This is a genomic window from Micromonospora lutea (assembly GCF_016863535.1).
GTDB lineage: Bacteria > Actinomycetota > Actinomycetes > Mycobacteriales > Micromonosporaceae > Micromonospora > Micromonospora lutea.
Map to the genome: position 1 here is coordinate 57672 of NZ_BOPB01000016.1, position 101730 is coordinate 159401.

Annotated in this window: 103 protein-coding genes, 1 pseudogene and 1 riboswitch (1 of these 105 cut by a window edge); of the genes and pseudogenes, 73 read left to right on the forward strand and 31 right to left on the reverse strand. The window is 71.2% G+C overall.

Going from position 1 to position 101730, the window contains the following annotated elements; genetic code table 11:
* From Vlu01_RS16670 to nusB, 14 genes are all read left to right on the forward strand, one after another.
* Positions 1-603, forward strand: partial view of a lipopolysaccharide biosynthesis protein gene (locus tag Vlu01_RS16670; protein ID WP_204000226.1) — the end only. Its footprint begins 996 nt before the window's first position; the window shows 603 of its 1599 coding nt (coding positions 997-1599); the start codon falls outside the window, past its left edge; the stop codon is at positions 601-603.
* A gap of 114 nt (positions 604-717) precedes the next feature.
* Entirely contained in the window at positions 718-1953 is a 1236-nt protein-coding gene (locus tag Vlu01_RS16675; RefSeq protein WP_239095951.1) for an O-antigen ligase family protein, read from the forward strand.
* Entirely contained in the window at positions 1950-3548 is a 1599-nt protein-coding gene (locus Vlu01_RS16680; protein WP_204000228.1) for a lipopolysaccharide biosynthesis protein, read from the forward strand. Before Vlu01_RS16675 ends, Vlu01_RS16680 begins: the two co-directional genes overlap by 4 nt.
* A gap of 7 nt (positions 3549-3555) precedes the next feature.
* The gene (locus Vlu01_RS16685) at positions 3556-4458 is read left to right on the forward strand and encodes a sulfotransferase domain-containing protein (RefSeq protein ID WP_204000230.1); all 903 of its coding nucleotides are present in this window, start codon (positions 3556-3558) and stop codon (positions 4456-4458) included.
* Entirely contained in the window at positions 4455-5705 is a 1251-nt protein-coding gene (locus tag Vlu01_RS16690; RefSeq protein WP_204000232.1) for an amino acid adenylation domain-containing protein, read from the forward strand. Before Vlu01_RS16685 ends, Vlu01_RS16690 begins: the two co-directional genes overlap by 4 nt.
* Before the next feature lie 47 nt (positions 5706-5752).
* Positions 5753-6220: a glycosyltransferase family protein gene (locus tag Vlu01_RS16695; RefSeq protein ID WP_166457947.1), complete on the forward strand. Its 468-nt coding sequence runs from the start codon at positions 5753-5755 to the stop codon at positions 6218-6220.
* 38 nt (positions 6221-6258) lie between these two features.
* Positions 6259-6912 carry a glycosyltransferase gene (locus Vlu01_RS16700; protein WP_204000438.1) on the forward strand — a complete coding sequence of 218 codons (654 nt, stop codon included), beginning with the start codon at positions 6259-6261 and terminating at the stop codon, positions 6910-6912.
* Complete coding sequence (locus tag Vlu01_RS16705) at positions 6909-7829, forward strand: glycosyltransferase family 2 protein (RefSeq protein WP_204000234.1); 921 nt, start codon at positions 6909-6911, stop codon at positions 7827-7829. The genes Vlu01_RS16700 and Vlu01_RS16705 overlap by 4 nt, the downstream gene beginning before the upstream one ends.
* A 93-nt stretch (positions 7830-7922) precedes the next feature.
* Positions 7923-9101 (forward strand): chorismate synthase, encoded by a 1179-nt coding sequence (aroC, locus tag Vlu01_RS16710; RefSeq protein ID WP_204000236.1) that lies wholly within the window; start codon positions 7923-7925, stop codon positions 9099-9101.
* 8 nt (positions 9102-9109) lie between these two features.
* The gene (locus Vlu01_RS16715) at positions 9110-9613 is read left to right on the forward strand and encodes a shikimate kinase (RefSeq protein ID WP_204000441.1); all 504 of its coding nucleotides are present in this window, start codon (positions 9110-9112) and stop codon (positions 9611-9613) included.
* A gap of 159 nt (positions 9614-9772) precedes the next feature.
* Positions 9773-10849 (forward strand): 3-dehydroquinate synthase, encoded by a 1077-nt coding sequence (gene aroB / locus Vlu01_RS16720; RefSeq protein ID WP_204000239.1) that lies wholly within the window; start codon positions 9773-9775, stop codon positions 10847-10849.
* A 2-nt stretch (positions 10850-10851) separates the two neighbouring features.
* Complete coding sequence (gene aroQ / locus Vlu01_RS16725; protein WP_204000444.1) at positions 10852-11319, forward strand: type II 3-dehydroquinate dehydratase; 468 nt, start codon at positions 10852-10854, stop codon at positions 11317-11319.
* Positions 11320-11726: 407 nt separating this feature from the next.
* A complete protein-coding gene (gene efp / locus Vlu01_RS16730; protein ID WP_204000242.1) occupies positions 11727-12284 on the forward strand; it encodes an elongation factor P in 558 nt (185 codons plus the stop codon).
* Positions 12285-12307: 23 nt separating this feature from the next.
* Positions 12308-12718: a transcription antitermination factor NusB gene (nusB, locus tag Vlu01_RS16735; protein ID WP_196222524.1), complete on the forward strand. Its 411-nt coding sequence runs from the start codon at positions 12308-12310 to the stop codon at positions 12716-12718.
* 75 nt (positions 12719-12793) lie between these two features.
* Here the strand turns inward: nusB and bldD are convergent, their stop codons facing one another.
* Positions 12794-13282: a transcriptional regulator BldD gene (gene bldD / locus Vlu01_RS16740; RefSeq protein WP_007458348.1), complete on the reverse strand. Its 489-nt coding sequence runs from the start codon at positions 13280-13282 to the stop codon at positions 12794-12796.
* 311 nt (positions 13283-13593) lie between these two features.
* On the opposite strand from bldD, the gene pyrR reads away from it, so the two are divergent.
* From pyrR to Vlu01_RS16835, 19 genes are all read left to right on the forward strand, one after another.
* Positions 13594-14181, forward strand: coding sequence for a bifunctional pyr operon transcriptional regulator/uracil phosphoribosyltransferase PyrR (gene pyrR, locus Vlu01_RS16745; protein WP_204000244.1), 588 nt, complete (start codon positions 13594-13596; stop codon positions 14179-14181).
* Between the two features lie 55 nt (positions 14182-14236).
* A complete protein-coding gene (locus tag Vlu01_RS16750; RefSeq protein ID WP_204000246.1) occupies positions 14237-15163 on the forward strand; it encodes an aspartate carbamoyltransferase catalytic subunit in 927 nt (308 codons plus the stop codon).
* Entirely contained in the window at positions 15160-16437 is a 1278-nt protein-coding gene (locus Vlu01_RS16755) for a dihydroorotase (protein ID WP_204000248.1), read from the forward strand. The genes Vlu01_RS16750 and Vlu01_RS16755 overlap by 4 nt, the downstream gene beginning before the upstream one ends.
* Entirely contained in the window at positions 16434-17594 is a 1161-nt protein-coding gene (carA, locus tag Vlu01_RS16760) for a glutamine-hydrolyzing carbamoyl-phosphate synthase small subunit (protein WP_204000250.1), read from the forward strand. Before Vlu01_RS16755 ends, carA begins: the two co-directional genes overlap by 4 nt.
* Entirely contained in the window at positions 17587-20931 is a 3345-nt protein-coding gene (gene carB / locus Vlu01_RS16765) for a carbamoyl-phosphate synthase large subunit (RefSeq protein WP_204000252.1), read from the forward strand. Before carA ends, carB begins: the two co-directional genes overlap by 8 nt.
* 136 nt (positions 20932-21067) lie before the next feature.
* Positions 21068-22108 carry a quinone-dependent dihydroorotate dehydrogenase gene (locus tag Vlu01_RS16770; protein ID WP_204000254.1) on the forward strand — a complete coding sequence of 347 codons (1041 nt, stop codon included), beginning with the start codon at positions 21068-21070 and terminating at the stop codon, positions 22106-22108.
* 111 nt (positions 22109-22219) lie between these two features.
* On the forward strand, positions 22220-23494 hold the full coding sequence (locus Vlu01_RS16775) for an adenosylmethionine--8-amino-7-oxononanoate transaminase (RefSeq protein ID WP_204000256.1): 1275 nt from the start codon (positions 22220-22222) through the stop codon (positions 23492-23494).
* 157 nt (positions 23495-23651) lie between these two features.
* Positions 23652-24488: an orotidine-5'-phosphate decarboxylase gene (gene pyrF, locus Vlu01_RS16780; RefSeq protein ID WP_204000260.1), complete on the forward strand. Its 837-nt coding sequence runs from the start codon at positions 23652-23654 to the stop codon at positions 24486-24488.
* A 171-nt stretch (positions 24489-24659) separates the two neighbouring features.
* Positions 24660-24977, forward strand: coding sequence for an integration host factor, actinobacterial type (gene mihF / locus Vlu01_RS16785; RefSeq protein ID WP_007458370.1), 318 nt, complete (start codon positions 24660-24662; stop codon positions 24975-24977).
* A 26-nt stretch (positions 24978-25003) separates the two neighbouring features.
* Positions 25004-25537 (forward strand): nucleoside/nucleotide kinase family protein, encoded by a 534-nt coding sequence (locus Vlu01_RS16790; protein ID WP_204000263.1) that lies wholly within the window; start codon positions 25004-25006, stop codon positions 25535-25537.
* A gap of 53 nt (positions 25538-25590) precedes the next feature.
* On the forward strand, positions 25591-25854 hold the full coding sequence (gene rpoZ / locus Vlu01_RS16795) for a DNA-directed RNA polymerase subunit omega (protein ID WP_007075826.1): 264 nt from the start codon (positions 25591-25593) through the stop codon (positions 25852-25854).
* Positions 25855-25867: 13 nt separating this feature from the next.
* Entirely contained in the window at positions 25868-27079 is a 1212-nt protein-coding gene (gene coaBC / locus Vlu01_RS16800; protein WP_204000266.1) for a bifunctional phosphopantothenoylcysteine decarboxylase/phosphopantothenate--cysteine ligase CoaBC, read from the forward strand.
* Positions 27080-27167: 88 nt separating this feature from the next.
* Positions 27168-28361 carry a methionine adenosyltransferase gene (gene metK / locus Vlu01_RS16805; RefSeq protein WP_204000269.1) on the forward strand — a complete coding sequence of 398 codons (1194 nt, stop codon included), beginning with the start codon at positions 27168-27170 and terminating at the stop codon, positions 28359-28361.
* A gap of 65 nt (positions 28362-28426) precedes the next feature.
* Positions 28427-30409, forward strand: coding sequence for a primosomal protein N' (locus tag Vlu01_RS16810; protein ID WP_239095953.1), 1983 nt, complete (start codon positions 28427-28429; stop codon positions 30407-30409).
* Between the two features lie 266 nt (positions 30410-30675).
* On the forward strand, positions 30676-31650 hold the full coding sequence (locus tag Vlu01_RS16815; RefSeq protein ID WP_204000272.1) for an AAA family ATPase: 975 nt from the start codon (positions 30676-30678) through the stop codon (positions 31648-31650).
* A gap of 120 nt (positions 31651-31770) precedes the next feature.
* Complete coding sequence (locus tag Vlu01_RS16820) at positions 31771-33039, forward strand: cytochrome P450 (protein WP_204000275.1); 1269 nt, start codon at positions 31771-31773, stop codon at positions 33037-33039.
* Between the two features lie 42 nt (positions 33040-33081).
* The gene (gene def / locus Vlu01_RS16825; RefSeq protein ID WP_204000278.1) at positions 33082-33642 is read left to right on the forward strand and encodes a peptide deformylase; all 561 of its coding nucleotides are present in this window, start codon (positions 33082-33084) and stop codon (positions 33640-33642) included.
* A 4-nt stretch (positions 33643-33646) separates the two neighbouring features.
* Positions 33647-34573 carry a methionyl-tRNA formyltransferase gene (fmt, locus tag Vlu01_RS16830; protein ID WP_204000281.1) on the forward strand — a complete coding sequence of 309 codons (927 nt, stop codon included), beginning with the start codon at positions 33647-33649 and terminating at the stop codon, positions 34571-34573.
* On the forward strand, positions 34570-35985 hold the full coding sequence (locus tag Vlu01_RS16835; protein ID WP_373307412.1) for an RsmB/NOP family class I SAM-dependent RNA methyltransferase: 1416 nt from the start codon (positions 34570-34572) through the stop codon (positions 35983-35985). The genes fmt and Vlu01_RS16835 overlap by 4 nt, the downstream gene beginning before the upstream one ends.
* Positions 35986-36014: 29 nt before the next feature.
* Here the strand turns inward: Vlu01_RS16835 and Vlu01_RS16840 are convergent, their stop codons facing one another.
* Positions 36015-36902, reverse strand: coding sequence for a septum formation family protein (locus tag Vlu01_RS16840; protein WP_239095945.1), 888 nt, complete (start codon positions 36900-36902; stop codon positions 36015-36017).
* 84 nt (positions 36903-36986) lie between these two features.
* A complete protein-coding gene (locus Vlu01_RS16845; protein WP_204000284.1) occupies positions 36987-37874 on the reverse strand; it encodes a septum formation family protein in 888 nt (295 codons plus the stop codon).
* A gap of 245 nt (positions 37875-38119) precedes the next feature.
* On the opposite strand from Vlu01_RS16845, the gene rpe reads away from it, so the two are divergent.
* The 6 genes from rpe to ribH all read left to right on the forward strand — a co-directional run bounded on the left by rpe (position 38120) and on the right by ribH (position 43617).
* A complete protein-coding gene (gene rpe / locus Vlu01_RS16850; RefSeq protein ID WP_204000287.1) occupies positions 38120-38800 on the forward strand; it encodes a ribulose-phosphate 3-epimerase in 681 nt (226 codons plus the stop codon).
* Complete coding sequence (locus Vlu01_RS16855; RefSeq protein WP_204000455.1) at positions 38787-39782, forward strand: response regulator; 996 nt, start codon at positions 38787-38789, stop codon at positions 39780-39782. Before rpe ends, Vlu01_RS16855 begins: the two co-directional genes overlap by 14 nt.
* Before the next feature lie 57 nt (positions 39783-39839).
* Positions 39840-40012, forward strand: a riboswitch (FMN riboswitch).
* A gap of 152 nt (positions 40013-40164) precedes the next feature.
* The gene (gene ribD, locus Vlu01_RS16860) at positions 40165-41226 is read left to right on the forward strand and encodes a bifunctional diaminohydroxyphosphoribosylaminopyrimidine deaminase/5-amino-6-(5-phosphoribosylamino)uracil reductase RibD (RefSeq protein ID WP_204000458.1); all 1062 of its coding nucleotides are present in this window, start codon (positions 40165-40167) and stop codon (positions 41224-41226) included.
* Positions 41227-41228: 2 nt separating this feature from the next.
* Complete coding sequence (locus Vlu01_RS16865) at positions 41229-41849, forward strand: riboflavin synthase (RefSeq protein ID WP_204000289.1); 621 nt, start codon at positions 41229-41231, stop codon at positions 41847-41849.
* Positions 41846-43108, forward strand: a complete 1263-nt coding sequence (locus Vlu01_RS16870; protein WP_204000291.1) for a bifunctional 3,4-dihydroxy-2-butanone-4-phosphate synthase/GTP cyclohydrolase II — start codon at positions 41846-41848, stop codon at positions 43106-43108. The genes Vlu01_RS16865 and Vlu01_RS16870 overlap by 4 nt, the downstream gene beginning before the upstream one ends.
* Positions 43109-43113: 5 nt before the next feature.
* On the forward strand, positions 43114-43617 hold the full coding sequence (gene ribH / locus Vlu01_RS16875) for a 6,7-dimethyl-8-ribityllumazine synthase (RefSeq protein ID WP_204000293.1): 504 nt from the start codon (positions 43114-43116) through the stop codon (positions 43615-43617).
* A 62-nt stretch (positions 43618-43679) separates the two neighbouring features.
* On the opposite strand, the gene Vlu01_RS16880 is transcribed toward ribH, so the two are convergent.
* A complete protein-coding gene (locus tag Vlu01_RS16880; protein WP_204000295.1) occupies positions 43680-44537 on the reverse strand; it encodes an ABC transporter substrate-binding protein in 858 nt (285 codons plus the stop codon).
* Positions 44538-44675: 138 nt separating this feature from the next.
* On the opposite strand from Vlu01_RS16880, the gene Vlu01_RS16885 reads away from it, so the two are divergent.
* From Vlu01_RS16885 to argH, 20 genes are all read left to right on the forward strand, one after another.
* On the forward strand, positions 44676-44939 hold the full coding sequence (locus Vlu01_RS16885) for a phosphoribosyl-ATP diphosphatase (protein WP_088947482.1): 264 nt from the start codon (positions 44676-44678) through the stop codon (positions 44937-44939).
* 44 nt (positions 44940-44983) lie between these two features.
* Positions 44984-45829, forward strand: coding sequence for an ATP phosphoribosyltransferase (gene hisG, locus Vlu01_RS16890; protein WP_204000297.1), 846 nt, complete (start codon positions 44984-44986; stop codon positions 45827-45829).
* Positions 45826-46833, forward strand: a complete 1008-nt coding sequence (locus Vlu01_RS16895; RefSeq protein ID WP_204000299.1) for a DMT family transporter — start codon at positions 45826-45828, stop codon at positions 46831-46833. Before hisG ends, Vlu01_RS16895 begins: the two co-directional genes overlap by 4 nt.
* Positions 46834-46901: 68 nt before the next feature.
* Positions 46902-47357 carry a PH domain-containing protein gene (locus Vlu01_RS16900; protein ID WP_239095954.1) on the forward strand — a complete coding sequence of 152 codons (456 nt, stop codon included), beginning with the start codon at positions 46902-46904 and terminating at the stop codon, positions 47355-47357.
* 315 nt (positions 47358-47672) lie between these two features.
* Positions 47673-48323: a translation initiation factor IF-3 gene (gene infC, locus Vlu01_RS16905; RefSeq protein ID WP_204000304.1), complete on the forward strand. Its 651-nt coding sequence runs from the start codon at positions 47673-47675 to the stop codon at positions 48321-48323.
* A 19-nt stretch (positions 48324-48342) separates the two neighbouring features.
* Positions 48343-48537: a 50S ribosomal protein L35 gene (rpmI, locus tag Vlu01_RS16910; RefSeq protein ID WP_013732809.1), complete on the forward strand. Its 195-nt coding sequence runs from the start codon at positions 48343-48345 to the stop codon at positions 48535-48537.
* Positions 48538-48569: 32 nt separating this feature from the next.
* A complete protein-coding gene (gene rplT, locus Vlu01_RS16915) occupies positions 48570-48962 on the forward strand; it encodes a 50S ribosomal protein L20 (protein WP_093404272.1) in 393 nt (130 codons plus the stop codon).
* A 68-nt stretch (positions 48963-49030) separates the two neighbouring features.
* On the forward strand, positions 49031-49828 hold the full coding sequence (locus tag Vlu01_RS16920) for a TrmH family RNA methyltransferase (protein ID WP_204000306.1): 798 nt from the start codon (positions 49031-49033) through the stop codon (positions 49826-49828).
* 214 nt (positions 49829-50042) lie between these two features.
* On the forward strand, positions 50043-51110 hold the full coding sequence (gene pheS / locus Vlu01_RS16925) for a phenylalanine--tRNA ligase subunit alpha (RefSeq protein WP_204000308.1): 1068 nt from the start codon (positions 50043-50045) through the stop codon (positions 51108-51110).
* 36 nt (positions 51111-51146) lie between these two features.
* On the forward strand, positions 51147-53723 hold the full coding sequence (gene pheT, locus Vlu01_RS16930; protein WP_204000310.1) for a phenylalanine--tRNA ligase subunit beta: 2577 nt from the start codon (positions 51147-51149) through the stop codon (positions 53721-53723).
* Between the two features lie 293 nt (positions 53724-54016).
* On the forward strand, positions 54017-55219 hold the full coding sequence (locus Vlu01_RS16935) for a nucleotide sugar dehydrogenase (RefSeq protein ID WP_204000312.1): 1203 nt from the start codon (positions 54017-54019) through the stop codon (positions 55217-55219).
* A complete protein-coding gene (locus tag Vlu01_RS16940; protein ID WP_204000315.1) occupies positions 55216-55995 on the forward strand; it encodes a glycosyltransferase family 2 protein in 780 nt (259 codons plus the stop codon). Before Vlu01_RS16935 ends, Vlu01_RS16940 begins: the two co-directional genes overlap by 4 nt.
* Positions 55996-56003: 8 nt before the next feature.
* Positions 56004-57029 carry an NAD-dependent epimerase/dehydratase family protein gene (locus Vlu01_RS16945; protein WP_204000318.1) on the forward strand — a complete coding sequence of 342 codons (1026 nt, stop codon included), beginning with the start codon at positions 56004-56006 and terminating at the stop codon, positions 57027-57029.
* 102 nt (positions 57030-57131) lie between these two features.
* A complete protein-coding gene (gene argC, locus Vlu01_RS16950) occupies positions 57132-58133 on the forward strand; it encodes an N-acetyl-gamma-glutamyl-phosphate reductase (RefSeq protein ID WP_204000321.1) in 1002 nt (333 codons plus the stop codon).
* Positions 58130-59299, forward strand: a complete 1170-nt coding sequence (gene argJ / locus Vlu01_RS16955) for a bifunctional glutamate N-acetyltransferase/amino-acid acetyltransferase ArgJ (RefSeq protein WP_204000324.1) — start codon at positions 58130-58132, stop codon at positions 59297-59299. Before argC ends, argJ begins: the two co-directional genes overlap by 4 nt.
* The gene (gene argB, locus Vlu01_RS16960) at positions 59296-60177 is read left to right on the forward strand and encodes an acetylglutamate kinase (RefSeq protein WP_204000327.1); all 882 of its coding nucleotides are present in this window, start codon (positions 59296-59298) and stop codon (positions 60175-60177) included. Before argJ ends, argB begins: the two co-directional genes overlap by 4 nt.
* Positions 60174-61424 carry an acetylornithine transaminase gene (locus tag Vlu01_RS16965; protein ID WP_204000329.1) on the forward strand — a complete coding sequence of 417 codons (1251 nt, stop codon included), beginning with the start codon at positions 60174-60176 and terminating at the stop codon, positions 61422-61424. The genes argB and Vlu01_RS16965 overlap by 4 nt, the downstream gene beginning before the upstream one ends.
* Complete coding sequence (gene argF, locus Vlu01_RS16970; RefSeq protein WP_204000331.1) at positions 61421-62353, forward strand: ornithine carbamoyltransferase; 933 nt, start codon at positions 61421-61423, stop codon at positions 62351-62353. The genes Vlu01_RS16965 and argF overlap by 4 nt, the downstream gene beginning before the upstream one ends.
* 55 nt (positions 62354-62408) lie before the next feature.
* Entirely contained in the window at positions 62409-62924 is a 516-nt protein-coding gene (locus Vlu01_RS16975) for an arginine repressor (RefSeq protein ID WP_204000333.1), read from the forward strand.
* A gap of 58 nt (positions 62925-62982) precedes the next feature.
* A complete protein-coding gene (gene argH / locus Vlu01_RS16980; RefSeq protein WP_204000461.1) occupies positions 62983-64446 on the forward strand; it encodes an argininosuccinate lyase in 1464 nt (487 codons plus the stop codon).
* Positions 64447-64609: 163 nt separating this feature from the next.
* Here argH and Vlu01_RS16985 read toward each other — a convergent pair whose 3' ends face one another.
* Entirely contained in the window at positions 64610-65032 is a 423-nt protein-coding gene (locus Vlu01_RS16985) for a DNA-binding protein (RefSeq protein WP_239095947.1), read from the reverse strand.
* A 374-nt stretch (positions 65033-65406) separates the two neighbouring features.
* Between Vlu01_RS16985 and Vlu01_RS16990 the strand changes: the two genes are divergently transcribed.
* Positions 65407-67899: an ATP-binding protein gene (locus Vlu01_RS16990; protein ID WP_204000337.1), complete on the forward strand. Its 2493-nt coding sequence runs from the start codon at positions 65407-65409 to the stop codon at positions 67897-67899.
* Here the strand turns inward: Vlu01_RS16990 and Vlu01_RS16995 are convergent.
* The 3 genes from Vlu01_RS16995 to Vlu01_RS17005 form a co-directional block, all read right to left on the reverse strand.
* The gene (locus Vlu01_RS16995) at positions 67870-68181 is read right to left on the reverse strand and encodes a hypothetical protein (RefSeq protein WP_204000339.1); all 312 of its coding nucleotides are present in this window, start codon (positions 68179-68181) and stop codon (positions 67870-67872) included. The two genes, Vlu01_RS16990 and Vlu01_RS16995, sit on opposite strands and share 30 nt — an antisense overlap.
* A gap of 128 nt (positions 68182-68309) precedes the next feature.
* Positions 68310-70268 carry a peptidoglycan-binding protein gene (locus Vlu01_RS17000; RefSeq protein ID WP_204000342.1) on the reverse strand — a complete coding sequence of 653 codons (1959 nt, stop codon included), beginning with the start codon at positions 70266-70268 and terminating at the stop codon, positions 68310-68312.
* A 2-nt stretch (positions 70269-70270) separates the two neighbouring features.
* A complete protein-coding gene (locus Vlu01_RS17005; protein WP_204000344.1) occupies positions 70271-70738 on the reverse strand; it encodes a hypothetical protein in 468 nt (155 codons plus the stop codon).
* A gap of 334 nt (positions 70739-71072) precedes the next feature.
* On the opposite strand from Vlu01_RS17005, the gene Vlu01_RS17010 reads away from it, so the two are divergent.
* Positions 71073-71426, forward strand: a complete 354-nt coding sequence (locus tag Vlu01_RS17010) for a peptidoglycan-binding domain-containing protein (RefSeq protein WP_204000346.1) — start codon at positions 71073-71075, stop codon at positions 71424-71426.
* Positions 71427-71630: 204 nt separating this feature from the next.
* Here the strand turns inward: Vlu01_RS17010 and Vlu01_RS17015 are convergent.
* The 11 genes and pseudogenes from Vlu01_RS17015 to Vlu01_RS17065 all read right to left on the reverse strand — a co-directional run.
* Positions 71631-71806 (reverse strand): annotated as a pseudogene (locus Vlu01_RS17015) (DUF397 domain-containing protein); the annotation flags it as partial.
* Positions 71807-71833: 27 nt separating this feature from the next.
* Positions 71834-72241: a hypothetical protein gene (locus Vlu01_RS17020; protein ID WP_204000464.1), complete on the reverse strand. Its 408-nt coding sequence runs from the start codon at positions 72239-72241 to the stop codon at positions 71834-71836.
* Between the two features lie 61 nt (positions 72242-72302).
* Entirely contained in the window at positions 72303-72617 is a 315-nt protein-coding gene (locus Vlu01_RS17025; protein ID WP_239095949.1) for a hypothetical protein, read from the reverse strand.
* Positions 72618-72797: 180 nt separating this feature from the next.
* Positions 72798-73430, reverse strand: coding sequence for a hypothetical protein (locus Vlu01_RS17030; RefSeq protein WP_204000348.1), 633 nt, complete (start codon positions 73428-73430; stop codon positions 72798-72800).
* Positions 73430-73948 (reverse strand): hypothetical protein, encoded by a 519-nt coding sequence (locus tag Vlu01_RS17035; RefSeq protein WP_373307417.1) that lies wholly within the window; start codon positions 73946-73948, stop codon positions 73430-73432. The genes Vlu01_RS17030 and Vlu01_RS17035 overlap by 1 nt, the downstream gene beginning before the upstream one ends.
* A gap of 134 nt (positions 73949-74082) precedes the next feature.
* On the reverse strand, positions 74083-74343 hold the full coding sequence (locus Vlu01_RS17040; protein WP_204000352.1) for a hypothetical protein: 261 nt from the start codon (positions 74341-74343) through the stop codon (positions 74083-74085).
* A gap of 199 nt (positions 74344-74542) precedes the next feature.
* A complete protein-coding gene (locus tag Vlu01_RS17045) occupies positions 74543-74743 on the reverse strand; it encodes a DUF397 domain-containing protein (protein WP_204000355.1) in 201 nt (66 codons plus the stop codon).
* 125 nt (positions 74744-74868) lie between these two features.
* Positions 74869-75132 carry a hypothetical protein gene (locus Vlu01_RS17050; protein WP_204000358.1) on the reverse strand — a complete coding sequence of 88 codons (264 nt, stop codon included), beginning with the start codon at positions 75130-75132 and terminating at the stop codon, positions 74869-74871.
* A 164-nt stretch (positions 75133-75296) separates the two neighbouring features.
* Complete coding sequence (locus Vlu01_RS17055; protein ID WP_204000467.1) at positions 75297-75503, reverse strand: DUF397 domain-containing protein; 207 nt, start codon at positions 75501-75503, stop codon at positions 75297-75299.
* A 56-nt stretch (positions 75504-75559) separates the two neighbouring features.
* Positions 75560-75760, reverse strand: coding sequence for a DUF397 domain-containing protein (locus Vlu01_RS17060; RefSeq protein WP_204000361.1), 201 nt, complete (start codon positions 75758-75760; stop codon positions 75560-75562).
* Complete coding sequence (locus Vlu01_RS17065) at positions 75753-76631, reverse strand: helix-turn-helix domain-containing protein (RefSeq protein WP_204000470.1); 879 nt, start codon at positions 76629-76631, stop codon at positions 75753-75755. The genes Vlu01_RS17060 and Vlu01_RS17065 overlap by 8 nt, the downstream gene beginning before the upstream one ends.
* A 358-nt stretch (positions 76632-76989) precedes the next feature.
* On the opposite strand from Vlu01_RS17065, the gene Vlu01_RS17070 reads away from it, so the two are divergent.
* The 3 genes from Vlu01_RS17070 to Vlu01_RS17080 are packed head-to-tail and all read left to right on the forward strand — an operon-like array spanning position 76990 to position 79609.
* Positions 76990-77331, forward strand: a complete 342-nt coding sequence (locus Vlu01_RS17070) for a DivIVA domain-containing protein (RefSeq protein ID WP_204000364.1) — start codon at positions 76990-76992, stop codon at positions 77329-77331.
* Positions 77328-77588 (forward strand): hypothetical protein, encoded by a 261-nt coding sequence (locus tag Vlu01_RS17075; protein ID WP_204000367.1) that lies wholly within the window; start codon positions 77328-77330, stop codon positions 77586-77588. Before Vlu01_RS17070 ends, Vlu01_RS17075 begins: the two co-directional genes overlap by 4 nt.
* Positions 77585-79609 carry a hypothetical protein gene (locus Vlu01_RS17080; RefSeq protein WP_204000369.1) on the forward strand — a complete coding sequence of 675 codons (2025 nt, stop codon included), beginning with the start codon at positions 77585-77587 and terminating at the stop codon, positions 79607-79609. The genes Vlu01_RS17075 and Vlu01_RS17080 overlap by 4 nt, the downstream gene beginning before the upstream one ends.
* Positions 79610-79635: 26 nt before the next feature.
* On the opposite strand, the gene Vlu01_RS17085 is transcribed toward Vlu01_RS17080, so the two are convergent.
* From Vlu01_RS17085 to Vlu01_RS17100, 4 genes are all read right to left on the reverse strand, one after another.
* The gene (locus Vlu01_RS17085; protein WP_204000371.1) at positions 79636-80349 is read right to left on the reverse strand and encodes an alpha/beta fold hydrolase; all 714 of its coding nucleotides are present in this window, start codon (positions 80347-80349) and stop codon (positions 79636-79638) included.
* Positions 80350-80515: 166 nt separating this feature from the next.
* On the reverse strand, positions 80516-81250 hold the full coding sequence (locus Vlu01_RS17090; RefSeq protein WP_204000373.1) for a hypothetical protein: 735 nt from the start codon (positions 81248-81250) through the stop codon (positions 80516-80518).
* A complete protein-coding gene (locus tag Vlu01_RS17095; RefSeq protein WP_204000375.1) occupies positions 81235-82020 on the reverse strand; it encodes a hypothetical protein in 786 nt (261 codons plus the stop codon). The genes Vlu01_RS17090 and Vlu01_RS17095 overlap by 16 nt, the downstream gene beginning before the upstream one ends.
* On the reverse strand, positions 82017-82727 hold the full coding sequence (locus Vlu01_RS17100) for an ABC transporter ATP-binding protein (protein ID WP_204000377.1): 711 nt from the start codon (positions 82725-82727) through the stop codon (positions 82017-82019). Before Vlu01_RS17100 ends, Vlu01_RS17095 begins: the two co-directional genes overlap by 4 nt.
* Before the next feature lie 133 nt (positions 82728-82860).
* Between Vlu01_RS17100 and Vlu01_RS17105 the strand changes: the two genes are divergently transcribed.
* The 5 genes from Vlu01_RS17105 to Vlu01_RS17125 all read left to right on the forward strand — a co-directional run bounded on the left by Vlu01_RS17105 (position 82861) and on the right by Vlu01_RS17125 (position 87209).
* Positions 82861-83721, forward strand: a complete 861-nt coding sequence (locus Vlu01_RS17105; protein WP_204000379.1) for a sensor histidine kinase — start codon at positions 82861-82863, stop codon at positions 83719-83721.
* Positions 83718-84410: a response regulator gene (locus tag Vlu01_RS17110; protein ID WP_204000383.1), complete on the forward strand. Its 693-nt coding sequence runs from the start codon at positions 83718-83720 to the stop codon at positions 84408-84410. Before Vlu01_RS17105 ends, Vlu01_RS17110 begins: the two co-directional genes overlap by 4 nt.
* A 91-nt stretch (positions 84411-84501) precedes the next feature.
* Positions 84502-85107 carry a DNA-3-methyladenine glycosylase gene (locus Vlu01_RS17115; RefSeq protein WP_204000388.1) on the forward strand — a complete coding sequence of 202 codons (606 nt, stop codon included), beginning with the start codon at positions 84502-84504 and terminating at the stop codon, positions 85105-85107.
* Positions 85108-85419: 312 nt separating this feature from the next.
* Complete coding sequence (locus tag Vlu01_RS17120) at positions 85420-86559, forward strand: LLM class flavin-dependent oxidoreductase (RefSeq protein WP_204000390.1); 1140 nt, start codon at positions 85420-85422, stop codon at positions 86557-86559.
* Positions 86556-87209, forward strand: coding sequence for an FMN reductase (locus Vlu01_RS17125; RefSeq protein ID WP_204000392.1), 654 nt, complete (start codon positions 86556-86558; stop codon positions 87207-87209). Before Vlu01_RS17120 ends, Vlu01_RS17125 begins: the two co-directional genes overlap by 4 nt.
* 47 nt (positions 87210-87256) lie before the next feature.
* Here the strand turns inward: Vlu01_RS17125 and Vlu01_RS17130 are convergent, their stop codons facing one another.
* From Vlu01_RS17130 to ppdK, 4 genes are all read right to left on the reverse strand, one after another.
* On the reverse strand, positions 87257-88096 hold the full coding sequence (locus tag Vlu01_RS17130) for a universal stress protein (RefSeq protein ID WP_204000395.1): 840 nt from the start codon (positions 88094-88096) through the stop codon (positions 87257-87259).
* A 23-nt stretch (positions 88097-88119) separates the two neighbouring features.
* On the reverse strand, positions 88120-89016 hold the full coding sequence (locus Vlu01_RS17135; protein WP_204000397.1) for a universal stress protein: 897 nt from the start codon (positions 89014-89016) through the stop codon (positions 88120-88122).
* Positions 89016-91658: a cation-translocating P-type ATPase gene (locus Vlu01_RS17140; protein ID WP_204000399.1), complete on the reverse strand. Its 2643-nt coding sequence runs from the start codon at positions 91656-91658 to the stop codon at positions 89016-89018. The genes Vlu01_RS17135 and Vlu01_RS17140 overlap by 1 nt, the downstream gene beginning before the upstream one ends.
* A 287-nt stretch (positions 91659-91945) precedes the next feature.
* Positions 91946-94606: a pyruvate, phosphate dikinase gene (ppdK, locus tag Vlu01_RS17145; RefSeq protein ID WP_204000401.1), complete on the reverse strand. Its 2661-nt coding sequence runs from the start codon at positions 94604-94606 to the stop codon at positions 91946-91948.
* A 129-nt stretch (positions 94607-94735) separates the two neighbouring features.
* Between ppdK and Vlu01_RS17150 the strand changes: the two genes are divergently transcribed.
* From Vlu01_RS17150 to Vlu01_RS17160, 3 genes are all read left to right on the forward strand, one after another.
* On the forward strand, positions 94736-95215 hold the full coding sequence (locus Vlu01_RS17150) for a GNAT family N-acetyltransferase (RefSeq protein WP_204000403.1): 480 nt from the start codon (positions 94736-94738) through the stop codon (positions 95213-95215).
* Positions 95216-95306: 91 nt separating this feature from the next.
* Complete coding sequence (locus Vlu01_RS17155) at positions 95307-95942, forward strand: hypothetical protein (RefSeq protein WP_204000405.1); 636 nt, start codon at positions 95307-95309, stop codon at positions 95940-95942.
* 129 nt (positions 95943-96071) lie between these two features.
* Positions 96072-97472: a hemolysin family protein gene (locus tag Vlu01_RS17160; protein WP_204000407.1), complete on the forward strand. Its 1401-nt coding sequence runs from the start codon at positions 96072-96074 to the stop codon at positions 97470-97472.
* 1 nt (position 97473) lies between these two features.
* Here Vlu01_RS17160 and Vlu01_RS17165 read toward each other — a convergent pair whose 3' ends face one another.
* The 4 genes from Vlu01_RS17165 to Vlu01_RS17180 form a co-directional block, all read right to left on the reverse strand.
* Positions 97474-97788, reverse strand: a complete 315-nt coding sequence (locus Vlu01_RS17165; RefSeq protein WP_204000409.1) for a PRC-barrel domain-containing protein — start codon at positions 97786-97788, stop codon at positions 97474-97476.
* Entirely contained in the window at positions 97775-98155 is a 381-nt protein-coding gene (locus Vlu01_RS17170; protein WP_204000411.1) for a hypothetical protein, read from the reverse strand. The genes Vlu01_RS17165 and Vlu01_RS17170 overlap by 14 nt, the downstream gene beginning before the upstream one ends.
* Positions 98152-99378: an NRAMP family divalent metal transporter gene (locus tag Vlu01_RS17175; RefSeq protein WP_204000414.1), complete on the reverse strand. Its 1227-nt coding sequence runs from the start codon at positions 99376-99378 to the stop codon at positions 98152-98154. Before Vlu01_RS17175 ends, Vlu01_RS17170 begins: the two co-directional genes overlap by 4 nt.
* Before the next feature lie 93 nt (positions 99379-99471).
* Complete coding sequence (locus Vlu01_RS17180; protein WP_204000472.1) at positions 99472-99855, reverse strand: PaaI family thioesterase; 384 nt, start codon at positions 99853-99855, stop codon at positions 99472-99474.
* A 104-nt stretch (positions 99856-99959) separates the two neighbouring features.
* Here Vlu01_RS17180 and tyrS point away from each other — a divergent pair, with 104 nt between their 5' ends.
* A complete protein-coding gene (gene tyrS / locus Vlu01_RS17185) occupies positions 99960-101252 on the forward strand; it encodes a tyrosine--tRNA ligase (protein ID WP_373307419.1) in 1293 nt (430 codons plus the stop codon).
* Positions 101253-101730: the final 478 nt, after the last annotated feature.

Here is a 101730-nt window from a genome sequence, read left to right on the forward strand (position 1 = left end):
CGGGAGGACGCCACCGTGATCACCGCCGGGCTCGCGGTCGCCCTCGCCGTGGCCGGGCGGGAGGTCTTCGTCGCCGACGACAGCGGCCGGGTCGACCGGCTGCGGGCCGCGGTGCTCACCGACCGGGACCGGTTGCCGGCGGGCCTCGACCCGACCCGACCCGTCGTACCCAAGCCCCGCACCGCACCGACCGACGTCGACGACGGTCCCACCGAGGTCATCACCCGACGCCCCTCACCACATCCGATCGGCGCGCGACCGTCGACCGATCCGGAGGCGACGCTCACCCTGCCCCGTGTCGCCAAGACCGCCGGCCGTACCGAGAACGGACGGGCCGCCGGCGACGAGCAGGTGGTGGTGGGTGCCGGCACGGTGCGGTTCGGCACCTGGCGGCAGGGCGCCGACCACCGCCTCGTGCTGTACAACGCCCCGCCGGCCGAGGCCGACGAGCGGGGCGTGGCGATGGCCCGACAGGGCACCGCCGTGGTCGTGGTCGAACGCGACCGCACCCGTCAGGCCGACCTGCGCCGACTCGCGGAGCGGCTGCGGGCGGCCGGGGTCAACCCGCTGGGGTTCGTCCTGTGCCGCAGCGGGCGGAGTTGAGGCGTGCCGGTCACCCGCGCCCCGGCGACCACCGAGCCGCCCCTCCCGGCCAGTGCCGCCACGCCACCTGCGCCGGCGGTGCCGCCCCGACTGCCGCTGTGGCCGTTGGCGGCGATGTTCGGGCTCGTCCCGCTCTGGTGGGTGGCCGGCAGCTTCTACCTCGGCTGGCCGCTGCTGGGCGCCCTGCTCTTCACGTTGCTGGCCACGCGGGGCCGCGTGCCGCTGCCACCGGCCACCGGGATCTGGCTGCTCTTCCTGGCCATCGTGGTGGCCAGCGCGAGCCGGCTGACGTCGCCCACCTCGCTGCCGACCTTCGTGCTGCGGCTGGCGTTCTACCTCACCGCGCTGGTCGTCGCGGTCTACGTCTACACCGTCGCCCGGGAACGCCCCGACCAGGCCGTCGTGCTGGTGCCGCTGTGCGCGTTCTGGTTCGGACTGGTCGCCCTGGGCTGGCTCGGCGTGCTGACACCGCGTTTCGAGATGAGCACTCCGGTCGAGGCGCTGCTGCCGTCGGGCGTGTCGGGGGTGCCGTTCATCAGCGACATGGTCCACCTGAACACCGCCGAATACAGTGCCCGGTCGCTCAACCCGATCTACCGGCCGGCGGCACCGTACGCGTACACCAACAACTACGGCAGCGCGTACGCGATGACCCTGCCGTGCGTGGTCGCGTACACGATGCTGCGCCGACGGGGCCTGCTGCGGTGGGTGTTGCTGGCGTCGTTGCCGGTGTCGCTGGTTCCGGCGTTCTTCACGCTCAACCGGGCGATGTTCCTCAGCCTCGGCGTCGGCCTGGCCGTGCTCGGGGTGCGGGCGGCGGTACGCGGCAACACCCGGGTGGCCGCCTCCATCGCCGGAATGGTGGTGCTCGGCGGGGTCGCCACCCTGTTCATCCCGGTCGCCGACATGATCGGCAATCGGGTCGAGTCCAGCGACACCAACACCGACCGGCTCTCGCTCTACTCCGAGGTCCTGAGTCGGGTGGGTGACTCGCCCTGGCTGGGCTACGGCGCGCCGATGGAGGTGGACACCGTCTCCGCAGATGCGCCGATCGGCACCCAGGGGCAGCTCTGGATGGTGTTGTTCAGTCACGGCGTACCGGCGTTGCTGTGCTTCCTGGCCTGGTTCGTCGCCGCCGCGTTGATCTGCGCCCGGGCCCGCTCGGCGGCCGGGCAGTGGCTCTCCGTGGTCCCGGTGATCTGCCTGGTGCAGGTGCCTTTCTACGGGATGGCCAATCAGAACCTCGCGGTGGCCTTCTTCGCGGTGGCCTTCTCGATCGCTCTCTCCGAACGGGAACGCCGCATTTCACCGGGCGGGGGGCCACGGCAGGCGGCGGTGGTGCCGGCATGACGGCCACCACCAGCCCCCCGGCGGGGGAGGGGTCCGGCCGTACGTCGAGTGCGCCCGGCGCCGCGACGGCGGTGGACGGCGCGGCCGAGACCCGACGCAGTACCCGCAGCGGAGTGGCCGGTCTGCTCGGCGCGGCGACCAGCGGCCTGTTCGGCTTCGTGCTCGCGGTGGTCATCACCCGCGGCTACGGCACCACCGGAGCGGGCTCGTTCTTCGCCGCGATCGGCGTGGTCACCGTCGCCGCCGCGATCTGCACCCTCGGTGCGGAGACCGGCCTGATCTGGGCGCTGCCCCGGCGACGCACCGGCGTGTCCGGCGACGGTGCTCGGGTGCTGCCGGTCGCCCTGATCCCGCCGTTGCTGGTCGCCGTGCTGGTAGCGGTGGGCGGGGCGTTGGTCGCCGGGCCGCTCGCCGGCCGGCTGCTGGGTCCGGCGGGCGGGCCACTGCTGGTGGTGACCTTCGCGGCGGTACCCGTGGTGGTCGCGATGAACCTGCTGCTGGCCGTCGTGCGCTGCGTACGACCGATGCGGGCCTACGTCTCGGTGCAGTTCCTGCTGCTGCCGGTCGCCCGGCCGCTGCTGGTCGGTGCGGCGGTGCTCACCGGTGGTGGACTGCTGGCGGGAATGGGTGGCTGGCTGGTGCCCGCCGCCCTGGCGCTGCTGGTGTGCCTGATCCTGGTCGCCGGGCCACTCGGCATCGGCGCTGGTGCCCAGCTACGCCCGGAGCCCGGCGACTGGCCCACGTTCTGGCGGTTCGCGTTGCCCCGCGCCGCCTCGGCGGCGATCGACGCGGGCAGCATGTGGATCGGAGTGCTGCTCACCTCGGCCCTGGCGGGCCCGGCCGACGCCGGTGTCTTCGGCGCGGTCGGCCGCTACGTCCTCGCCGGTCAACTCGCCATGCAGGGGCTGCGAGTGGCCGTCTCCCCGCAGCTGTCGCGGCTGCTCGGCCGGGGGGAGCGGGCCGCCGCCGCAGCGGTGCACCGGCAGCTGACCAGTTGGGGTCTGGTGCTCTCCTGGCCGGTGTACCTGCTGCTCGCCGTCTTCGCGCCGGCCTTCCTGGCGCTGTTCGGCCCGGAATTCACCACCGGCGCCGCCGCGATGACGGTGCTCGCCGTGGCGATGCTGGTCAACACCGGGGTCGGCAATGTGCAGAGCCTGCTGCTGATGGGCGGGCGCAGCGGCCTGCACCTGGTCGCGGCGCTGGCCGGGCTGCTGGTCACCGTCGGCGGTGGACTGGCGCTGATCCCCGCCCACGGGGCGACCGGCGCGGCGGTGGCCTGGGCCGCTGGCATCGTGACCGAGAACCTGGGCGCGGCCACCTTCGCCCGGCTGGTGGTGCGCCAACCCCTGGTGGACGCCCGGATGCTGACCGCGGCGGCGGCCACCGTGGCGGGGGTCGGGCTGGCGGCGGTGGCCGGCCTGGCGGTGGCGGGACGCGGCATCGCGGGGCTGATGTTCGCGGTGGTCACCCTCGCCACCGTCTGCGTCGGCTTGTTGACGTTGCCCCGGGTGCGGCGCGGCATCCGGGTGACCATGGTGCAGATCCGTGGCGGGTCGCCGGCCGGCGACCCGCCACGGACGTTGAAGGGCAGGTGAGTTCGTCGTGTCGTCCATTCGGGACCGGGTGAAGCAGTTGGTGCCGACCCAGGTGACGAACCGGGTACGGGAAAGCCTCGTCGACTACGGGGTACGCACCAGCGACCGCCGGCCACTGCCGGACTTTCTCATCATCGGCACGAAACGCGGCGGCACCACCTCGCTGTGGAACTACCTGATCCAGCATCCGCTGGTGCCTCGGCTCTTTCCCGCCTGGAACACGAAGTCCTCGCACTACTTCGAGGAGCACTGGCGTCGCGGCGAGGCGTGGTACCGGTCGCACTTCCCGACCGTGCGGCACCGGGAGGCGCTGGAGAACCGCCACGGTGGTCCGGTTCGGGTCGGCGAGGCCGCCCCGCTGTACATGTTCCACCCGCTGGCCGCCGAGCGGGTGTCCGCGTTGATGCCCTCGGTGCGGCTGATCGTGCTGCTGCGCGACCCGGTGGAGCGGGCCTACTCGCATTGGAAGGAACGGCGGACCAACGGCGTGGAGCCGCTCGACTTCGCGGCCGCGCTGGCCGCCGAGCCGGAGCGCACGGCAGGGGAGCGGGAGCGGCTGATCGCCGAGCCGGAGTACTTCAGCGAGCCCTACGACTGGTACACCTACCGGGCCCGCGGCCGGTACCTGGAGCACCTGCACCCGTGGCTGGAGCGCTTCGACCGGGAGCAGATCCTCTTCCTGCCCAGCGAGGAGCTGTACCGGGACGCGCGGGCTACCTACCGGCGGACCCTGGAGTTCCTCGGCCTGCCCTCGTTCGACCTGCCCGACTTCAAGGTCTACAACGATCGGCGTTCCGCGCCCCTGGAGCCGACGTTGCGCGCCGAGTTGACGGAGTATTACCGCCCGCACAACGAGGCCCTGCGGCAGCGGCTGGGGTTGCGCCTCGACTGGCCGGACCGCGTCGCGTGACCGCCTCGGCCACGACCGCGGGCGACCCCCGTTGCCGCGATGACGGGCTGGGCTGGGTCACCCGGGCGGTCTTCTCCGACTCCCGGGTCGCGGTGACCGTGGACGCCGATCCGCCGGCCGGGCACACCGTCGTGGCCCGGTACGCGGTGGTGCCGTCGGTGGCCCGGGCGCGTTTCCTGCTGCCCTTGGGCTCACCCCGGGTCGCCGCGGCGGCACTGCTGTCGTACAACGCCCTTCGACCGGCGAAGCTGCGGGCGGCGCGGGCGGTGCTCGGCGTGGCGGCCCGGGTCGGTGCGGTGGACCGGGCACCCTTTCCGGCGCTGACCGTGGCGCTGCCCACCGGGCTCGACCCGGCGGAGGTGCTGCTCGCCGAGCGGGTCGGTGCCGAACTCGGCGCGCCCGTCCACGCGGCCTGCGGGGTGCGTCCACCGGACCCGAACCACAAGCCGACGTTGCAACTGTTCGACGGCCGAGGTGAACCACGTGGGTACGCGAAGATCGGCTGGAACGACGCCACGCGGGCGCTGGTCACCGCCGAGGCCGCAGCGCTACGGGACGTGGCCGGGCTGGCCGGGACGGCCGGACACCCCGGCACGCCACGCCTGCTCACCGAGTTCGCGTGGGCCGGGCAGGCGGTGGCGGTGGTCGAGCCGTTGCCGGCGCGGATCCGGGGCGTACCCGTCGACACGGCACCCGATGTCGCGGCGCTGCTCGCGGTGGCCCGGCGGGGTCGTCCACCGGCGCAGGCCCGGCCGCTGGCCGGCTCACCGTTCCTCGCCCGGCTGACCGCCGAGGCACGAGGTGCCGTCGACACCGTCGGTGACCGAGCGTCGGCGGCCGTCGCCGACCTGGCCCGCCGGCACGCGGACGTCGCCGTCGAGTTCGGCCACTGGCACGGCGACTGGGTGCCGTGGAACCTCGGCCGGGACGGCGGGGAACTCATCGCCTGGGACTGGGAGCACAGCGGGCCGGACGTGCCCCTCGGCTTCGACCTGGCCCACGACGCGTTCCAGCGCGCGTTGGTGGTACGCGGTGAACCGGCCGCCGAGGCGGCGCGACAGGTCGACACGTGGCTGCTGCGGCACGGCGAGGCGCTGGGACTCGACCGGGCACGGCAGCGACTGGTGGCCGACGCCTACCTGCTGGAGATGTGGCTGCGGACCTGGCGGCTGGCGAACGCCGGCGCCGGCTGGAACCCGGCGCTGCATCCCGCCCTGCTGGACACCATCCAGACACGACACAACTGACCGATACGTCAAGCGGACTTGTGGGGAGTCACGTGGACAACACCATCATGGGAGCCGATCAACAGCCGGTGCTGTTGCTGGTCGGTTCGAGTGGAGGGCACCTGGCGCAGTTGCTCGCGCTGCGGCCCTGGTACGAGACCTGGCGACGATGCTGGGTCACCTTCGACACACCGGAGGCGCTGTCGCTGCTCGCCGGGGAGGACGTCGTACCGGCGTACCATCCCACCACCCGCCACCTGGGCAACCTGCTGCGCAACGCGTGGTTGGCCGTCCGGGTGCTGCGTCGGCGACGGGTCGCTGCGGTGGTCACCACCGGCGCGGGTGTGGCGGTGCCGTTCGTGGTGCTCGCCCGGCTGCGTCGCATTCCGACCGTCTACATCGAGGTCTACGACCGGATCGACACACCGACGCTCACCGCCCGGCTGTGCCGTCCGTTCCTGTCGGCGATGCTCGTGCAGTGGGAGGAGCAGCGCCGGCAGTACCCGGAGGCCACGGTCGTGGGGACGCTGCTGTGAGCGGCGACGCGGCCGGTGACGGACACCGGAGCACGCCGGTGCGGCCCCGCCCGGCCCAGGACGAGCCGACGGTACGCGTACCGGAGCAACGCGATCCGGCCCGGGACGGCCGACCGCAGGTGCTGGTGGCCGTCGGCACCGACAAACATCCGTTCGACCGGCTGGTCACCTGGTTGGCCCAGTGGCACAGCACGGTCGGCGGTACGGTGGGGCTGACCGTGCAGCACGGACACACCCGGGCCGACGACCTGCCCGACGCGGTGCCGTTCCTCGGCCACGCCGAGTTGCAGGCGGCGATGGCCGGGGCCGACCTGGTGGTCTGTCACGGCGGCCCGGCCACCATCCTGGAGGCCCGCCGGCACGGGCACCTGCCGATCGTGGTGCCCCGCGACCCGAACCGCGGTGAGCACGTCGACGACCACCAGCTGCTGTTCGCCCGCCGGCTCGGCGCCGCCGGCCTGGTCGCGCTCTGTGAGTCCCGGCAGGAGCTGCTGGACACGCTGGCCACCGGCCTGGCGGACCGCTCCCGGTTCACCGTCGCCGTGGACGCCGACGCGGCCGACGGGCGACGTGCCGCGGTGCGGCGGGTGGGATTGATCGTCGAGGACCTGGTGGCCGCCGCGCAGCGGCACCACCGACCCTGGTGGCGGCCGTGGCGCGGACCCGGCCCGAACGGAAGGCGGAAGCTGTGAGCGCGTACCCGAGCGTGAGTGCCATCGTGCCCACCCGCAACCGACCGGAGCTGCTGCGGGCCGCGGTACGGGCGATCGTCGCGCAGGACTACCCGGGTCCGGTCGAGGTGGTCGTGGTGTACGACCAGTCCGAACCGGACCGGTCGTTGACCGAGTTGTCCGCCCCGGACCGACCGGTGCGGGTGGTCACCAACTCCCGCACCCCGGGTCTGGCTGGTGCCCGCAACACCGGCACCCTGGCCGCCACCGGTGAGCTGGTCGCCTTCTGCGACGACGACGACGAGTGGCTGCCCGGCAAGCTGCGCGCCCAGGCCGAGGCGTTGGCCCGGGTGCCCGGTGCCGAGTTCGTCAGCTGCGGCATCCGGGTCAGCTACGACGGACACACCGTCGAGCGGGTGCTGGACCGCGACTCGATCGGCCTGGCCGAGCTGCTGCGCGACCGGATGACCGAGCTGCACCCGTCGACCTTCCTCATCCGGGCGGCGGCGCTGCGTGACGGGTTCGGGCTCGTCGACGAGGAGATCCCGGGCAGTTACGCCGAGGACTACGAGTTCCTGCTCCGGGCCGCCCGCAGCGCCCCGCTGGTCAACCTGCGCACCCCGTACGTGGTGGTGCGGTGGCACAAACGGTCGTATTTCGCCCAGCGGTGGGACACCATCTCCGAGGCGTTGCAGTGGCTGCTGGACCGCTATCCCGAGTTCGCCAGCCAGCCCGCCGGACAGGCCCGGGTGACCGGCCAGATCGCCTTCGCCCGCGCCGCGTCGGGTGACTCCCGGGGCGCGGTGCGCTGGGCTCGGCGGACCATCCGGCGCAACCCGCGCGAGCCCCGGGCCTACCTGGCCCTGGCGGTCGCCGGGCGGGTCGTCCGCGCCGACACGGTGCTGCGCACCCTGCACCGACGCGGTCGGGGCATCTGACCGTCCGCTCCCGCGCCGTGCTGACGCGTCCGTAGGGCGGGACGCGGCGGGCGGCGCGGGGTGGCGGACACCGGGCGTGACAGACTCATGGCTGTGTTGCGCTGGTTGACCGCAGGGGAATCACACGGGCCCGCTCTCGTCGCGTTGCTGGAGGGGGTGCCGGCCGGTGTCGAGGTGACCTCCACCGACATCGCCGGGGAGTTGGCCCGCCGCCGACTCGGCTACGGCCGGGGCGCCCGGATGGCGTTCGAGCAGGACGAGATTGAGATCATCGGTGGCCTGCGGCACGGGGTGACCCTGGGCAGCCCGGTCGCCGTGCGGGTCGGCAACTCCGAGTGGCCCAAGTGGCGCACCGTGATGGCCGCCGACCCGGTCGACCCCGACGAGTTGGCGCAGCAGGCCCGCAACGCTCCATTGACCCGTCCCCGGCCCGGCCACGCCGACCTGGCCGGCATGCAGAAGTACGGTCACACCGACGCCCGGCCGATCCTGGAACGGGCCAGCGCGCGGGAGACCGCCGCCCGGGTCGCCGTCGGCACGGTGGCCAAGGCGCTGGTGAAGCAGGCCCTCGGCATCGAGATCGTCTCGCATGTGGTGGAGCTTGGCCCGGTCGCCGTCAAACCGGGTCTGCGGCCCCAGCCGGAGGACGCCGAGCGCATCGACGCCGACCCGCTGCGGTGCCTCGACCCGGAGGCCAGCGCCCGGATGGTCGCCGAGGTCGACGCCGCGAAGAAGGCCGCCGACACGCTCGGTGGCGTGGTCGAGGTGCTGGCGTACGGCGTACCCCCGGGCCTGGGCAGCCACGTCCAGTGGGATCGCAAGCTCGACGCCCGGCTGGCCACCGCGTTGATGTCGATCCAGGCGATCAAGGGTGTGGAGATCGGCGACGGCTGGCAGCAGGCCCGGTCCCGCGGCTCCGAGGCACACGACGAGATCATGCCCACCGCCACCGGCGTTCGCCGGGTCACCGACCGGGCCGGCGGCCTGGAGGGTGGCATCACCACCGGTGAGCCGCTGCGGGTGAAGGCGGCGATGAAGCCGATCTCCTCGTTGAACCGGGCACTGGCCACGGTGGACATCACCACCGGCGAGCCGGCCACCGCCATCAATCAGCGTTCCGACGTCTGCGCGGTGCCGGCTGCGGCCGTGGTCGCCGAGGCGATGGTGGCGCTGGTGCTGGCCGAGGCGGCGGTGGAGAAGTTCGGCGGCGACTCGGTCGCCGAGATGCGCCGCAACCTGGCCGGTTACCTCGACGCGCTGGTGATCCGGTGACCGGTACGATCCGGCCGGTCTGTGTGCTGGTCGGCGCGCCCGGCTCCGGCAAGACCACCGTCGGGCAGGGTCTCGCGGAAGCGCTCGGCGTCGAGTTTCGGGACACCGACGCCGACATCGAACGGGTGGCGGGCAAGCCGATTCCGGAGATCTTCGTCGACGAGGGCGAGGCGCACTTCCGTACCCTCGAACGGGCGGCGGTGGCTGCGGCGCTGGTCTCCTGCTCCGGGGTGCTCGCCCTCGGGGGCGGCGCGGTGCTGGCCGAGGAGAACCGGGCCGCGTTGGTCGGGCACCGGGTGGTGCACCTCTCCGTCGAGCTGCCGGACGCGGTCAAGCGGGTCGGCCTCGGCGCCGGGCGGCCGCTGCTGGCGATCAACCCCCGGGCCACCCTCAAGCACCTGATGGACCAGCGTCGGCCGCTGTACGCCGAGGTCGCCACCGTCACCGTGGTCACCGACGGGCGCACCCCCGAGGAGATCGTCGCCGAACTCGTCCCCCTGCTGAAGTCGTAAGGAAGGGCACCTTATTAACGCCTGCGGTAGAGGAAGGGGCCCTTCCTAACATCCGGCTGCCGGTGCCGGATGCCCGCGGCGGCAACCTCCGTTCCACCCCTCGGGCACCCGGCGGCGGAGCGGGTCACCGCGACGGCCGGTGGGCTAGGCTCCCGGACGATGAACGAGGTGACCCGGATCCCGGTCGGCGGCGAGCGGCCGTACGACGTGCTGGTCGGGCGCGACCTGCTCGGTGCGCTGCCCGGCCTGCTGCCCGACGCCACTCGGGTGGCGGTGCTGCACTCGCCGCCCCTCAAGGAGCAGGCCGAGGCGGTCGGCGACGGTTTGGCGGCGGCCGGCATGACCCCCCTGCCGATCGAGGTGCCCGACGCCGAGGCAGGCAAGCATGTCGAGGTGGCGGCGCAGTGCTGGGACCGGCTGGGTGAGGCGGGTTTCACCCGTACCGACGCGGTGGTGGGTCTCGGTGGCGGTGCGGTCACCGACCTGGCCGGCTTCGTGGCGGCCTGCTGGCTGCGTGGGGTGCGGTGGGTGCCGGTGGCCACCTCGTTGCTCGGCATGGTCGACGCGGCGGTGGGCGGCAAGACCGGGATCAACACCGCTGCCGGCAAGAACCTCGTCGGTGCCTTCCACCCGCCGGCCGGCGTGCTCGCCGACCTCGCCGCGCTGGACAGTCTCTCCGCCGTGGACCTGACCGCCGGCCTGGCCGAGGTGGTCAAGTGCGGGTTCATCGCCGATCCGATCATCCTCGACCTGATCGAAAAGGACCCGGCCGCCGCGACCGACCCGGCCGCGCCGGTCACCCGGGAACTGATCGAACGCGCCATCCGGGTCAAGGCCGACGTGGTCGGGGGAGATCTGCGTGAGTCAGGCGTACGGGAGGTGCTCAACTACGGACACACCCTGGCCCACGCGATCGAGAAGGTCGAGGGCTACCGGTGGCGGCACGGCCACGCGGTCTCGGTCGGCCTGGTGTACGCCGGTGAGCTGGCCCGCCTCGCGGGCCGGTTGGATGCGGCCACCGCGTCCCGGCATCGTGCGGTGGTGACGGCACTCGATCTCCCGACGGCGTACGACGCCGACGCGTGGCCGCACCTGCTGGCCGCCATGCGGGTCGACAAGAAGACCCGGGGCAGCCGACTGCGCTTCGTGGTGCTCGACGGGCTGGCCCGACCGGCGATCCTCGAGGGCCCGGACGACGACCTGCTCCACGCCGCCTACGCTGCGGTGTCCCGGTGACCATGAAGGTCCATGTCCTCAACGGGCCGAACCTGGGCCGGCTGGGCACCCGCCAGGTCGACGTCTACGGGGTGACCAGCTACGCCGACCTGGTGGAACTCTGCGAGACGACCGGGCGGGAGCTGGGCCTGGACGTCATCGTGCGGCAGACCGACGCCGAGCACGAGTTGCTCGGCTGGCTGCACGCCGCCGCCGACGAGGGCGCCGCCGTGATACTCAACCCGGCGGCCTGGTCGCACTATTCGATCGCGGTGCGGGATGCCTGCGCCATGCTGCGCGGCCCGTTGGTGGAGGTGCACATCTCCAACATCCACGCGCGGGAGGAGTTCCGTCACCACTCGGTGGTCTCGGCAGTGGCGACCGGCGTGATCTGCGGGCTCGGCGTGGACGGTTACCGTCTCGCCCTGCACCACCTGCACCACCTGCACCACCTGCACCACCTGGCCAACCGCCGCGACCACTCCGCCTGACGCCCACCCCACCTCAGGCCCACCCCACCCGGGGTGCCCGCGCGGCCCCGCCGACGCCATTACGTACGGTGATGTTCACTATCTGTGGAGTTGCCCGCTCCTTGCCCTGTACCCCTTTCCATCCTTTGCTCTGCTTCAACTGACGCACTGGTGGCTGACCAGCGTCGTTGCAGCCGGGGGGAGGAACCATTGCGACGAATTAGTGACACATAGTGACTGATGCGTGGGTTGAAGCAGAGCAAAGGGAGTGCGGGTGGGACAGGGGTTGGGATCGTTTGTCACTGACGGTGCGGGTCAGGGCGGGTGATGGGCGTCCGAGCCGGGTGGTGGCTGGCGGCGGTCGGTGGGTCGCACGGCGGCTAGTAGACTTGGCAGGTCTGTCCGCCAATTGATGATCAAGGCAGGAAATGGCCACCACCAACGACCTGAAGAACGGCATGGTACTCAACCTCGACGGGGAGCTCTGGGCCGTCGTTGAGTTCCAGCACGTCAAGCCCGGTAAGGGTGGTGCGTTCGTGCGTACCACGCTGAAGAACGTGCTCTCCGGCAAGGTGGTCGACAAGACCTTCAACGCGGGCACCAAGGTGGAGACGGCGACCGTCGACAAGCGCACGATGCAGTATCTCTACGCCGACGGCGAGGACTTCGTCTTCATGGACATGGAGACGTACGACCAGATCACGGTGCTGGGCGGGACGGTCGGTGAGGCGGCCAACTACCTGCTGCCCGAGGCCGAGGCGATCGTGGCCACCCACGAGGGCGTACCGCTCTACATCGAGTTGCCGACCTCCGTGGTGTTGGAGGTCACCTACACCGAGCCCGGCCTGCAGGGTGACCGCTCGACCGGTGGCAACAAGCCGGCGACGGTGGAGACGGGCGCGACCGTCCAGGTCCCGCTCTTCGTGACCACCGGTGAGAAGATCAAGGTCGACACCCGCGACGGCCGTTACCTCGGCCGCGCCTGATGGCCGAGGGTCCGAAGCAGCAGATGCCGGCGCGCCGCAAGGCGCGCAAACGGGCGTTGGACGTGCTCTTCGAGGCCGACCTGCGTGATCGTCCGCCGGTCGAGGTGCTGGCGGGCTACGTCGAACGGATCGAGAAGCCGCGCCCGGAACACCTGGGGTACGCGGTCGGCCTGGTCGAGGGGGTGGCCGGGCACCTGGACCGGATCGATGAGCTGATCTCCAGCTACGCCGAGGGTTGGACGCTGGACCGGATGCCGGTGGTCGACCGCAACCTGGCCCGGATCGCCGTCTACGAGCTGTTGTACCTCGACGAGATCGACGACGCGGTGGCGATCAGCGAGGCGGTGGAGTTGGCGCGGCAGATGTCGACCGATGACTCCCCCCGCTTCCTCAACGGTCTGCTCGGCCGGATCGCCGAGTACGCCACTCGCTGAGGCGGGCGTAGGCCACCGGGGCGCTGCGACGAAAGGGCCCGTGCCGGACGGCACGGGCCCTTTCGAGAGCTGGACTCAGGAGGCGAAGAACGCCCGCGGGTCGGCGACCAGCACGCCGTGCTCGGTCAGCCGCTCGATCAGGCCGGACGGCGAGGCGTCGTAGACGATGGCGAGGGCGCGCAGGTCGTCGGCGCGGATCGACAGCACCCGGCCGTTGTAGTCGCCGCGCTGCTGCTGGATAGCGCGCGCGTAGCGGGCCACGTAGGCGAGATCCTCGCTGGCCTCGTCGTAGAGGCGCTCCAGATCCAGAACGATCTTGCTGGTGGGCTCGTGCCGTACCCCGCTGCCGTCGGGCAGCAACTCCGAGACCGGCACGCGGTAGAACTCGGCCAGCTCGGCCAGACGGGACACCGTGACGGCCCGGTCGCCACGCTCGTACGAGCCGACCACAACCGCCTTCCAACGCCCGTTCGACTTCTCCTCCACTCCCTGCAGGGACAGACCCTGCTGCTGGCGGATGGAGCGCAGGCGGGCGCCCAGAGACTTGGCGTATTCAGAGGGCATTCGGACACTCCAGTGCTGCTCGGTTCTCCCAGCGGTCGCTACGGAGCGTGACGGTACGGGGATTCGTACACGTGGTCAAGTGGTCGTGACCTTCCCGTTGAACACCCCGGGTGACTTGTCCCGTTTCGCCAGACTGATTCGACAGTCAGCGAATGCCGACCGGTGACGCCGTCGTCCTGGTGCCCGCGCGTCGAGGCGGCGACCACCACTGGTAACGTTGCCGCAGCCCCTCCGCCGGCCCGGTTCGGCCGGCCGGGAGGATCCGACGTCCTTTAACGACCCGTCCCGTGAGGCGGGGAAGGAGGTCCGCCGTGGCCTACCCACCGGCTGCCCAGTCGTCGCCACCGCGACAACCCTCGGTGAAGGTGATTTTGACCAGCGCCGACGTGCAACGCGTCGTCGACCGCATCGCTCACCAGATCCTCGAGAAGACCCAGGGCGCTGCCGACACCGTGCTGCTCGGCATCCCTACCCGGGGTGCCCCCCTCGCCCGTCGCCTCGCAGCCCGGATCAGCGCCTTCGAAGACATTTCCGTGCCGGTCGGCGTGCTCGACATCACCCTCTACCGCGACGACCTGCGCCGACACGCCACCCGGGCGGTCGGTCCCACCCAGCTGCCGGCCGGTGGCATCGACGGCATGCGGGTGGTCCTCGTCGACGATGTCCTCTTCTCCGGCCGTACTGTCCGGGCCGCCCTCGACGCCCTCGGTGACCTGGGCCGTCCCGCCTCGGTGCAGCTCGCCGTGCTGGTCGACCGGGGGCACCGGCAGTTGCCGATCCGAGCCGACTATGTCGGCAAGAACATCCCGACCGCCCTGGCCGAGAGCGTCAAGGTGACGCTGGCCGAGACCGACGGCGTGGACGAGGTCCGGCTCTACGGCGAGGAAGCCGGCCGGTGAGCGCGAGGAGCGAAGCGCAGCGTGACCTCGCAGTCGTGAACGAAAGGCGGGCATCATGATCAGGCACCTGCTCTCCGGCGCCGACCTTGACGCCGACACCGCCACCCAGATCCTGGACACTGCCGAAGAAATGGCGGCGGTGGCCGGGCGCGAGGTCAAGAAGCTGCCGGCGCTGCGGGGCCGGACCGTCGTCAACCTCTTCTACGAGGATTCGACGCGTACCCGGATCTCGTTCGAGGCGGCCGCCAAACGGCTCAGCGCCGACGTGATCAACTTTTCGGCGAAGGGCTCCAGCGTCGCCAAGGGCGAGAGCCTGAAGGACACCGCGTTGACCCTGCAGGCGATGGGCGCCGATGCGGTGGTGGTCCGCCATCCCGCCTCAGGTGCCCCGCACCGCCTCGCCGACTGGGTCGACGGTTCGGTGGTCAACGCGGGCGACGGCACCCATGAGCACCCCACCCAGGCGCTGCTCGACGCGTACACGATGCGGTCCCGGCTGGGTCGGCTGGCCGGACTGTCGGTCGCCGTGGTCGGTGACGTGCTGCACTCCCGGGTGGCCCGCTCCAACGTGCTGCTGCTGTCCACCCTCGGGGCCAAGGTGACCCTGGTCGGGCCGCCGACGCTCATCCCGGTCGACATCGCCGCCGCCCTCGCGCCCGGCACCGGCGTCTGCTACGACCTCGACACGGTGCTGCCCTCGTCGGACGTGGTGATGATGCTGCGGGTGCAGCGGGAGCGGATGAGCGACTCCTACTTCCCGTCCGCCCGCGAGTACGCCCGCCGCTACGGCCTGGACGGTCCGCGCATGGCTCGGCTGCCGGAGCACGCCATCGTCATGCACCCGGGTCCGATGAACCGGGGCATGGAGATCACACCGGAGGTCGCGGACTCGTCCCGCTCCACCATCGTCGAACAGGTCGCCAACGGTGTCTCCGTCCGGATGGCCGTCCTCTACCTGCTGCTCGGGGGGAACAACCGGTGAACTCGTACCTGCTCAGGAACGTGAGCGTCCTCGGCGCCGCGCCGACCGACCTGCTGATCCGCGACGGCGTCGTCGCCGAGACCGGTGCGGGGCTGTCCGCGTCGGACGCCACGGTGATCGACGCCGCCGGGTTGGTCGCTCTGCCCGGCCTGGTCGACCTGCACACCCACCTGCGGGAGCCCGGCCGGGAGGACGCCGAGACCGTCGAGACCGGGTCCCGGGCGGCGGCGCTCGGCGGCTACACCGCGGTATGCGCGATGGCGAACACCTCCCCGGTGGCCGACACCGCCGGCGTGGTGGAGCAGGTGTGGCGGCTCGGCCGCGAGGCCGGGCTGGTCGACGTGCAGCCGATCGGCGCGGTCACCGTCGGCCTGGCCGGCGAGCGTTTGGCCGAACTCGGCGCGATGGCCGAGTCGGCGGCCCGGGTGCGGATCTTCTCCGACGACGGGCACTGTGTCGCCGACCCCCGGCTGATGCGCCGTGCCCTGGAGTACGTGAAGGCCTTCGACGGCATCATCGCCCAGCACGCGGAGGAGCCCCGGCTCACCGAGGGCGCGCAGATGCATGAGGGCGAGGTCTCCACCCGGCTGGGCCTGACCGGTTGGCCGGCGGTGGCCGAGGAGGCGATCATCGCGCGGGACGTGCTGCTGGCCGAGCACGTCGGCAGCCGACTGCACGTCTGCCACGTCTCCACCGCCGGTAGCGTCGAGGTGCTGCGCCAGGCCAAGGCCCGGGGGGTACGCGTCACCGCCGAGGTGACCCCGCACCACCTGCTGCTCACCGACACCAGCGCGGAAACCTACGACCCGGTCTTCAAGGTCAACCCGCCGCTGCGTACCGCCAGCGACATCGCCGCGCTGCGGGCCGCGCTGGTCGACGGGGTGATCGACATCATCGCCACCGACCACGCCCCGCACGCGGTGGAGGACAAGGAGTGCGAGTGGGCGTACGCCCGGCCGGGCATGCTCGGGCTGGAGACGGCGCTGTCCATCGCGCTCGACGTGCTGGGGCCGGAGTGGGACCTGATCGCCGAGCGGATGTCGCGCGCACCGGCCCGGATCGCCGGCCTGACCGAACACGGTCATGACCCGGCCCCCGGCGTGCCGGCAAACCTCACCCTGGTCGACCCGGCGGCCCGCCGGGTCATCGAGCCTGCGGAGCTGGCCAGCCGCAGCCGCAACACCCCGTACGCCCGGATGACGCTGCCGGGTCGCATCGTGGCGACCTTCCTGCGTGGCGAGGCGACGGTCCTGGACGGAAAGGCTGTGAAGTGAAGCGCAGGTCGGCGATTCTCGTCCTTGAGGACGGGCGCACGTTCCACGGCGAGGCGTACGGAAGTGTCGGCGAGACCTTCGGCGAGGCGGTCTTCAACACCGGGATGACCGGTTACCAGGAGACCCTCACCGACCCGTCGTACCACCGTCAGGTGGTGGTGCAGACCGCTCCGCACATCGGCAACACCGGCGTCAACGCCGACGACGACGAGTCACGCCGGATCTGGGTGGCCGGTTACGTGGTCCGTGACCCGGCCCGGGTCAGCTCCAACTGGCGGGCCACCGGCGGCCTGGAGGACCGGCTGGCCACCGAGGGAGTGGTCGGCATCAGCGGAGTGGACACCCGGGCGCTCACCCGTCATCTGCGCGAACGTGGCGCGATGCGGGTGGGTGTCAGCAGTGTCGAGGGTGACCCTCAGGCGCTGCTGGAACGGGTCCGCCAGTCGCCGCAGATGGTCGGCGCGAACCTCTCCGCCGAGGTGACCACCCCGACGCCGTACGTGGTCGACGCCGAGGGTGAGCACCGGTTCACGGTGGCCGCGCTGGACCTGGGCATCAAGCGCAACGTGCCGCGCCGGCTCGCCGCGCGTGGCGTGACCACCCACGTGCTGCCGGCCGGCTCGACCATCGAGGAGCTGCTGGCCATCGATGCCGACGCGGTCTTCTTCTCGCCGGGTCCCGGTGACCCGGCGACCGCCGACGCCGCGGTGGGGCTGGCCCGGGAGGTGCTGCGTCGCAAGGTGCCGCTGTTCGGTATCTGCTTCGGCAGCCAGATCCTCGGCCGGGCGCTCGGCTTCGGCACCTACAAGCTCGACTACGGCCATCGGGGCATCAACCAGCCGGTGCTGGACCGGATCACCGGCAAGGTCGAGGTGACCAGCCACAACCACGGCTTCGCGGTGGGGGTGCCCGGGGTACGGCCGGGCGCGGTGGTGCCGGACCAGGTGATCGAGACCGAGTTCGGTGGCGTCGAAGTGTCGCACGTCTGCCTCAATGACAACGTGGTCGAGGGGCTGCGGGCACGCGACGTGCCCGCTTTCACCGTCCAGTACCACCCGGAGGCGGCGGCCGGCCCGCACGACGCGGACTATCTCTTCGACCGCTTCGCCGAGCTGATCGACGGCCGGGCTCTCAGTGGGGGGCGTACCAATGCCTAAGCGGACCGATCTCAAGCACATCCTGGTGATCGGGTCGGGACCGATCGTCATCGGACAGGCCTGCGAGTTCGACTACTCCGGCACTCAGGCGTGCCGGGTGCTGCGCGCCGAGGGGATCCGGGTCAGCCTGGTCAACTCCAACCCGGCGACGATCATGACCGACCCGGAGTTCGCCGACGCCACCTACGTCGAGCCGATCACCCCGGAGTTCGTCGAGCTGGTGATCGCGAAGGAACGTCCCGACGCGGTGCTGCCCACGCTGGGCGGGCAGACCGCCCTGAACACCGCCGTGGCGTTGCACGAGGCCGGCGTGCTGGAGAAGTACGGCGTCGAGCTGATCGGTGCGAACATCGACGCGATCCGGCGCGGCGAGGACCGGCAGTTGTTCAAGGAGATCGTGGCGAAGGCCGGCGTACGCCTCGGGGTGGCTGACCCGTCGGCGCTGGTGCCGCGTTCGCGGGTCTGCCACTCGATGGATGAGGTCCGCGAGACCGTGGCCGAGCTGGGCCTGCCGGTGGTGATCCGGCCGTCGTTCACCATGGGTGGCCTCGGCTCGGGCATGGCGCACACCGACGCCGACCTGGAGCGCATCGCGGGTGCGGGGCTGGCCGCCAGCCCGGTGCACGAGGTGCTCATCGAGGAGAGCGTGCTCGGCTGGAAGGAGTACGAGCTCGAACTCATGCGGGACCGGCACGACAACGTGGTGGTGGTCTGCTCGATCGAGAACCTCGACCCGATGGGTGTGCACACCGGGGACAGCGTGACCGTGGCACCGGCCATGACCCTGACCGACCGGGAGTACCAGCACCTGCGCGACCTCGGTATCGCGGTGCTGCGTGAGGTCGGCGTCGACACCGGTGGCTGCAACATCCAGTTCGCGGTGAACCCGGCCGACGGCCGTATCGTCGTCATCGAGATGAACCCGCGGGTCTCCCGCTCCTCGGCGCTGGCGTCGAAGGCGACCGGCTTCCCGATCGCGAAGATCGCCGCGAAGCTGGCCATCGGCTACACCCTCGACGAGATCCCCAACGACATCACCCGCAAGACGCCGGCCGCGTTTGAGCCGACGCTCGACTACGTGGTGGTGAAGATTCCCCGCTTCGCGTTCGAGAAGTTCCCCGGTGCGGACCCGGAGCTGACCACCACGATGAAATCGGTCGGCGAGGCGATGAGTCTCGGGCGGAACTTCAGCGAGGCGCTGAACAAGGCGATGCGCTCGATGGAAACCAGATCAGCGGGTTTCTGGACCCAGCCTGATCCGGCGGGCGCGACCAAGGAGAACACCCTCGCCGCCCTGGCCACCCCGCACGACGGGCGGCTCTACACCGTCGAGCGGGCGCTGCGGCTCGGTGCCTCGATCGCCGAGGTCAGCGCCGCTTCCGGCGGCATCGACCCGTGGTTCCTGGACCAGATCGCGGCTCTGGTCGAGTTGCGTGCCGAGATCGTGGCGGCCCCGGTGCTGGACGCGGAGCTGCTGCATCGGGCGAAGCGGGCCGGCCTGTCCGACGGGCAGCTGGCCGCGCTCCGCCCCGAACTGGCTGCCGAGGACGGGGTGCGTACGCTGCGGCACCGCCTCGACATCCGGCCGGTCTACAAGACGGTGGACACCTGCGCCGCCGAGTTCGAGGCCACCACCCCGTACCACTACTCCTCCTACGACGCGGAGACCGAGGTGGTCGGCTCGGCGCGGCCGAAGGTGATGATCCTGGGCTCGGGACCGAACCGGATCGGGCAGGGCATCGAGTTCGACTACTCCTGTGTGCACGCGGTACAGGCGCTGCGGGGCACCTACGAGACCGTCATGGTCAACTGCAACCCGGAGACGGTCTCCACCGACTACGACACCGCCGACCGGCTCTACTTCGAGCCGCTGACCTTCGAGGACGTGCTGGAGGTCTGGCACGCGGAGGACTCCTCCGGCCGGGCGGCCGGCGGCCCGGGCGTGGTCGGTGTGATCGTGCAGTTGGGCGGGCAGACTCCGCTCGGGCTGGCCCAGCGGCTCAAGGACGCCGGGGTGCCGGTGGTGGGTACCTCTCCGGAGTCGATTCACCTGGCCGAGGAGCGGGGTGCCTTCGGGTCGCTGCTGGCCCGGGCCGGTCTGCGCGCGCCGGCGCACGGCACTGCCACCTCGTACGAGGAGGCGAAGGAGATCGCCGACGAGATCGGCTACCCGGTGCTGGTCCGACCGTCGTACGTGCTCGGTGGACGTGGCATGGAGATCGTCTATGACGACGCCACGCTGCGCGACTACATCGGTCGGGCCACCGACATCTCGCCGAACCATCCGGTGCTGGTGGACCGGTTCCTCGACGACGCCATCGAAATCGACGTGGACGCGCTCTGCGACGGCGACGGCGAGGTCTACCTCGGCGGCATCATGGAGCACATCGAGGAGGCGGGCATCCACTCCGGTGACTCCTCCTGCGCCCTGCCCCCGATCACCCTGGCAAGTTCGCACGTGGCCCAGGTGCGTCGGTACACCGAGGCGATCGCGCGGGGCATCGGCGTACGCGGACTGCTCAACGTTCAGTACGCGCTGAAGGACGATGTGCTGTACGTGCTGGAGGCCAACCCGCGCGCCTCGCGTACCGTGCCGTTCGTCTCCAAGGCCACGGCAGTGCCGCTGGCGAAGGCGGCGGCGCGGATCGCCCTGGGCGCGACCCTGGCCGAGCTGCGTGCCGAGGGCATGTTGCCGGCGACCGGGGACGGCGGTTCCCTGCCGCCGGACGCCCCGATCGCGGTGAAGGAGGCGGTGCTGCCGTTCAAGCGGTTCCGTACGCCGGCTGGCAAGGGCGTGGATTCGCTGCTCGGTCCGGAGATGAAGTCGACCGGCGAGGTGATGGGGATCGACATCGCCTTCGGGCATGCCTTCGCCAAGTCACAGTCGGCGGCGTACGGGTCGCTGCCGACCGAGGGCAAGATCTTCGTCTCGGTGGCCAACCGCGACAAGCGCGGCATGGTCTTCCCGATCAAGCGCCTGGCCGACCTCGGCTTCGAGATCGTCGCGACCAGCGGTACGGCGGAGGTGCTGCGTCGGCACGGCATCGCCTGCGAGCAGGTCCCGAAGCACTACGAGGCCGATTCGGAGGTCAATGCCGTGTCGCTGATCCTCGATGGTCATGTCGCCCTGGTCGTCAACACGCCGCAGGGCTCCGGGGCCAGCGCCCGCTCGGACGGGTACGAGATCCGCAGCGCGGCTGTCACGGCCGACATCCCCTGCGTCACCACCGTTCCCGGTGCCGCCGCCGCGGTCATGGGCATCGAGGCCCGCATCCGCGGCGACATGCAGGTACGCCCGCTGCAGGCCCTCCACGCCACCCTCCGGCCCGCCCAGTGACCCCCCGCCTCCCGTCGAGCATGCCCAGCCTGCCGGCGACCGCAACATGCGCGTCGATCATGAGGTTGTTGCCCGCCGGCGCGCCGTGTCGGGACAACAACCTCATGATCGACATAAGGCTCGGGGAGGGCAGGGCGTGATATTTGAGGGGACGGTGCGGCGGGGGCTGTTTCGGGTCGGGGGTGGGGACGCGGAGGCGGCGCACGAGTTCACCCTGCGGCGGTTGGCCGCGCTGTCCCGGATGCCGGTGGCGTTGGCGGCGGTGCGGGCCCGGTACGCGGTGGCGGCGCCGCGCACGGTGTTCGGGGTGCGGTTTCCGAACCCGGTCGGGCTGGCCGCCGGCATGGACAAGGACGGGGTGGCGTTGCCGGCGTGGCCGGCGCTGGGCTTCGGTTTCGTCGAGGTCGGCACGGTGACGGCGCGCCCGCAGCCGGGCAACCCGCGGCCCCGGCTGTTCCGGCTGGCCGACAGCGAGGCCGTGATCAACAGAATGGGCTTCAACAACGCCGGGGCACAGGCGTTGGCGGACCGGCTGGCGGCGTTGCCACGACCACTCGGCGTACCGCTGGGAATCTCGCTGGGCAAGTCGAAGGTGACCGCCCTGGAGGACGCGGTGGAGGACTACCGCGAGTCGTACCGCGCGCTACGCGACCACGGGGACTACTTCGCGGTCAACGTCTCCTCGCCGAACACTCCCGGGCTGCGCGCGTTGCAGGACCGGGGGCACCTGGACGCGCTGTTGGCGGCGTTGGTGGGGGAGAAGCCGGTCCTGGTGAAGATCGCCCCTGATCTCACCGAGCCGGCCATCGCCGAGTTGCTGGAGGTGTGCCTGGCCCGGGGCGCCGCCGGGGTGATCGCCACGAACACGACGCTCGGCCGGGACGGGTTGGCCCCAGCCGATCGGGGCCGCTCCGGCGAGGCGGGTGGGTTGTCCGGTCGTCCCCTGGCCGATCGGGCACGGCAGGTGGTCGCCTTCGTGCACGCCGAGACGGCCGGGCGGCTGCCGGTCATCGGCGTGGGCGGGATCGTCGATCCCGACGACGCGACCCGGATGTTCGACGCCGGTGCCAGCCTGGTGCAGCTCTACACCGGGTTCATCTACCGTGGCCCGGCGCTGCCTCGCGCCGTCGCCCGCGCGGCGGCGGGTGCCGAGAGTCCGGCCAGGACCGGAGCCTGACGAACACCACCTACTCACCACCGGCTTTGCTCTGCTTCACCGGACGCACGGGATCTGTGCCGACACCGCCGCGCGGGTTGAAGCAGAGCAAAGGAGGCGCAAGGAGGACCGATGACCCCGGAGGAGGTTCTCGCCGCCGACGCGGCGCACGTCTGGCATCCGTACGCCGCGTTGCCGCCCGCGGTGGCGCCGTACCTGGTGGAGAGCGCCGCGGGGGTGCGGCTACGGCTGGCCGACGGTCGTGAGCTGGTCGACGGGATGTCCTCCTGGTGGGCAGCGATTCACGGTTACCGGCATCCGGTGCTGGATGCGGCGGTGACCGACCAACTGGGGCGGATGAGCCATGTCATGTTCGGCGGCCTCACCCACGCCCCGGCCGTGGAACTGGCCCGCACCCTGGTCGAGCTGACGCCCGACGGGTTGGAGCACGTGTTCCTGGCCGACTCCGGTTCGGTCAGCGTCGAGGTCGCGGTGAAGATGTGCCTGCAGTACCAGCGGGCCACCGGTCGGCCGCAGCGGCACCGGTTGGGCACCTGGCGGGGCGGATACCACGGCGACACCTTCCACCCGATGAGCGTCTGTGACCCCGACGGCGGCATGCACCACCTCTGGGGGGACGTGCTGCCACGCCAGGTCTTCGCCCCGATACCGCCCGGCGGCTTCGACAGCCCGCCGGATCCGGCGTACGAGGCGGCGCTGATCGACGCGGTCGAGCGGCACGCCCACGAACTGGCCGCGGTCATCGTGGAGCCGGTGGTGCAGGGTGCGGGCGGGATGCGTTTCCACCACCCGCACTATCTGCGGGTGTTGCGCGAGGTGACCCGGGCGCACGGGGTGCTGTTGATTTTCGACGAGATCGCAACCGGGTTCGGTCGTACCGGGACGATGTTCGCCGCCGAGCACGCCGGGGTGACCCCGGACGTGCTGTGTGTCGGCAAGGCGCTCACCGGCGGCTACCTCACCCTGGCCGCGGCCCTCTGCACGGCGGAGGTCGCGAGGGGCATCCGGGCCGGCGGTGTCCTCGCGCACGGTCCCACGTTCATGGGCAACCCGCTGGCCTGCGCGGTCGCGAACGCGTCGCTGGGCCTGCTGCGGGCCGGTGACTGGGCCGGGGAGGTGGCGAGGATCGAACGTGGCCTGCGATCCGGACTGGAGCCGTTACGCGGTGCGCCGGGTGTGGCGGACGTACGGGTGCTCGGCGGGATCGGTGTGGTCCAGCTGGACCACGAGGTGGATCTCGGCGCGGCCACGGCCGCCGCGGTGGCGCGGGGGGTGTGGCTGCGTCCGTTCCGGGATCTGGTCTACACGATGCCGCCGTACGTCACCACGGACGCCGACCTGGCGCTCGTGGTCTCGGGCATCGCGGCAGCGGTCGCGGCGGGCTGAGTAGGCGAGTTTCGACAGTCGGCTTGATTTGAGTAGGTGTGCTCGGCAGCCGACGCGAAATGGAGTAACCCGGTATCGCGCCCACCCGCGCCCGCTGAGTAGGCGGCGAAGGGGGAATGCGGACCGGCGAAGGACAAGAGAGGAAGGCATTGGCCTAATGGAGAGCTTCGGCGCCCGGCTGCACCGGGCCATGGCGGAGCGCGGTCCGCTCTGCGTGGGAATCGACCCGCACCCGGAGTTGCTGGCCCGGTGGGGCCTCCGGGACGACGTGGGCGGCCTGGACCGCTTCGCCGGCATGTTCGTGGACGCCCTCGGTGACCGGGTTGCGGTGGTCAAGCCCCAGTCAGCATTTTTCGAACGATTCGGATCTCAAGGAATGGCCGTCCTTGAGTCAACTATCCGACAGTTACGAAATCTCGGCTCGATCGTTCTGCTCGACGTCAAGCGCGGTGACATCGGTTCGACGGTTCGCGCGTACGCGTCCGCCTACCTTGATCCATCCAGCCCCGTGTATGTCGACGCGGTGACCGCGAGCCCTTTCCTGGGGGTCGGCTCACTGGCTCCGATGTTCGAGCTGGCCGCCGAGCACGGCGGTGGAGTGTTCGTCCTGGCGCTCACCTCCAACCCCGAGGGCGCCTCGGTGCAGCGGGCGCGCGGTGCCGACGGGCGCACCGTCGCACAGACTGTTATCGACGAGATTTCCCAGCTCAACGCGGGTGCGGAGCCGCTCGGGAGCATCGGCGCCGTGATCGGTGCGACGGTCGGCGAGACGGGCTGCGACCTGTCGAGGGTGCACGGCCCGCTGCTCGCCCCGGGGCTCGGGGCGCAGGGCGCCACGGCGGCGGATCTGCGGACCGTCTTCGGTTCCGCGTTGCCTGCCGTGCTGCCCGCGTACTCCCGTGAGGTGCTGGGCGCCGGACCGGATCCGGAGGCGTTGCGGGCCGCCGCGGACCGGATCGTGGCTGAGTGCCGGGCGGTTCTGGAGATGTCCTGACTGACTGATGACTCGGTCACTCTGCGGTGATCACCGCGTGCCCACGTTGCCGAAAGCTCCGTTGACCGCTAGTTTTCCCCGCGCTGGGAACCCCTTGGTTCACAGCGACACCACGTTTCACAGATGCGGCGGTGCGTCCCGCCCGTCGCGATAGGGACCTGAGGAGAACTGGTGCCGCTCCCGTCACTGACCCCTGAGCAGCGCGCAGCAGCGCTGGAGAAGGCTGCGGAGATCCGCAAAGCCCGTGCCGAGCTGAAGGAGCAGCTCAAGCAGGGCAAGACCACCCTCGGAGCCGTCCTTGAGCGGGCCGAGTCCGACGATGTCGTCGGCAAGCTCAAGGTGTCGGCCGTGCTGCAGGCCATGCCGGGCATCGGCAAGATCCGGGCTACTCAGATCATGGAGAAGCTCAAGATCGCCGACAGCCGTCGTCTGCGTGGCCTCGGCGAGCAGCAGCGCAAGGCTCTGCTTGGGGAGTTCGCCGCCAACTGAGCGAAAACTGCGTGTAGAAACAAGCAGTGAGCTTGGATGACGAGGCGCGCCCGGCGGCTCGGCTCACTGTCCTGGCTGGCCCATCCGGCGCCGGCAGGGAGAGTGTCGTCGAGCTGATCCGGGCGCGTTCCCCGTCAGTGTGGACGCCGATCGCGGTCACCACCCGGCCCCGCCGGGGCAGCGAATCCGACGGCGTCCACCGACACTTCGTCACGCCATCGGAGTTCGACCGCCGGCTCGCCGCCGGCGAACTGCTGGAGTGGAGCCGGTTCGGCGGGTACCGGCGGGGCACGGAGATCAACCCATTGCGCCGCCGGCTTGCGGCCGGGCAGCCGGTCCTGCTCCCGCTGGATCTCGACGGGGCGCTACTGGTCCGGGCCGGGTGGCCGCGAGCGCGACTCGTCCTGCTCCACCCGCCCGGTTGGCTGCCAGGTCCGTCCGTCGCGGCGGCCTTCGACCTCAGGGTGTCGTACGACCGCATCGAGCGGGTCGTGGACGAACTGGTAGGATTCATCGGTTCTTCCTTCCTGGCTCCGGCCCGGCCGCGTCCGCGCGGTTGAGCGCCGGCGCCGCGCTCACGCGCGGTCCGTGCGAAAGACGCAGAGGTTTATCCGTGGGATCCATCGCCAACCCCGAAGGCATCACCAACCCGCCGATCGACGAGCTCCTGGAGAAGACGACGTCGAAGTACGCGCTGGTCATCTTCGCGGCCAAGCGCGCCCGCCAGGTCAACGCCTACTACAGCCAGCTCGGTGAGGGTCTGCTGGAGTACGTTGGCCCGCTGGTCGAGACCACCCCCCAGGAGAAGCCGCTCTCCATCGCGATGCGCGAGATCAACGCGGGCCTGCTCACCGCTGAGCCGACCGACCAGCCGTAACCCCCGCGCGTCGATGAGCGCTCGGATCATCCTCGGCGTCGGTGGCGGGATCGCCGCGTACAAGGCGTGCGAGCTGCTGCGCCTGTTCACCGAGTCGGGCCACCAGGTCCGGGTGGTGCCGACCGCGGCCGCGTTGCGCTTCGTCGGCGCACCGACCTGGGCGGCGCTGTCCGGGCAACCTGTCGCCGAGGACGTCTGGTCCGACGTGCACGAGGTGCCGCACGTGCGACTCGGCCAGCAGGCCGACCTGGTGGTGGTCGCGCCCACCACCGCCGATCTGCTGGCCCGAACCGCTCACGGCCTCGCCGATGACCTACTCAGCAACACCCTGCTCACCGCTCGCTGTCCGGTGCTGCTGGCACCGGCCATGCACACCGAGATGTGGGAGCATCCCGCCACCGTCGCCAACGTCGCGACGCTGCGGGCCCGAGGGGTCCGGGTCATCGAGCCGGCGGTGGGGCGACTCACCGGCGTCGACACCGGCAAGGGCCGCTTGCCGGAGCCGGCCGCGATCTTCGCGGTCGCCCGCCGGATCCTGGCTCGCGGCGTCGACGCGCCAGCCGACCTGACCGGTCGCCGGGTGGTGGTCACCGCCGGTGGCACCCGGGAGCCCCTGGACCCGGTGCGTTTCCTGGGTAACCGGTCCTCCGGCAAGCAGGGCTACGCGTTCGCCCGTGCCGCGCTCGCCCGTGGTGCCCGGGTCACGCTGATCTCGGCCAACGTCACGCTGCCCGACCCGGCTGGCGCGGACGTGGTCCGGGTGGGCACCACCGGGGACCTGCGGGAGGCCACGCTGAAGGCGGCGGTGGACGCCGACGTGGTGGTGATGGCGGCGGCTCCGGCCGATTTCCGACCGGCGACGTACGCGCCTGGCAAAATCAAGAAGTCGGACGACGGCACGGCGCCCACCATCGAACTCGTGACCAACCCGGACATCGCCGCCGAGCTGGGTCAGCGTCGTCGACCGGAGCAGGTGCTGGTGGTGTTCGCCGCCGAGACCGGCGACGCCGAGGCCAACGGACGGGCCAAGCTGGCCCGTAAACGGGCCGACCTCATCGTCATCAACGAGGTCGGGACGGACAAGGTCTTCGGCGCCGACACCAACGCGGCCACGGTCATCAGCGTGGACGGGTCGGTCACCCGGATGCCCGAGCGGTCCAAGGAGGATCTGGCCGACGGAGTGTGGGACCTGGTGGTCGCCAGACTGGCCGGTGACTCCTCCTGACGGCTGGACGCAAGACGACCGTCGACGGCGCTGTGGACGGTCGGTGACTACACTGCCGCGGAACGACGTCCAAGAACTTAGGAGTACCGTGACACGCCGCCTCTTCACGTCCGAATCGGTCACGGAAGGCCACCCGGACAAGATCGCTGACCAGATCAGTGACGGCATCCTCGATGCCCTCTTGACGCAGGATCCGCACAGCCGGGTCGCTGTGGAGACCCTGATCACCACCGGTCAGGTCCACGTCGCCGGTGAGGTGACCACCAAGGCGTACGCCGACATCCCGACGATCGTGCGGGAGACGATCCTGGATATCGGGTACGACTCGTCGAAGAAGGGGTTCGACGGGGCGTCGTGCGGGGTCAGCGTCTCGATCGGTGCGCAGTCGCCGGACATCGCGCAGGGCGTGGACAACGCGTTCGAGTTGCGGACCGGGGCATCGGAGAGCGCGCTCGACGCGCAGGGCGCCGGTGACCAGGGCATGATGTTCGGGTTCGCCTGCTCCGAGACGCCCGAGTTGATGCCGCTGCCGATCGCGCTCGCGCACCGGCTCGCCCGCCGGCTCGCCGCGGTACGCAAGGACGGCACGGTGCCCTACCTGCGTCCGGACGGCAAGACGCAGGTCACCATCGAGTACGACGGGCTGCGGCCGGTACGCCTGAACACGGTGGTGGTGTCCAGCCAGCACGCCGCGGACATCTCGCTGGAGTCGCTGCTCACCCCGGACGTGCGGGACCACGTCATCGCTCCCGAACTGGAGAGCCTGGGCCTGGACACCGAGGGCTACCGGCTGCTGGTCAATCCGACCGGCCGGTTCGAGATCGGTGGTCCGATGGGTGACGCGGGCCTGACCGGGCGAAAGATCATCGTCGACACCTACGGCGGCTACGCCCGCCACGGTGGTGGGGCGTTCTCCGGCAAGGACCCGTCGAAGGTCGACCGGTCGGCCGCGTACGCGATGCGGTGGGTGGCCAAGAACGTGGTGGCCGCCGGTCTCGCGGAGCGGTGCGAGGTGCAGGTGGCGTACGCGATCGGCAAGGCGCATCCGGTGAGCCTGTTCGTCGAGACGTTCGGCACCGAGACGGTGCCGGTGGCCTCGATCGAGAAGGCGGTCGGCGAGATCTTCGACCTGCGCCCGGCCGCCATCATCCGGGATCTGCACCTGCTGCGGCCGATCTACGCCCAGACCGCCGCCTACGGCCACTTCGGCCGTGAACTGCCCGAACTGACCTGGGAGTCGACCGACCGCGCCGCGGACCTCAAGTCGGCTGCCGGAGCCTGACAACCAACCGGCGTGACGACCGGCGACCCGCTGACGGGTCGCCGGTCGCCCGCGTCTGCGTCGACATTCCGCTGGCCCATCTGGACCGCCCCTTCGACTACCTGGTTCCGCAGGCGCTCGCCACCGACGCGGTGCCCGGCGTACGGGTGAAGGTGCGCTTCGCCGGCCAACTCGTCGACGGATGGCTGCTGGAACGGGCCGAGCGATCCGACCATCCCCGGCTCGCGTACCTGGAGAAGGTCGTCTCCCCGGTGCCGGTCCTCGCTCCGGAGGTCGCCCGGCTGGCCCGGGTCGTCGCCGACCGGTACGCCGGCAGCCTGGCCGACGTGCTGCGGCTGGCGGTTCCACCCCGGCACGCGCGGGTGGAGAAGGAGATCATCAGCCAGGCTCCGGCGGCCGACGCGACACGGGCCGACGCGACACCGGCCGCCGCGACACCGGTCGACCCCCCGCCGGGACCGGCCGCGCCGACGCCCCCGGCTGATCAGCCGGTGCCGGAGCCCGAAGGCTGGCGCGACTACCCGGCCGGGCCGGCGCTGCTGCGGGCACTGGCCGCCGGGCGTTCCCCCCGGGCGGTCTGGTCGGCGCTGCCGGGCGAGGACTGGGCGGCCCGCTACGCGAGCGCCGTCGCCGCCACCGTGGCCGCCGGCCGAGGTGCACTGGTGGTGGTCGCCGACGGGCGGGACCTGGACCGACTCGACGCCGCGCTGACCGCGCGACTCGGCGCGGGCCGGCACGTGTGCCTCTCGGCCGCGCTCGGTCCGGCGCGGCGGTACCGGGCCTTCCTGACCGCCCGGCGCGGCGACGCCCCGGTGGTGATCGGCACCCGGGCGGCCATGTTCGCTCCGGTCGACCGGTTGGGACTGGTGGCCATTTGGGACGACGGTGACGACCTGCACGCCGAACCGCGAGCCCCCTACCCGCATGCCCGTGAGGTGCTGCTCACCCGCGCCCAGTTGGCGGACGCGGGCGCACTGGTCGGTGGCTACGCCCGGACCGCCGAGGCACAGCTGCTGGTGGAGACCGGCTGGGCCCGCGAGGTGATCCCCGACCGGGCGGTGCTGCGGGCGCGTACCCCCACGGTCGTGCCGACCGGTGACGACCCGCAACTGGCCCGCGATCCCGGCGCGGCGACCGCCCGGCTGCCGAGCCTGGCCTGGACCGCCGCCCGGGACGCGCTGCGCGCCGAGCTGCCGGTCCTGGTCCAGGTGCCCCGGCGCGGCTATCTGCCCTCGGTGGCCTGCGCCGAATGCCGGACCCCGGCCCGCTGTCCGCACTGCGCCGGCCCGCTCGCGTTGCCGTCGGCAGGTGGGTCGCCGGCGTGCCGCTGGTGTGCCCGGATCGCCGCCGCGTACGCCTGCCCGCAGTGTGGTGGGCGGCGGCTGCGGGCCTCCGTCACCGGTGCCCGGCGCACCGCCGAGGAGCTGGGTCGGGCCTTCCCGGGAGTGCCGGTGCGCACCTCCGGGCGGGAGGAGGTGCTGACCGAGGTTCCCGGCGGCGCGGGCCTGGTGATCGCGACCCCGGGTGCCGAGCCGGCGGCGGCCGGCGGCTACGGCGCGGTGCTGCTGCTGGACACCTGGGCGTTGCTCACCCGGGCCGACCTGCGAGCGGGGGAGGAGGCGCTGCGCCGGTGGACGGCCGCCGCGGCGCTGGCCCGGCCGGCGGCCGACGGGGGGCGGGTGGTGGTGGTCGCCGACGGCGCGCTGGCACCGGTGCAGGCGCTGCTGCGGTGGGACACCGGCTGGTTCGCGGCGCGGGAACTGGCCGAGCGGCGGGAACTGGGCTTCCCGCCGGCGATGCGGATGGCCAGCGTGACCGGCCCGCCGGCCGCGGTGGCTGACCTGTTGGGGCAGGCGCGCCTGCCCGACGGGGCCGAGCTGCTCGGTCCGGTGCCGGCTGACGGCGAGCGGGAGCGGATGCTGGTGCGGGTGCCGAGGGCGCGGGCCGCCGCCATGGCCGATGCGCTGCACGCGGCAGCCGGGATCCGTAGCGCCCGCAAGGCGACCGATCCGGTACGCCTCCAGGTCGACCCGCTCGCGTTGTTCTGACCGGTTTGGTCACGGTGGGTGCTGGTCGATGCCGCAATCGATACGATTTGTCACCTGATCTTGACGCTGAGTGTCGGCGCGCCCGCTCGGGGTTGCGTCCTCGGGAGGGGCCCGCGAGAGGTGGTAGCATCGCCCGTCATGCCGGTGCGTACGGCGACTCCAGGTCGAGCTGGAGGTGTCCGAGGGCGGCGCGACGACGGCGGAACCGCGTCGGCCCGGCGCGGAATTCGATGATCAATCAGCCGGTGATCAGGGGTGGACCAGTCGTGACCGTTCGTCAGTCGATCGTCTTCAACGGTGACCTCGGCAGCGGCAAGAGCACTGTCTCGGTCGAGATCGCCAAGCGGCTCGACCTGCGTCGGGTCAGCGTCGGGGACCTCTATCGCAAGATGGCCCAGGACCGGCAGATGACCGCGCTCCAGCTGAACCTGCACGCGGAGCTCGACCAGGCCGTCGACGGCTACGTCGACCAGCTCCAGCGGGACATCGCCGCCTCCGGTGAGAGCCTGGTCATGGACTCCCGGCTGGCCTGGCACTTCTTCACCGACGCGCTCAAGGTGCACATGATCACCGAGCCGGGCGAGGCCGCCCGGCGCGTCCTGCTGCGTCCCTCCGGACCGGCCGAGAGCTACACCTCACTGGATGAGGCGAAGGCCAAACTCAGGGAACGCAGCGAGAGCGAGCGCAGCCGGTTCCTGGTCCGGTACGGGGTGGACAAGGCCAGGCTGCGCAACTACGACCTGATCTGCGACACCACCCGGGCACCCGCCGACGAGGTGATCGAGCGCATCATCGACGCGTACGAGGGGCGGCTCGCGCCCGAGGTGCTGCGCGGCGCCCCGCCGCTGCTGCTGCTCGACCCGGGGCGCGTCTACCCGACCGAGGACATCGCCGGCTTGCGCGGCCTGTGGGACTCGACCTTCGCCAGCGAGGTCGTCGCCGCCGGTGAGACCGGCCTGGAGCCACTGGACATCGGATACACCGGCGAGTACTTCTTCGTGATCAACGGGCACCGCCGGCTCAGCGCCGCGCTGCGCAACGGCTTCCGGCTGGTGCCGGGCCGGCTGGTCGCCGAGGTCGAGGAGCCGGTGGTCGGTGGGGTGAGCGCGATCGACTACTTCGCCGCCCAGACCCGCCCCAGTCTGATCCACGACTGGGCGGCGGCCCACGACATCCACCTGCCGCTGCCGGAGCACGCCCTGCTCGGCGGCGACGCGGTGCTCGCCGGAGAGAGCGGCTAGGCCGCGGGTCTGCGGCTGGGCCGGGGTGCGCGGCTCGCCGGGGCTCGCGGGGCCCGCCGGACGCCGCCGCGATGGCGTCGTCCGGGCATGATGGAGCCTCCGGAGGACCGAGGAGGCCGGATGGATGTCGCTGAGGCGTTTGCGTCGCTGATGTCACCCGACGGGCGCGTGGACCCCTATCCGGCGTACGAGCGGCTGCGTGCCCACGGGCCGATCGTGCAGACCGGTCCGGGGGTGTACGCGGTGACCGGCCACGCCGAGGCCGACGAACTGCTCCGGGACGCCCGGGTCCGGGTGCTCGACGAGCATCTGCGCGACGGCGTCCTGCCCAACTGGCGGGAGAGTCCGGCGGTGTCGTCGATCGCCCGGTCCATGTTGCGGACCAATCCGCCCGACCACAGCCGGTTGCGGCGGCTCGCCGCCGGCGCCTTCACCCCACGCCGGATCAACGCCATGCGCGAGGTGATCGAGGCGCAGACGGACGAGCTGATCGACGCGATGACCACGGCCGGCCGGGGCGGGGCTCCGGTGGACTTCATGGCCGAGTTCGCCTACCCGCTACCGGTCGGGGTGATCTGCGAACTGCTCGGCGTGCCGGCCGACGACCGTACGCTGTTCCGGCGGTGGACCGCTGACCTGACCGGGATCCTGGAACCCGAGATCACCGCGGCGGAGCTGGCCGTGGCCGACGCCGGCGCCGCCGAGCTGCGTGCCTACTTCACCGAACTGGTGGCCACCCGTCGCCGTCGGCCGACCGACGACCTGACCACCGCCCTGGTGCAGGCACACGAGGCCGGTGACCGGCTCTCCGGCGACGAGCTGCTGGCGAACCTGGTGATCCTGCTCGTCGCGGGCTTCGAGACCACCACCAACCTGCTCGGCAACGGGCTGGCGGTGCTGCTGGCCCATCCCCGGGCCGCCGACGTGCTGCGTCAACACCCGCAGCACGCCCCGGCGTACGTGGACGAACTGCTCCGGTTCGACTCACCGGTGCAGCTGACCACCCGGCTCAACGCCGAGAGCGTACGCCTCGGCGGGGTCGAGGTGCCCGCCGGCAGCTGGATCCTGCTGCTGCTCGGCGCGGCCAACCGCGACCCCCGGCGGTACCCGCGACCGGAGCAGTTCGATCCGTGGCGGGCGCAACTGAACCCGCTCTCCTTCGGCGCCGGGCCGCACTACTGCCTGGGCGCGGCACTGGCCCGGCTGGAGGCGCAGGTCGCCTTCCCGGCTCTGCTGCGCCGGCTGCCCGCGCTGGCGCTGGGCGGGCAGCTCCGGCGGCGGATCCGGTTGACCCTGCGCGGGTACGACCACCTGCCGGTCACCGTGGGTGAGCCGCTGCCGGCCGAGCAGGACGGTACGCCGGCCGGCGCGGCAACCGGCAGTCCGTAGACTGGTACGCATTGCCGTCCCGCCGTGAAGGAGCCAATCCGCGTGACCGTCCAGCCCATCCGTTTGTTCGGGGATCCGGTGCTGCGCACGCCGGCCGATCCGGTGGTCGACTTCGACGTCGAGCTGCGAAAGCTCATCGAGGATCTGACCGACACCATGCGTGAGCAGAGCGGTGCCGGTCTCGCCGCGCCGCAGCTGGGCGTCGGCCTGCGGGTGTTCACCTTCGACGTCGACGACGTGCTCGGCCACCTGGTGAACCCGGTGCTGGAGTTCCCCGACGAGGAGGAGCAGGACGGCCCGGAGGGGTGCCTGTCCATCCCCGGGCTCTACTTCGACACCAAGCGCCGGCAGAACGTCATCGCCAAGGGCTTCAACGGCTACGGTGACCCGATGCAGATCGTCGGCACCGGGTTGATGGCACGCTGCGTGCAGCACGAGACCGACCACCTCGACGGGGTGCTCTTCGTCGACCGGCTGGATTCGGCCGGCCGCAAGGAGGCGATGAAGGCGATCCGCCAGGCCGAATGGTACGACCCCGCCGCCCCACCGACGGTCAAACTGAGCCCGCACCCCGCCGGCAACCCCTTCGGTCTGGGGCGGTGACCCGATGCGTGTGATCTTCGCCGGCACCCCGGCCGTCGCTGTTCCGGCGCTGGCTGCGGTGGCCGCCTCCCGGCACGACCTGGTCGCCGTGGTCACCCGCCCGGACGCGCCCGCCGGGCGTGGTCGGGGCCTGGTCCGTTCCCCGGTCGGCGCCTGGGCCGACGAGCGGGGCATCGAGGTGCTGACACCGGCACGTCCGCGTGAGCCGGAGTTCCTGGACCGGCTGCGCGAGCTGGCCCCGGACTGCGCGCCGGTGGTCGCCTACGGCGCGCTGGTGCCGCCGGTCGCGCTGGAGATTCCCCGGCACGGCTGGGTGAACCTGCACTTCTCGCTGCTGCCGGCGTGGCGTGGCGCCGCGCCCGTGCAGCACGCCGTGCTGCACGGCGACGAGCTGACCGGCGCCAGCGTCTTCCAACTGGAGGAGGGGCTGGACACCGGCCCGGTCTACGGCACGCTCACCGACGAGATCCGGCCCGCGGACACCTCCGGTGACCTGTTGGAGCGGTTGGCGCACAGCGGTGCCGGGCTGCTGGTGGCGGTGCTCGACGCGCTGGAGGACGGCACCGCGAGGGCCGAGCCGCAGCCCGCCGACGGCGTCTCGCTGGCCCCGAAGTTGACCGTCGAGGACGCCCGGGTGCGCTGGGGCGACCCCGCCTTCGCGGTGGACCGGCGGATCCGGGCCTGCACCCCGGCCCCCGGGCCGTGGACGACCTTCCGGGGCGATCGGGTGAAGCTCGGCCCGGTCACCCCGGCACCGGACGCGCCCGACCTCAAGCCCGGTGAGCTGCTCGTGGAAAAGGCGCGGGTACTGGCCGGCACGGCCACCGTCCCGGTCCGGCTCGGCGAGGTGCGCGCGGCCGGCAAGCGGGCCATGCCGGCGACCGACTGGGCGCGCGGTGTCCGGGTCGGCGCCGGCGAGGAGTTCGCGTGAGGGACACCGCCGCCCGTGGCGGTGCGGAGCGTCGCGGATCCCGTCCCAGCCGGCCGGTCGTCGACCGGGCCCGTTACGCGGCGTACGAGGCGGTCGCGGCGGTGCACCGCGACGACGCGTACGCCAACCTGGTGTTGCCGGCGATCCTCACCGACGCGGGACTGTTCGGCCGGGACGCCGCCTTCGCCACCGAACTGACCTACGGCACCCTGCGCCATCTGGGCACCCTCGACGCGATCCTCACCGCCGCGGCCGGTCGGGACGTGCAGCGGATCGACCCGCCGGTCCGCGACGCGCTGCGCATCGGCGCGTACCAACTGCTGCACACCCGGGTGCCGGCGCACGCGGCGGTCTCCTCCACCGTCGACCTGGTGCGGGCGGTGGGCCAGGGGGCCACCGGATTCGCCAACGCGGTGCTGCGCGAGGTCGCCACCCACGATGTCGACGGGTGGGTGTCCCGGCTGGCGCCGCCGATGGGGGAGGACCCGATCGGTCACCTCTCGCTGGCCTACAGCCATCCACAGTGGATTGTTCGGGCGTTCAACGAGGCGCTCGACGGTGACCTCAGCGAGACCACCCGCCTGCTGATCGAGGACAATGAGCGCCCTCCGGTGCACCTGGTCGCCCGGCCCGGCCTGGTCGACCCGGTCGACCTCGCCGACGAGGTCGGCGGGGTGCCCGGCGCCTTCTCGCCGTACGCGGTCTACCTGGCCGGTGGCGCACCGGGCGACCTGGCGGCGGTGGCGGACGGCCGGGCTCACGTCCAGGACGAGGGTTCCCAACTGGTGGCGGACGCGCTCGCGCAGGCACCGGTGGACGGTCCGGACGGCCGGTGGCTCGACCTGTGCGCCGGGCCGGGCGGCAAGTCGGGACTGCTCGGGGCCCTCGCCGCGCAGCGGGACGCGCGGGTGACCGCAGTGGAGGTGGCCGAACACCGGGCCCGGCTGGTCGCGAACGCCACCCGAGGGCTGCCGGTGACCGTGCTGAACACCGACGGTCGGCTGGTGGGCACCGAGACGAAGCTGCCGGCGGAACACTTCGACCGGGTGCTGGTCGACGCGCCGTGTACCGGACTCGGTTCGCTGCGCCGTCGGCCGGAGTCGCGCTGGCGACGCCAGCCGTCCGACCTGTCGGCCCTGACCCGGTTGCAGCGCGAACTGCTCGCCGCCGGGCTGCGGGCGGCCCGCCCGGGTGGGTTGGTGGCCTACGTGACCTGCTCACCGCACACGGTGGAGACCCATGTGACGGTGACCGAGGCGGCTCGCCGCAGCGGCGTGCCTGTCGACTTCGTCGACGCGCGTACGGTGCTGCCGGCCGGGATGCCGGGCCTGGGGGAGGGGCCGACAGTGCAGCTCTGGCCGCACCGGCACGGCACCGACGCCATGTTCCTCGCGCTGCTGCGCCGCACCTGACCACCTCTCGGCTGGCCGGCGCGGGATGGTCAGCCGATCGGCAGGGCCCGGGTGCCGGCGCCCTTCACCGACCGGGTGAGGGTGCGGTCGCTGATCCAGAGAAAGCACTGGACCGACCGGTTGCCACTGCGCCACTCGCCTTCCGAAGGGTGGTAGAAGATGGTGCCGACCCGGTACTGCAGGTTGCCGTCGTCGGGCACCTTGGCGTAACGGGCGACGGCGCTGCGGCAACCGCTGTGGGCCCGTGCCGGCTTGGCCAGGAACTCCGACCAACTGCTCTTCGGCGCTCGCCACAGACCCACGAACTCGGCGCGGTGCCGCGCGGTGCATCGGACGGCGATCATCTCGATCACCTCGTCGCCCTCGGTGCGGGCGTTGAAGCAGCCGTGCCGCAGCGGTGACGAGCCGTCGAGTTCACCGGCCAGGCTGGCGGTGCGCCGTACCGGTACCGGGGTGTCGAGTGTGCGCAGCTCGTGGACATCACACCGGAACCAGCGGGCACCGCCGGTCCACGCCTGCGGCGAGGGCAGCACGACGGTCAACCCGATCCGCGCACCGCGCCAGTCGCCGCCCAACGTCGTCCGGGCCTGGCGGTCACACTCGCCGAACGCGGTGCGCATCGCCTTGCTGCCGACCGCCGGAGGTCGGGCCCCGGTCGCGTCGGTGAGGGCACCGACGTGCAGGGTTTCCGCCCGGTGCGGCTGGGCACAGTCCACCGGGGCGTACGCGCTGAGGTAGCCGACCTCCTGCGGCTGCCCGTGGCAGACGCCGGAGTCGGGGGTGAAGACCGCCGGGGCCGCCATCGACGCCCAGTCGTCGACCAGATCGCCGTCGGTGCCGGCCGGCCTGGTGCAGCCGGTCGCCGCCAGCGCCACCACGACGCCCAGTGCGACCCCGGTCAGCCATCGCCGTCTCACCGTCGACCTCCCGCTCGCGCCGTCGAAGCGGCAGCATACGACACCGCGCGCGGCAATCTGTCCGGGACGGTTGTCGTACCGCGCTCAGGTGACGGGCAGTCCCTGCGGGCCCACGCCCCGCATCGACCCGGTCAGCTTGCGGTCGTCACTCCACAGGATGCACCGCACGCCCCGGTCACCTTCCTCCCACTCCCGCTGCGACGGCGGGTAGAAGATGGAACCGGCGCGGTAGGGCAGTTCGGCGTTGTTCGGCACGTCGGCGAAGGCGGCGATCAGCTCCATGCAGCGCTTGTGTGCCTGCCCGGCGGAAGCGACGAACTTCTCCCAGCTCATGTTCCGCTCGATGTAGACCCCGACGAACTCGGCGCCGTGCGGCTCGCTGCAGAGCACCGGAGCCATGTAGTTCAGGCTGTCGCCGATGAGCTTCGGGTCGAAGCAGCGGTGCACCAGCGGTGAGTCGCCGATCAGGGCGCCCCGCAGGCTCCCGGTGCGGTTGACCGGCCGGGTGTTGTCGATGCTGTCGGTCTCGCTGAGGTCGCAGCGGAACCAGCGGGCACCGCTGTTCCACGCCGGCACCGATGGCAGGGAGATGTTGAGTGTCAACCGGGCGGTGTGCCAGTCGCCGCCGAGCACCAGCCGGGCCCGCTGGTCGCACTCGGCGCGGGCGGTGCGCAGTGCCGCCGACCCTGGTTCCGGGCGTTCACCCTTGGCGGCGGTGTCGGTGAACGTGCCGACGTGGACCGTCTCGGCGAGGTGGTTGCGGGCGCAGTCCACGGTCTCGTAGGTGCTCGCCAGCACCACCGACGTGATCCGGGGCAGGCAGGCATCGGTGGCCGGCACGAACATGGTCGGCGCCCGCAGTTCCTGCCAGTCGTTGGTGAGGTCGCCGTCGGTTCCGCCCGGCCGCACGCAGCCGCTGAGCATCAGCGCAGCCGTACTGGCCAGCGCCAGTGCCGCGAGCCACCGTCGCATCGTCCGCCCTTTCCGGGAGCTGCCGCCCGGCTGCCGACCCCCGCGCCCACCGGCCTGCACGATACCGTCACCGTCCCCGATGGAGTGTTGCCGCGAATCGGTCGTCTGGCCAGCCGAAGCCGAGCTTCGTTCCGTATCACCGGTCCGAAGGGGGTCATTCTGCACCATTGGTCACCTCTGGGTCACGGGGTGTCCGGTTGCTGGCGTGACGCCATGGCTGCTGGCCGCGTTCGTACACTGGCCCTGTGACCGTACCGCCGCCCATCATCGCGCCCAGCATCCTCGCCGCCGATTTTTCCCGTCTCGCCGAGGAGGTCCGCGCCGTCGAGGACGCTGCGGACTGGCTGCACGTCGACGTCATGGACAACCACTTCGTGCCGAACCTGACCATCGGGCTGCCCGTGGTGCAGAGTTTGCGGGCCGCCACCAAGCTGCCCTTCGACGTACACCTGATGATCACCGACCCGCATCGTTGGGCGCCCGGCTACGCCGACGCGGGAGCGTACAACGTCACCTTCCACGCCGAGGCCTGCGACGACCCGGTGGCGTTGGCCCGGGACCTGCGGGCGGCCGGCGCCCGGGCGGGACTGGCGATCGACCGGGACACCCCGATCGAGCCGTACCTTGACCTGCTGCCGAGCTTCGACACCTTGCTGGTCATGACCATCAAGGCCGGGTTCGGCGGGCAGCGGTTCCTGCCGCAGCTGCTGGACAAGGTCCGCGCCGCGCGTCGCCACGTCAACGCCGGCCACCTGGAACTCCGCATCGAGGTCGACGGTGGGATCGCCGCCGACACCATCGAGCAGGCGGCCGCGGCGGGCGCCGACGCCTTCGTGGCCGGCACCGCCGTCTACGGCGCCGACGACCCGGCCGAGGCGGTACGCCGGCTGCGAGGGCTGGCCGAACGCGCGGCTGCCGGGGCCTGAGGTGGAAGCCTCCGACGATCGTAAGGACGTGATCCTCGTCGTCGACGACGACGAGGACATCGCCCGCTTCGTCGAGTTCAACCTGCGGCTACAGGGCTTCGACGTGATCCTCGCCGCGGACGGCCAGGAAGCGCTGGAGCTGATCGAGCGGGAGCGGCCCGACCTGGCCGTGGTCGACCTGATGATGCCGCGGGTGGACGGGCTGGAACTGACCCGTCGGCTACGTGCCGACCCGATGACCGCAGCGCTGCCGGTGATCATGCTGACGGCCAAGGGGATGACCCAGGACAAGGTTCACGGGCTCAACGCCGGTGCCGACGACTACCTGGTCAAGCCCTTCGACAACGCCGAGTTGGTCGCCCGGGTCAGCTCCACCCTGCGGCGCAACAAGGAGTTCCGGGAGGTCTCCCCGCTGACCGGGCTGCCCGGCAACAGCCGAATCCGCCGGGAGATCGCCGAGCGGGTCCGCAACGGCGCGGACTACGCCGTCGGCTACATCGACATCGACCGGTTCAAGAGCGTCAACGACCGGTACGGGTTCGTCCGGGGCGACGGCTTCATCTCCGCGCTGGCCCGCAGCCTGCACCGGGCGGTGGTCGCGGTCGCCCTGCCGCCGGCCTTCCTCGGTCACGTCGGCGGTGACGACTTCGTCTTCGTGTGCGCGCCCGAGCAGGTGCGGCCGCTCACGTTGCGGGTTTCGGTGGACTTCGAGAAGGCCGCGGACGCCCTCTACGACGCCACTGACCGGGAACGCGGATACGTCGAGTTGAAGGACCGGCGGGGCAACATTCGCCGGGCCGCGCTGGTCACCCTCTCCATCGGTGTCGCGATCTCCGACGCGGAGAAGCGCATCACGAATCCGTTGGAGGCGATGACCATCGCCTCCGAGATGAAGACCGTGGCGAAGAGCCAACCCGGCTCGTACGTGGCGGTGGATCGTCGGCGCGGCGTCGCCGACTCCGGTCACCGTCATGTGAAGTAGCTCGCCCGGGTGGCCCGGCGCCTCGCCGGGCGTGTAAGACTTTGCTCAGTACCCACCACGCGCTGGCGGGACTCGGTGTAATTCCGAACCGGCGGTGATCCACGGTCCGACCGTGGTAAGCCCGCGACCCGGGAGCGGTTCGTCCGCCCGGTGGACCTGGTGAGAATCCGGGGCCGACGGTTGGGGGCGGCTCGTCCGCGCCCAGACAGTCCGGATGGGAGACAGCGCGCGGGACGGAAGGGGGCCGTGTGGCTCGCCGGGCTCCGGCGTGCGCACGTCCCGGCCGGGGCGGCTGTGCCGTACCCGGATTCCGATGCCTGCCCGTGGCCGCCCGGCCCAGCTCCCTGCCTGCGCGTACGAGCGAGAGGGGCAACGGCAGGCGATGGCGAGCGTCTCCGTGGACGAGGCGATGCGTCGTGCGATCGAACTCGCGGCGCGTGGGCTCGGCACCACCAGTCCCAATCCCGTCGTCGGCTGCGTGCTGCTCGACGTCGACGGCGAGGTCGTCGGCGAGGGCTTCCACGCGTACGCCGGGGGACCACACGCCGAGATCGTCGCGCTGGCCCAGGCCGGGCAGCGGGCCAAGGGCGGCACAGCGGTGGTCACCCTGGAACCCTGTAACCACGTGGGGCGCACCAGTCCCTGCAGCGCCGCGCTGGTCCAGGCGGGGGTGGCCCGGGTCGTCATCGCGGTACCGGATCCCAACCCGGTCGCCACCGGCGGCGCCGCCACCCTGCGGTCCGCCGGCGTCCGCGTCGACCTGGGGGTACGCCGCGCCGAGGCGGAGAGCGGCAACGTGGCCTGGCTGACCGCGATGCGCCGGGGCTGGCCGTACGTGATCTGGAAGTACGCGGCGACCATGGACGGCCGCTCGGCGGCGGCCGACGGCACCAGCATGTGGATCACGTCCGAGGCCGCCCGGATGGACGTGCACGCGCTGCGTGCCACCGTCGACGCGGTCCTCGTCGGTGTCGGCACCGTACTCGCCGACGATCCCCGGCTCACCGTGCGCAACCTGCGCGACGGCAGCCTGGCCATCCAGCAGCCGCTGCGCGTGGTGGTCGACTCGACCGGACGTACCCCGGACGACGCCCGGGTCCGCGACGGCGCCGCCCGCACCTGGGTGGCCACCGCCGACGAGGTGGGCGCCGGCCCGGACGGCGGCGTCGACCTGCCGGCGCTGCTCGCCGCCCTGCACGCCCGCGGGGTACGGGCCGTGCTGCTGGAGGGCGGTCCCCGGCTCGCCGGGGCGTTCCTCGCCGCCGGCCTGGTCGACCGGGTGGTCGGCTACCTTGCGCCCCGGCTGCTCGGGGCCGGTCCCGCCGCGCTGGTCGACGCGGGTGTGACCACCATCGCCGAGGCCATCGACCTGGAACTCACCGACGTTACGCAGATCGGTCCCGACCTGCGGATCACCGCGCTGCCCCGAAAGAGGGAGGGCTAGGCATGTTCACCGGCATCGTCGAGGAATTGGGCGAGGTCGTCGGAGTGACCCCGACGGCAGATGACTCGACCCTGGTCGCGGTCCGTGGCCCACTGGTCACCTCGGACGCGCGACACGGCGACTCGATCGCGGTCAACGGGGTCTGCCTGACCGTGGTCGACGTCGACGGCGGGGTGTTCACCGCCGACGTGATGGGCGAGACGCTGCGCCGTTCGGCGCTGGGCGCGCTGCGTACCGGCGACCGGGTGAACCTGGAACGCGCCGCCACGCTGGGCAGCCGTCTCGGTGGTCACCTGGTGCAGGGGCACGTCGACGGGGTGAGCGAGGTGCTTTCCCGCGAGCCGGCGCCGCAGTGGGAGACGGTCCGGTTCCGGTTGCCCGCCGCGCTGTCCCGGTACGTGGTGGAGAAGGGCTCGATCACCGTCGACGGGGTCTCGCTGACCGTGGCCGAGGTCGCCGCCGACTGGTTCGCCGTCGGCCTGATCCCCACCACCCTGTCGGCGACCACCCTCGGCACCCGGTCCGTGGGTGACCAGGTCAACCTGGAGGTCGATGTGCTGGCCAAGTACGTCGAGCGGCTGCTGGGTGGTCGCTCGGTCGATGAGGCGGGGGTGCCGGCATGACCTTCGCCGACATCGAGCAGGCCCTGGTGGAGATCGCCGCCGGCCGTCCGGTCGTGGTGGTGGACGACGCCGACCGGGAGAACGAGGGTGACCTGATCTTCGCGGCCGAGCTGGCCACCCCGGAACTGCTGGCCTTCATGGTGCGGCACACCTCGGGCTTCATCTGCGTACCGCTCACCGAGAGCGAGTGCGACCGCCTCGACCTGCCGCCCATGCACCACACCAACCAGGACCGGCGGCAGACCGCCTACACGGTGACCGTCGACGCCCGGGAGGGGGTGACCACCGGGATCTCGGCGGCCGATCGGGCGCACACCATCCGGCTGCTCGCCGACCCGGCCACCGGCCCGACGGACCTGGCCCGCCCAGGGCACGTGGTGCCGCTGCGGGCCCGCTCCGGCGGGGTGCTGCGCCGTCCCGGGCACACCGAGGCGGCCGTCGACCTGACCCGGCTGGCCGGTCTGCGCCCGGCCGGCGTGCTCTGCGAGCTGGTCAACGACGACGGCACCATGATGCGCCTGCCGGACCTGGAGAAGTTCTGCGCCGAGCACTCGCTGACCCTGGTCACCATCGCGGATCTGATCGCGTACCGGCGGCGCAATGAGAAGCAGGTCGAGCTGGTCGCCGACGCCCGGATGCCCACCGAGCACGGGGTGTTCCGGGCCCTGGGCTACCGCAGCGAGTACGACTCGGCCGAGCACGTGGCGTTGGTGATGGGTGACCTCGGCGACGGCCGGGACGTGCTGGTGCGGGTGCACTCGGAGTGCCTGACCGGTGACGTCTTCTCGTCGGTGCGCTGTGACTGCGGGCCCCAGCTCAACGCCGCCCTGGACCGGGTGGCCCGGGAAGGGCGGGGCGTGGTCCTCTACGTACGCGGCCACGAGGGACGCGGCATCGGGCTGCTGCACAAGCTCCAGGCGTACCAGTTGCAGGACCAGGGCCGCGACACGGTCGACGCGAACCTCGATCTCGGCCTGCCGGCCGACGCGCGTGACTACGGCACGGGCGCGCAGATCCTCTACGACCTCGGGGTCCGCTCGATGCGGTTGTTGACCAACAACCCGGCCAAACGGGCCGGGCTGGAGGGCTACGGCCTGACCATCACCGGCCGGGAGGGGCTGCCGGTGCGTCCGCACCCGGAGAACGTCCGTTACCTGCGGACCAAGCGGGACCGGATGGGGCACCTGATCGACCAGCTAGACGAGGTGTCCGAGGCGCCGATGGGACGTCCGGTGCCCGGCAGAGAGATCGGAGCGTAGGAGAGATGGCGGGTTTCGGGGAGCCGGGATCGGCTCCGGTCGACGCGGCCGGGATGACCGTCGGTGTGGTCGCCGCGCGCTGGCACGGTGACCTGACCGACCACATGCTCGAGCGGGCGGTGGCCGCCGCGCAGGCGTGCGGTGCGCGGGCGGTGGTGACCCGGGTGGCCGGCTCGGTGGAGCTGCCCGTGGTGGCGCAGGCGCTGGCGCGACGCTGTGACGTGGTGGTCGCCCTGGGTGTGGTGGTCCGTGGCGCCACCGCCCACTTCGACTACGTGTGCCGCTCGGTCACCGACGGGTTGACCCGGGTCGCCCTGGACGAGGGCAAGCCGGTCGCCCACGGGGTGCTCACCGTGGACACCATCGAGCAGGCCCGTGACCGTGCCGGCCTGCCCGACTCCGCCGAGGACAAGGGCTGGACGTCGACGGTCGCCGCCCTCGACGCCGCCCTCGCCATCCGCCAGGTCGCCGCAGCCGTCACCCACCCCCTGGGGTTCACCCCCGCATGACCGACCGGGGGCACGGCAGGCTGCGATGATGTGGGCCAGGACGCCACGGGTGCGCTCTCTGCTCAGCCGAGTTCGCGCGTTCCGGCCTCCTGGACGAGCCACTGCTCCTCCAGCCGCTTGAGCGCGCCATCGCTGGCGAGGCGTCCGACCGCCGCGCTGACGCAGCCGGCGATCGGTGAGTCCTTCTCCAGCAACAGCCCGAACGCCGCCGGGCTGCCGACCTGGGGCAGCTGCCCGACGATCACCGCGTCGTCGATCTCGGTGCTGGTGAGCTCGAACGCGGTGGGCAGATCCACCACCAGGCCGTCGATCCGGCCGTCGCGCAGCGCCTTCCTGGCGTCCTTGGCGCTGTCGTAGACCCGTGGCTCGGTCTTCGGCCGCACCAACTCGGTGACGGCCTGGTGGCCGGCGGTGTCGGCCTGGGCGCCGAGCCGGGCGTCGCGCAGGTCGGCCAGCGTGGCGCTGCCGGCGATCTTCGAGGACCGCAACGCGACGACGCTCTGCCGTACGAGGTAGTACGGCGCGGAGAAGTCGACCGCCTGCTTGCGCTCCTCGGTCATCGAGACCTGGTCGATGCCGAAGTCGAAGTTCTTCGCTCCGGGTGCCACGGCGGAATCGCGCGGCACCCGAGTCCAGGTGACGTCGTCGCGGGTGTAGCCGAGCTGCTCCGCCACCGCGTAGGCCACGGCGGACTCGAAGCCCTTGCCGTTGTCCGGTTTGTCGTCGACGAACCACGGCTGGCGGGCCGGCTCGTCGGTGGCGATGGTGAGCTTGCCCGCAGTTTCGGTGGACAGGCTGTCCTTGGTGCATGCCGACGCGGTCGGCATGGGGGTGGGCTGGACCTGCGGCGTGCAGGCGCTGGCCGCGAGCAGGACGGCCGCTGCGGTGGCGAACGCGAAGGTACGCGGGGTGGTGACCATGGCGGACAGCGTACGACCAACATCGGTGGGGATCGAAGGGTCGTCCCACCGCGCCGGTAGGGATTGGCGGTCCCGTCCACCGGTCACCACCGACCCGGTGCGCGTGGCGACCCAGGGCGACTGCGAGAATCCGTCTCCGTGAAGACGTTCGAGGAGTTGTTCGCGGAGTTGCAGGCCAAGGCAGCGGCCGGCACCCCCGGCTCGGGCACGGTCGCCGCACTGGAAAAGGGCGTGCACTTCATCGGCAAGAAGGTCGTCGAGGAGGCGGCCGAGTCGTGGATGGCCGCCGAGCACGAGGGGCCCGAGCGCACCGCCGAGGAGATCTCTCAGCTGCTCTACCAGGTCCAGGTGCTGATGCTCGCCAGCGGTCTCGACCTGAAGGACGTCTACCGACATCTGTGAGTGCCCCCACCGTCGACCCGAACCGATCGAAGGAGCACTCCGTCATGCTGCGTGTCGCCGTACCCAACAAGGGCGCCCTGGCCGATTCGGCCGCCCAGATGCTGCGTGAGGCGGGTTACCGTCAGCGCACCGACAGCAAGGACCTGATCTGCCGCGACCAGGCCAACGACATCGAATTCTTCTACCTGCGGCCGAAGGACATCGCCACCTACGTCGGCTCCGGTGACCTGGACGTCGGCATCACCGGCCGCGACCTGCTGATCGACTCCGGCGCGCCGGCCGAGGAGGTCGTCGACCTGAACTTCGGGCGGGCCACCTTCCGGTTCGCGGCCCGACCGGACGACGTCGACGACGTACGGGAGCTGGGCGGGCACCGGATCGCCACCGCGTACCCGGGGCTGGTGGAGCGGCACCTCTCCGACCTGGGCGTCAAGGCCGAGGTGATCCGCCTCGACGGCGCGGTGGAGAACGCCATCCGGCTGGGTGTCGCCGACGTGGTCGCCGACGTGGTCGAAACCGGGGCGACCCTGCGCCAGGCCGGCCTGGTGGTCTTCGGTGAGCCCCTGCTGCAATCCTCGGCGGTGCTGGTACGCCGCATCGACGCCGCCCCGCACCCGCAGGCCGCGCAACTGCTGCGCCGGCTGCACGGGGTGCTGGTGGCCCGGCGTTACGTGATGCTCGCCTACGACGTGCCGGCCGGACTGCTGGACCGGGCCAGTGCGCTCACCCCGGGCATGGAGTCGCCGACGGTCTCTCCGCTGCACCGGGAGGGCTGGGTGGCCGTGCAGGCCATGGTGCTCCGCGAGGACGTCCACCGGATCATGGACGAGCTCTACGAACTCGGCGCCCGCGCGATCCTGGTCACCAACATCCACGCCTGTCGGCTGTGAGACGGCCGCCGGTCGCGGTCGCCCTCACGCTGGTCGCCCTCGGCGGCGCCGCCTCGGCAGCACAGGGTGCGGTCAACGCGGAACTGGGGCAGCGCGTCGGCAATGCCTCCCTGGGCGCGGTCGTCAACAACCTCGGCGGCTGCCTGCTGGTCCTGCTCGGGCTGCTGGTGATGCCGTCGATGCGCACCGGGCTGGTCGCCCTGCGGCGCTCCGGCCTGCCCTGGTGGTCGTACCTGGGTGGGCTGGGCGGGGCGGCCATCGTGGTGCTGGCCGCGTACGCGGTCCCGGTGCTCGGGGTCGCGGTCTTCACCATCGCCCAGGTCGCCGGGGGCAGCCTCGGCGGGCTGGCCTCGGACCGGGTCGGGCTGGCCCCGGTGGGGCGGCTGCCGCTGACCACGCCCCGGGTCGCCGGGGCGTTGCTCGGGGTGGCCGCGGTGGCCCTGGCCCAGGCCGGCCAGCCCGTCGGTGACCTGGCTGTCGGGGTGCTCCTGCTCGCGGTGGCCGGCGGCGTCGGGGTGGCCCTGCAGGCCGCGCTCAACGGCCGGATCTCGGCGGCCGGATCGGCCGCCGCCGGGGTCGCGGTCAACTTCGTCGTCAGTACGCCGGTGGTGCTGCTCGTCGCGGCGTTGGCCGGCGCGTTCACCGGTCCGCCGATCCGCTGGCCCGAGGGCTGGCACCTCTACACCGGCGGGCTGCTCGGGGTCGGCATCGTCGCCAGCCTGGTCGTGGGGGTACGCGCGGCGGGCGTGTTGCGCACCGGTTTGGCGTTGGTGGGCGGGCAACTCGCCGGTGCCGTGCTGTTGGACCTGCTGCTGCCACAGGGCCCCGGCGTCCGGGTGCCGGTGCTGGCGGGCACCCTGCTCACCGTGCTCGCGGTGCTGGTCGCCGGGCGCGGACCACGCACCCTTGCCGGCGCCGCCCCGGCTGCCGGCGGGTCACCCGGGACCGACGTCAGTGTGGCGGCGGACGGCCCACCGGAACCGGATGGCAGACTTGTGCCATGAACGAGCGGAGGGACGCCACGCAGCCCAGTGCCGGTACGAGCGAGCACGAGCGGGCGACCGGCACCGAGCTGATCTGTCTGCGGCCGCGACGGATCCGGCTGGTCTGCTGGGTGTCGGCCATCCTGCTGGTCGTGGTCTTCTCGTTGATCGCCACCACGTTGACCGGGCCCACCGGTAGCGGATACGGCACCTTCCAGCGAGGTGACCAGGTTGCCATGATCGGGCTCGGGATCATGTTCGCCCTCGGCGCTCTGCTGTTCACCCGGCCCCGGGTCGAGGCGGACGTGCGGGGCGTGCGGGTGCGCAACATCATCGGCTCGTACGAGCTGCCGTGGGAGGTCGTCCGGGGGGTCCGGTTCGACCGGGGCGCCCCGTGGGCGGCCCTGGAGCTGTACGACGACGACCTGCTGCCGGTGGTTGCCCTCCAGGCGGCCGACAAGCAGCTCGCCGTCGACGGCGTCCGGGCGCTGCGCCGCCTGCACCAGGCGCACCTGACCGCCGTCACCGAGCGCGCGGCCCGCTGATCCGACCGGTTTGAGGTCCCTGTTCCCGAGGGTGTAGTGTTATCAAGTCGACCAGGCTGTCCTAACCATTAGGACAGCCTTGAAAGCGGAGCGCCTGCTCCCACCCGAGTCGCCGCCTGTGGCGTCCGGGTCCGGTCACCGGTTCCGGGAGTTTCCCGGCGCCGGATGCGCGATCCTGTGATCGTGCCGACCGGTCGAGCGGGCCCTGGCATACGCCGGGGCCTTCTACTTTCCGGGCCGGTTCCACCGGGAGCCGCAGGGTCGGCCACGCATGAAGATCCGACTCGAGGAGGCCCCATCAGCGTCGAACCACGCGTGAACGATCAGATCCGGGCACGTGAGGTCCGACTGGTCGGCCCCGAGGGTGAGCAGGTGGGCATCGTCCCGCTGGAGCGCGCCCTTCAGCTGGCCGCGGACGTCGATCTGGACCTGGTCGAGGTTGCGCCGATGGCGCGCCCGCCGGTGTGCAAGCTCATGGACTTCGGCAAGTTCAAGTACGAGAGCGCACTGAAGGCGCGCGAAGCGCGGCGTAACCAGCAGCAGACCGTCATCAAGGAAATGAAGCTCCGGCCGAAGATCGATCCGCACGACTACGAGACCAAGAAGGGTCACGTGGTGCGGTTCCTCAAGGCCGGCGACAAGGTCAAGGTGACGATCATGTTCCGCGGTCGCGAGCAGAGCCGCCCGGAGCTGGGTTACCGGCTCCTGCGCCGGCTCGAGTCCGAGATCACGGAACTGGGATATGTCGAGTCCGCTCCTAAGCAGGACGGCCGAAACATGATCATGGTTCTCGCTCCGCACCGGGCCGTGAAGGCCTCCGCGGTCGCCGCCACGGCGTCCCGTGGTGGACCCCGGGAGCGGACCGCGGAGGAGCCCGCCACCGGGGTGGCCGCCGAACCTGCGGTGACCAGTGAGAGCGCAGCAGCCGGTGAGACCGGCACGACCGCTGACACCAGCGGTCAGTAACAGGGGAGAGACGTTCCGCATGCCGAAGATGAAGAGCCACACGGGGACGGGTAAGCGCGTCCGCGTGACCGGCAAGGGCAAGATCATGAAGCAGCAGGCCGGTCTGCGGCACAACCTGGAGAAGAAGCCCTCCACCCGTACCCGCCGGCTGACCGGCGTGGTCGAGGCCGCCAAGTCCGACGTCAAGCGCCTCAAGAAGCTGCTCGGCCGCTGACGCGCGCCACCTGAATCCAAGAAGGAGTTGAGATGGCACGCGTCAAGCGGGCTGTGAACGCCCAGAAGAAGCGCCGTACCCTGCTGGAGACCGCGAGCGGTTACCGTGGTCAGCGCTCCCGGCTGTACCGCAAGGCCAAGGAGCAGGTGCTGCACTCGATGCAGTACGCCTACCGGGACCGTCGTGACCGCAAGGGCGACTTCCGGCAGCTGTGGATCCAGCGGATCAACGCGGGTGCCCGCGCCAACGGGATGACCTACAACCGGCTGATCCAGGGCCTGCGCCTGGCCGGCATCGAGGTCGACCGCAAGATCCTGGCCGACCTGGCCGTCAACGACGCCGCCGCGTTCGCGGCGATCGTCGAGCTGGCCCGGGCCGCGGTGCAGGCCGAGGGCACCGGCGGCGCGCCGGCCCAGGCTGCCTGAGTCTCACCAGCGCAGCGAGGCGCCCCTCGGCAACCGGGGGGCGCCTCGCGCGGGTGGCGGAGAACATCATGCTCTTCACACCGCGTACGCCCCGGGTGGTGGCCGCGCGCCGACTTCAGCGTCGCCGTGAGCGGGACGCCACCGGCCGGTTCCTGGCCGAGGGACCACAGGCGGTCCGGGAGGCGCTGAGCCGTCCTCGCACCGTGCTGGAGCTGTTCGGCACCCCCGCCGCCCTCGATCGGTACGCCGAGCTGGCGACGGCCGCCGCCAGCAACGACATCCCCGTCTCCGAGGTGACCGACGACGCCCTCGCCGGGCTCGCCGAGACCGTCGCCCCGCAGGGGCTGGTCGCCGTCTGCCAGCACCTTGACGTCTCGTCGGCGGTGGCGTTGTCCCGAAGCCCCCGGCTGGTGGCCGTGCTGGCCGGGATCCGTGATCCGGGCAACGCCGGGACGGTGTTGCGTACCGCCGACGCGGCCGGTGCCACCGCGGTGATCTTCGCTGGTGACACCGTCGACCCGTACAACGGCAAGTGCGTCAGGTCGTCGGCGGGCAGCCTGTTCCACGTCGACGTGGTCCGGGAACCCGACCCGGTCGCGGTGCTCAGCGCGGCGCGGGCCGCCGGGCTGACCGTGCTCGCGGCCACCGGGCACGGCGAGGACGACCTGGACGCGTTGGTCGACGCCGGCCGACTGGCCGCACCGACCGCCTGGTTGTTCGGTTCCGAGGCGCACGGCCTGCCCGTCGAGCTGGCGGAGGCCGCCGACGCCCGGGTCCGGGTGCCGCTGCACGGGCGAGCCGAGAGCCTGAACCTGGCTGCGGCGGCGGCCGTCTGCCTGTACGCTTCGGCCAGAGCGCAGCGCTGACCCTCAGGTCATGTGCGCACGACAAGGGAGATGCGGCCCCGATGGTCAACGCACCACGGCGTTCGTTTAGCCAGCCCGCCGGTGTCGGCGGGCGGCGGGCCTGACCTGCTCTCCACGCGACTCCCACCGGCGGGCTGCGGCACAGCCGCGCGTCCGTAGACTCGCCTAGCCGCCCGCGAGGGCTGGCGCCGTCGTGAGGGAGTGCCCGTACGCCATGACTTACCGCAACGATCCGTACGACCCGAAGCAGGTAGCCCTGCTCGATCCGGCCGTCCTGGCCGAGGCCGTGACCGAGGCCGAGAAGGCGTTCGCCGCCGCCGGTGACCCCGACGCGCTGGCCGCCGTGCGTCCGGCGCATCTGGGGGACCGGGCCCCGGTCTCGCTGGCCCGCCGCGAGATCGGCGCGCTGCCACCGGCGGCCAAGGCCGACGCCGGTAAGCGGGTCAACGAGGCCCGCCGCACCATCGAGCAGGCGTACGCCGCCCGTGCCGAGGTGCTGGAGCGGGAGCAGGCCGAGCGGGTTCTGGTCGCCGAACGAGTCGACGTGACGCTGCCGTACGACCGGCATCCGCGTGGCTCCCGACACCCGATCACCGTGCTGATGGAGCAGATCAGCGACCTGTTCATCGGGATGGGCTACGAGGTGGCCGAGGGGCCCGAGGTCGAGCTGGAGTGGACCAACTTCGACGCGCTGAACATCCCCGCCGACCATCCTGCTCGCGGGCTGATGGACACCTTCCACATCGCGCCGGAGGGCTCCGGCCTGGTGCTGCGTACCCACACCTCGCCGGTGCAGGCGCGCACGATGCTCACCCGCACCCCACCGATCTATGTGGTCGTCCCCGGCCGGGTCTACCGCACCGACGAGCTGGACGCCACCCACTCGCCGGTCTTCTACCAGGTGGAGGGCCTGGTGGTGGACAAGGGCATCACGATGGCACACCTGCGCGGCACCCTCGACCACTTCGCCCGGGCCATGTTCGGCGCGGGCGCGAAGACCCGGTTCCGGCCGCACTACTTCCCGTTCACCGAGCCGTCGGCCGAGTTCGACGTGTGGTTCCCGGAGCATCGCAAGGGGCCGCAGTGGGTCGAGTGGGGAGGCTGCGGCATGGTCAACCCACGGGTGCTGCGGGCGTGCGGCATCGACCCGGAGGTCTACTCCGGCTTCGCCTTCGGCATGGGCATCGACCGCACCGTGATGTTCCGGCACGGGGTGGGCGACATGCGGGACCTGGTCGAGGGCGACGTCCGGTTCACCCGGGCGTTCGGCCACGGGGCTTAGTGCGGGCGCGAGTTACGGAGACGGTGGTTACAAGTCATGCGAGTTTCTCTCAGTTGGCTGCGGGAGTACGTCGACCTTCCCGACCTGGCCGTTGACGAGCTGGAGCGGGCCCTGGTGGACCTCGGCATCGAGGTCGAGTCCATCGTGGACCTTTCCGGCACGGTGACCGGGCAGTTGGTGGTCGGCGAGGTCCTGGAGATCGAGGAGCTGACCGGCTTCAAGAAGCCGATCCGGTTCTGCCGGGTGAACGTGGGCACCGCCAACGGCACCGGCGAACCGCAGGAGATCGTCTGCGGTGCCCGCAACTTCGCCCCCGGCGACCGCGTCGTGGTGATCCTGCCCGGCGGGGTGCTGCCCGGTGGCTTCGCCATCGGGGCGCGCAGGACGTACGGGCGCAACTCCAACGGCATGATCTGCTCGGCGAAGGAACTGGGTCTGGGTGACGACCACTCCGGCATCCTGGTGCTGCCCGAGCACGTGGTGGCCGAGCCCGGCGACGAGGCCCGCCCGGTGATCGGCCTCAACGACATCATCATCGAGGTCGAGATCACCCCGGACCGGGGCTACCAGATGTCGCTGCGCGGGCTCGCCCGCGAGCTGGCGCACGCCCTCGGTCTCGACTACTCCGACCGGGGCCGGGTGCCCGCGACGCCCGGCACGGCCGAGCCCGCGTACCCCGTCGAGGTGCGGGACCCGGTCGGCTGCGACCGGTTCGCGGCCCGGATGGTGCGCGGCGTCGATCCGGCGGCACAGACCCCGGACTGGATGCGGCAGCGGCTCACCGTCGCCGGCATCCGCAGCATCTCGCTGCCGGTCGACATCACCAACTACGTGATGCTCGAACTCGGTCAGCCGATGCACGCCTTCGACGCCGACCGGATCGCCGGCCCGCTGGTGGTGCGCCGGGCGGTACCGGGGGAGAAGCTGACCACGCTCGACGGGGTGACCCGTGCGCTCGCACCCGAGGACATGGTCATCTGCGATGCCGGGCTGCCGAACCCGCTCGCCGCCGAGGGTGACGGCATGCCGATCTCGCTCGCTGCCGTGATGGGCGGGGAGACCAGCGAGGTCCTGCCGGGCACCGTCAACGTGCTGTTCGAGGCCGCGCACTGGGATCCGGCGATGGTCGGCCGCACCGCGCGCCGCCACAAGCTGTTCAGCGAGGCGGCGAAGCGGTGGGAGCGGGGCGTGGATCCGGCGCTGCCGCTGGTCGCCCTGGACCGGGCCGTCGGGCTGCTCACCTCGTACGCGGGCGGCACGGTGAGCGACGAGGTGCTGGACATCGACCACGTCCGGCCGCGTACCCCGGTCACCCTGCCGGTCGACCTGCCCAGCCGGCGGGTCGGGGTGGACTACCCGCCGGCCCGGGTGGTCGCCCTGCTGGAGCAGGTCGGCTGCACCGTGACACGCGGCGCCGACCGGCTGGCCGAGGATCCGGGCGAGACGGCGGTGGCCGCCGGTGGCAGTGAGACGCTCAGCGTCACCCCGCCGACCTGGCGGCCCGACCTGACCGACCCGGCGGACCTGATCGAGGAGGTGGTCCGCCTCGACGGGTACGACAAGGTGCCGTCGGTGCTGCCGACCGCGCCGCCCGGCCGGGGCCTGACCTGGCAGCAGCGCCGCAACCGGTCGGTGTCCCGCTCACTGGCCGAGCGCGGCTTCGTCGAGGTGCTGGCGCATCCGTTCGTCGCCACGGACCTGGCCGACCACCTCGGCCTGGCCGCCGACGACCCGCGCCGCCGGACGGTGCGGGTGGCCAACCCGCTGTCGGAGGAGGAGCCGCTGCTGCGCACCACGCTGCTCGGCCCACTGCTCGGTATCGTCCGGCGCAACCTCGGCCGTGGGCTACGGGATCTGTCCCTCTACGAGATCGGCACGGTCTTCCACCCCCGGCCGGACGCCGGCAGCCCGCCCGCGATGGGCGTGGACCGGCGTCCCACCGACGCGGAGTTCGCCGCCGCCGACGCGGTGGTTCCGCATCAGCCCCGGCACGTCGCCGTCGTGCTGACCGGCGACATCGAACCGGCCGGCTGGTGGGGGGACGGGCGGCCAGCGGGCTGGGCCGACGCCGTCGAGGCGGGCCGCGCGGTGCTCGCCGCCGCCGGGATACCCGACGAGCGGGTCGAGGTGCGGTCCACCGAGTACGCCCCCTGGCATCCGGGTCGCTGCGCGGAGCTGCTGGTCGACGGCACGGTGGTCGGTCACGCCGGTGAACTGCACCCGCAGGTCGTGGCGACGCTGGAACTGCCGAAGCGCACCTGCGCCATGGAACTGGACCTGGACGTTCTGCCGTCGGCCCCGCCGGTGGGCGCGCCGACGGTGTCGACGTTCCCGCCGGCGCTGATCGACGTGGCGCTCGTGGTGGCCGATTCGGTGCCGGCGGCGCAGGTGCGCCAGGCGCTCGTCGAGGGCGCCGGTGAGCTGCTGGAGTCGGCCCGCCTGTTCGACGTGTACGCCTCGGAGCAACTCGGTGCCGGCCGCAGGTCGCTGGCCTACAAGCTCACCTTCCGCGCCCCGGACCGGACGCTGACGGTCGAGGAGGCGGTGGCCGCCCGTGACGCCGCCGTCGCCCGCGCCGCCGACCGCTTCGGCGCCACCCTCCGCGGCGCCTGACGTGTAAGGAAGGGCGCCTTCTTAACGCCTGCTGTATAGGAAGGGCCCCCTGCTATCGCCTGAGGTAGAGGAGGGGGCCCTTCCTTCATGTCGTACGGGTGGGGGCGTAAAGGGTGGGCGTCGGGACGGGCGGCGTGCTGACGGTGGCGGTGTCGATGCGGTAGGTGGTGGGTCGGCCGAAAGGTCAGGACCGATGGCTGTTTGGTTACCCGCGAGTTACCTCTGAGCGGTTAGCCTGCTTGGATTCCGAGTGCCGTCACCCTCACCCCGCCACCCCCACGGGAGTCCCCCTCATGTCCGATGACCCACCTGCCTCGGTCGACGTCTGCATAGTCGGTGGTTGTGGCCGGGTGGGCCTGCCACTGGGCATCGCCTTTGCCACCCGCGGGCTGTCCGTCGTGTTGTACGACATCAACGCCGATGCCGTCGCGGGTGTCAACGCGGCGACCCTGCCCTTCGCCGAGCCCGGCGCGGCCGCTCCGCTGGCCGAGGCGGTGGCCGCCGGGCGGCTGCGCGCCACCACCGACCCGGCCTCCGTCGGTGCCTCGGAACATCTGATCGTCGTGGTCGGTACGCCGGTCGACGAGCACCTCAACCCGGATCTCGGTGCGGTGCCCCGCGCGTTGGAACGCTGCGCGGAGCACCTTCGTGACGGTCAACTGATCGTGCTGCGCAGCACCGTCTATCCCGGGGTCACCGCGCTGACCGAGAAACTGCTGGCCGGCAAGGGCCTGCGTACGGACGTGGCATTCTGCCCGGAACGGATCGCCGAGGGCCGGGCGATGACCGAGTTGTTCACGTTGCCGCAGATCGTCGCCGCCCGGACCCCGGAGGCGCTGACGCGGGCGGAGAAGTTGTTCCGGCACCTGACCGACCAGATCGTCCCGCTCGAACCCGAGGAGGCCGAGCTGGCGAAGCTGTTCACCAACACCTGGCGGTACATCAAGTTCGCCACCGCGAACCAGTTCTGGATGATGGCCAACGACTTCGGGTTGGACTTCGCCCGGATCCGGCACGCCGTGGCGTACGACTACCCGCGCGCCGCGGACCTGCCGATGCCGGGTTTCGCGGCCGGGCCGTGCCTGTTCAAGGACACCATGCAGCTGGCCGCGTTCAACCGGAACAACTTCGTGCTCGGGCACTCGGCGATGCTGATCAACGAAGGGTTGCCGCTGTACCTGGTGTCCCGCCTGGAGGACCGGTTCGACCTGGCCGACTCGACGGTGGGGATTCTCGGCATGGCCTTCAAGGGCGGCAGCGACGACCCCCGGGAGAGCCTGGCGTACAAGCTCCGCAAGATCCTGGCGTTGAAGACGCGGGAGACGTTGTGCACCGACCCGTACGTGCCCGACGAGCGTCTCGTCGACCTCGATGAGGTGCTGCGTCGGGCGGATCTGCTGGTCATCGCCGCACCGCACGAGCAGTACGCCCGCCTCGACACCGACAAACCGGTGATCGACATGTGGGGGCTGACTGGGCAGGGGGTGCGGGTGTGAACCCCCGGGTCTCGGTGATCGTGCCGGTCTACAACGAGGGCGAGGCGATCGTCCGCTGCCTGGAGCGGATGCTGCGCGAGATGCTGCTGCCCGCCGAGGTGCTGATCGTGCACGACATGCCGGAGGACACCACGGTCCCGTACGTCGAACGGATCGCGCGTACCGATCCGAGGGTCCGGGCGGTGCTCAACACCTACGGCCGGGGTCCGGCCAACGCGATCCGGTTCGGCATCGACGCGGCGCTGGCACCGGTCGCGGTGGTGACGATGGCCGACGGATGTGACGATCCCCGCCAGATCGACGAACTGGCCCGGTTGGTGGACCGGGGGGTGGTGGTCGCCGCGGCCTCCCGCTACATGCCGGGTGGCCAGCAGGTCGGCGGGCCGAGGCTGAAGCGGATGATGTCGCGCTGGGCGGGCCGCAGCCTCTACACCTTCGCCCGGGTGGGTACCCGCGACGCCACCAACAGCTTCAAGGCGTACGACACGGCTTTCGTCCGGGAGGTCGGCATCGAGTCCCGGACGGGCTTCGAGATCGGGCTGGAACTGACCGCGAAGGCTACCCGGCTGCGCCTGCCGGTGGCCGAGATCCCGACCATCTGGCTGGACCGGCCGCTCGGCGAGTCCCACTTCGACCTGGGCCGCTTCCTCCCCGGCTACCTGCGCTGGTACCTGTTCGCCTACGGTCGACGGCTGAGCCGGGAGAAGCTGACCGCCCGGGTGCGGACGCCGGCCGTGCCGGTTCCGCGTGGCACCGAGTACGAGAAGACGGCATAGGAGCGTACGTGGCGAAGGTCCTGGTAACTGGTTCGGCCGGCTTCATCGGCGGCTATGTCGTCGCGGAGTTGCTGGAGCGGGGCCACGAGGTGGTGGGTGTCGACAACTTCTCGAAGTACGGCCCGGTCTCCCACAGCCACGAGGGGCACCCCCGGTTCCGGTTCGTCGAGGGCGACGCCCGCGACACCGATCTGCTGACCGAACTGCTCGACGGCTGCGACCACCTGGTCGCCGGTGCCGCGATGATCGGGGGGATCTCCTACTTCCACGCGTACGCCTACGACCTGCTCGCCACCAATGAGCGGATCATGGCGGCGACCTGCGACGCGGCGATCCGGGCGCACCGCGACGGTCGACTGTCCAAGGTCACCTATCTCTCCTCCTCGATGGTGTTCGAGTCGACCGAGCACTGGCCCAGTCGGGAGGGCGACGAGCGGCGTGTCCCGCCGCCGCTGTCCTCGTACGGTTTCCAGAAGCTGGCCGTGGAGTACTACGCCCGGGCGGCCTGGGACCAGTACGGGCTGCCCTACACGATCGTGCGGCCGTTCAACTGCGTCGGTGTGGGGGAGGGGCGGGCGCTGGGTCAGGCCGAGGTGCTCTCCGGCAACGTCAAGCTGGCCATGTCGCACGTGGTGCCCGACCTGGTGCAGAAGATCGTCAAGGGGCAGGATCCGCTGCACATCCTCGGCGAGGGTGACCAGGTGCGGCACTACACCTACGGCGGCGACCTGGCCCGGGGCATCGCGCTGGCCATCGAGCACCCGGCGGCCCGCAACGAGGACTTCAACCTCTCCACCGCCGAGTCGACCACCGTGCTGGAGCTGGCGGAGCTGATCTGGCGCAAGATCAAGGGACCGGACGTGCCGTTCCGGCATGTCAGCGACGAACCCTTCCAGTACGACGTCCGCAAGCGCGTACCGGACACCACCAAGGCCGCCGAGGTGCTCGGCTTCACCGCCACCACGTCCCTGGACGAGATGCTCGACGAGGTCATTCCCTGGGTGACCCGAGCGGTCGCCGAGGGCCGCCTCTAGGGCGATCCCGATCGGATTCATTAACATACGGCTTGCTGTATGAACTTGCAGATCGAGGTGTGTGCCTGTTAGCCTTCTCTGCATAGTCATGCGGAGGTGGGTATGGGGATTCGGGCTGCGGTTGCCGGGGCGAGTGGATACGCCGGTGGCGAACTGCTCCGCCTGCTCGCCGGACATCCCGAGTTCGACCTGGTCGTCGCCACCGCGCACAGCCAGGCCGGGCAACGGCTCGACGCCGTCCACCCGCACCTGACCGGCCTGGACGTGACCTTCGGTGAGACCAGGCCGGAGGTGCTGGCCGAGGCCGATCTGGTCTTCCTCGCCCTGCCGCACGGCGAGTCGGCGGCCATCGCCGCGCAGCTGCCCGCCGGTGTGCGGATCGTGGACCTGGGGGCGGACCACCGGCTCGCCGACGCCGACGCCTGGGCCCGCTACTACGGCGGCCGGCACGCCGGCACGTGGACCTACGGCCTGCCCGAACTGCCCGGCCAGCGCGAGCGGATCGCCGCCGCCGACCGGGTGGCCAACACCGGCTGCTACGCGGCGACGATCACGCTCGCGCTGGCCCCGCTGATCGCCGCCGGCGTCGCCCAGCCCGACGACGTGGTGGTCGTCGCCGCGTCCGGCACCTCGGGCGCGGGCCGGGGCGCCAAGGCCCACCTGCTGGCCAGCGAGGTGATGGGCGACCTGTCGCCCTACAAGGTGGGCGCGCACCAGCACGTACCGGAGATCAAGCAGGCCACCGGGGCGACCGGGCTGTCGTTCACTCCGGTGCTGGCGCCGATGCCGCGCGGCATCCTGGCCACGGTCACCGCGCTGCCGACCGGCGCGGCCGACCCGCGTGCGGTGCTGGCCCAGGCGTACGCGGACGCACCGTTCGTGCATCTGCTGCCCGAGGGGCGGTGGCCGCACACGGCAGCCACGCTGGGCGGCAACTCCTGCCACCTGCAGGCCGGCGTCGATGTCGACTCCGGTCGGCTGATCGTGGTCGCCGCGCTGGACAACCTCGGCAAGGGCGCCGCCGGTCAGGCGGTGCAGAACGCCAACCTGATGTTCGGTCTGCCCGAAACCACGGGCCTGTCCGTGTGGGGGACCGCGCCATGACCGTCACCACACCCCAGGGGTTCCGAGCGGCCGGGGTGGCCGCCGGCCTCAAGAGCAGCGGCGCCTCGGATGTGGCACTGGTGGTCAACGACGGCCCCGACGCCGGTGTCGCCGGGGTCTTCACCACCAACCGGGTCAAAGCCGCGCCGGTGCTCTGGACCGAGCAGGTCGTCCGTGGCGGCATCGTGCGGGCGGTGGTGCTCAACTCCGGTGGCGCGAACGCCTGCACCGGCCCGGCCGGCTTCCAGGACACCCACGCCACCGCCGAGCGCACCGCCGCCGAGCTGAACTCGGTCAACCCGTACCAGATCGGTGCGGGTGAGGTGGCGGTCTGCTCCACCGGCCTGATCGGCGTGCGGCTGCCGATGCCCGCTCTGCTCGCCGGTGTGGGCGCTGCCGCGCGGGAGCTCTCCGGGGAGGGCGGGCCGGCCGCCGCCGAGGCGATCATGACGACGGACACCCGGCCGAAGACCACCGTCGTCTCCGGTGCCGGCTGGAGCGTCGGCGGCATGGCCAAGGGCGCCGGCATGCTGGCCCCGGGCATGGCGACCATGCTCTCGGTCCTGACCACCGATGCGGTGGCCGGGCCGGAGACCCTCGACGCGGCGCTGCGAGCGGCCACCCGGGTCACCTTCGACCGGGTCGACTCCGACGGTTGCATGTCGACGAACGACACGGTGCTGCTGCTGGCCAGCGGTGCCTCGGGAGTCGCGCCGAGTGCGGCGGAGCTGGCCTCGGCGGTCACCGCCGCCTGCCACGACCTGGCCCAGCAGCTGATCGCCGACGCCGAGGGCGCCACCAAGCAGGTCGCCATCGAGGTCGTCGGCAGCGCCGACGAGGACGAGGCGGTCGAGGTCGGTCGGGCGGTGGCCCGCAACAACCTGGTCAAGACCGCGCTGTTCGGCAACGATCCGAACTGGGGTCGGATCCTCGCCGCGGTCGGTACCACCTCCGCAGCGTTCGAGCCGGACGCCGTCGACGTGGCGGTCAACGGCATCTGGGTCTGCCGGGCCGGCGCGGCCGCCGAGGACCGCTCAAAGGTGGATCTCTCCGGCCGGGACGTCACCATCCGGATCGACCTGCATGCCGGCGTCGCCCAGGCGACGGTCTGGACCAACGACCTGTCGCACGGCTACGTGCACGAGAACTCGGCCTACTCGACATGACATCCGACGTCACCAGCGCCCAGGCCAAGGCCGCCACGCTGATCGAGGCACTGCCGTGGCTGGCCCGCTTCTCCGGCTCGACCGTGGTGATCAAGTACGGCGGTAATGCCATGGTCGACCCGGAGTTGCAGCGGGCCTTCGCCGCCGACATGGTGTTCATGCGCTACGTCGGACTCAAGCCGGTGGTGGTGCACGGCGGCGGACCGCAGATCTCGGCCATGCTCGGCCGGCTGGGCATCGACAGCGAGTTCCGGGGCGGCCTTCGGGTGACCACCCCGGAGGCGATGGACGTGGTCCGGATGGTGCTGGTCGGTCAGGTCGGTCGGGAGCTGGTCGGGCTGATCAACGCACACGGCCCGTTCGCGGTCGGTCTCTCCGGGGAGGACGCCGGGCTGTTCACGGCGGTGCGGCGGCCCGCGTACGTCGACGGGCAGCCGGTCGACGTCGGTCAGGTCGGCGACGTCGAGTCGGTGGATGTCTCGGCGGTGGACGACCTGATCGCGGCCGGCCGGATCCCGGTGATCTCCACCGTGGCGCCGGACGCGGACGGGGTGCTGCACAACCTGAACGCCGACACCGCCGCCGCAGCGCTCGCGGTCGCCCTGCGGGCCCGCAAGCTGGTCGTGCTCACCGACGTGCCCGGCCTGTACGCCGACTGGCCCGACCGGTCCAGCCTGGTCAGCGAGATCAACACCGACGGGTTGGCGAAGCTGCTGCCGTCACTGGAATCCGGCATGGTGCCGAAAATGGAGGCGTGCCTGCGAGCCGTCACCGGTGGGGTGCCGGCCGCGCACGTCGTGGACGGTCGGGTCGCCCATTCCACCCTGCTGGAAGTGTTCACCTCGGAAGGCTTCGGAACGATGGTGGTCCCCTCATGAGCGCTCTGGTCAGCCGGTGGCGGCAGGCGATGATGGACAACTACGGCACGCCGACGCTGGCGTTGGTGTCCGGTGCCGGCGCCGTCGTGGTCGACGAGGCCGGCCGGGAGTACGTCGACCTGCTCGGTGGCATCGCGGTCAACTCTCTCGGCCATGCCCACCCGGCGGTGGTGGCGGCCGTGTCGAAGCAGGTCGCCACCCTCGGCCACGTCTCCAATCTGTACATTTCCGAACCGCCGGTGGCGCTGGCCGAGTTGCTGCTGGCGCTCGCCGGTCGGCCGGGGCGGGTGTTCTTCGCGAACTCCGGCGCCGAGGCCAACGAGGCGGCGTTCAAACTCTCCCGGTGCACCGGCCGAACCCAGGTGGTCTCCACGGTCGGCGGCTTCCACGGCCGCACCATGGGCGCACTGGCGCTGACCGGGCAACCGAGCAAGGCCGACCCGTTCCGTCCCCTGCCGGGCGAGGTCACCCACGTCCCGTACGGTGACGTCGCCGCCCTGGCCGATGCGGTGACCGACGCCACCGCCATGGTGATCCTGGAGCCGATCCAGGGTGAGAACGGCGTGGTGGTCCCACCCGCCGGCTACCTCGCCGAGGCCCGGCGGATCACCGCCCGGCACGGTGCCCTGCTCGTGCTCGACGAGGTGCAGACCGGGGTCGGCCGGACCGGGCACTGGTTCGCCCATCAGGCCGACGGCATCGAACCGGACGTGGTGACCCTGGCCAAAGGGCTCGGCGGTGGGCTGCCCATCGGTGCCACCCTGGCCTTCGGGCCGGCCGCCGACCTGCTCGGCCCCGGCTCGCACGGCAGCACCTTCGGCGGCAACCCGATCAGCTGCGCGGCGGCCCTGGCGGTGATCTCCACCATCGCCAGCGAAGGGCTGCTCGACCACGTCAAACGGATCGGGGAGCGGCTGCGTCGGGGGATCGAGTCGCTCGGTCACCCCCTGGTCGGCGAGGTACGCGGCGCGGGCCTGCTGCTCGGCATCACCCTGACCGCACCGGTCTCCGCCGCCCTCGCCGGGGTGCTGCGCGACGCCGGCTTCCTGGTCAACCCGATCCAGCCCGACGTGATCCGCCTGGCGCCACCGCTGATCCTCACCACCAACCAGGCCGACGCCTTCCTGGCGGCGCTGCCAGCCGCCCTGACCGCGTCGACGAACGCCCCTGATCCTGTTGTCCAGGAAGCGCCGTCGCCCAGCACGATCCCGACCCCCGCTCCGACGCCGACGGAGGCTTCCGCATGACCCGGCACTTCCTGCGCGACGACGACCTGTCACCGGCCGAGCAGGCCGCAGTGCTGGACCTGGCCCTCCGGATGAAGGCGGACCGTTTCGCGTTCACCCCGCTGGCCGGACCCCGCTCGGTGGCGGTGCTCTTCGACAAGCAGAGCCTGCGTACCCGGATCTCCTTCGACGCCGGCATCGCCGAACTCGGTGGTCACCCACTGGTGGTGGACACCCAGGTGACCCACTTCGGCCGGGGCGAGTCGCTCGGCGACGCCGGCCGGGTGCTGTCCCGGTACGTGGCCGCGATCGTGTTGCGTACCCACGGCGACGACCGCATCGCGGAGGTGGCCGCCGGCGCGACCGTGCCGGTGATCAACGCGTTGACCGACGGGTACCACCCCTGCCAGTTGCTCGCCGACCTGCTCACCGTCCGTCAGTGGTGCGGCGGCACCGAGGGACGGACGCTGGCCTACGTCGGGGACGCGGCGAACAACATGTCCCACTCGTACCTGCTGGCCGGCGCGACCGCCGGGATGCACGTGCGGGTCGCCGGTCCGGCCGGCTTCCTTCCCGACCCGGACGTGGTGGCCCGCGCCGAGGCGATCGCCGCCGGCACCGGCGGTTCGGTCCGGGCGCTCACCGACCCGGTCGCCGCCGTCCGCGACGCCGACGTGGTCGCCACCGACACCTGGACGTCGATGGGGCAGGAGGACGACGGGCTGGACCGCACCACCCCGTTCCTGCCGTACCAGGTCAACAAGGCGCTGCTGGAGCATGCCGGGCCGGCGGCCATCGTGTTGCACTGCCTGCCGGCGCATCGCGGCGAGGAGATCACCGACGAGGTGCTCGACGGCCCGCGCAGCGCCGTGTTCGACCAGGCGGAGAATCGGCTGCACGCCCAGAAGGCGCTGCTCACCTTCCTCCTGACGGAGGAGGAGAAGCGGTGAGCGCGACGAACGCAGCGCGGCGGCGTCCCACGGCCGGGAACGTTAGGTTGGCTCCGTGACCGCACCACTGACCCGTAGCGCCCGGCACGCCCGCATCGTCGAGTTGATCCGCGAGCGGGCGGTCCGCTCGCAGACCGAACTGGCCGAGCTGCTCGGCGACGAGGGTGTCCAGGTCACCCAGGCCACCCTGTCCCGGGACCTCAAGGAACTCGGCGCGGTCACCGCCCGGGGTGGTGACGGCCGGGCCGTCTACGTCATTCCCGAGGACGGCCACCGCCCGCTGCGCGACGCCGAGGCGGCACCGGCGCGACTGGTGCGGTTGCTGCGTGAGCTGCTCAACGAGGTCGACTCCAGCGGCAACATCGCGGTCCTGCGCACCCCGCCGGGCGCCGCACAGTACCTGGCCAGCGCGTTGGATCGGGCGGGCCTGTCGGAGGTCGTCGGCACCATCGCCGGCGACGACACCATTTTCGTCGTGGCGCGCGCCGCTGACGGTGGCGCCGCGCTCGGTGAACGGCTCGCCGGCTGGGCCCGCCGGGACGACAGCGTCGAAGGGAGCGGTACGCCGTGAGCGAGCTTGTGTCAGACCCGGGTGCCCGGTTGGGGGACGGCTGATCGTGGGGACCACAATTGACCGGGTGGACGACAAGAGCCTGACCGAGAACAGCGCAGCGGCCAATCGGACGAGCCTGTGGGGAGGCCGGTTCGCCGGTGGCCCGTCGGAGGCGCTCGCCCGGCTGTCGGTGAGCGTGCAGTTCGACTGGCGGCTGGCCCCGTACGACATCGCCGGATCGCGGGCGCACGCCCGGGTCCTGGCCGGCGCCGGCCTGCTCGACCCGGAGGAACTGGGCCGTATCCTCGCCGCCCTCGACGACCTGGAGGCCGCCTGCGCCTCGGGGGCGTTCCGCCCCACCGTCGACGACGAGGACGTGCACACCGCGCTGGAGCGGGGTCTGCTGGAGCGGCTCGGCAGCCTCGGCGGCAAGCTGCGCGCCGGCCGGTCCCGCAACGACCAGGTCGCCACCGACCTGCGGCTCTACCTGCGCGACCACGCGCGGGGGGTGGCCGCCCGGCTGGTCGAGCTGGCCGAGGCGCTGGTCGAGCAGGCCGGACGGCACGTGGACACCGCCGCACCCGGCATGACGCACCTGCAACACGCCCAACCGGTGACCTTCGGGCACTGGCTGCTCGCCCACGTACAGCCACTGCTGCGGGACCTGGAGCGGCTGCGCGACTGGGACCACCGCACCGCGGTCAGCCCGCTCGGCGCGGGGGCGCTGGCCGGTTCGGGCCTGCCGCTGGACCCGGTGGCGGTCTCGAAGGAACTCGGCTTCCGGACGTCCTTCGCCAACTCGATGGACGCGGTCGCCGACCGGGACTTCGTCGCCGAGTTCCTCTTCGTCACCGCGATGATCGGGGTGCACCTGTCCCGCCTCGGTGAGGAGGTGGTCCTCTGGACGTCGCAGGAGTTCGGCTGGGTCGAACTGGACGACGCCTTCGCCACCGGTTCGTCGATCATGCCGCAGAAGAAGAACGCGGACATCGCCGAGCTGGCCCGGGGCAAGTCCGGCCGGCTGGTCGGTGGGTTGGTCGCGGTGCTGACCATGCTCAAGGGCCTGCCGATGACGTACGACCGGGACATGCAGGAGGACAAGGAACCGGCCTTCGACGCGGTCGACACCCTGGAACTGCTGCTGCCGGCGCTCGCCGGGATGATCTCCACGATGACGGTACGCGTCGACCGCCTGGTCGCCGCCGCGCCGGTGGGCTTCTCGCTGGCCACCGAGGTGGCGGACTGGCTGGTCCGCAAGGGTGTGCCGTTCCGCGACGCGCACGAGATCACCGGCAAGCTGGTGGCGCTCTGCGCGGCCCGGGACTGCGCCCTCGACGAGGTCTCCGATGACGACCTGGCCGCCGTCAGTGAGCACCTCGACCCGGGCGTACGCGATGTGCTGTCGGTCCGCTCCGCCCTCGCCGCTCGGATCACCCCCGGCTCCACCGGCCCGGGTCCCGTCGCCGACCAACTCGCCACCGCCGCCGACCGGCTGGTCACCTGGCGCGAATGGGCCGCGGAGCAGGTAGTCCCCCGCTGAGCAGCCTCCTCGCCGCGTGGGCTCTTCCGCCCTCCCTCCGCGTCCCTTCCCTGCGCGTCGCAAGATCTGTGCAACTTCGGGGAAACTGCTGCCTGGCGGCACCTGGATACAGCAGTTTCCCCGAAGTTGCTGCCGGGGTGCGGGGGTGGCGCAGTGGTGGGGTTCAGGTGGGGGCGGGGGAGGTGCGGGTGGTGAGGCGGTCGGAGCGTTGCTTGGCGGCCTGAGCGCTGCCCAGGCCGAGCCCCTGGCCGATCGCCTGCCAGGTCAACCCCCGGCTGCGGGCCAGGCGGAACAGACCCGCCTCCATCGCGTCGATCTCGGCGCGCAGGTGCGGGAAGAGGGTCAGCGCGGCGAGCAGATCGGCCTCGTCCACCGGCTCCTCACCCGGCACCGGTTCAGCGGCCCCGGCGGCCAACGCCAGGAGCACGGCGATCGCCTCGTACGGGTCGGCGGCGTACGGGTTGGTGTGCCGGTGCCGCTGCTGCTCGGTGGCCGCATGCCGCTCAGTGAGTCGCTGGAGCGCCGCGTAGCTGCGGTGCGCTCGGGTCCGGTTGGCCTCGCGCGCCGCGACTGATTCGAAGGTCATACCGACCATCCCAGCGCCTCAACGAGAAGTTGTCAACGATCTGTTGAAGGATGGCGCTCGGCCTGTTGAAGGATGGCGCTCGGCGCTCGGCGCGGTTAAGGCGGCACAGCCGAAGCCGTCTGATGCCTCACAGCCTGCGGGGTAAATCTGATCGCCCGCCGCCGTTACGATAAGGCGTCAGTCTATGTCTGCTTTCGAGGAGAAGTGTGGCTCAGCCCAGCCTTGATCCACCTCGACCCGAGCTGGCGGTCACACCGGCTGACTTCGTCGCCGCACTTCGCGTACTGCGAATATGGTCCAATCTGACGTACCGGCAGTTGACGGCCAAAGCGAGGGCATCGGGTGATCACCTCGCGGTAAGCACACTGGCGTCCATGCTGAACCGGTCCACACTGCCGAGACGCGAGGTCGTGGCGGGCTTCGTCCGCGCCTGCGGGCTTGACGAGCAGGCGGTGGCCGCCTGGGTGGCCGTTCGTGACGGGTTGTCCGTCCGATCCGATCAACCCAACGAGCGGGCGGCCCTCGCAGCGGTGCACCAGCCGCCGACACACATCGAACCGTCTGCACGTCCGGCCCCCAGCATGTTGCCGCCCGCCATCCGGGACTTCACCGGCCGCGTCACCGAGCTGAAGGCGTTGCGGGACGTGCTGGCCCGGCAGTTCACCGGGGAAGCCCATCCTGAGGTCCAGGTGACTGCGGCCATTTCCGGCATGGGGGGAACCGGCAAGACGACGCTCGCGCTGCATGCGGCACACGCATTGGACCAGGTGTTCCCGGACGGCCAACTCTGGGTCGACCTACGCGACGCCGAAGGATCACCGCTGGAGCCGGGTGACGTGTTGGCCCGCTTCCTCCGGGCGCTCGGGGTCGACCCTCGGGCGATCCCCGACGGTCAGGGCGAACGCGCGGAGGTCTACCGCATGCTGCTGGCGTACCGCAGGGTACTGGTGGTCCTGGACAACGCGAGTTCGGAGCGACAGATCCGTCCGCTGCTGCCGGGCACGGCGACGTGCGCGGTGTTGGTCACCAGCCGACTGCGGATGACTGGTATCGAGGGTGCCTGGCATCTCGAGCTGGGGCAGTTCACCACGGACGAGGCGGTTCAATTGCTCGCCCGGATCACCAACGAGGAGCGGGTACTGCCGGACATCGAAAAGGCCACCGAGATCGCGGAGTACTGCGGTGGTCTACCCCTCGCGGTACGGATCGCGGGGGCACGCCTGGCGGCCCGTCCGGCCTGGCGGCTCGGTCACCTGGCGGCGCTGCTCGGCGATGAGCGGCGCCGACTGGATCGGCTGGCTACCGGCGATCTCGCCGTGCGCGCATCACTGGCATTGAGCTACCGCGAACTCGATGGGCAGGCCCGCCGGCTGTTCCGCCTGCTCTCGCAATTCGACGTCCCCGACTTTCCGGTCTGGCTGGCCGCAGCGGTGCTGGAATGCCCGTTCGAGCAGGCTGCCGAGCACTTGGAGACGCTTGTCGACGCTCAGCTGCTCGCCGTCGGTGGCACTGATAATGCCGGCCAGATCCGCTTCCTCTATCACGACCTGGTCCGGCTCTTCGCGGCCGAGTGCGCCGTGGCGGAAGAGTCGGAGGAAGCCACCGCGCAGGCCCTCGTCCGTGGGCTCGGCACCTGGGTCACGCTCGCGGAACGGATGGCGCCGGCGATCCCGGGCCCGTGTTTCGCCCTCATCGCCAGTCCAGTGCCGCGGCCACCCGTCGACTGGGCGGACGAGTACCTGGGGGACATCGACCCGCTGAGTTGGTTCGACGCAGAACGCGCCGCGATGGTCTCCGCCACCCGGCAAGCGTGCCGGCTCATGCTGGATGATCTCGCCTTCGACCTCGCCGGGCGGTTGGAGAAGTATTTCGACCTGCGCGGCATGTACGTGGACTGGGCGAGCCTCAACACCGAGGTGTTGGCCCTCTGCCGCCGGACCGGCAACCTCCTCGGCGAGGCCGTCATGCTGCGCGGCCTGCTCGACGTCAGGACCTGGGCCGCCGGCCCGGGCGACGGTGCCGCGATGGCCCAGCTGCACGGCGAGGCGGTCCGGCTGCTGGCGAGATTCGAGGCCCTCGGCAATGAGCCGGGCAGCGCGGACGCCGCCGTGATGTGTTCCTGGGCGCTGGCAGCGGCGGGTTCGTACCCGGAAGCCGTCGCCATGGGCGAGCGGGCGTTGCGGCTGGCCACCCGGTCGGGTCACCTGGGTGGTGAGGCGCGCGCCCACCTGGCGCTGGCGGTGGCCACCTTCGAACAGGGGCAGATCGAGGTGGCGACCACGCATACCGCTGCCGCTCTGGAACGGGCCCGCGAACTCGGCAATTCCCGGTGGGAGGCGACTGCCTTGCAGTTCTCCGGCATCGGCCACCGAGAGCTGGGAAACTTCGACGAGGCTCATCGGCTGCTCACCGAGTCCTTGCGGATCTCCCGCGCCGACCGAGACGACTACACCGCCACGTTGACCCTGCTGGCGCTGGCGCGACTGCAGGTCAAGCGCGGTGACCCGGAGGCGCGGGAGACCGCTGAGATGTCACTGGCGCTGGGCCGCGAATACCACATGACGCATCACCAGGCCGAGGCGCTGCTGTTGCTCGGAGAGATCGAACTGGCCGAGGATCGCCCCGCGCGGGCCGTGCCGTACCTGGAGAGGTCTGTCACGCTGTGGCGTACCCGGGGCTGGCCGTCGTTCCAGGCTGCGGCCTTGACCAGCCTGGGTCGGGCCCGACTGCACTCCGACCCGCAGGCCGCCCGGGGGGCGTTCGAGGAGGCACACGCGCTTTTCGTGCAGTTGGGCAACATGGACAAGGCAGCCGAGCTGACAGCGCTGATCGAATTTTCAGACGCCGCACGCCAGCGTCGTCGTTGAGGTCTTGGACGCGCCCGTCGCAGCGTTGTAGATCGCGCCCTTGAAGGTGTTGGTGCTCGTACCGGAGCACGTGTGGCTGGTGGATCGGCTCTTGTTGCCGCCGAAGCTGACGTAGTTCAGCAACCGCCAGCTAACCCCGTTCCAGACGTAGAGTTGCGTTTCCCAACTGGATGAGGCGCCGCAGCCTGAGGTGGTGCCCGTGGTGACCGCCTTGCCGCCGCTCTTGACCGGCGTTGAGATGGTCCAACTGCACGCTGCCTGAGCGGTCTGGACGATGGTCATTGAGGCTCCGATTCCCAGAGCACCCGCCATCGCTATGGAGGCCCACCGATGATGCCGTCTGCGCATGATGATCGTTTCCCTTCGGTTGTCGCTAACGAGGCGAGCAGGTGTGATCTCGTGAAGCGTTTTTAGAACTTCGCGCGGTTCAATGCCCTCTGGAGGGCGGCGACGGTGGCATAGCCCCAGATGCCGTCGATGGCCAAACCGCTGTTGACCATGGTGTTGAGGTGCCTTTGCAGGGCCTTGACCGAGCCTGGACCAAGTACGCCGTCGACAGTCAGGCTGGCGTTGCTCCAGGTGTTGAGATGGCGTTGCAGGGCGCGGATCGAGGCTGGGCCCCATTGGCCGTCCACCGTGGTGCCGATGGCCCGCTGGGTGGCCCGGATCGTCGCGGGCCCGAAGTCGCCGTCGACCGCGAGCAGAGCTCCTTCGTCGTGGTACGCCTGATAGGCAGCCTCCGTGCCGGGGCCCCACAGACCGTCAGCGGTGACGCCGAGTTGGTCCTGAAGCCACCGCACGCCGGCTGCCGTGTTCGGACCCCAGAAGCCGTCAGCCACCAGGGGCGGCGTGTAGCCAAGGCCGTTCACTGCCTGCTGTTGAGCGATGACCGATCGGATCGATGTCATGCCGCCCGCAGGCGCGCTGCCCTTGATCTTGGCGAGATACGCCGCTTCGGTGGCGGGTCCCCACAACCCGTCGACGGTGACCCCGAGACGGCCCTGAAGCCAGCGCACTCCGGCGTCCGTCTTGGGGCCCCAGAGACCATCCACGACCAGACCCGGTGTATAGCCAGCTTGGTTGACGGCCTGTTGTTGCGCGCCGATCGACCGTACCGACGTCATGCCGCCACCCATGCCGCCGCTGCTCGGAGGCGGATCGGTGACCGCAGGAACATTGTCGGAGTTCATGCCGTTCTGGACCCAGGTTCGCAGCTGCGAGCCGGGGCAGGGGGTCGAGTTGCCGGCGAGTCCGCCGTGCCAGGTCTTGGCCAGGGCCTTGCCGGTGAGTGCGTTCGCGCGGTTGTAGAGGGCACGCATCGACCGCAGCACGGCCGGTGTGACGTCGCCATCGGAGCCGATGAAGCAGGCTCCAAGGTGTGTGTCGTTGTGCCCGCTGGCGTGCGCGCCCATGACCTCCCAGCCGCGGCCCTCGTAGATCCGGCCGGCCGCGTCGACCAGAAAGTTGTATCCGACGTCCGACCAGCCGTTGCCGTCCATGTGGTAGTTCTGGATCTGACGTGGTGTCATCGCGGTTGGTCCGGCCGAGTAGTGGACGGTGAAACCGGTCCGGGCTGCGAGCGCGACCCGCGTGACCTCCACGGGTGGCCGGGCTCCCCACTGGCGGCGCGGGATGATGGCTACCGGCTGCGACGTGTCCGGCGGAGGTGCCGGCGGCTGGAGCGATCCATTCGTCACGTACGGGTACAGCGTGCCGGGGCAGTACGTGTCGAATACCTGCCGGTGTCCCAGGATCTGCGGTCCCGCTGACCCGTGTTGGCGTAGGTGCCCGATCAGGTTTCGGATGGCGGCCACCATGGCGCCGGTCGGCTGGTCGTCTGCGCCCCACGGTAACGATGTGGCGCCGACCAGACCCATGATGGCGTAGTATTTCTCGTTTGCTCCGGGGATCTTGGCGCCCTCGCCGGCGCCGTTGGCGGCAGACCGGAACGAGATGCCCCGGCCCTCGAAAATCACGCCGTGCTGGCAGACGACGAAGTTGTAGGCGATATCGGTGCCCTCTCCCGACATGCCCTCGTTCTGGATGTCGCGGACCTGCGCGGCGCAGTCATTGTGGTTCTCGGCCGGACTCCAGCGGTCGGTGCCTCCCTTGTGATGGATGACGACACCACCGTCCCACGGCTTCCAGCTGTACTGCGTGAGGTCTTCCTCCGGCGCTTTGGCCCCCCAGGCGGAGCGCGGGACGATCGGGACGTCGGCGGTCGCCTCGGCGCGCGCGCCGCTTCGCGCGCTCGCCGATGCCGACGGCACCAGTACGGTGACAACGGTCGCGGCGCCGCCGAGGAGTACGGCACGGCGGTTGATTGGAGGCGGCGAATCCCCTGAGGCTGCAGGCCATTCGTTCGTCATGGTCAGGTGCCCACGCTGATCCACTCGGAGCAGAAGCTCACGCTGTTGTTCGGGTAGTTGCCGGAGCACGCGCGGAAGACAATCGTCTTGAGGGTCACGCCCGGCTGATTTTCCGGGAACGACTTGTTCATGTACCGGGGGCCCGACGCAGAGCCGGCGGTGTGCCAGATCCGCCCTTTGCGCACGACCGCCCCGGTCGGACTCACCTCGTCGTCGAAGAACTTCCAGTCGATGACGACCGGGGCGCCATCGACCATGGTGTCTTCGATCCTGAACCATTCACCGTGAGGGGCGAAACAGCCACGGGCTCTAGCGGTTCCGTACGTGCAGTAGTAGGTCGGGCTACCCCCGGGGCCGACCGCATCCGTTGCGAGCTGCTTGCCGTCCGCGGCCTGGGCGGGTGCCGCGAAAGCGCCGGCGGCCAGAGCCGCACCGGCTACCACTCCTGCCATGACTGTGCGAATACGCATGTGTGCCTCCAAGGGTTGTGACGAAAAGTGGCCAAGCCCCTCTGCTGCCCGTGGCAGCAGAGGGATTCGTGACGCGTCAATGCGAGTGTCGCTGATCGCATTCTCTGAATTGTCAACAAATGCAAACTGCCTGGCCTTGTGGACTCGGTCAAGCATATCCACCGGTGCGCGTGCCGCAATTGTTCCCGGCTGTTCCGGACTGTTCCGAACGCGGCCGACTCTGGACCGTCCACTCGGCGAAATGCTGAAGTTGGGGAAAGCCGGTGCCGGTTGCAGTGGCCGCTGATCACTACTGTCAGTGGGCTACGCCCGGCAGGTCACCTTGGGAGGAACAATGCTCGTACGACGAGCTGCACTGTCAGTAGCCATCGGAATTATCGGCAGCGTGACGCTGGCGATACCGTCCACGGTCCAGGCCAGCCCGCCCGTTTCCCATGCAATCGCGGCGTCCTGCTCGTACAACGGCGGACACCCCACCATCAGGTTCGGAAGTTCGGGGTCAGCGGTCGCCCATGCCCAGTGTCTCCTTCGCGAGTTCTGGGGATACCGAATCACTGTCGACGGAAGCTTCGGGATGGCCACCTCCGTGGCCGTCAGAGACTTCCAGGTTCGCTGCGCCCCACCGGTCGATGGGATCATCGGGCCGGCTACGTGGAACGCCCTTCACCCAGATACCTCACCCTGCTGAGGAGCAGGAGCGTGTCAGGCTCCGGCAAAGTCGTGACGGCGCAGGGAGCGACAACGCTTGGAGCGAGTGGCCAAGGTTGAGTTCGGTGATCGATCGTCAGCGAACCGTATGTGCGCTCCCGTGTCGGGGTGCGCCGAGACCACGGAGCCGGCGAACAACAACGGAGGGGAGCCGTTTGGGCCGGCGTTCCCTCCGTTGCTGTCGTCAGTGGTGCGCCGTCTCCCGTTTCACATCTGCGACGAAGGCGATCCATGCGGCAGGACGGAGCGTCAGCAGCGGGCCACTCGGTCCTTGCTGTCGCGCAGCCCGATGATGCCGGGCAGGTTGTCGACGACCTCGACACAGTTACCGCCGTTGTTGCTGCGGCTGGACTTGCGCCAGTGTTGGACCCCCGCGGCGGTGCGAGGTTAGATCCGGCTGGCCAGAGCTGCCGCCTCGGTGAGGAGGGCGTCCAACTCCTCGTCAGAGACGGTGCCCGCGCCGAGGATGTGCAGGATGGTCAGACCTTGGACGCGGCCGGCAAGGTGCGGGTCGATATCAGTGTCGACGCTCGGATCGAGAGCAGCGCTGATCAACTCTTCCGCGCTGGTCGCATCGGTTCCGGGGCCACCGGTTGTGGTGAGGCGCATCTCGCTGACGAACCGGATCACCTCATCCGGGCTGGCACCGTCGGGAAACCGCCGGTTGACGGCAAAGTAGAAAACCGCACCAAGCAGAGTGCTGAAGCCCTCCCAACCTTGGTCATCGAGGCGTGCCTCGATGCGGTCGTTCTCCGCGTGCTCGCCCTTCACCATCGTCCGGATGTAGGCGACCAGCTGAGAGCTGCTGGTCATGTCACTTCTTTTTGATCGGTCGTTTGGCATGGGATCGTCCGAGCTACATGTATTCCGCAGCGGTCTGTTCCGCTTCGGTGACGAAGGCGTTGAGCTGCTCCGGTGTCGGATTGGCATCTTGCAGGATCTTGGTCAGGACGAACAGCTCTGCGCCGAGCGCCACGTCTGGGGAGATGTTGTCGGCCAGCTCTGCTTCGCCGAGGGCGGCACGGATAAGGCCTTCCGTCTCCAGCGCGGGGATGCTGTCTCCCTCCTCGTAGCCGGCTCGGGCCGAGGCCACGAATTGAGCGACATCGGCAGGCGTAGTGTCGGGCCCGAAGCGACCGTTGACGGCGATGGCGAAGACGGCCCCGATCACCTGGCGGCCCCGGTCCACTTGTCACGGTCAAGATCCGCTATGAGGGCATCGGTCTTCGTCCAGTCGCCCCGGGCCATGGACTGGATCAACTCACCCAGCTTTGTCACCACGCATTCCTGGAACGCCGCTGCAACGGGACCTGGGCGGCGTCCTGCGCCGCCTGAGCTGAGAGAGCCGAGATCAAAGCTCGACCCGGTATGCCTTCAGGGTCTTGACGCAGAGGCGGAGTTCGCCCGCGAGATCACGCAAGAGGTTGCGCGTGGCAGTCAGTTGTCCCTCTACGGTCGAGGTCACCTCAGGTCGTCCGCCGGCAAGAATAACGCTGATCTCGTCCTGGCTCGCCCACACCTTTCGGTGGATCGCATCGAGTTGCCGCGAAGTTCGGTCGAGTCGACCCCTCACATTGTCCAGTCCACCGATGACCTGGCCGACGATGCCCGCTGAGTCGCCGCGAGCCCTCGACCCGGGAGGGCTGCCACTTGAGTGCTGGTGTCGCCTTCGGCGACCCTCGACGGAGCTTGCCGCTGACCTTCGCTGGTCACGGCGTTCGCGGAGATGGTCGATGCCGGCTACGACAAACGCCTTGCCCTGAGAGCCCACCATGCCCCCGATGATCGCTCCGCTGGTCGACGCGACAGCAGGTGACACCGGCAGGCCCCACCTGGCGCCCGCGAGGCCGACCAGCATCCCCACGCCAGCACCACCCCATTCGACCAGCTTGCCGAGCCCTTCCTTGGCACTCTCGTACTTGAGCCGCCGCGCGAACGGTCGCTCAACCTGTTTCCTGCGACGGTTGTCCTTGCGCCAGCTCATCAGGCAGTTATCGGGTCCAGGTACGCGCAACTGACGGCGATTAGCAACGGCAGATGAACGGCGACATCTCGGGCTACCTCGTCAGAAGTGGCCCCTGACGGTTCGTCACCCTCTGCAACGTTCTCGGAATCATCTGCGTATAGATCGCATGACCGCCAGAGGTTGGGATCGCGCCACGAGAACGACCAGAGTCCGTAGACGTCGACCGGCACGGCGACTTTGGGTTGGCCGGCGTGGCCGATGCGGTGCAGGTGAGGTTCCTCGGGGGTGGAGCCGAGGCCCTCGCCGAGGGGAAGGAGTTTGTGGCGGCGGAAGACCGGTTCGAGGTCACCGTCGGTGTCGAACTCCACGAGTAGGCCGCGTGCGATCAGGCTGTCGACCAGCCGGGCTGCCTGGGGTTCAGGGTTCGGGGCGGTTTCCAGCAGCCGGATCAGCGAGTCGCGATTGACTTCGAGTTTGGCGTGTCGCTCGGCGTCCACGAAGGCCGCTGCCCAGACGGCGGCCTCGGTCTCGGTCAACTCGATGAGGTCGTCGCCGAGATGGATCTCGTAGCACTCGGGAATCGGGTCCGGTGGTCGGACGTAACGGTAGCGGGGTCCCATGGACAGGCCGACCGGGACGATGACGCGTGGCATGGAAGGCCTCTCGGGTGTCAGAAGCTGGCGGCGTATCGCTTGGTCGTCTCGACCGCGCCGCCCGCGAGCTGCGATGCCTCGTTGAGCTTCGCCTTGACCTGCTGGATCTGGCTGACCGCCTGGCTGACCGCCGGGTGGCTGCTGCCGGCGGTGACGGCCTGCAACAGCGCCAAGCTCTGCTCCAGCGAGTCGTGTACGGCGCGAAGCTGGAGGACGGTCTGCTGAGTCTGCTGGCCGAATCGGTTGATGCCGGCCTTGATCTCCTCAATCGACGCCACTGCGACTCCTCCCCGTGGGCATCGGACAATGTCCGCAGCGACCGTACCGGACCATGCACCGTCCGTCAGCCCTCGGTCGCAGATCGGTCAACATCGCCGAATCGTATGTGCGGTCCCGCGCCGGGTGGCCGAGACAATGAGTCGTGGAACCACCAGCGGAGGGAAGCCGTGCTTTCCGGCGTTCCCTCCGTTGCTGTCGTCAGTGGTGCAGCGTTTCCCGTTTCACCTCTGCGACGAAGACGATCCATGCGGCAGGACGGAACGTCAGCACCGGGCCACTCGGGTCCTTGCTGTCGCGCAGCCCGATGATGCCGGGCAGGTTGTCGACGACCTCGATACAGTTGCCGCCGTTGTTGCTGCGGCTGGACTTGCGCCAGAGGGCATCGGTCAGGTCAGGCACGGGAATACTCCTCTGCGACTTGCTGGACGAGGGGCACCGATACGCTCGACGGTCGCTTTCGCTTGATTGATCAAGTGAAAGAGTGCCGTCATGGAGGGTCGCCTTTATGTCGCCGACGCTCATGGTCAGCCCAGAACGCTGATGTACTGCCGGGCGGCCTGGGTGCTTCCCTGGAGAGTCGTGGCAGCTTCGATCAGCCGTTGCTTGCTCTGCTCTGCGCGGGCGATGGACTCGGCGAGGGCGGGGTGACCGGTGCCGGCGGCGACCATCCGCAGCAGGGTGAGCACCTGCTCGATACCGTCGACAGTCGCCCGGATCTGGTTCGTGGTGGTGTTGCTCTGCTCGGCTGCCTGGGCGAGCGCGGCCTTTACCTGCTCGATGCTGGCCATGCCGTCCTTCCCGAACTGACAGACGCACCGCAGAGTCCGGCGGGCGTCACTGATCAGTAGTCGGGCGAACACTATCCGACGTGGATGGCTGTTCGCAGCCCCGCGTTGGACGAGTAGGGGAACGCCATCATGCGTGGACGATTGACGTTCCCCGTTTCCTGCGCTCAGTAGCGCAGCGTTTCCCGTTTCAGACCAGAGACGAAGGTTGCCCACGCCGTTGGATTGAACGCGAGGACCGGGCCGTTGGGGTCCTTGCTGTCTCGTAGGCCCACCGAACCCGCGAAGTCGTTCGCGACCTCAACGCAGTTGCCGGATCCGTTGCTGCGCGTACTCTTCCGCCAGGTCACGCGGGCCGTGCTGACCTCGTCCACCCGCGCCGTCATCTCATGACTCGTCGTTGCTGGGCAGCGCCGCATCGTCATATTGCTCAGCTCGCCGATGTCTCGCGCTTCACCCCGGTGACGAAGGCGGTCCATGTTGCCGGGTTGAACGTCAGCACCGGGCCACTCGGGTCTTTGCTGTCGCGTAGCCCGATGATGCCGGGCAGGTTGTCGGCGACCTCAACGCAGTTGCCACCGGCGTTGCTGCGGCTGGATTTGCGCCAGACGGCACCGGTCAGGTCAGGCACGGGAATACTCCTCTGCAACTTGCTGGATCAGGCTCTTGGAGTGGGACTCGTTCAGAACCCGGCGCGTCATGTCGGCCCAGATGGAATCATAGACAGCCGTCTCATGAGGCTTGTCGAGATAGATCGCTCCCGTCGCGGCCTCCAGGTAGGCCACGGGTGGTTCGATCTCCCGGCCCTTGCTGTCGCGCGGAAAGTCCAGGATCGAGAAGGAACCAGCCGTCATCCCGGCGTGCAGTCCCGCAGAAAATTCCAGCACTCGGACAGTCACGTTCGGTAGTTCCGCTGCCTTCAAGACCTGGTGCAGTTGTTCGGCCATGATCTTGGCATTGCCGACTGGGCGGCGCACCACGGCCTCGTTGATTATCACGCTCAGTCGCGGGGCGGAGAACCGAGTGAGTAGTGCTTGCCGCTCGATCCGGAGCTGGATGGCGCGCTGCTGCTCTTCGTCATCCCCCGCGTTGATCGCGCCGTTGGGCAGCTTGAGTAGCTGCTCGGTGTAGGCGCGGGTCTGGAACAAGCCAGGGACCAGTTCGGCTTCATACTGCCTGATGTTGGACGCGGCATCTTCCAGCCCGATGTAAAGCTGGAACCAGCGCGGCAGGCCGGAACCGATGTAGTCGTGCCACCAGTTCTTGTTCTCCCGGGTAGCTGCCGTCATCGCGAGCAGCACTTCGCTGTCCTCGGCGGACGCACCGTAGAGGTCGAGCATCTGCTGCACGTCTGCCTGCCGGTAGCGGACGTGCTCGGCACCGTTCTCGATGCGGTGCAACGTGGCACGCGCCCGGTCCAGGCGTTCGGCGGCCTGCTCCATCGTCAGTCCTGCCGCCTTGCGCAAGGACTCGAACTTGCGCCCGATCTGCCGCCGCAGCATGGTCGAGCCGGTCACTGATTGTGACACTGCGTGCCCTCCGGCCTCTGTGAACCATCAACACCCGTGCGTTCAATTCAAGCGCCCTGCTGTTGCAAAAGCAATAGACACGTCACAGGTGGTGAATAGCTTCTGCAAGGCAACCGAAGGCGCGATCTTCCTGACACATTGCAATTGGCCTGACTCGGTGCTTGACTGCGTTGGCGGCCACTGTGGAAGTGCTGGTCAGGGGCCATGTCTGCCCCGCTGTCGTACCGCCAAGGAGGGCTGCGGTGGTGGGTGCGCGGCGGGTCCGTCGGTGCGCGGCGGGCCGATGGACCCGCCTTCCACATCGCTGACGCTGACGAGAGCGAGGTCTGTCATGCGCAACCCATTCCGGCGGCGAACCGCCGGGCCCACGGACACCAGGTACGCCGCGCGGCACGCCGAGCAGCGTGACGGCCTTCCACAGTCGGGGACCTGCTACCGGACGGGCAGTTACCGTCCGCTGCGGCCGTGGCAGGTGCGTCAGCAGCGGTTCCGGCTGGGGCGGCGCGGCTACGACCCGATCGAGGTCGCCAGGTTTCTCGACCAGGTCGCCGGTGACCTGGAGGCGGCGTACCGGCAGGTGGCCGATTCCCGCCGGGAAGCAGACCAGGTCAAGGCCGCGCTGCGGCGTTGGCGCTCCGAGCAGGTACGGGCGAACCAGGGGCACTACCGGTGAGCGGGCGGTACGTCGTGCATCTGCCGGTGGTGGCGTCCGACCTGCTCGGCGCGCAGCGGCTGGCCCGGGTGGTGGCCCGGTGGGCGTCGATGCTGCCGCAGGCGGACCCGGGGGAGACCACCGTGTCGTTCGAGGACGAGCAGGGCGTACGCCATCGGGTCTTCTGTGACCTGCGGCTGCCCGGCGGCGGGCGGTGCCTGCTGGGGGTCGACCACGACGGAGCGTGCGCCCGCCGGTTGGGTGGTCTTCGGCTATGACCACGGTGGTCGACTGTGACGAGTGTTCGGGGATGGGCTTTCTGGTGCGGCGGTGCTGCTGCACCGACGGCGGGGACCGGCTGGTGGTGGACGCGGGCGGGTACCGCGACGAGGCGTACGCCGGTTGTCGGGTCTGCGGCGGCGACGGCAGCGTGGCCGAGCAGTGTTATCGGTGCGGGCAGAGCGGGCGGCGGCGGGCGCAGCTCGTGGTGACGGTGGTCAACCTGGACAGCGGAGCGGCGGCGTCGCGGCGGCTGGTGGCCGGTCGGGTCGTGCCGCAGGTCGACGCGGAACGGGTGTGGCGGGCGCGGGAGCTGGTCGGTGAGCTGGCCGAGGCGGTCGGGGTGCGGGGGTTGCGCCCGCGCTGGGGGCGGCGGAGCCTGGACGACATCCTGGCCTGGTACCCGAAGTCGTGGCAGCCCGATCTGCCGGCGCGGCGGCGGTTAACGCTGGAGGCGGCGGCCCTGGCCCGGCAGGATTTCGACCCGTGGCGTGTCTACGTGGGTCGCAGCACCGAAACACCGTCACCTGCGGTCCCCGGCCACGAGCTGGCCCGGCTCTGCGGCATGGCCGATCTGCTCCATCTCGACCTGGTGGTGGAGGCTCGTCACCGGCACGGCTGGCTGCTCTGGCAGGTGCGCTACGACCTGCCCGGCTCGCCGGTGCCGGGGGAGCGGCAGGTCGTCGGTGCCGGCGATCTCGCCTCGGCGGTCGCCGGGACCAGCGCGGCCAGTGCGCTGCGTGGGCTGGGCGAGCGGGGACGGCACGCCCCCGCGTACACGGTGCGGCCGGTGCCGGCTGCCGGCGTACCCCGAGCGGTGGATCTTGATCGGCTCGCCCGGAAGGTCGTCGCGGACCTGGCCGGCGACGCGCCCGGGGCGCAGGCCATCTGGCGCGACGGACGCTGGTGGCACACGCCGCTGCACCCTGCCGGCAGGGTGGAGGAGCTGTACGAGCGGGAGACCGGCCAGGTCGTCCAGCGTGTCGAGCAGAAGCTGCGGCGGGCGACCGAGCCCCCCGATCCAGTCTGGTGGGGCGAGCCGATCGCGCAGCGGCCGTGCCCGGACTGCCGGCCCGGCACCCGGCTGCGTCGCTGCGACTGCCGGCGTACCACCGCCAGCCGGCCCGACCCGCACTGCCCGGACTGTGCCGGCGCCGGCTTCGCCCCCTCGGCGCTGCGCTGCTCGACCTGCCGGGACAGCGGGCGCATCCCGGCGGCGTTGACGGTGACCGTGACCGACCTGCATCGGGTCGGTCACGAAACCTGGCGACCGGTGCCGGGCGAGGCCGCGCCGGTGGTCGGCCACCAACCCAACGGCACCGCCGTGCACCAGCTTCCCGCCCACTGGCGGCTGGCCCGCCATGCCACCACCTTCGGGGTACGCCCGGCCGACCTGAGCCGTCTCGATGAGGACTGGCCGCTCGACCAGGACCTGCTCGACGGTACGGTGACCGCCTTCGACCCGGGCGTCGAGCCGGCCCGGCAGCACCTCGAACGCCTCGCCGCCGGGCTGCCCGGAGCGCGCCTGTTCGTGCTGGCCGCCGCGCCCGACGCACCGCCGCTGACCGACCTGCTGCGGCTTGCGCACGCCCTGGACCTGACCGCCGTGCTGACCTACTGCGATCACCGGCTCGACGCCGGTGACCCGACGAGGATCCAGGGGGAGCGGTGGCACGTGCGACTCGGGGTGCGGGACGCCGAGATCGGCGCGGAGCTGCCGCTGCACGCCACCGTCGAGCTGGCCGTCGCCCGGTGCCTCGCGCACCTGGACACGCACCTGCTCGCCACCGTGCCCCGGGACCCGGAGCAGCCGGTGCCCGCCCCGCAGGCCGCACCCTCCCCGTCGCCGCCGGACCCGACCGGGTTGATCCGCCGCCTCGGTCAGCACTACGCCGGCCAACCGCTCACGGTGTCGTTCGATCGTTTCGGCTGCCGGCTGTGGCTGGCCGAACAGGGCGTCCTCCACCCGCTTGCGCGAGCGACCACCCTCGGCGACGCCGTTGAGGCCCTGCGCCTGTGAGCCACCCACGACTCGGGTACCGGATCTCAGCCGCTGACGCTGCGGACCGCCTCGATGATGGTTTCGGCGACCTCGCCCGGTCGGGCCACGGCCATCGCGTGCGAGCCGCCGGGCAGCTCGCGCTGGCCCTGCGGTTTGGCCCGCTCCGCCATGAACCGGTGCGCGGCGACCGGGATGTTCATGTCGGCATCCCCGAACACGAACCAGCTGGGCAGGGAGCGCCAGGCGGGGGCGCCGGTGAGACTGTCGTTCAGGGCCTGCTCGGTGATCGGCCGTTGGGTCCGGGCCATGAGCGCGGCGAGATCACTGGGCGCATCCGCGGCGAACTGCCCGTGGAAGTCGTCCTGGCCGATCGCCACCTCGTTGCCGCCGGTCGACACCGGGTACTGCACCAGCGTGCCGGCGAGGGTGCTGCCGGGGAACTGCCCGGACAGCCCGAACGCGCTCTCGCCGGTCTCCGGCGCGAAGGCGTTGACGTACACGAGGGCACGCACCGTCGGGTTGTCGCCCGCCGCCTGGGTGATCACCATGCCGCCGTACGAGTGACCGACGAGGATGACCGGACCGCCGACGCCCCGGATCACGTCCGCCAGGTACGCCGCGTCGCCGGCCAGGCTCCGCAACGGATTGGCGGCGGCCAGCACGTTGTAGGTTCCCAGCCGTTCGATCACACCGTTCCAGCTCGCCGACTCGGCGAACGCGCCGTGCACGAGGACGATGGTGGGCTGCTGATCAGACACGATGTGCTCCCTCACTCGGAGATGCTGTTCACCTACCGACGGCGCTGGTCCGCCCGAATACCCGCTGGGTGATGGTCAAACGCGCTGGCGCGATTCGCTGCGGCAGGTGGGTGGGCGGGGGACCGGTTGCCGGCGGACCGGGACCGGGTTACCTGGACGGGTTTGCTCAGGCGTCCCGGCGTCGGAAGGCAGCCACCGCCCCACCCCCGGTGACAACGACCCAGCCGAGCAGCACGAGCAGGCCGGTGGTGGGAGTCAGGACCGGCGCCGGGTCGGGAAGGTAGAGCAGGCCCCCCGCCCGGCCCGGCAGATAACGGGCGTGTGGGGTGATGGCATCCAGCGCTGGCGAGACGACCAGAATCAGGCTGAGCGTGACGACGAGAGCGGGAACGACGGCCCGCGTGAGCGTGGCCAGAGCCACACCGAGCAGACCGATGAGTACGAGGTAGACCGCCGCCCCGACGATGTTCTCCGGAGGACCGTCGGTGACCACGGGAACGTCCCGTGTGGCCAGCGTGACGCGGGTCGTGAGCAGCCCGGTGGCGAGCGCCGCGACGGCGGTTCCGGTGGCCCAGGCCAGGTAGGCGAGGGTCTTGCCGGCCAGCACGGTCAGGCGGTCCGGTACGCACCTCAGGGTGGTGTGGATCTGCCCGTCGGTGTACTCGGTCCCGACCGCGAGGACGCCGAGGGAGATGGTGCCGGCCTGCAGGTACGGCACCGCCTGAAGGACGACTGCGACCGGCTCGTCCGCACCGACCGGAGAGACGGCCAATGCCCCGGTGATGACCATCGCTGCGCCGATCGTGCCGAGGACCGTGGCCAGCACCGCAGGAAGGCCGGACAGCTTGGCCAGCTCCGTGGCGGCGGCCCGGCCGTAGGCGCGGATCACGCGTCCCGCCACCGGAAGACCGCACCGGCCAGCGCGAGGAGCCCTGCCGTCCACGTTGCCATGACCACGCCGCCGGTGAGCGGGGCGAGCGCCTCGTCGAACGCCAACAGGTCACCGGCGAACATGCTCATGCCCGCGAGGTCGGGCAGGAACCTGGCGAGCGGGGTCAGGTGGGACAGCAGCACCGAGACCGAGACGAGCGAGCTGTTCACCACGAGCACGATGATCGGAGCGATCCCGTTGCGGGTGAAGACCGTGACCGCGAGGGCGGTCAGCGCCGTGAGCATCCAGTAGATCCCGGCACCGACCGAGCGGGACAGCACTCCGTCCGGGGTCGGAGGGGCGTCCCCGCCGATTATCCCGCCGGCCAGAGCCAACGAGGCGGGAATCGCCACCAGAGCCGCGACCGCGACGAGCAGGCCGACGGCGATTGCCTTGCCGGCCAGCACGCCGAGACGGCTGGGGGTGGCGGTGAGGGTCGTGGTGATCTGCCGTCCGCCGCCGATGTTCGCACGGTTCGCGGTGTACTCGCCGCTGACGGCGACGACGCCGAGGACCACCGCGCCGACCGTGCCGATCGGAACCGCGGAGAAGACCGCCTCGACCGGCGAAGTGTAGGCCGTCAGCTCGGGTCGTCCGCTGCGCAGCGCGGCGCGGACGCCGACGGCGTTGATCAGGGTGATCGCGACCGGACCGAGCACGGCGACAGTCAGGGCGACCATCGTCGCTGGCAGCGTCGCCGTCTTGCGTATCTCGGCGGCGACCGTGTTGGGGAAGGTCATCGCCCACCCGCCACCGGCTGGGTGAGGGCGAAGAAGGCATCCTCCAGGGTCGGGTAGCCGGCCGTGACCTCGCGGATCGGGCCGGCGGCGACGACCCGGCCGTGGGCGATGACGACCAGGTCGTCGGCGATCTGGTCGACCTCGCTGATCAGGTGGCTGGAGAGCAACACGGTGCCACCGGCGTCCGCGTGACCGCGCAGCAGTACTCGGATCCAGCGAATGCCCTCCGGATCGAGCCCGTTCACCGGCTCGTCGAGCACCAGCGCACGGGGTTCGCCGAGCAGCGCGGCGGCCAACCCGAGCCGCTGGCACATGCCGTACGAGAACCGGCCGACCCTGGTACCTCCGACGGCACCGAGCCCGACCTGGTCGAGCACCTCGGCCACCCGCCGGGTCGGGATGCCGTTGCTGCGCGCCATCCACGTGAGGTGGTTGCGGGCGGTACGGGAGCGGTGTGCGCCCGAGCCGTCCAGCATCGATCCGACCGTACGTAACGGCTGACGCAGGCGCCGGTACGGCTGACCGTCGACCAGGGCCGTGCCGGCGTCCGCCCGGTCCAGGCCCAGCAGGATGCGCAGGGTGGACGACTTGCCCGCACCGTTGGGCCCCAGTAGACCGGTCACCCGACCCGGTGCGGCTCGGAAGGTGACGTCGGTGAGGATCTCGCGGGAGCCGCGCCGCTTGACCAGACGCTCGACTGACAGCATGCGCACCATGTCAGCCCAGAGCGGTGGCCCGCGTCATCGGACCAGAGCCGGGACTTTCGCCGGTTCCCCCACCCCAGGTCGCTCCGACCCAGGTCCGATGTCACGGCACGGTCCGGATTCCTAGACTCGCGAGATGGCACCTGACGGGCGACCGACACGGCGATCCTGGCTGACCGCCGTCGCCGTCGCGGTGCCGGTGATCCTGCTCCTGTGCCTCGCCACGGCGGGTGCCGAGGGGCCAGCCGGGACACTCCTGCTGACACTGATCACCACGGCCGCTGTCACCGCGTCGTTCTGGGCGGTGATGCGCGTTCGACACGAACGGCGGGTGTACGAGGACCGGCTGACCGCGTGGGCCGCCGAGCGGGCTGCGGCGGCCGAACGATTGCGTATCGCCCGTGATCTGCATGATCTCGTCTCGCACGGCATCGGCCTGGTCACCATGCGTGCCGCCACGGCCGCTCGGATGACCGGGCCGACCGGTGCGGCCGAACGGGTGACTGCGCTGTCCGACATCGAGAGGATCGGTCGGGAGACCACCGCCGAACTGCGGCGGATGCTCGATGTGCTCCGCGCACCGGGCGGCGAACCCGCTCCCTTGCGACCGCCCGACACGCTCGACGCCCTACCGGAGATCGTGCGGTCCGCCGCCGCTGCCGGGATCACCGCCACCGTCGACGCGCGGAAGGTTGGTCAGGTGCCACCCGGTGTGCAACTCGCGGTGTGCGCGATCGTCCGCGAGGGCCTGAGCAACACCGCCCGGCACGCCGGTCCGACCCGCGTGCACGTCACCGTGGACCGCGACGGCGACGCGATCGTGGTGAGCGTACGCGACGACGGGCCCCGGCCCGGCTGGCGACCACGCCCTGGCGCCGGCCACGGCCTGAACGGTCTACGCGAGCGGGTGAGCATGCTCGATGGTGCCCTGCACGTCGGTCCGACCGGGCCGGGTTTCCACCTCACGGCGCGCCTGCCGGCCCGGTGCTGTCCATGACCACGGAGTCACCGGGTCGTTCCGTCAGCATCCGGGTGCTTGTCGCGGATGACCAGCCGCTCCTGCGGCACAGCCTCGCCCTCCTCATCGACGGCACCCCGGGCTTGACCGTCGTCGGTCAGGCCGCCACCGGAAACGAGGCGGTGTCGCTCACCCGCGAACGCCGCCCCGACGTCGTCCTGATGGACATCCGGATGCCCGACGGCGACGGCATCGAAGCGGCCGAACGCATCACCGCCGCCACCGACCTGGGCGGCACCAGGGTCGTCGTGCTCAGCATGTTCGCGCTCGACGAGTACGTGGCCGCCGCGCTGCGCGCCGGGGCGCACGGCTTCCTGCTCAAGGACGCCCACCCGGACCAACTCGTCGACGCCATTCGGCGGACCCACGCGGGCGAGTTCCTCTTCGCTCCCAGCATCCTCACCCGCTTCGTCGCGCACTACCTCGACCGGCCCGGCCCGCCGCAGGTCCGGAAGATCGACGGGCTGACCGGGCGCGAGACGGAGGTGCTGGCTCTCGTGGCGCGCGGCCTGTCCAACGACGAGATCGCGCGGTCACTCACCATCTCGATCAAGACCGTGAAGACCCACATCGGTAACCTGCTCACCAAGCTCGACGCCCGGGATCGGGCGCAGCTCGTCATCGCCGCCTACGAGAACGACCTGGTCGAGCGCCGGCCCTCGCGGTGAACACGCCTGACCTGCCGGATGTCACAGCTGTGGGATCACCGTGGGCAGCGCCGGGTTGCCGGTCGGATGCCGGGCCGGGTTATCTGGACGGGTGGACTATCCCTGGCTGAAAGCCCCTGCCGCCGAGGTCGCCGCAACCGCCCGCTCACTGCTCGGCTGGGAGATCTGTGCCAACGACGTCCGGGTCCGGCTGACCGAGGTCGAGGCGTACGCCGGCACCGGCGTGGATCCTGCCTCCCACGCCCACCGGGGTCGCACGGCCCGCAACGCGGTGATGTTCGGCCCGGCCGGCCACGCCTACGTCTACTTCACCTACGGCATGCACTGGTGCATGAACGTGGTGACCGGGCCGGAGGGGGAGGCGTCGGCGGTGCTGCTGCGCGCCGGCGAGGTGGTCGACGGCCTCGACGTGGCCCGGGCGCGGCGGCCGAGCGTACGCCGGGATGTGGATCTCGCGCGCGGGCCCGCCCGGCTCTGCGCGGCGCTGGGAATCGACAGGTCCGTCTACGGGCACTACCTGCTCGGTGACGGGCCGGTCCGGCTGCACCCGCCGTCGGCGCCGGTGCCGCCGGAGTTGGTGAGCGCCGGCCCCCGGGTCGGGGTGACCGGCGCGTACGACGTGCCGTGGCGGTTCTGGGTGACCGGCGACCCGACCGTGAGCAGCTACCGCCGTCACGTTCCGCGCCGGCGCACTTGAGCAAGGGCGGCCGGGCTGCCGTTTCGGAGGCGATAGTGAGCGTATGCGCGACCTGTCCGCCGGGGATCTCGGCATGCTGCTGTCGGTCCGGCCGCGACGGTGCGGGCAGCGACCACGGGCTGGACGACTGACGCCCGAGGATGGGTAAAGTCCGCTCAACCGGCAAACATGGTGGTGCCGCAGGCGGACCGCGCGAGGGATTGTCGCTGTTCCCGTCCCGGGTCCTGGCCGGCGGAATAGTTGACTCGTCAAGTATGTTGTGCGAGTCGTCCGGGCCAGCCGAGGTTCGGTCGCCACTTAGGGAGGGGCCTCATGCAGTTCGGAGTCTTCACCGTCGGTGACGTCACCGTCGATCCGACCAACGGGCGAGAGCCGACCGAGCGTGAGCGCATCAAGGCGATGGTGACCATCGCGCTCAAGGCCGAGGAGGTCGGTCTCGACGTCTTCGCCACCGGTGAGCACCACAACCCGCCGTTTGTGCCCTCGTCGCCCACCACCATGCTCGGGTGGATCGCCGCCCGCACCGAGCGGCTGCAGCTCTCCACCGCCACCACGTTGATCACCACCAACGACCCGGTCAAGATCGCCGAGGACTACGCGATGTTGCAGCACCTCGCCGACGGTCGGGTCGACCTGATGATGGGCCGGGGCAACACCGGGCCGGTCTACCCCTGGTTCGGCCAGGACATCCGCAACGGCATCCCGCTCGCCATCGAGAACTACGACCTGCTGCGCCGGTTGTGGCGCGAGGACGTGGTCGACTGGAAGGGCAAGTTCCGCACCCCGTTGCAGTCGTTCACCTCGACGCCACGCCCGCTCGACGGGGTGCCCCCGTTCGTGTGGCACGGCTCCATCCGCAGCCCGGAGATCGCCGAGCAGGCCGCCTACTACGGCGACGGCTTCTTCGCCAACCACATCTTCTGGCCCGCAGAGCACACCCAGCGGATGGTCGGCCTGTACCGGCAGCGCTTCGAACACTACGGACACGGTTCCGCCGACCAGGCGATCGTGGGTCTCGGCGGCCAGGTCTTCATGCGCCGCAACTCCCAGGACGCGGTGCGCGAGTTCCGCCCGTACTTCGACAACGCGCCGGTCTACGGACACGGCCCCTCGCTGGAGGAGTTCACCGCGCAGACCCCGCTGACCGTGGGCAGCCCGCAGCAGGTCATCGACCGTACCCTCAGCTTCCGCGACTACGTGGGCGACTACCAGCGGCAACTGTTCCTCATCGACCACGCCGGGCTGCCGCTGAAGACCGTCCTGGAGCAGCTCGACCTGCTCGGTGAAGAGGTCGTGCCGGTGCTGCGCAAGGAGTTCGAGTCGCTGCGTCCGGCGCACGTGCCGCTGGCACCGACCCACGCCTCGCTGCTGGCCGCCGCGGGTGGCGGCAGCGACAGCACCGTCCACGCCGTCGACGACGTCACCGGCCGGGCACCGGAGCAGACCCGATGACCCGGTCGGATGCCGGAGGCGGCGGGACGACCAGGCGTACCCTCGCCGTGGTCTCGGCCGGTCTCAGTCAGCCCTCGTCGACCCGCCTGCTGGCCGACCAGCTCGCCGCGGCCACCCGCGACGAGCTGGTCCGACATGGCGAGCAGGTCGACCTGCGCCTGATCGAGCTGCGCGAACACGCCCATGACATCGTCAACCACGTGCTCACCGGTTTCCCGTCGGAGTCGCTGCGGCAGGTACTGGACGACGTCACCGGCGCCGACGGGCTGATCGCGGTCAGCCCGATCTTCAACGCCTCGTACAGCGGGCTGTTCAAGTCGTTCTTCGACCTGGTCGACGCCGACGCGCTGGGTGGCCGTGCGGTGCTGATCGGCGCGACCGGCGGCACGGCACGGCACTCCCTGGCGCTGGAGCACGCGCTCCGGCCGATGTTCACCTACCTGCGGGCGGTGGTGGCACCGACCGCGGTCTTCGCCGCACCGGAGGACTGGGCCGGCGGCGCCGTCGACGGCGCGTTGCGCGCCCGGATCGATCGCGCCGGGCGGGAACTGGCCGAGCTGGTACGGCGCAGCGCACCGTCCAGCGGGCCCGCCGACCCGTTCGCCCTCACCACCAGCTTCGACCAACTGCTCGGCGGTCAGGACACCTGACAGGTCGACCGGGCCGGCCTCTAGACGGCGGCCCGGTCGACAAAGGGTCACTGCTCCGGCTGATGCGGATGGGCGATGAGCACCGGGCAGCGGGCGTGCTGCACCAGCGCCTGGCTGACCGAGCCGAGCAGCAGCCCGGCGAAGCCACCCCGGCCGCGCGATCCGGCCACCACGAGCGCCGCGTCCCCGGACGCCTCGATCAGCGCCTGGTCGGGCTTGGGCGCGGCGATCACCCGTTCCTCCACGGTCAGACCCGGGTGGCTGCCCCGCGCCGCTGCACCGGCGGTGGCGAGCAGGGCCGCCCCCTGCCCGTCGTCGTCCGCTTCGTTGGCGACGTGCACCAGCACCAGCGAGCTGCCGCGTCGACCGGCCTCCTCGGCGCCGTGCCCGACGGCGAGTTCGGCCGACTCCGACCCGTCCACAGCGACCAGCACCGGACCCTCCGTGGGAACCGGACGATCGGGCGGGCGGATCACCAGCACCGGGCAGTGACCGTGCGCGGCGACCTGGGTGCCGACCGAACCGAGCAGCAGTCCGGCGAAGCCACCCAGGCCCCGGCTGCCCACCACCACCAGCTCCGCCCGGCGGGACTCCTCGACCAGCGTCGCCCCCGGCCCGCCGGCCACCTGACGTACCTCGACCGTCAGCCCCGGCCACCGATCGACCAACTCCGTGGCAGTCTGTTCGAGCATCTTGCGGCCGTCCTCCGACGCCGCCGGCACGCCCACCTCGTACGGGTTGATCGGCACGCCGTAGCCGAGCGGGTGCAGATAGCCGTGTACCAGATGCAGCGGCCGGGACCGCCACACCGCGGCCTGTGCCGCGTGCTCCGCGGCAACCAGGCTCGGTGGCGATCCGTCCACCCCCACCACGACAGGTCGGTTCATCGTCTCTCCATGGGTCGGTCGGGTCAGGTCCCCTCGACCGTACGCAGCTTCCGGACGATCGCGAGCGGGGAGTGGGCGTGGTGCAGCACGGCGTGGCTGACCGAGCCGAGCAGCAGCCCGCCCAGTGCGCCGCGTCCCCGTGCCCCCACCACCACCAGTTGGGCGGTGCGGGACTGCTCCACCAGCGCCCGGCCCGGGGAACCACGCACCAACAGTCGCCGCACCGGTACCTCCGGGAAGCGCTCGGACCAGCCGGCCACCGCCTCGGCGAGGGTGCGCTCCTCTTCTTCCCGGAAGGCGTCCAGGTCGTAGACCAGCGGCAGGATGTCACCGGGACCGGCCGGCGTCGGATACAGCCAGGCGCGCACCGCGACCAGTTCGGTGCCGCGCCACGCCGCCTCCTCGAAGGCGTACCGGACAGCCTCCTGGGACAGTTCCGAACCGTCCACGCCCACCACCACCGGCCCGTCGGCGCGTGCTTCGCCGCGAACCACCAGCACCGGGCATTCGGCGTGGGCGCTGACCTGGACGGCCACCGAGCCGAGCAGCAGCCCGGCGAAGCCGCCCAGACCACGGTTGCCGAGGACGATCTCCACGGCGTGGCGGGCCTCGGCGACCAGGACGGCGGCCGGCGCTCCGTCCACCACCGCGCCGGTGACCGTCACCTCCGGGGCCACCTTGGCCGCCTCGGCGACCGCCTCGTCGACACAGCGCTCGGCCTGGTTGCGCAGTCCGCCGTCGGCGGGTGCACCCGGCGCCGGCCCCAGGGGCACCCTCATCATCGGCCAGATGAACGCGTGCACGATCCGCAACGGGCGCTGTCGGTACGCCGCCTCCCGCGCGGCGTACCGCACCGCGTGCAGGGCGATCTCGGAACCGTCCACACCCACCACGACCGGGGCGTCGGTGTCGCTGGCCATCACATCTCCTCCTCAGCTGCGCAGTCAGCCTGGTTCACTCCACGACGCCACGGTAGGCCGACGTCGGCCGCCGGCCGTCGCCGGGTCAGCCGCAGCACCAGACCGGGCAGGACGCTCACCACGGCACAGGCGAGCAGCTCCGCGACGCCGAGCGCCTCGGTGCCGAGCAGGTCCCGCAGCGGCGGCAGCAGCACCCCGGCCACCTGGAGCAGCGCGGAGACGGCGACCGCGAGCGGCAACGCCAGGTTCCCCCACCGTTGCCCGGCCGGTCGTGGCGCGCGGACCGCCAGGGCCACCCCGAGCTGGGCCAGGCCGAGAACCATGAAAATCACCGTCTGCCAGGGCCGGTCCCAGTGGGCGGCGAGCACACCCGCGCCCAGGGTCACCGCCGCGATCAGCGCGCCGCCGACCAGGATCTGCCGGCCCAGCCCCGCGCCGAGCACCGACTCCTGAGGTGAACGCGGCACCCGGCCCAGAGTGCCGGGCTCGGCCGGCTCGGCGCCCAGGGCCACCCCGGGCACCCCATGGGTGAGCAGGTTGATCCAGAGGATCTGCGCCGGCAACAGCGGTACGGGCAGCCCGAACAGCGGCCCGAGCAGCATCACCGCGATCTCGGCCACCCCGCCGGAGAGGGCGTAGCGCAGGAACCGGCGGATGTTGTCGTAGATCCGGCGGCCCTCACCGATCGCCGTGGCCACGGTGGACAAATCGTCGTCGACCAGCACCAGATCGGCTGCCTGCCGGGCCACCTCCGTACCGCCACCCATGGCCACGCCGATGTCGGCTCGGCGCAACGCCGGTGCGTCGTTGACCCCGTCGCCGGTCATCGCCACCACGTGCCCCCGGGCCTGCAACCCGGCGATGATGTCGAGCTTCTGTTCCGGCTGGGTACGCGCGAACACCCGCGCCCCGGCCGGCGCCGACGCGGGGTCGCCGTCGTCGCCGCGTACCACCGGGTCGCCCTCGGTCCACAGGCCCAACTGACCGGCGATGGCCGCGGCGGTCGCCGGATGGTCCCCGGTGACCAGCACGAGCCGAACCCCGGCGGCGGCGAAGCCGTCGGCGATGTCCGGCGCACCGGCACGCAGCGGGTCGCCGACGGCGACCAGACCCACCGGACGCAGCCCTTCGGGGTGGGCGGGGTCGGCGGGTGGGTGCTCCGCCAGGGCGGCGGCCACCGCCAGCACCCGCAGCCCGTCGCCGGCCAACCGGTGCGCGGCGGCGGTCAGGGCGGCCAACTCGTCGTCGGAGGCGTCGAGCAGCGGCGCGGTCAGCACACTCTCCGGGGCGCCCTTGCACACCACGAGGTAGCGGCGGTCGCAGGAGCGGTGCACCGTGGTCATCCGGCGGAGCTGCTGGTCGAAGGGGTGTTCCGCGACCCGGGGCCAGGCGTGGCGGGTGGTCTGCGGCTCCAGGCCGCAGCGGGCGGCGAAAGTCACCAGCGCCGCCTCCAGCGGATCACCCACGGCACCCCAGCGGGGCCGCTGCTCGGTCGGCGGGGCGAGGGTCGCGTCGTTGCACAACAGACCGGCCCGGGCCAGCTGGCGCAGCTCGTCCGACACGGCCACCGCCGCGCCGTCGCGGTGCACGGTGCCGTCCGGGGCGTACCCGCTGCCGGTGACACCGAACCGGGCACCGTCGCCGGTGACCGCCTGCTGCACGGCCATCCGCCCCTCGGTGAGGGTGCCGGTCTTGTCCGACGCGATCACGGTGACCGAGCCGAGCGTCTCCACCGCGTGCAGCCGGCGGGGGATCGCCCGAGCCGCGGCCATCCGGCGTGCCCCGAGCGCGAGGGCCAGCGTCACCACCGCGGGCAGCGACTCCGGCACCGCGGCGACCACCAGGCTCACCGCGGTGACCGCCATCTCCACCAGGGACCGACCGCTGAGCACACCGACGGCGAAGACCAGTGCGGACAGCGCCACGGCGGCGAGGCCGAGGAGCCGACCGAGCGAGGCGAGACGGCGCTGCAGCGGGGTCGCCGCCGGTCGGGTGGCCGCAGCCAGCGTGGCGATCCGCCCCAGCGCACTCGACGCGCCGGTGCGCACCACCGTGCCGACGGCCCGACCGGTGGTCACCACCGTGCCGGCGCTGGCCTCCTCATCCGCCGCCCGGGACACCGGAACCGACTCGCCGGTCAACGCCGACTCGTCCAGGTGCAACCGGCTGGCGTCGTGCAGCAGCAGGTCGGCCGGGACCACGTCGCCGGCCTCGACCCGGACCAGGTCACCCCGGACCAGTTCGGCGGCAGGCAGCACCGCGTCCCGGCCGTCGCGGACCACCCGGGCGGTCGGTGCGGCGAGCTGGTCGAGGGCGGCGATGGCCCGGTCGGCGCGTACCTCCTGCACCACCCCGATCGCCGTGTTGACCACCACCACGAGCAGGATCACGGCGGTGTCGGGGTAGTCCCGCAGCAGTGTGGTGACCACGGCGGCGGCGAGCAGCAGCGCGACCAGGGGATCGGTGAGCTGATGCGCGATCCGGGTAACCAGGTGCCGGCGGGGCGGTGCCGCGGCGGCGTTCGGTCCGTCCACCTGCAGCAGCCGGGCGGCCTCGGCCGAGCTGAGCCCGGTGGCGGGTGTCGCCGGCCCGGAATTCTCCCTGCGTACGTCCCCGTCCGCGACCTGGACCTGTCCGGTCACCGTCCGCTCCGCCCTGTGCCCCAGGCGTTCCCCAGCGGCACGCCCTCCGACCTCAGCTTCGCCCCGGGCGACGGTGTCCGGCAGGGGCGATCCGCCCGCACGGACCGGGACCAACGGCCCTGCCGGACGGCGCGATCCGAGCACCATCGGTGCTGGTGCCGCCTCCGTCCGATCCGAGGCAGCACCAGCACCGAACGTCTTCGCCGTGGCGCACCACCCGGCGTCACGTCAGCGTCGCACGACCAGCCGACGGGCCCGCAGCAGCCGGGCCCACCAGGGACGAGCGGCTATCGGGCGTCGGAGCCGGCGCAGTCGCGGGCCACCGCGGCCCGTCCAGCGGCCAACCGGGCGATCGGCACCCGGTACGGCGAGCAGGAGACGTAGTCGAGGCCGACCTCGGCGAAGAACTCCACCGACTCCGGGTCACCGCCGTGCTCACCGCAGACGCCCACGGTCAGCTCGGGTCGCGCGGCCCGGCCCTCGGCCACCGCCAAGCGGACCAGCCGGCCCACCCCGGCGACGTCGACGGTCTCGAACGGCGACGCCTCGACGATCCCCCGCTCCAGGTAGTCACCGAGGAACGAACCCTCCCCGTCGTCCCGGGAGAACGCCCAGGTGGTCTGGGTCAGATCGTTGGTGCCGAGGGAGAAGAACGCCGCCGCGCCCGCGATCGCGCCGGCGGTCAGCGCGGCACGCGGTGTCTCGACCATCGTGCCGACCGGGATGGGCGGCGCACCGGGCACGGTGGCCAGGACATCGGCCACCTCGGCGCGCACCACGGCCAGCTCGTGCGCGTCGACGACAAGCGGCACCATGATCTCCGGGCGCGGGTCGCCGCCCTCGGCCACCCGCCGTGCCGCCGCCTCCGCCACGGCCCGGACCTGCATCGCGAACAGGCCTGGCACCACCAGACCCAACCGGACCCCACGCAGGCCCAGCATCGGGTTGCTCTCCTGCATCCGGCGGACGGCGGCCAGCAGCACCGCGTCGTGGCCCGGGTCCAACCCGAGCGCCTCCGCCCGGGCCACCCGCGCCGCCAACTCGGGCAACGGAGGCAGGAACTCGTGCAGCGGCGGGTCGAGCAGCCGGATGGTGACCGGCAGGCCGTCCATCGCCGCGAGGATGGCGACGAAATCCTCCCGCTGCAACGGCAGCAGCTCTGACAGCGCGGCGTGCACCTCGTCGAGGCCCTCGGCCAGGATGAGCCGCTCCACGAGCGTCCGGCGGTCGCCGAGGAACATGTGCTCGGTACGGCACAACCCGACGCCTGCCGCGCCGAGCGCCCGCGCCCGCGCCGCGTCGGCGGGGGTGTCGGCGTTGGCGCGTACGCCGAGCCGTCGCACCGAGTCGGCGTGCCGCAGCAGCCGATCCACCGCCGAGACCAGCCGGTCTGACTCCGGGGCCAGCTCACCGGCGAGGTAGCGGGTCACCGGGGACGGACGCACCGGCACCTCACCGAGGTAGATCCGACCCGTGGTGCCGTCGATGGAGATCAGGTCACCGGCCCGGACCGTCCGTCCGTCGACCCGGAACTCACCGCGCTCCGGGTCGATCTCCAGCGCCTCCGCCCCGCACACACAGGTGCGTCCCATGCCCCGGGCGACCACTGCGGCGTGCGAGGTCTTGCCACCTCGGGCGGTCAGGATCCCGGCGGCGGCGATCATGCCGGGCAGGTCGTCCGGGTTGGTCTCCCGGCGGACCAGGATCACCGGTCCGTCCGCCGCGGTGGCCGCGGCGCTGTCGAAGACCACCCGGCCGGCGGCGGCACCGGGTGAGGCGCCCACGCCGGTGGCCAACGGTTCCGGCGTCGCCTCCGGGTCGAAGGTGGGGAACATCAGCTGGGCCAACTGCGCCCCGCTGACCCTGGTCAACGCCTCGTCCCAGCTGATCAGACCCTCGTCGGCCAGTTGCGCGGCGATCACGAACGCCGCCGCCGGGGTGCGCTTGCCGACCCGGGTCTGCAACATCCACAACCGGCCCCGCTCGATGGTGAACTCCACGTCGCACAGGTCCCGGTAGTGCCGCTCCAACGTCGTCATGATCCCGGTCAGCCGCCGGTAGCTGGCCGGATCGATGCGAGACAGCTCGTCCAGCCCCACCGTGTTGCGGATTCCGGCCACCACGTCCTCGCCCTGGGCGTCGGACAGGTAGTCGCCGTACACGCCGGGTGCGCCGGTGGCCGGATCACGGGTGAACGCCACCCCGGTACCCGAGTCCGGGCCCAGGTTGCCGAAGACCATCGCCATCACGTTCACCGCAGTGCCCAGGTCGTCGGGAATGTGCTCGCGGCGTCGGTAGAGCACCGCCCGGGACGCGTTCCACGACTCGAAGACCGCCCGGATCGCCAGGTACAACTGCTCGTGCGGGGCCTGCGGGAAGTCATGACCGACCCGGTCGGCGAACACCTTCTTGTACGTCTCGACAAGTCCGTGCAACTGCTCCGCCGTGGGGCCGTCCGGCCCGGCGGTGGCCCGCAACGCGTCCAGCTCCCGGTCGAACTCCACGGCCGGCACGCCGTGCACCGTCCGACCGAACATCTGGATCAGGCGCCGGTACGAGTCCCAGGCGAACCGCTCGTCGCCGCTGAGCCGGGCCAGCCCGGTCACCGTGGCGTCGTTGAGCCCGATGTCGAGGATCGTCTCCATCATCCCGGGCATCGAGTACCGCCCGCCGGAGCGGACGGCCAGCAGCAACGGCTCAACCGGGTCGCCGAGCCGCCGGCCCAACCGCACCTCGATCTCCCGCAGGTGGGCGTTGACCTCGTCGAACAGTCCGTCGGGCACCGCCCCGTCGGTGAGGTAGGCCCGGCACGCGTCGGTGCTGACGGTGAAGCCGGGCGGCACCGGCAACCCGAGCCGGGTCATCTCGGCGAGGTTGGCGCCCTTGCCGCCGAGCAGGTCGGCCTTGCCCCGGCCGCCCTCGATGAAGTCGTACACATAGCTGGTCATGACCCGGCCTCCACTTCGCTGTCGATGCCTCTGCCTCGTTGGTAGCAACGCCGCTGCCCGTGGGGGCAGGGCCGAAAGCTGATCCGGACCGGGCCAGTGGTCCTCAACCGGGCCGCGTATGGTCGGCCGGTGACCGATGACCTGCGGCTACGCCCGGTGCACGAGGACGACCTGGTGGAATTCTTCGTTCACCAGCTCGATCCCGAGGCCGGTCAGATGGCCGCCTTCGGCGCCGCGGACCCGACGGACCGCCGGGCGTTCGCCGCGCACTGGGTCCGCATCCTCACCGGTCCGGAGAATCTGGCCCGCACGGTGACCGTCGACGGCACGGTGGTCGGCCACGTGCTGGCCTTCCCGGTCGACGCCGGCATCGAGGTCAGCTACTGGATCGACCGGGCGCACTGGGGCCGTGGGTACGCCACCCGCGCGCTGGCCGCGCTGCTGCGGGAGGTCACCCGCCGGCCGCTGTACGCGCGGACGGCCACCGACAACGCCGCGTCGCTGACGGTGCTGCGCCGCTGCGGCTTCGTCGTCCGGGGCACCGAGCGGGCGTACGCGCCGGGACGCGGCCACGAGATCGACGAGTACGTCCTGGAACTGCCGGCGTGATCCGCCCTCGGCGGTTGTGGTCCGCTGCCCAGCCCGGCGTGACCCGACCCCTGACACCCGGGCTGACCTGGGCGGCGACTACCCTCGCGGGGTGAACTGGCTGGAACTGGTCGGCTGGGCCGGCTCCGCGTTGCTGGTGTGGTCGTTGCTGCAGACGCGCATCCTGCGGCTGCGCGCCCTCAACCTGGTCGGCTGCGCCGTCCTGATCGGCTACAACACCGCGATACAGGTCTGGCCCATGGTCGGACTGAACGTGGTGCTGGCTGTGATCAACATCTGGTACCTGCGGCGGCTGCTCACCACCCGCCACGACGAGCAGACCTACCAGGTGGTCGAGGTGGGCGCCGACGACGCGTTCCTGGCCCACACGCTGCGGGTGCACGCCGCCGACATCGCCCGGTTCAACCCCGGGTTCCATCCGGACCGGTTGGCCGGCCGATCGGCCTTCCTCGTCGTACGCGCCGACGAGGTCGTCGGTGTGGTGCTGGTGCGCGACGTCGGTGACGGGGTGGCCCAGGTCGACCTGGACTACGTCACCCCGCCGTTTCGGGACTTCACTCCCGGCGAGTTCGTCTACCGGCGGAGCAGCCTGTTCACCGATCGTGGATTCCGCCAGGTGGTGAGCCCGCCCGGCATGATCGCCCCGTACTACCACCGCCTCGGGTTCCGCCGGGCGGGGGAGTCGTACGTCCTGGATCTGCCCGCGCCCGCGCTGCCCCAGAGCTGACCGGGCCGGCGGTCCCCGCGGTGCGGCCGTCCCGGCAGGGCGATGATTCACCGTCGGAACGAGTGGGCATAGGCACCGCTACGCCGGTGGGGCCGCCACCGGTCGCGGTCCAGCGAGGGAGAACCGGGCGTGCAGAGCTACTGGAGCCAGCTGGCCCTGGTCGCAGTCCTGATCGTGCTGAACGCGATCTTCGCGGGCAGCGAGCTGGCGCTGGTGTCGTTGCGCGACAGCCAGGTCCAGCGGCTGGAACGCACCGGGCGTACCGGCCGGGTGCTGGCCCGGCTTGCCCGCGACCCCAACCGCTTCCTGGCCACCATCCAGATCGGCATCACGCTGGCCGGGTTCCTCGCCTCCGCCGCCGCTGCGGTGTCGCTGTCGCAGCCGCTGGTTCCGCTGCTGGACGGCGTCCTCGGCCGGGCCGCCGGCCCGGTGTCCGTGGTGCTGGTCACGTTGGTGCTGACCTTCGTCACCCTGGTCTTCGGCGAACTGGCCCCGAAACGGATCGCCATGCAGGTCCCGGAGCGGTGGGCGCTGCTCGTCGCCCGCCCACTGGATCTGCTCGCCACCCTCACCCGGCCGGTCGTCTGGGTGCTCGGTGCCACCAGTGACCTGGTGGTGCGGCTGTTCGGGCTGGACCCCAAGCCTGAGCGCGACGAGATCAGCCCGGACGAACTGCGGGACATCGTGGCCGGCCACCACGGCTTCACCAAGGAGCAGCAGACCATCATCGCCGGTGCCGTGGAGATCGCCGAGCGGCGGCTACGGGCGGTGCTGGTGCCGAGGTTGCAGGTCTTCTGTCTGGACAGCGGCACCACGGCAGAGGCCGCCCGCCTCGTGCTGGCCGCCTCCGGTCACTCCCGCGCGCCGGTGGTACGTCACGGCGGCCTGGACGACTCGGTCGGCGTCATCCACCTGCGGGACCTGGTCGGCGTCGGTGAGGACCAGCCGGTCGACGAGTACGCCCGCCCGCCGCTGCTGCTGCCGGACTCGGTGCCGGTGGTCGACGCGCTGCGCCGGTTCAAGGCGGAACGCCAGCACATGGCCCTGGTCGTCGACGAGCGCGGTGCTGTCGAGGGCATCGTCACCCTGGAAGACATCCTTGAGGAGATCGTCGGGGAGATCTACGACGAAACCGACCGGGACGTCGGTGAGGTACGCGCCGACGCCGACGGGTCGCTGCTGCTGCCGGGGACGTTTCCCATCCACGACCTGTCCGACATCGGCGTGGACCTGCCCGGGCGTCCGGACGGCGACTACACCACCGTGGCCGGGCTGGTCCTGGCCGGTCTCGGCCGGATACCCACCGCCGGGGAGCATCTCACCGTCGACGGCTGGCGACTGGAGGTGACCCTCGCCGACGACCGGGTGGTCTCCGGCGTACGGCTGCGCCGCGCGGCAGCGGCAGCCGAGGATCCGGACGCGCCCGAGGCAGCCGCTCCGGACGACGCCGACGCACCCGAGGCGCAGCCGGACGACCCGTCGGACACCCCGACCGACGCCCCGTCGCTGCTGGACGGCACCCGACGCTGAGTCAGCCCCCGGCGGCCCGGCCGGAGCCGGGCGGGCCGGGGCGTGGCGGACCCAACCGCACCCGGTGCAGCGGCACCTGCCTGGTGCTCCGACCGAGCATCCGGGCCAGCGCACGGATCGCCCACGGGCCCGACGGGTGTCGTTGCGGACCGATCAGCCGCCCACTCATCCGGCCGTACCAGTGCCGCGTGACGACCAGGTCGGTCAGCCGCAGCGGGCCGTCGACGGGGCCGCGCAGCACCAGGTCCACCACCCGACCCAACCGGCGGCCCTGATGGTCGTACGCGGTCCGGCCCAGCAGCTCACCCGCTCGCACGGTCGGCCCCCGGAATCCGGCCGATCAGGTTCCGGCGCAACCATTCCTCCACCGGCGAGGTGGGCAGCTCGTCGGCGCTCACCCGCAGCCACACCGCACTGTCGACCCGCATGACCAGGGCGTACGGGATGCGCAGCGGCGCCATCGGTCGATCCGTGACGAACCGCTCGGCGGTCAGCACCAGCATCCGCCCCAGCCGACCGCCGACCCGCTGTCCGAGCACACCTGGTCCGCTGAGCAGCGACCGCAGGTACGGCACCCCGTCCGCGTCGAACCCGAACTCCACGTCGTCGACCTTGCCGATCAACCGCCCGTCGCGGTCGACGAGTTGCCGGTCGAGTAGCTCCTGGCTGACCTGGATCCTCACTGGCCCATCCTCGTACCGATCGCCAGCGGCACGGCGACGATCGAGGCGGCGAGGATGACCACCAGCAGCACCGCGCCCAGCAGGTTGAGTGCGCGACCGTTGACCCGGTCGCCCAGGTAGGTGCGGTCGTTGGCGACCACCAGGATCGGCAGGTAGGTCAGCGGCAACGCCACCGCACTGATGATCAGCATGTACTCGGTGAGGGTCACCGGATCGACCGTGGTGAGCAGCAGGAGCACCCCGAGAAGCACACTGACCAGCAGCACCGTGTGGAAGCGGGCCGCCTCACGCGGGCTGACCCGTTTGCCCCACTGCCAGCCGAAATACTGCGCGGCAGCGTACGCGGCGGACAGGCCGGTCTCCAGCGCGGCGCCGAAGGTGACCGCGAAGAACGCCAATGCGGCCACCGCCAGGCCGACCCCACCGAAGGCCAGCACCACCGGATGCGCGACCTGGTCGAGACTGTCCACCGACAGCCCGGCGGGACGCAGCACCACGGCCGCCGTGGCGATCAGCGACAGGGCGAGGAAGCCGCCGATCGGAAAGCCGACCAGCACGCTGAAGCGGGCGTCGGCCAGGTCGTTGACGCTCCAGCGTTCCTCGACCCCGCCGGAGGAGAAGAAGAAGACCTCGTACGGGCTGACCGTCGAGGCGAACAACGCCACCGCGACGAACCAGTACGCCCCCCACCCCTGGCCGGAGTCGTCGGGTGCCACGGCGCCGCGGCCGAGCGCCGCCCAGTCGGTCGGCAACCAGAACAGGGCGACGGCGAAGACCACCAGAGCGAGCCCGGCCAGCCCGAAGACCCGCTCCATCACCGGGAACCGCATCCGCCACAGCACCAGCCAGACCGCGATCCCCGCCACCGGCACCCAGAGCAGGTAGGGCACCCCGGTGGCCAGCCGCAACGCCAACGCGACCCCGCCCAGTTCGGCGGCCAGGGTGATCACCGTCACCAGGTAGGACGCCACCAGGTTCACCAGTGCCATCCGCGCGCCGAGCCGCTCCCGGATCAGGTCGAACACCGCCCGGCCGGTCACCGCCGCGATGCGTCCGGCCATTTCCGCGTACGCGCAGATGGCGACGACCCCGAGCAGCAGCACCCAGGCGTGCGCCATGCCGAAGCGGGCACCAGCCTGGCCGGCGGCGACCAGGTCGCCGATGTCGACGAAGCCGCCGACCGCCGACAGGATGCCGAGCGTGGCGGCGAGGAGCTTCCTCACGTCGGCGGTGCGGGCTCGGTCATCGACGCGACGATAACGCCGCGAAAGCCGCTATCTACCCAAAACCGTCTCGGCTCCGGTCAGGCGACCCGCTCAGTCGACATCCGGATAGAGGTTCTGCAGGCGGACCTGGCCGCGGGCGACCAGTTGCGCGTCCGCATCCGTGATCTCCACCTGCCACAGCTGCTGGCTACGCCCCCGGTGCACCGGGGTGGCGACGGCGACCAGCTCACCCTCGCGTACGGCGCGCAGGAAGTCGGTCTGGTTGGACACGCCGACCACCTGCCCGCGCTCACCCAGCCAGACCCCGGCCCCCAGGCTCGCGGCCGTCTCCACCACCGAGCAGTGCACCCCGCCGTGCAGGATGCCGTACGGCTGGTGCAGCTCCGGGCGAGCCCGCCAGCGGATCGCGACCCGGTCCCCGCTGATCTCGTCCAACTCCAGCCCGAGCAGGGCGAAGAAGCCACGCGACATCATCGACACGTCCACGGTCACCTCCACGATCTTGGAACTGCCAGCCTAGTGCCGGCGTCTTCCGCCGGAACCCGGTAGGGCGGGAGCGGGTTGATGGGGGACAATCGGTGACCGTGACCGACAGCAACCTCCCGCCGGTCCGGCGGGACGCCCTCACGGATGACCTGCGCTGGCGGGGCCTGATTCAGGACTCCACCGACCCGGATGAGCTGCGCACGCTGCTCGACGGTCCGGGAGCCGTCTTCTATGTGGGCTTCGACCCGACCGCGCCGAGCCTGCACGCGGGCCACCTGATGCAGGTCATCACCGCCCGTCGCCTCCAACTCGCCGGGCACCGGCCGTTGCTGCTGGTCGGGGGCGCGACCGGGCAGATCGGCGACCCGAAGGAGAGCGCGGAGCGGACGCTCAATTCACCGGAGGTGGTGGCGAGCTGGGTTCAGCGGATCCGCGACCAGCTCGCACCCTTCGTGTCGTACACCGGGGATCACGCCGCCCGCCTGGTCAACAACCTGGACTGGACCGGCGAGATGTCGGTGGTGGAGTTCCTGCGCGACGTCGGCAAGCACTTCCCGGTCAACCGGATGCTGGCCCGCGAGGTGGTCCGGGCCCGGCTGGAGAGCGGGATCAGCTTCACCGAGTTCAGCTACCAACTGCTGCAGGCCAACGACTTCTTCGAGCTGCACCGGCGGTACGGCTGCCAGCTCCAGTTCGGTGGCTCGGACCAGTGGGGCAACATCACCGCCGGAGTCGACTACGTCCGGCGACGCGGCCAAGGGCCGGTGCAGGCGTTCACCACCCCGTTGGTGACCAAGGCGGACGGCTCGAAGTTCGGCAAGACCGAGGGTGGGGCGATCTGGCTTGACCCCGAGATGACCAGCCCGTACGCCTTCTACCAGTTCTGGATCAACGTCGACGATCGCGATGTGGGCCGCTACCTGCGCTACTTCAGCTTCCGTTCCCGCGAGGAGTTGGAGGAGTTGGAGAAGGAGGTCGCGGAGCGGCCGGCGTCCCGAGCGGCGCAACGCGCTCTCGCCGAGGAGCTGACCACCCTGGTGCATGGTGAGCGGGAGATGGCTCAGGTGGTCGCCGCCAGCCAGGCCCTGTTCGGCCGGGGATCGTTGGACGACCTGTCCGTGGTGACGCTGCGCGCCGCCCTCACCGAGGCCGGTCTGGTACGCCTCGACGAACTCCCGGAGGTGGCCGCCCTGTTCAAGGAGTCCGGCCTGGTGCCCAGCATGAAGGAGGCCCGGCGGGTGATTGCCGAAGGCGGCGCCTACGTCAACAACAGCCGGGTCGTCGCAGCGGACGCGGTGGTCTCGCCAGCGGACCTGCTGCATGACAGGTACCTCGTGCTGCGTCGGGGCAAGCGGTCCTTCGCCGGGGTGGAACTCACCTCCTGATCGCCGCGCGGCTGGTGTGACGCGCGACGCGTCCGGCGGATTTGACGATCAATCCGCCGGGCGCGTAACTTTCTCTCTGCCAGCGCGGAACGGACGAAACAGGTCGAAGACCTCAGGCCGGAGCGCAGGTAGACCTTCCGGGTCGGGTGGCTGTTGGTCACTGTGGTCCGGACCGGGCGGTGCCCCAGATTCGTCGGGAGGCGGATTTGGCGGGGCGAGACCGACCGAGTATGGTTGACGACCGGCAGGGCCCCAGGCGCGCTTGCGGGAGACCGCAGCGGCTGGCCTGCCAAAACCACGACCGGAACCGGCGCAAGTCGGCATGGTCATGGTGCCCGGAGAAATGGTAGAAGCGTGACAAAGCGGTACGAGCCGGTTTGACACGGTGGAAACCACCGGGTAACGTAGTAAAAGTGCCCGGTGCGGTTGTGGTCGGGTGTGGTGCCCCAAACGTGGTTTCCTTGGTGAGGCTGGGTTT

What these genes read in the sequence shown, in the direction of transcription:
- Vlu01_RS16675 (WP_239095951.1), top strand. Translation starts at nt 718, where the DNA reads ATGTTCGGGCTCGTCCCGCTCTGGTGGGTGGCCGGCAGCTTCTACCTC.
- Vlu01_RS16680 (WP_204000228.1), top strand. Translation starts at nt 1,950, where the DNA reads ATGACGGCCACCACCAGCCCCCCGGCGGGGGAGGGGTCCGGCCGTACG.
- Vlu01_RS16695 (WP_166457947.1), top strand. Translation starts at nt 5,753, where the DNA reads ATGGGAGCCGATCAACAGCCGGTGCTGTTGCTGGTCGGTTCGAGTGGA.
- aroB (WP_204000239.1), top strand. Translation starts at nt 9,773, where the DNA reads ATGAACGAGGTGACCCGGATCCCGGTCGGCGGCGAGCGGCCGTACGAC.
- aroQ (WP_204000444.1), top strand. Translation starts at nt 10,852, where the DNA reads ATGAAGGTCCATGTCCTCAACGGGCCGAACCTGGGCCGGCTGGGCACC.
- efp (WP_204000242.1), top strand. Translation starts at nt 11,727, where the DNA reads ATGGCCACCACCAACGACCTGAAGAACGGCATGGTACTCAACCTCGAC.
- nusB (WP_196222524.1), top strand. Translation starts at nt 12,308, where the DNA reads ATGCCGGCGCGCCGCAAGGCGCGCAAACGGGCGTTGGACGTGCTCTTC.
- bldD (WP_007458348.1), bottom strand. Translation starts at nt 13,282, where the DNA reads ATGCCCTCTGAATACGCCAAGTCTCTGGGCGCCCGCCTGCGCTCCATC.
- Vlu01_RS16750 (WP_204000246.1), top strand. Translation starts at nt 14,237, where the DNA reads ATGATCAGGCACCTGCTCTCCGGCGCCGACCTTGACGCCGACACCGCC.
- carB (WP_204000252.1), top strand. Translation starts at nt 17,587, where the DNA reads ATGCCTAAGCGGACCGATCTCAAGCACATCCTGGTGATCGGGTCGGGA.
- Vlu01_RS16775 (WP_204000256.1), top strand. Translation starts at nt 22,220, where the DNA reads ATGACCCCGGAGGAGGTTCTCGCCGCCGACGCGGCGCACGTCTGGCAT.
- pyrF (WP_204000260.1), top strand. Translation starts at nt 23,652, where the DNA reads ATGGAGAGCTTCGGCGCCCGGCTGCACCGGGCCATGGCGGAGCGCGGT.
- coaBC (WP_204000266.1), top strand. Translation starts at nt 25,868, where the DNA reads ATGAGCGCTCGGATCATCCTCGGCGTCGGTGGCGGGATCGCCGCGTAC.
- Vlu01_RS16820 (WP_204000275.1), top strand. Translation starts at nt 31,771, where the DNA reads ATGGATGTCGCTGAGGCGTTTGCGTCGCTGATGTCACCCGACGGGCGC.
- fmt (WP_204000281.1), top strand. Translation starts at nt 33,647, where the DNA reads ATGCGTGTGATCTTCGCCGGCACCCCGGCCGTCGCTGTTCCGGCGCTG.
- Vlu01_RS16845 (WP_204000284.1), bottom strand. Translation starts at nt 37,874, where the DNA reads ATGCGACGGTGGCTCGCGGCACTGGCGCTGGCCAGTACGGCTGCGCTG.
- ribD (WP_204000458.1), top strand. Translation starts at nt 40,165, where the DNA reads ATGGCGAGCGTCTCCGTGGACGAGGCGATGCGTCGTGCGATCGAACTC.
- Vlu01_RS16865 (WP_204000289.1), top strand. Translation starts at nt 41,229, where the DNA reads ATGTTCACCGGCATCGTCGAGGAATTGGGCGAGGTCGTCGGAGTGACC.
- Vlu01_RS16870 (WP_204000291.1), top strand. Translation starts at nt 41,846, where the DNA reads ATGACCTTCGCCGACATCGAGCAGGCCCTGGTGGAGATCGCCGCCGGC.
- ribH (WP_204000293.1), top strand. Translation starts at nt 43,114, where the DNA reads ATGGCGGGTTTCGGGGAGCCGGGATCGGCTCCGGTCGACGCGGCCGGG.
- Vlu01_RS16880 (WP_204000295.1), bottom strand. Translation starts at nt 44,537, where the DNA reads ATGGTCACCACCCCGCGTACCTTCGCGTTCGCCACCGCAGCGGCCGTC.
- hisG (WP_204000297.1), top strand. Translation starts at nt 44,984, where the DNA reads ATGCTGCGTGTCGCCGTACCCAACAAGGGCGCCCTGGCCGATTCGGCC.
- rpmI (WP_013732809.1), top strand. Translation starts at nt 48,343, where the DNA reads ATGCCGAAGATGAAGAGCCACACGGGGACGGGTAAGCGCGTCCGCGTG.
- rplT (WP_093404272.1), top strand. Translation starts at nt 48,570, where the DNA reads ATGGCACGCGTCAAGCGGGCTGTGAACGCCCAGAAGAAGCGCCGTACC.
- Vlu01_RS16920 (WP_204000306.1), top strand. Translation starts at nt 49,031, where the DNA reads ATGCTCTTCACACCGCGTACGCCCCGGGTGGTGGCCGCGCGCCGACTT.
- pheS (WP_204000308.1), top strand. Translation starts at nt 50,043, where the DNA reads ATGACTTACCGCAACGATCCGTACGACCCGAAGCAGGTAGCCCTGCTC.
- pheT (WP_204000310.1), top strand. Translation starts at nt 51,147, where the DNA reads ATGCGAGTTTCTCTCAGTTGGCTGCGGGAGTACGTCGACCTTCCCGAC.
- Vlu01_RS16935 (WP_204000312.1), top strand. Translation starts at nt 54,017, where the DNA reads ATGTCCGATGACCCACCTGCCTCGGTCGACGTCTGCATAGTCGGTGGT.
- argC (WP_204000321.1), top strand. Translation starts at nt 57,132, where the DNA reads ATGGGGATTCGGGCTGCGGTTGCCGGGGCGAGTGGATACGCCGGTGGC.
- argJ (WP_204000324.1), top strand. Translation starts at nt 58,130, where the DNA reads ATGACCGTCACCACACCCCAGGGGTTCCGAGCGGCCGGGGTGGCCGCC.
- argB (WP_204000327.1), top strand. Translation starts at nt 59,296, where the DNA reads ATGACATCCGACGTCACCAGCGCCCAGGCCAAGGCCGCCACGCTGATC.
- Vlu01_RS16965 (WP_204000329.1), top strand. Translation starts at nt 60,174, where the DNA reads ATGAGCGCTCTGGTCAGCCGGTGGCGGCAGGCGATGATGGACAACTAC.
- argF (WP_204000331.1), top strand. Translation starts at nt 61,421, where the DNA reads ATGACCCGGCACTTCCTGCGCGACGACGACCTGTCACCGGCCGAGCAG.
- Vlu01_RS16985 (WP_239095947.1), bottom strand. Translation starts at nt 65,032, where the DNA reads ATGACCTTCGAATCAGTCGCGGCGCGCGAGGCCAACCGGACCCGAGCG.
- Vlu01_RS16990 (WP_204000337.1), top strand. Translation starts at nt 65,407, where the DNA reads ATGCTGAACCGGTCCACACTGCCGAGACGCGAGGTCGTGGCGGGCTTC.
- Vlu01_RS16995 (WP_204000339.1), bottom strand. Translation starts at nt 68,181, where the DNA reads ATGACCATCGTCCAGACCGCTCAGGCAGCGTGCAGTTGGACCATCTCA.
- Vlu01_RS17000 (WP_204000342.1), bottom strand. Translation starts at nt 70,268, where the DNA reads ATGACGAACGAATGGCCTGCAGCCTCAGGGGATTCGCCGCCTCCAATC.
- Vlu01_RS17005 (WP_204000344.1), bottom strand. Translation starts at nt 70,738, where the DNA reads ATGCGTATTCGCACAGTCATGGCAGGAGTGGTAGCCGGTGCGGCTCTG.
- Vlu01_RS17010 (WP_204000346.1), top strand. Translation starts at nt 71,073, where the DNA reads ATGCTCGTACGACGAGCTGCACTGTCAGTAGCCATCGGAATTATCGGC.
- Vlu01_RS17030 (WP_204000348.1), bottom strand. Translation starts at nt 73,430, where the DNA reads ATGAGCTGGCGCAAGGACAACCGTCGCAGGAAACAGGTTGAGCGACCG.
- Vlu01_RS17050 (WP_204000358.1), bottom strand. Translation starts at nt 75,132, where the DNA reads ATGGCCAGCATCGAGCAGGTAAAGGCCGCGCTCGCCCAGGCAGCCGAG.
- Vlu01_RS17065 (WP_204000470.1), bottom strand. Translation starts at nt 76,631, where the DNA reads ATGCTGCGGCGGCAGATCGGGCGCAAGTTCGAGTCCTTGCGCAAGGCG.
- Vlu01_RS17070 (WP_204000364.1), top strand. Translation starts at nt 76,990, where the DNA reads ATGCGCAACCCATTCCGGCGGCGAACCGCCGGGCCCACGGACACCAGG.
- Vlu01_RS17080 (WP_204000369.1), top strand. Translation starts at nt 77,585, where the DNA reads ATGACCACGGTGGTCGACTGTGACGAGTGTTCGGGGATGGGCTTTCTG.
- Vlu01_RS17095 (WP_204000375.1), bottom strand. Translation starts at nt 82,020, where the DNA reads ATGACCTTCCCCAACACGGTCGCCGCCGAGATACGCAAGACGGCGACG.
- Vlu01_RS17100 (WP_204000377.1), bottom strand. Translation starts at nt 82,727, where the DNA reads ATGCTGTCAGTCGAGCGTCTGGTCAAGCGGCGCGGCTCCCGCGAGATC.
- Vlu01_RS17105 (WP_204000379.1), top strand. Translation starts at nt 82,861, where the DNA reads ATGGCACCTGACGGGCGACCGACACGGCGATCCTGGCTGACCGCCGTC.
- Vlu01_RS17110 (WP_204000383.1), top strand. Translation starts at nt 83,718, where the DNA reads ATGACCACGGAGTCACCGGGTCGTTCCGTCAGCATCCGGGTGCTTGTC.
- Vlu01_RS17120 (WP_204000390.1), top strand. Translation starts at nt 85,420, where the DNA reads ATGCAGTTCGGAGTCTTCACCGTCGGTGACGTCACCGTCGATCCGACC.
- Vlu01_RS17125 (WP_204000392.1), top strand. Translation starts at nt 86,556, where the DNA reads ATGACCCGGTCGGATGCCGGAGGCGGCGGGACGACCAGGCGTACCCTC.
- Vlu01_RS17130 (WP_204000395.1), bottom strand. Translation starts at nt 88,096, where the DNA reads ATGAACCGACCTGTCGTGGTGGGGGTGGACGGATCGCCACCGAGCCTG.
- Vlu01_RS17135 (WP_204000397.1), bottom strand. Translation starts at nt 89,016, where the DNA reads ATGGCCAGCGACACCGACGCCCCGGTCGTGGTGGGTGTGGACGGTTCC.
- ppdK (WP_204000401.1), bottom strand. Translation starts at nt 94,606, where the DNA reads ATGACCAGCTATGTGTACGACTTCATCGAGGGCGGCCGGGGCAAGGCC.
- Vlu01_RS17180 (WP_204000472.1), bottom strand. Translation starts at nt 99,855, where the DNA reads ATGATGTCGCGTGGCTTCTTCGCCCTGCTCGGGCTGGAGTTGGACGAG.